The organism is Methylocystis sp. H62, from assembly GCF_015709515.1.
Classification (GTDB): Bacteria; Pseudomonadota; Alphaproteobacteria; order Rhizobiales; family Beijerinckiaceae; genus Methylocystis.
In genome coordinates, this window is record NZ_JADNQZ010000047.1 from 1 (window position 1) to 111,939 (window position 111,939).

Here is a 111,939-nt window from a genome sequence, read left to right on the forward strand (position 1 = left end):
GCTCACCATGCGCGAAGTCGACGCGAACGGTTTCGGCCGCAAGGTTAGGGACTGGAACCGCGCGGCGCTTGTCGAGGAATGGCGAGAACGCTGGGCGGACCGTGTCAATGCGCGGCTGGCCGAACTCGACATAGACGCGAGCGTCGATCACCGTTCATTGGCGGCGCAGGGCGTCGCTCTGGAACCGCAGGACAAGATCGGCCCGGCGGCGCAGCGGATGGGGGAGCGCGGGTTCGGATCGGAGCGCATCGAGGATCATCGCGAGATCGCCCGCCGCAATGGCGAGCGGATCATTGCCGATCCTTCAGCAGCGCTCGACGCCCTGACCCGCCATCAGGCGACCTTCACCCGCCGCGACATGGCCCGCTTCGTTCACCGGCATAGCGACGGCAGGGAGCAATTCGACCGGGCGATGGCGGCCATGCGCGGATCGTCCGAGATCATCGCGCTCGGCAAGGATGGGCGCGGCGACGAGCGGTTCACCTCGCGCGAGATGGTCGACGCCGAGCGGCGGTTGCAGCGCGCCGCAGACTTGCTGGCCGAACGCGAGCGGCGTCGCATCGGCGAGAAGGAACGCGAAGCGGCCCTCGCCCGCGCGGCGGAAAGAGGATTGACGCTCTCAGGGGAGCAACGCGCAGCGTTCGAACATGTGACCGAGGGACGCGATCTTGGCGTGGTTATCGGCTATGCGGGGGCCGGCAAGAGCGCGATGCTGGGCGTCGCGCGGGAGGCATGGGAAGCGGCGGGCTTCGAGGTGCGCGGCCTCGCCCTGTCGGGGATCGCCGCAGAGAATCTGGAGAACGGCTCCGGCATCGCCTCGCGCACCATCGCCAGCATGGAGCGGCAATGGGAGCAGGGCCGTGAGTCCTTGTCCGTCCGCGACGTTCTGGTGATCGACGAAGCGGGCATGGTCGGGGCGCGGCAGATGGCGCGCCTGTTCTCTCATGCGGAGCATGCGGGCGCGAAAATCGTTCTGGTCGGCGACCCGCGACAATTGCAGGCGATCGAGGCGGGCGCGGCCTTCCGGGCGATCCATGAGCGTCATGGCGGCGTCGAAATCGCCGAGGTCCGCCGCCAGCGCGCGGACTGGCAGCGCGAGGCGACCCGCTCACTCGCCACGGGCCGTATCGACGAGGCGATCCAGACTTACCGCGATCGCGGCATGGTCCATACCGCCGAGACGCGCGAAGCCGCGCGCGACACGCTTGTGGAGCGATGGGACCGCGAACGAATCGCCGCGCCGGATCGAACGCGCATCATCCTCACCCACACCAATGACGAGGCGCGCGAGCTGAACCAGGCCGCACGCGCGCGGATGCGGGAAGCGGGCGCGCTGGGCGAGGATGCGCAAGTGACGACCGAACGCGGCGCCCGGAGCTTCGCGCCCGGCGACCGCGTCATGTTCCTAAGGAACGAACGCGGGTTTGGGGTGAAGAACGGAACGCTCGGCGCGATCGAGCAGATCAACGAGCGGCATATCGCGATCCGCACAGATGACGGGCGATTCGTCTCCTTCGATGTGAAGGACTACGCCTACATCGATCATGGCTATGCAGCGACGATCCACAAGGCGCAGGGCATGACCGTGGACCGCGCCTATGTGCTCGCCACTCCGGGCCTCGACAGCCATGCCGCCTATGTGGCGCTCTCACGGCACAGGGAGAGCGTCCAGCTTTGCTATGGCCGCGACGACTTCGCCGATCAGGCGCAACTTGCCCGAACGCTCTCGCGCGCGCGCGCCAAGGATATGGCGACTGACTACGCCCAGGACGATCCCATCCGCGCCTTCGCCGAGCGGCGCGGGATCACGTTTGGCGAACGCGTCGCCGAGATCGTGCGCGAGGCGCCCAGGATGGCGCGCGGCATGTTCGACGGCTTGCGCCGTGCGATGACGCAGCCGCCGCGCGCAGACGCCTTCGATCGGGGGCGCGCCTCTGACGCACCCGAGCCCCATCGCGGGGTCTTCGCCAGATTCCGCACGCAGGGCCCTGCCGTTGATCGCGCGGAAGCGGGTCGAGCCGGAAGTGAAATGACGCAGCCCGAAACGGAAAGGGCGGCGGCCGAGAAGGAGGCGACGGCGCGCCGTGCCGTCGCGCGCCACGCGCGCGCCGTCTCGGACATCTGGAAGATGCAAAACAAGCAGTTGCCCGTCCTGCCGCATCAGCGAAGCGAACTTGATCGGGCGCGCGCGGCGGTAAGCGCGATCGGCGAAGATGCGGCAAAGGACCTTGAGCGGGCCTATGGCCGCGATCCCGCGCTCGCGCCGGAAGCGGCGGGCGGGCGCGTCCAGCGCACGATCCGCGCCATGCGGCTCGAAGCGGAAATCCGCGCCGACCCCAAAAGGCGCGCCGACCGTTTCGTCGAGGACTGGCGCAAGCTCGATCGGCGCTATCGCGCCGCCAACGCCGAGGGCGACCATCAGAGCGTCAAACGCCTGCGCGCCGACATGGGCGCCATGACGAAAAGCCTGGAGCGCGACGCGCAGATGGAATCGGTCCTGCGCGGGCGCCGCCATGATCTCGGAATCGCCTTAGACGCGGGACGCAAGCTCGCCCATGACCTTGCGGCGAGCGTCGGGTTCGAAATGACCCGCGGCCGCGGCATGAGCCGGTAAGGGAGAAGGACTATGGAGAAGAGCCCGCCTTCATTCCCAGCGCCCGAGACAGATCCGGCGGCGGCGGCCTTCGCGCATCTCGCCGATAAGGTGGATGCGCTGGAGGCGGCCATCGCCAATCTGGCGTCCAGGCGCGAAGCCGCGCCCGATTACAGCGAGACGCTGGGAATGATCGCACACAATCTCAACGCTGTTGGCGCGATGGTGAAGACGATGCGGCAAAGCCCGGCGCTGCAGATCACGCCCGACGAAAGGGTCGCAAGGATCGCGACCGCGGGCGATCAGGCGCGCGCCGAAGAGCGGGCTACCATCGCGCGGGCGCGCGAGACGCTCGACAGGGCGACGGAGAAATTGGAAAGCCTTGCCGCCGCAGTCGCCACGACAGACGAACAGCGCCTCCGTCTTCTCTTCGCGGCCATCGCCGGCGCCATCGCCGGCGTCGTGCTCTGGTCGTTCCTGCTCGACGCGATCGCGCGGGCATTGCCGCCAGACTGGCGCATCCCCGAAAGCATGGCGACGCATACGCTCGGCGCAAGCTCGCCCTGGGAAGCGGGGTCGCAGCTGATGCGGACCGCCAACCCGCGCGCCTGGGCCGCGCTCAACGAGGCATCCGATTTTCTCCGCGACAATCACGAGACGATCGAGAAATGCCGCGAGGCGGCGACTCAGACGGGTAAGCCAATCCGCTGCGATTTGGGGGTCAAACCGCCACTTAAGTAACTTGCCGAAGGGAAATCTCATCCATCTCACGGACGATCTCGTCACCGACGTCGACTTCGAGCGAAAATCAGTCGAAGAGATCAATATGCAGGCCTGGGCTCGGTTGGCGCGAATGCTGGACAACACGTCCCAAGAATAACGGGTTGTCGACAGGGGGTAACTGCGTTGTTTCGAGCTACCGCACGCCGCTTCACCAAATCTCAAGGCGTAAGTGGGGCCGAGAGTGGGGCCGTAAAATTCCATGCAGCAGATTATACAATAATTTCAATTGACTGTGATGTAGTCTGGTCGGAGTGAGAGGATTCGAACCTCCGACCCCCTCGTCCCGAACGAGGTGCGCTACCAGGCTGCGCTACACTCCGACAGAAATGGCCGAAGCCGCTTCGGGCCGGTTTATAGCCACAGCAGGATTGCGCCGCAACTGGTTTCAGGCGCTTGGGCTGCGGACCCGCTCAAGCGTGACAAAAGCGAAGTCCGCTTCGTCCTTAGGACCGCGCGGCGGCGCTTCGCGCGCGACCTCGCGCCAGTCTTTGGGGTCGAGCTCCGGGAAATGCGCGTCGCCCGCAATATCGAGCGCCACTTCCGTGAGTTCGATGACGTCGGTGAGGTCGAGAAAGGCGCGATAGATCTCCTCGCCGCCCGCGATGATGATCTCGTCGACGCCAAGCAGCGCGGCCAGCCGACGCGCCGTCGCCAAAGCCTCCTGGGGATCCGCCGCGATATGCGCGCCTTCGGCCTTGAAATGAGGATCGCGGGTGAGCACGACGCTTTCTCGCCCCGGCAGCGGCCGTCCGATCGATTCGAAGGTGCGCCGTCCCATTATCATCGGCTTGCCCCAGGTGCGCGCCTTGTAGCGCTTGAGATCGCTCGAGAGCCGCCAGGGAAGGCCGTTGGCGACGCCGATCACGCCATTGCGTCCGCGCGCCACGACGGCGACGATTTTGGGCTCCATCGCCGCCTACACCGCGATCGGCGCGGCGATCGCCGGCCAAGGGTCATAGTTCTCGACGTTCACGTCTTCGTATCTGAAGTCGAAGAGGGAGCGCACCGACGGATTGAGCTTTAGGCGCGGCAGGGGCTTTGGCTCGCGTGAGAGCTGAAGCCGCGCCTGCTCGACATGGTTGAGATAGAGGTGAACGTCGCCGAAGCTGTGGATGAAATCGCCCGGAACACAGTCCGTGACCTGCGCGACCATATGCGTCAGCAACGCATAGCTGGCGATGTTGAAGGGCACGCCGAGGAAGACGTCGGCCGAACGCTGGTAGAGCTGGCAGGAAAGCCGCTTTTCGCCGCTGACCTCAGCGACATGAAACTGGAACAGGCAGTGGCAAGGCGGCAGCGCCATCTCGTCGACCTGGGCTGGATTCCACGCGGAGACGATCAGCCGGCGCGAGAAGGGATTGCGCTTGATCTCCTCGACGACATGGGCGAGCTGGTCGATATCCCTGTCGCCGTCGGGCCAGCGCCGCCATTGCATGCCGTAGATCGGACCGAGGTCGCCGTCTTCATTCGCCCATTCGTCCCAGATGGTGACGCCATTGTCGCGCAGATATTTGACGTTGGTGTCGCCCTGCAAAAACCACAGCAGTTCGTGAATGACCGATTTCAGATGCACGCGCTTGGTCGTCACCAGCGGGAAGCCTTGCGAAAGGTCGAAACGCATCTGATGGCCGAACAGCGACAGCGTTCCGACGCCGGTGCGATCGTCCTTGCGCACGCCTTCGTGCAGGACCTTATCCAGAAGGTCGAGATATTGACGCATTGAAGCCTGTGGACGCCTTTTCGTGAGATCCCTGGGTGGGAGTCAATTAGCAGGTCTCGTTCATCACGTAACGATTGCTCCAAGAGCGTTTCTGTAGTAACAAAAAAGCCCAATGCTGATCGAATTCGATCCCGCAAAACGCCGCGCAACGATCGAGCACAGAGGACTTGATATGGCGCGCGCCGGCGAGGTCTTCGCTGACGCGACGTTGACCGTCGAGGACGACCGCCATGATTATGGCGAAAAGCGGTTCATCTCGGTCGGTTTTCTCGACGGCCGAATGGTGGTCCTCGTTTGGACAAAGCGCGGCGGCGCGAGACGCATCATCTCCATGAGGAAAGCCAATGACCGCGAGCAAGCCATCTACGCCCCCAGATTTGGGCGATGATGCTCCGGATTTGTCTACTGAAGAGTGGCGCAAGAAATTCGCCGCCGCGCCTCTTCGGCGAGGGCGGCCACCAGCAAAGCGCCGCAAGGTTTCGACGACGATCCGGCTTGACCCCGATATCGTGGAAGCGTTCCGCGCGGCGGGCGAAGGGTGGCAATCGCGCATCAACGCCGCGCTACGCGAGTATCTGGAGAAGCGCGCACGATCCTGACCAGCCATACGCGGCGACAGAATTCGCACTACCTTTGCCCCATATAGCTTCTCATTGGCTGCATGCTCGAACACCCAGTCGAAATCCTGAAGCGACGCCTGCGCAAGTTGGTTGCATCCGCGCCCGGTATCCGTTTTCCCCGGCCAAGCCTTTGCGCGCAGACCCCCGCGTTCCTATATATGCGCGGTTAGGGGGGACTGTTTCCCCGCAATTTCGAGGATACAAACATGTCGCGTTTCTTCGCCCTTAAGCGTGGATCGCTGATTTCTCTTGCGCTTGCCACCCTGCTGGCGCTTGCGCCCGCCATCGCCGAAGCGCGTATGGGCGGCGGCGGCAGCTTTGGCAGCCGGGGGGGTCGCTCTTGGTCCGCGCCGCCTTCGACCCGAACCATGCCGGGCCAGGCCTCTCCTTTCGAACGCAGCGGCACGCCGCGTCCAACGCCTGGCATGGCCGGTCCGATGTCACAGCCTGGCGGCCTCTTTGGCGGCTCCTTAGGTCGCGGCCTTCTGGGCGGCCTCGCCGGCGGCCTGCTCGGCGCCGGGCTGTTTGGTCTGCTGACGGGTAACGGCCTTCTTGGCGGCATGGGCGGCTTCATGTCGGTCATCGGCCTGCTGTTGCAGATCGCGCTGGTCGTCTTCCTGGCCCGCATGGCTTTCAATTGGTGGACGCGTCGCAATGCGAACGCCATGGCTGGGGCGGGTCACCGTCCGAGCCCCGGCTTCACGTCGCCCTTCACCGCGCGCGCGCCTTTCGGCGCGGCGGGCTTCGGCTCGGGCGCTTCTCCGGAAGCGGCGATGGCGACGCCGATCAAGATTGCGGCGGACGACTTCAACGCCTTCGAACGCCTGCTCGGCGAATCGCAGGCCGCCTATAGCCGCGAGGATCTTGGCGCGCTGCGCGGCATGTCCACGCCCGAAATGGCCTCCTATTTCGACGACGAACTGGAGGAGAACCGCCGCAAGGGCGTCATCAACCGCGTCTCGGACGTGAAGCTGTTGCAAGGTGACTTGTCGGAGGCGTGGCGTGAAGGCGTCGACGAATACGCCACCGTCGCCATGCGCTTTGCGCTCAATGACGTGATCGAGGATCGCGCCACCGGCAAGCCCGCGCCCGGTTCGCCGGGGCCGACGGAGACGTCCGAGGCCTGGACTTTCCGCCGACCGGCGGGCGCCGGATCGCAGGAGTGGAAGCTCTCGGCCATTCAGCAGGCGGCGTAAGTTCAGCATTGGGCTGCAATCTTTTGCCCCTCCCGCAAGGGAGGGGCTTTTTTATTGCCGGTCCGGGCCCGACGCGGCGTCTTGACCCTTTGACCGGCGTCCGCAATGTGCGTCGCGCGATAGAATTTGGAACTATTGAAGCGCGCGCCTCCGATGCTGCATGATCTTTCTGCGTTGCCGATCGACGATGTGCTGCCGGCGATCCGCGCTGCGCTCGCGGCGTCGTCCAATCTCGTCGTCGTCGCCCCGCCTGGCGCCGGCAAAACCACGCGCGCGCCGCTCGCGCTGCTCGGCGCGGACTGGGCCAAAAGCGGCAAGCTCATTCTGTTGGAGCCGCGCCGTCTCGCCGCCCGCGCGGCGGCGAGCCGGATGGCGGCGACGCTGGGCGAGAGCGTCGGCGAAACGATCGGCCTGCGGATGCGCCTCGAATCGAAAATCTCGGCGCGAACGCGCATCGAGGTCGTCACCGAGGGCGTATTCGCGCGGATGATTCTCGACGATGCGGCGCTCGAGGGCGTGGCCGGCGTGCTGTTCGATGAATATCACGAACGCTCGCTCGACGCGGATCTGGGCCTGGCGCTGGCGCTCGACGCCCAGGCAGGACTGCGCGAGGATCTGCGGCTCATCGCCATGTCCGCGACGCTAGACGGCGCCCGCGTCGCCGCGCTGATGGGCGCTCAGACGATCGAGAGCCAGGGGCGCGCCTTTGGCGTCGAGACGCGTTATCTCGGCCGCGACGCCAACGCGCGCATCGAGGATTCTATGGTTCGCGCGATCGTGCTGGCGCTCCGCGAAGAGCGAGGTTCGATCCTCGCGTTTCTGCCGGGGCAGGGGGAGATCGCGCGCGTCGCCTCACGCCTCGCCGAGTCGCGCCTGCCGGACGACACGGACGTCGCGCCGCTCTATGGCGCGCTCGATCGCGGCGAGCAGGACCTCGCCATCGCGCCGGCGCGGCCCGGCCGTCGCAAGATCGTGCTCGCCACGTCGATCGCGGAAACCTCGCTCACGATCGAAGGCGTCCGCATCGTCATCGACAGCGGGCTGGCGCGTGTGCAGCGCTTCGAGCCGGATCTTGGATTATCGCGGCTCGAGACGGTGCGCGCTTCTCGCGCCAGCGTCGATCAGCGCCGCGGCCGCGCCGGCCGCACCGAGCCCGGCGTCTGCTATCGCCTGTGGGACGAGCCGCAGACGGCTTCGCTTCCGGCCTTCGCCGCGCCTGAAATACTCGACGCCGATCTTTCTGGGCTTGTCCTTGATCTCGCGGCCTGGGGGGTGAGCGACCCCACTCAACTCAAATGGCTCGATGCGCCGCCGGCGCCGGCCTGGAAGGAAGCCGTCGCGCTCGACCACGAGCTTGGCGCCCTTGACGCCGACGGTCGGCTTACCGACACGGGCCGCGCCATCCGGGCCCTGCCGCTCGCGCCCAGATTGGCGCGAATGGTGGTCGAGGCGGCGGGTCACGGCGAGGCCAAGCGCGCCGCGGAACTCGCCATGCTGCTCTCCGAGCGCGGGATCGGCGGCGCCGACGCCGACCTTTCGCATCGGCTCGAGCGCGCGCGGAGCGAAAACTCCAAGCGGGCGCGCGACGCGCTGCGCCTTGCCGCGCAATGGGCGCGGCAGGCGATGGCGGCGACCAGCGCAATGCCCCCTCCCCAACCCTCCCCCGCTGGCGCGGGAGAGGGGGCAGACACCGCCCTTCATGTTGCGCACCGCCGATCGTTAGCGTCCCCTCTCCCGCGGAGCGGGGGAGGGACAGGGAGGGGGCAGTTATCAGACGGCGCGCTCATTGCGCTTGCCTATCCCGATCGCATCGCCAAATCACGCGGCGCGCGTGGCGAGTTCCTGATGGCGAACGGTCGCGCCGCGATCGTGCCGGTCGAAGATCCTCTGGCGCGCGCGCCCTTTCTTGCCGTCGCCGAACTCACCGGCCGGGCGGCGCAGGCGCGCATCCTTGCCGCTTGCGCGCTCACCGCCGAGGAGGTCGAGGCGATCGCCAGCGAGCGCATCGAGACTCGCGATGAAACCGTCTTCGACGCGGCGAGCGCCAGCCTGCGGCGGCGCGCCTTCCGGCGCCTCGGAGCGATGCGCCTTTCGGAGCGCAATCTGGCGGTCGAGGCGTCGGAAGAAAATGCAAGGACGCTCGCGCGCGGCGTCGCGGCGCTTGGCGTGGCGCGGCTGCCATGGACGAAGTCGCAAATTCAGCGGCGCGACCGGGTCGCCTTTTTGCGCCGCGCCGAGGGCGACGAATGGCCGGACCTCTCCGACGCCGCTCTGGCCGTTAGCGCTGGAGACTGGCTTGCGCCGTTTATTTCGGGGCGCACGTTGCTTGCTGACATCGCGGCCGACGACCTCGAGGCGGCGTTGGCGCAGCTTCTTCCCTATGATCTGTCACGCAGGCTCGATGTGGAAGCGCCGGCCCATTTCGAGACGCCTGCCGGCTCGCGCCATGCGCTCGACTATGCGGCCGAAAACGGACCGATCCTTTCGGTGCGCGTGCAGGAGCTTTACGGCCTTTCGAGTCACCCGACTCTTGCGCGCGGACGCGCGCCCTTAACGCTCGAACTGCTGTCGCCGGCGCATCGCCCGATCCAGACGACCCGCGATCTGCCGAGCTTTTGGAAGGGCTCCTGGAGCGAAGTGAAGAAGGAGATGAGAGGGCGCTACCCGCGCCATCTCTGGCCGGATGATCCGGCGGCCGCGCAGCCGACGACGCGCGCCAAGCCGCGGGGCTCGTGAGCGCCGCGGCGTGAGGCGGAGCGCTGAACCTTATGGCGCGCTTGCGGTGGTGGCTCGCGTGGCGTCGCGCGGCAATCGCTCAATCGTTACTTTCGCTGTGCCGGTGTTGTTGTCGTAAAAAATTTGCTTGCGACCGTTTAAGGACACATGCGCAGCGTCGTTGACGAAAAGGAATAGCTCTCCCGTGTCGTTCGCAACGAATTCCGACACGAAGGTTTTGCGCGGGAAAGCCGAATTGCAGCTCTTGCCGTCGTAAGAGTAGCTGTCTCGAACCCAAGCCGCCTTGGCGGCGTCCAATTCGTCGGCGGGCAACGAATCGATGCTCAGCGACAGGCCGCCGTCGACACAGGATTTCGCACGGGGGTGATCCGCGCAAAAAGACTTATGTTCGGCGGTTTCGCTGTAATCTAGCGGGAGCATCGAGCATCGCCGACCGCGTGGGGAGAGAGCCCCGCCGCCGTCGATCGGGACCAGCGGCCACTCAGAATCCCCTCGCGCTCCGATGCGGGCGATAGGATGGAACCAAGCGGCTGAAGGCCAACGACGTAAGGCGACGCCGGCGGTCTGAACCCAACCTTTCGCATCGAAGCCGTACGGATCGGTGAGCATCAGCTGATCCAGCCAGGGATCATCGCTCTTGGGGTCGATGCTGATCGTCAGGCGATAGACGCCGCCGCGTTCAACTGTCCAGCGGCTCGCCCAGCAGGGATCATTCGTGGCAAACCGTGCAGATGCGCTCGCCACCCACTCTGAAGCGCTTGAATCCACGCAAACGCGACCAGATCCCTCGAGATAATTGAAGCCAATCCGATTGGCGGCGAGAAGCAGGGGCGTGAATACAAAGACAATCGCATAAGCGGCAGGCAACATCGCGCGGCCGACGCCAAGGACCGATCTTGCCGCACGCGAGCTTCGTATGGTGCGCACGAGTAGTGACGTTGCGTTCGGTTTGGAGTGAATGCCGCTTTTGACTTTGTCGTTCTGAATGTTCCAAGCCACGCGGGCGTGGTAGCGCGTGGCGTCCTCATAGGCGTCGCTCCTATTGCGAAGAACGAAATAGGCGAGCACCAGCGCTATGCTGAAAAACGGATGATTCAGCGCAGCTTTTACATGAGCGTAGAGATAGGACGGCGTGAAGGATAGGATCGTGTCGCCCACGCCGCGAAGGACATTTTCAGCGCCGGACATGAACCGCGACAGAGTGTCGCCAACTGGGCCGAGCACGTGGAGAAGCCATTGGAACGGGAGCGCAATTACTGAGATCTGGCTCCATATGCCTTCGTTGGAGTCGTCGATCGTTGAATCGAGCAACGGAAGAGCGAGCGCCGTGAGGAACAAGGCCACGAAGAAAAAATATGCAATTCGGTTCAGCCATACGTAGTCGCGGGCGATCTCCATCTGTTCCCGGTTGGGCGCGTCCAGGCTCTTCATTGCTCCCCGGGCAAAGTCGAGTTCGCGGCCATCGCTGCGTATGTTTGCGGGCTCAAACGCCGGGTCCGCTTGTCGAACGAGGGCGTAATCCGGTCCAGTCTCGGCGCGCGCGATGGAGCCGTCGGGCATGAAGACGTCGGCGCCCTTAGGCCCGGTTTGGGCTTGATGCGCGCTCGTCCCGCCAAGCGCCAGCGGCGCGTAATCGCCGCCTCCATCCACTAAGCGTTCAACAACCGTGTGGTGGACGGTCGGCCGGTAGTAGGGATTGCCGGCTGGATCCGTCAGGGTCACTTGCCGTGGATCGTACCGATACAACACCGCCACGCCGGCTCGAGAGTTGTGCAGCGGCCCAAATGGCGTGGCCGTTCTTCTGAATTCGTCCAGCGCCGTTTCGTGAAAAGTGAGCGCTCTGTCAGTCGCGGCTGTCTGAAGTTCCCGAACCATCCAGACCAGCGGGCAATGCGCGGTCATGTCGTCGGGATAACCGCCGCCAACGTCAGAATGCACGCCGGCGAACCAAACTTCCTGTATGCGTAAATCCGGCTCGTCGGACTTTAGAGACACGCGGATCGGATGGAAAGTGAGGCGCTCATCGTCGAGCGACAGAGCCTGTCGTATGCGATCAACCTTCTTCCAAATCGTATGATCGCCGCCAAACTTGATGGGGAACACAAAGCGATGAACGACCTCGCGCATTTCTTCGATCGGCACGCCATAGGCTTCCACTGTGTCGAATAGGCCGACAAAGTCGATGGAGAGTTTCTCGGGGTCGCGGTCCGAAGCCGCTTTTTGCACGTCAGCATAGCTCGGCTGCCCCCAAAGCCTTTTCCAGACGCCCAAAATGGCGTCTCGAAGCTTGGGCAGGCCCAAAAAAACCCAGACATTCTTTTTACGTTCCTCGTCTTGACCGCAGAAGGCGCGCCAAGCGTCTTCGGAATTGCGGAGCATCTCCTGGTGCGACACGCGCCGCCCGTTGAATTCGGTCGGCAACAGGCCCTGCGCGCGAATGAGGTCGATCAGCATCCGAATGGTGAAGGCGCCGCGGCTAAAGCCGAACATGTAGATCGCTGCGTCGGGCTCCCAATTCCAGGACAGGAAACGGTAAAGCTTGCGCACGTTTGACGGCACGCCAAAGCCGGTCGCGCCGTCAAGCATTGCGAGCGGCTTGAAGCCCTCGGTGCCGACGCCGGGAATGTAATAGACGACTTGATCTTTGTCTGAGAGGCAGAGCGCTTGGGAGAGCCGATTGATGTTTGAGACTTGCACCAGTCGCCCGTTTCCAGTGCCGTCGGCGAGCAAAATGATTTTCTTGGCCATAGCGAAACCTCGAAATAAAAAATCAAATGCAGTAACAAACGAAAATCCTACGAGTGCTCGCCGCGCTCTGCAAGCTTAAATTGAATCGCCCCAGGCCGAATTTGGCGCGGCGCGGATTTTCGCTTATGCCAAGGCGGCCAAGTCGACGCTCGCCTGGAGCGCTTATCGATCACATGGAATCATGTGATCGATAAGGAATCGCTCAAAATCAAAGTATTTGAGCCGGTTCTCATCGAAAAAGTCTGTCAACCTTTCGGAACCTGCCCAAGCGAAGGATTGTTGATGTTTCCCAAGCCCGTTGCCAATTTGCGCCCGAATACGTTCGAATATGAAGAGGCGCCGCTGATCAAATCGACCGGCTTTCGCGAATATGACGCGCGCTGGCTGTTTGGCGCCGACCTCAATTTGATGGGCGTGCAGGCGCTCGGCATGGGCCTTGGCGCGCTGCTGCGCGAATTGGGCGTCGCGCCCGAAATCGTCGTCGGCCATGATTACCGCAGCTATTCCTCATCGATCAAATTGGCGCTGGTGAGCGGCCTGATGGCCGCTGGCGTGCGCGTGCGCGACATTGGGCTCGCCTTGTCGCCGATGGCCTATTTCGCGCAGTTCGATCTCGATGTCGCCGCGGTGGCGATGGTGACCGCCTCGCATAATGACAATGGCTGGACGGGCGTGAAGATGGGCGCGCGGCGGCCCGTGACCTTCGGGCCGGAGGAGATGGGCCGCCTGAAGGAGATCGTTCTCGCCGGCGAATTTCACGAGGCGGAAGGCGGCTCCTATCGTTACATCGAGAATTTCGGCGCGCGCTACATCGACGATCTCACTCGCCGGCCGCCGTTCACCCGCAAGATGAAGGTCGTCGCCGCCTGCGGCAATGGCACCGCCGGCGCCTTCGCGCCGCGGATGCTGGAGCGCCTTGGCTGCGAAGTCATTCCGCTCGACGTCGCGCCCGACTACACTTTCCCGCGCTACAATCCGAACCCAGAAGATTTGCACATGCTGCACGCCATCGCCGACAAGGTGCGCGAGACCGGGGCCTGCGTCGGCCTTGGCTTCGACGGCGACGGGGATCGCTGCGGCGTCGTCGACAATAATGGCGATGAGATCTTCGCCGACAAGATTGGCGTCATGCTCGCGCGCGATCTCTCCAAGGTCCATCCGAATGCGTCATTCGTGGTCGACGTGAAGTCGACCGGGCTTTTCGCGACGGACCCCGAGCTCGTCGCGCGCGGCGTCGTCACGGAATATTGGAAGACCGGGCATTCCTACATCAAGCGCCGCGTCAGCGAGCGCAAGGCGCTCGCCGGATTCGAAAAATCGGGGCATTTCTTCTTCAACGAACCGATCGGACGCGGCTATGACGACGGGCTGCTCACCGCGGTCCATGTCCTCGAAATGCTCGATCGCAATCCAACGAAATCGATGGCCGAACTCTACGCGGAACTGCCAAAGACTTGGGGCTCGCCGACGATGTCGCCGCATTGCGACGACGAAAAGAAATATGGCGTGATCGACAAGGTGACGGCGCGCATCGAGGCGATGCGGGCGAAGGGCGAACAGATCATCGGCCAGCCGATCCGCGACGTCGTCACTATCAATGGTGTGCGGGTGACGGTCGTCGACGGCACCTGGGGCCTCGTGCGGGCATCGTCCAACAAGCCGGAACTCGTCGTCGTCGTCGAGAGCCCGGTGTCGCAAGCGCGCATGAAGGAGATGTTTACGGCGATCGACGGCGTGCTGCGCGAAAATCCCGAGGTCGGCGCCTACAACCAGACGATATAGAGCCGCTCGGAGGCGTCGGGGTTCTCGACAATTCCGACGCGGCGCCGAAAATGGAACCGATGCAGCGCGCGCTCCTCGCCGATGTCTTGAGCTTTTTGCGGTTCTATACGCGCCTTCCGATCGGCGAGGGCGCGCATGCGCCGCTTGACTTCGCGCGCATGGCGCCGGCGCTGCCGATCGCCGGCGCCGTGATCGGGGCCACAGGCGCGGCGGGTCTGTTCGTGGCGCGCATCTGCCATCTTCCTGCGCTCGTCTGCGCGCTCGTCGCGGTCGCGGTCCTCGTGCTCGCCACGGGCGCGCTGCACGAGGACGGACTCGCGGATGTCGCGGATGGGTTCGGCGGCGGCGCGACGCGCGAGTCGAAGCTCGCCATTATGCGCGACAGCCGCGTTGGGACCTATGGCGCCCTGGCGCTGTGTTTCTCGATCCTGTTGCGCGTCGCGGCGCTCGCGTCACTCTTTGAGCGAAGCGTCGCGCTCGCGGCCGGCGCCCTCATCTTCGCGGGCGCCTTGTCGCGCGTCGCCGGATTGGCGCCGATGATGCGGCTTCCGCCGGCGCGCGCCGATGGGCTGGGCGCGACCGTCTCGGCGCCCTCGCGCGAGATCTGGACTCGCGCCTGGCTCGTCGCCGCCGTCTTCGGTCTCGCGCCATGGCTCGCCGGCGCCGGCTTAATCCAGATCGCCGTCGCGATCTTCGCCGCCTTCGTCATCGGTGCGCTTATTACCAACCTCTCGAAAAAGCAGATCGGCGGCTACACGGGCGATGTGCTCGGCGCCGCGCAGCAACTCGCGGAGATCGCCATTTTGGCGGCGCTCTCGGCCAATTGAGGTCAGGCGGTTTCGGCAGGTTCGGCGTTGGCGGGTGTCCCTGCTTCCGCTTCGGCGAAGCGCGCAATGGCCGTGCGCACTTCATTCACGGCCCCAAGCAGCGTTTCGACTCCGGCGCCAGGTTTGACGGCTTCGAGCGCTAGCCGCCGACGGAACGACCGTGCGCCCGGCATTCCAGCGAAAAGCCCGAGAAGATGACGCGTCATCGCTGAGAGCCGCTCGCCCTTCGCGAGTTCGCGCTCGACGTAGGGAAGGAACGCGTCCACGGCGTCGAAGAGGTTGGCGACGGGCGCCGACTGTCCAAACAATTGTGGGTCGACCTCAAGCAGCAGCGCGGGATCATGATAGGCGGCGCGGCCGATCATCACGCCGTCGACGAATTGCAGCTGTTCTTGCATCTCGGCGATCCGCGTCAGCCCGCCATTGATGGCGATCGGAACGTCCGGCAGGGCGCGCTTGAGACGGTGCACGAGCGCATAGTCCAAGGGCGGAACGTCGCGGTTTTCCTTAGGCGAGAGGCCCTTAAGCCAGGCCTTTCGCGCATGCACGAACAGCGCGTCGGCGCCGCTTTCGACGCAGGCCTCGGCAAGCGCGAACAGCGCTTTCTCCGGGTCCTGATCGTCGACGCCGATGCGGCATTTCACCGTTACGGGAATGGCGACGGCGTCCTTCATCGCTTTGATGCAATCGCCGACGCGCGCAGGCTCGCGCATGAGACAGGCGCCGAACGCGCCGTCTTGCACGCGATCCGACGGACAGCCGACGTTGAGATTGACCTCGGCGTAGCCGAAATTCTCGACAAGCGCCGCCGACTTCGCCAGCGCAGCGGGTTCGGCGCCGCCGAGCTGCATGGCGACCGGCTGCTCGAACGGATCGAACGCCATCAGACGCGCGCGGTCGCCGTGGATCACCGCGCCCGTCGTGAGCATTTCCGTATAAAGGCGCGCGCGGCGCGACAACAGACGATGGAAGTATCGGCAGTGCCGATCCGTCCAATCCATCATCGGCGCTACGGAGAATCTAATATGCTGATGTGTCAGCATCGTAGATTTAGTCTCAACGGCGTAGGTCGCGTCATGCACGCTCCATTCAACGTCTCGATACGACACTTTTCCTTCGTTTTCGACTCAGTGCGACGGCGCGTTAACGCGCCGGAAGTCTCTCGACTGGCGCAACGGGGAATCGGCGTCTCGACGGCATTGACGCGATTAATAGTTCCATCATATTAGAAATATGGAAAAGCAAGAAGCCCTAGCCGCCCTTGTCGCGCTCGGTCATGAGACGCGGCTCGATATTTTCCGGCTGCTCATGCAAGCTGGACCTAAGGGGCTTGCCGCGGGGCAAATCGGCGAGCGGCTCGCGCTCCCGCCGGCGACGCTGTCGTTCCACCTGAGCCAGCTCAAACACGCGGACCTTGTGACCTTCCGGCGCGAGAGTCGGTCGCTGATCTACTCGGCGGCCTATCCGGTCATGAACGCGCTGCTCGCCTACATGACCGAGAATTGCTGCCAAGGCGCTGCTGCCTCATGCGAGGCCGCTACTCCTGCAACTTGCCAACCAGAGGAACCTCATGAAACGCCTGCACGTGCACGTGTCCGTTGATGACCTTACGGCGTCGATTAGGTTTTACAGCGCGCTTTTTGGAGCGGAGCCGACGGCCGTCAAACGCGATTATGCGAAATGGATGCTCGATGATCCGCGCGTGAACTTCGCCATTTCGGCGCGGGGCGGACAGGCAGGCGTCGATCATCTCGGGATCGAGGTCGAGACGAACGAAGAACTGAAAGAAGTCTATGGCTGCCTGCAACAGGCTGAACGGCCCGTGCTGGAAGAAGGCGCCACAACTTGCTGTTACGCCGAGTCCGAGAAGGCATGGACCTCCGACCCGCAAGGGCTTTTGTGGGAGACCTTCCGGACCACAGGGGAGAGCACGATTTACGGCGGCGACGTAGCGCTTGCAGGATTCCGCGCGAGCGCCGTTAACGGGGAGCCCTCCGCCTGCTGCGGCGCGAAGCCAGCGCCTGTGATTGAAGCCGCCTGTTGTTCTGGATCTCAGAATGACTGAGACCGTTTCAGGCGCAAGCCATGGCCGCATAACGGACGCCTGAGCGATGACCATCACCATCTATCACAACCCCGACTGTGGCACGTCGCGCAACACGCTGGCGATGATCCGCCAAAGCGGCGAAGAGCCGGTCGTCATCGAATATCTGAAAGACCCGCCAACGCGCGAGCGACTGGTCGAGTTGCTCAAAGCCATGGGCATTTCGTCGCGCGATCTGCTGCGCCAGAAAGGCGCGCCCTATGACGCGCTCGGCCTTGGCGATGCAAAGTGGACGGAAGAGGAATTGATCGGCTTCATGCTCGAACATCCGATCCTCATCAACCGTCCAATCGTCGTGACGCCGAAAGGCGCACGGCTGTGCCGTCCCTCGGAGGCCGTGCTCGATATTCTGCCCAATCCCGCCATTGGCGAATTCACCAAGGAAGATGGCGAAGTCGTCGTCGGCAGGGCCGCTCAACCTTAATCCTGAAAGGACGAATATGACGACCATTCAAGTTTTTGATCCCGCCCTGTGTTGCAGCACCGGCGTCTGCGGCGTCGAGACCGATCAGGCGCTCGTGACCTTTGCCGCCGACGTTGATTGGGCGAAGCAGAACGGCGCGCGCATCGAGCGCTTCAATCTCGCCCAGGAGCCCATGGTCTTTGCTGAAAATGCGAGCGTTAAGGGCTTCCTCGAACGCTCGGGGCAGGAAGCTCTGCCGCTGATCCTCGTTGATGGCGAGATCGCGCTCGCCGGACGCTATCCGAACCGCGAGGAACTTGCGCGCTGGGCGGGCGTCAAAAAGGTCGAGGAAGCGAAGCCAGGCGCATGTTGCAGCGGCTCCTCCTGCTGCTGAAAGGTCGATATGAAATTTCTTGAACAGGCTCCGCGCTTCCTTTTCTTCACGGGCAAAGGCGGCGTCGGTAAAACCTCGATCGCCTGCGCGACGGCGATAGAGCTTGCTGAAGCCGGACGCCGCGTGCTGCTTGTCAGCACCGATCCTGCGTCCAATGTCGGGCAGGTGTTTGGGGTCGGCATCGGCGATAAAATCACGGCGATTGACGCCGTGCCGAACCTGTTCGCGCTGGAAATCGACCCGCAGGCCGCCGCGCAGGCCTATCGCAACCGCATCGTCGGCCCCGTGCGCGGCAAGCTTCCCGAAGCCGTGGTGAAGGGCATCGAAGAGCAGCTTTCCGGAGCCTGCACGACGGAAATCGCCGCTTTCGACGAATTCACCGCGCTGTTGACGGACACAGCCATTATATCGGCATATGACCATATCGTCTTCGACACGGCGCCGACCGGACACACCATCCGCCTGCTGCAGCTTCCCGTCGCCTGGAGCGGCTTCCTTGAGGCGGGGAAAGGCGACGCCTCCTGCCTCGGTCCGCTTGCCGGATTGGAAAAGCAGCGCGCCCAATACAGCGCCGCGGTGGCCGCTTTGGCCGACGGTCAGCGCACCCGCCTGATCCTCGTCGCCCGCGCCCAAAATTCCGCGCTGCGCGAAGCCGCGCGCACGCATGAGGAGCTGGCGGCGATCGGCCTCCATCAGCAATTCCTCGTCGTGAATGGTCTGCTGCCAAAGGAAGAGGCGGCGCTCGATGCGCTCGCCGCCGCCCTTTACGCGCGCGAGCAGGCTGCTTTGGCGGCGACGCCCGATGCGCTTCGCAGCTTGCCCTGCGACTATGTGCCTTTGAAGCCCTTCAATCTCGTCGGGCTTGATGCGTTGCGTCAGCTCCTCGTTGCGACGCCGCCGCATATCGACGCGGCGGTTGGCGAACCCGTCGAGCTGCGCGCGCCAAGCCTATCGGAACTGGTGGATGGCGTCGCCGCCGATGGGCATGGCCTCGTCATGCTGATGGGCAAGGGCGGCGTCGGCAAAACGACGCTTGCGGCGGCGGTCGCCGTCGAGTTGGCGCATCGCGGACTGCCCGTCCATCTCACCACCTCCGACCCAGCCGCGCATCTCGCCGAAACGCTGCATGGTTCGCTCGACAATCTGACCGTAAGCCGCATCGACCCGCACGCCGAAACCGAACGTTACCGGCAAGAGGTGCTGAGAACGAAAGGCGCGAACCTCGACGCGCAAGGACGGGCTTTGCTCGAAGAGGATTTGCGCTCTCCTTGCACGGAAGAAATCGCCGTCTTTCAGGCGTTCTCGCGCATCGTCCGCGAAGCGGGCGAGAAGTTCGTCGTCATGGACACCGCGCCGACCGGCCACACGCTGCTGCTCCTGGATGCGACGGGCGCTTATCATCGCGAGGTCGCGCGGATGCTGGACGCCAAGGGCGCACATTACTCAACGCCGATGATGCAGCTACAGGACCCGAAGCGGACGAAGGTCCTTCTTGTCACCTTGGCGGAAACGACGCCCGTGCTTGAAGCGGCAAATCTGCAAGCAGATTTGCGCCGCGCGGGCATCGAGCCTTGGGCGTGGGTCGTCAATAACAGCGTCGCGGCGGCGCGTCCGCATTCTCCCTTGCTGCGTCAGCGCGCCAAAAATGAACTGCGCGAGGTCGAGAGAGTCGCAACAACCCACGCGCGCCGCTACGCCGTCGTGCCGCTGCTGAGCGAAGAGCCGGTCGGTGTGTCGCGTCTTCTTGAGTTAGCTGGCCGTGAGACCGAACCCGCGTAAGACGTCGTCGCCGGCTAATCTAATGTCTCGAGTTCACATCTCAGTTTCGTGCAACCCGTAGACGCCTCTCGCTTGTTGCCCACACGTCCCATAACCGGAGGGCCGCGCCTAAGCGGAGGCGGGCTCGATGATTTTGGCGTCTCCTTTTGTTCGCCGCAATTATGTATTTGAGGTAGATGCCGGAGCGACAAGGCCTCCGTCTTGCTTGCGTCTTAAAGCCTAGACTTTGCGCTTCGGGAAGGATGTAGGATGAATGCGAATAACGCTAAGCTTTTGACGGACAGCCAAGCTTGCGCATTCTTTGAAGACGCCGCGAGTAAGCTTCGGACCCATTTTGAGCGCCAAGTGCTTGCAGCGCTGCCGGATTTTGCGCGCCGAGCGCTTGAATGCGAGTTGAACGCACTCTCCAAATTGTCGAGCGCTGATCCTGTGCCGCCATTGGCGGAAATCTCGCTCGTGCGCGCAGAACAATGCGCCCATGACTTGCTGAGCATGAATTACGAAGGCGTCGCCCATTCGTTTTTCCGGCGCTGCGTGAGCGAAGCGTCGGCGGATATCGCGGCGGCGGTGATCGCCGCATCCGGGGAGGGCGGAAATATCGTGATTTTTCCGATGCCTTCCAGCAGAATGGCCGTTGGCCGCACGCTTTAGCTTTCTTGCGAGATCCGTCCGAACGGGTGGCACGGCGAAAGGCGGCGCGAGCTACGTGCGGAGAGTGGGAATGAAGAAGGAGATCGACGCCTATCTGCTCAAGGAGTTGCATCGCGAGTTGAGCGATATCGAGCAGTATGACGTCGATCCGCGCGTTCGGTTCGTTTACGACAAGGCGCTGGAACTCTACTGGACGCTCTCTCGCCTGCTTGGCCTGAGCCGCCTGCACGACGGGCGCTGGCGCGCGCCGGACGCCGCGAAGGCGCAGGCGCTGCGCACGCGCCTTGATGGCGCGATCCCACCGCCGGCGGCGCACAATCGTCTGCTCATCGATATGACCGCGACGCATCGCTTTCGCGGCCATACGGGCGTCCAGCGCGTGGTGCGCGAAATCGCGCGCGCCTGTGTCGAAAGCGGCGAAGCGCTGCCGGTCTATCTTGAAGCGGGCCGGCTCTACGGCCATTTCCAGCACGACAATTTGCCCGACGCGGTTAAACTGCAATCGGGCGACACGCTGCTCTTGCTCGATTCCGGATGGGGCTTCGTCGAGGAATATCCGCCGCTCTTGCGCGCAGCGCATGAGGTTGGCGCCGAAGTCGTCGGCTGCCTCTATGATCTTATCCCTTTGCGCTATCCTGCCGCGACCGCCTTAAAGAACAGCGCGCCATTCGCGCCCTGGTTCGAGAAGGTGCTGCTGCAATGCGACGCCATCGTCTGCATTTCGCAGAGCGTCGCAAGGGACCTCGTGGACTACGTGCGGGAACAAGGTCTCGCGACGCCCGCGAATATGCGGATCGGCTGGTGGCCGCTTGGCGCCGATTTTCGCGCGGGCGCTCAGGAAGCGCCCTCAAAGGCCGTCGAGCGCATCGCTTCAGCGCCGGCGCCGTTCTTCATGAGCGTCGGAACGCTCGAGCCGCGCAAGGCCTATCCCATCGCTTTGGACGCGTTTGAACGTCTTTGGTCGGAAGGGTGCGAGACGCGTTACGTGATCGTCGGCCGGCCGGGTTGGAACACGCGGGCGTTGCAACGCCGTATCAGACAGCACAACGAATACGGACGACGGCTGTTCTGGCTCGACAATGCGAGCGACGCCGATCTTTCGTATCTCTATCCGCGGGCGCGGGGCTTGATCTTTCCATCTTTCGTCGAGGGCTTCGGCATGCCGCTGATCGAAGCCGCGCATCACGGCGCGCGGGTGATCGCAAGCGATATCCCGGTTTTCCGCGAAGTCGGCGGCGACGACGCTGTCTATTTCGATGTTCTCGATTCGCAGGCGCTCGCCGAACGCGTGCGCGAAGCGCTCTTTGAAGCAAGAGAGATCAAGGCCCCGACGGTAACGACCTGGCGACAATCGGCCGCACGGCTTGTCTCAATGGTGCGGGGAGATCGCTATCAGATCGGCGCCGTCGAACTGGCCAAGGTTCTAGAGCCGCCGAATGAAGTCGCGGATCGCCGCGTTGCCTCACCTGCCGCTTCCGCCTATCTTCCGGCCGATTGAAGCGCAGCGAGGGCTCTCAACTCTCGCGTAGGGATCTTGCGTCGATGACCGCCAGCCTTTCCATCTGCATTCCCATCTATAATTTCGCGAAATTCATTCCTGAGACTCTGGATTCGATCCTCGGTCAGGACGGCGGGGATGAGGTGCAAATCGTCATCCTCGACGGCGCTTCGACCGACAACACCGCGGAAATTATTGCGGGCTACGAGCGCAAGCATCCGAATATCAAATATGTGCGGCAGCCTCAGAAAGGCGGCATCGACCGCGACATGGCGAAGTCCGTTGAGCCCGCGACCGGCGATTATTGCTGGCTGTTCAGCGGCGACGACATCGTCCGGCCGGGCGCGCTGCGTCGCGTGCTGAGCGAAATTCAAAGCGGCCATGATCTCTATTTGTGCAAGCATATGGAGTATTATTTTTATCACGACAGCTGGACCGAATATCCGACCGTCGCGTGCGAAGACGGCGCTGTCTACGAACTTTCAGATTCGCGCAGCCGCCGCGATTATTTCAGCAAGGCGGTCAACACTGAAGCATTCTTCAGCTTCATCGGCGGAATCATCGTGAAGCGTTCGACCTGGAATCGCGTGCCGCTCAATGAAGAATTCGTCGGCAGCTGCTGGGGGCATGTGGCGCGCTTTTTCGAACTGATGCCTGGCGGCTTGAGCATCAAAGTCCTCTCTGGCGCGCTGCTGGACCGGCGCCCCGACAATGACTCCTTCGCAGGCGGCGGCATGGTCAATCGCTATCGCATCGCCATCGACGGATTCCACAATATCGCCGACCGCTTCTTCGGCCACGACAGCATCGAGGCCTTCCACGTGCGGCGCGTGATCAAACATGAGTTCCATCCGCTCGCGATGCAGCTTGGAAAATTCATGTGCTTCGTCAATCCGGCCGGCGAAAGCCGGACGCTGATGGATAGCCTAATGAAAAAGGTCTATTGCGATTTTTCATTCGGCAATCTGCGCGCGAAATTCGCCTATGCAATGACGACGGCGGAGCGCTTCAGACGGCAACAGCCCGAACTCAGCGCGCATCATGAGAAACAGAGATCGCAGAACGAGAAGATGGACGAACGGCACGCAGGATAATCAGTTCACGCGAGATAACCAGTTCACGCGAGCAAAGGTTTTTTGAGTCGAGCGAAACCGCACATGCGCTGTCAGACAACGGTTCCATCCGACGGCGATTTCCACCGACGAACTGGCTTGCGGCGTTAAACCGCCCGGCGTTGGAACACCATGACTTGGGGATTTGTGAAGAACCTTTTTGTATAGAGCTCGTAGGAAGGATTCGATGGAGGGAGGCGGTTTGACCGGAAGTCGTCGACCTCATCCCAGAACGCATTGACAGTCGCTCCTGGCCTGCGGAGCCGCTTGTCTACTTCGCGCGCAAACCTTTGCGCCATCGAATGCATGCGGCTGGCGCAGCGGAACGAAGTAGGGACATAAGCTCTATGGCAGCTGCGGGAACTGTCGAGTTGAGATAGAAATCGAAGGGGGCGACATTCTCTTCGAGGCACGCGTGTCTAAGCGTATAAGCCAGCGATTCATCGGACTTTGCGTCCGCATAAATCTTCTCCATGGTGTCTTCATACAGGTATGGATTTTCAAATCCGCCGAGGAAGCTCATCGTATCCAGCGCGTCACCGGGAACGCCAATCGCGACTTTTGCAGAATTTGATTTTATCCTGCGCAAAAGCTTGTGTGAAAAAGATGAAAATATGGGTTCGCTTCCTTCATTTATTTGCCTTTCGACCACCGCTCCCGAAGAAAGCGCCAATCCGTCCAAGGAAGCTTCGGTTGTCGCTGTTATCACCACTCGGGGCCGGGATCATCATACGCGCAACGAGAAAGTCGTCGAATACGTTCGGCGGGATGATGAAATGCCGCTTCAGGTCAGCGTGCTCAGCAGCCAGATAGAAGCGGTTGACACCGTCAAAATAGGCGAACTCATAATCGTTCGAGAGTAGATGCGGCTCCCAATCCGCATGCGTCTCCTCGCGCGAGAGCGGCTTCGTCGACTCGACGAGAATGATCCAGGGACGGAATTTTCGCAGATCGAACGCGTTGATGACATTCGCCTCTTCGCCTTCGCAATCGATCTTTAGGAAATGCGTCGTCGCGGCCGAATGTTCCTTGAAAACCGAATTGAGTGTGCGCATTTCCACGTCGAGCTGTTCCTGCTCGAAATTGAATTTTGCGTGACCCTCGGCGATATCCGGATGTAAGGTGGACATGCCCGTGCCATGAATGAGCGTGATCACCGCGCGTCCATTGTGGGCGCCGACGGCAAGCCCGAGATTCACGTCGCGCGCGCGCTTTTCCTTAAGCAGCGCGAGATATTTCGGATTGGGCTCGATGTTCACGCCGCGCCAGCCGCGTTCGTAGAAATACCTCGTCACCGAATCGAGATCTGGATCCCACGCCCCGACGTCGACGTAGAAGCCGTTCTCGATCTCCGCGAAGGCCCGTTCGAGCATCACGTCTTCAAAATTCTGCGCGTAGGAAATCATCATGCAACGGGCCTTTTTCGTTGTTCGCGAGCGAAAAGGCTATACGATCTCGATCTCCGGAAAGGGGAAGATCATCTTGCCGCCGCTGGCGAGATATTCCTGCTCCCGCGCCAATATCCCGTCCTTGAAATGCCAGGGAAGCACGAGGAAATAATCCGGCTTCATCGCCCGCGCCTCGGCTTCCGAAACGATCGGGATATGTGAGCCGGGCGTGAAGCAACCGAATTTGTCGGGATTGACCTCGGCGATCGCCTCGACGAGGTCGGGGCCGATGTCGCAGAATTGCAGCACCACGTTGCCCTTGGTCGAGGCGCCGTAGCCGAGGATGCGCTTGTTGTCGTCCTTGAGCGCGCGCAGCAGGCGGCGCAGGTCCTCGCGATGGCGGAAAACGCGATCTTCGAAATCGCGGTAGGGGCGAGGCGTGTTCAGCCCCATCCGCTCCTCTTGCGCCAACAGCCAGTCGATCACCGCGAGATTGCGCTTGCGCTGTGTGTTCTTGTGGCCGGCGGTGACGGCGAAACTGCCGCCGTTGACCGCATTCATCTGCACGTCGAGAATCTCGAGATCGGCCGCGTTGAGAATTTTCTCGATGACCCCCAGCGAGTAATATTCGATATGCTCGTGGCAGATCGTGTCGTAGGAGGTGAGCCGCAGCATTGACGGCATATAGCTCTGCTCGAAATGCCATACCCCGTCGGGCGCAAGCGCCTTGGCGACTTCGCGGGCGAACCAGACCGGGTCGTCGAGATCGTAGAACATCGCGATCGACGTGACGATCTTCGCCCGCTTCGGCGAGAGCTTTTCAAACGCCTGCGAAGAGAAGAACTCCGGCGCGAGCTTGATATCGTCCGGATAATATTGTCGGAACTTGGCGCCGGTGGGATCAATGCCGATGCGCGTCAAGCTCGACGTCGTATAGGCCTTGAGAGACGTCGCGTCGTTTGAGCCGATGTCGAGCACCGCGTCGCCGGGCTTGAGATCGGCGAATCGCTCGAGATGGGCGATCTTCTGGGTCAGGTGTCGCACCATCGACTGATTGAGGCCCGAGCGATAACCGTAGTTCTCGCCATACATCTCGCTTGCTTCATAGCTGTGCGCGAGTTGCAGCAGGCCTGAATCAGGGCACCAGACGAGCTCCAGAGGTCCGACCGTGACAGGCGTCTCGCGAGAGCTCGGAAAAACGCCCGTGAGCGCTTGGTCGCCGAGCGTCAGAACCGAGACGAGATTGGTGGAGCCGCTAACGCGACACTTGGTGATTCTCTTCGTCATTGTTGAATTTCCTGGCGCATTCGCGAATGAACGTCCGCAGCCTTAGAGGCGCTGCCAACGAGGCGAGGAAGCCCTTCCGTGTATGGTCTCTTAGCAACTTACCGAAGTCTTGGCCTGAAGACGGCGAGAGTGTCAATCGCCCGCGTTAGAGCGGGTGATACTGATACAGCCAATTTTCCGAAAGCACCTCATCGCCGTTCTTGAGGAACAGGCGCATCTCCACAGGCTCAGAGCCTTCCACGGTCAGGTCGAATTGCGCCCGCCAATGGCCCGGCACATTATCAAAAACCGCTTCGGCGAACACGTAGGAGAATGTTCCGCGCGACGCCCATAACACCGGTTCGGGCTTCACCCCAAAGGGGAGCTTGGCGAGGGGCTCGCCCAGAAACTCCACCATGAATTTGCGCACGCCCTTGGGTCGCGGCCTGCCGGGCTGGCCGCCGTTGCCGAGCCTCGTCGCGACGCAGCGCGCGAGCTTGGTCGGATAGGGCTCGTCCGCAAGCCAATGCAGCCGATAGGAATATTCGAAGGAGGCGCCGGGGACGGCGGGCTTCTCGGGCGCCCAGATGACGACGATATTGTCGTGGATCTCGTCATCCGTCGGAATTTCGATGAGTTGAATCGCGCCCTTGCCCCAGTCGCCCTTGGGTTCGATCCACACGCTTGGGCGGCGATCGTAGAAGACGTTGTCGAGATAGTGGTCGTAATTGCGGTCGCGCTGCATCAGGCCAAAGCCCTTGGGATTGGCGTCGCCAAACGCCGACGCCATGACCCGGTTCGGATTGTTCAACGGCCGCCACAAGCGCTCGCCCGCGCCGGTCCACATGCTCAGCCCGTCGGAATCATGCACTTCCGGCCGCCAATCGATGGCCGTCGGCTTGGCGGTCTCCGAGAACCAGAACATCGAGGTGAGCGGCGCGACGCCAAAACGGGTGAAGGCGCCGCGTAGATACAGCGAGCAGTCGATGTCCATGACGACGCCCTTGCCGCGCGTCATCAGGAAGCGATAGGCGCCCACGATCGACGGGCCTTCGAGCAACGCATGCAGGACGACGCCGTCGGCGGTCTCCGGGCCGATGTAAATTTCAGTGAAGTCAGGGAATTCCTCGTTCGATCCCGCCTGCCAGGTGTCGAGCGCGACGCCGCGCGCTGACATGCCATATTGGCGCAATTCGCCGATCGCGCGGAAATATGACGCGCCCAGAAACGCCACCCAGTCGTTCTTCTTCCAGTCGAGCGCGCCGTCCTTCGCCTCCTGAATGCGAAATCCCGCGAAGCCGGCGCCGGGCGGCAGTTGGCGCGCGATCGAATCCGCCGGCATATTGAAGTAGCTCGTATCGTAAAGAACCTCGCGCGCCTCGCCGTTTTCGACGACATTCATGCGCACGGCCTTCTTGAAGAACATCCCCAGGTGGAAGAACTCTATGGGGAAGCGGTCCTTGGTGTCGGCGAAAAGCGCGTGATCGGTGTTGTAGGTGATCTGTCCCCACTTCTCGTAGTCGATCTGCGAGGTGATCTCTGGGGCAGGGATATTCGGCTTGCGGTAAGGCTCTTTGATAAGGCGCTGCGCCGTCTGCTTGAGCGTTTCGAAGGAGAAGGGCCGCGGTTCGCCGAGCCGAAGATTGGAGACGCTTGTCGCCGCCGCGCTGCGAGGCGCGCCGACCGCCCCGAGGGCGCTCGTCGCCGCCGCCGCTTTGATAAACGAGCGACGATCCTGCTTCTCGACCATCTCGGCGTCCTTGTTGCGAAGTTTGGGAGATGCGCGCCTGGGTCTGCCGCCGCCGCGAGCCTGTCGAGGGACGCGAGACATTACGGCGCGGACCCTAATTAGCCGCGAATCGGCTCATTGCGGATGGCGGTCCGCATGAAGAAGTAGAGTCCGATCAGGCCGGCGAGGGAGAAGATGATTTCGAGCGCGCGGCTGATGAGGGGATCAAGCTGAAAAAGCCCGCCCAGCGCCCAGCCGGCGGCCCAGGATGCGCCGACAAGCTCGGTGCCGACCAAGATCGCCACGGCGACGAGCGTCGACAGGCGCGGATAATTGATGGGCTTCTGGCTCATGCCGTCATTCTCGAGCTCGACCCCTTAACAGGCGGCCGACGCCGCGCTCGAGTCGTGCTATAGCAAAGGCTGCTGCAAGGCAAGTCAGGCGGACCGGACCGCGACGCACAGACGAGTGCGAAGTCACGGATCTGGAAGGCTAATTGAGGCGCGTCACGATCGCGTTTCGCTTCTCGCAGTCTTTCCGCTTGTATGTTTTGGCGCCGCAACGATAATCGGCGCCGCCGAAGGCGCGGCGCGCTCGCCACGTCGCGAATTCGAAAGGGTGACGCTTGTTCCAAGCCGCCAGCAAGAGCTATCTGAACCGCAAGTCCGTCCACAAAATCATCGCCGATCACGCCGCCGCCGACGGCGACGGCCTTAAACGCGCGCTTGGCTGGGGGTCGTTGATGTCGCTCGGCGTCGGCGGCATCATCGGCGCCGGCATTTTCGTGTTGACCGGCACGGCGGCGGCGAATTACGCCGGGCCCGGCGTGATGATCTCCTTCATGCTGTCGGGACTCGCCTGCGCCTTTGTCGCGCTGTGCTACGCGGAACTTGCGTCGCTCATTCCCGTCGCGGGGAGCACCTACACATACACTTATGTGACGCTCGGCGAGATTTTCGCCTGGATCATCGGCTGGAATCTGGTGCTCGAATATGCAGCTGGGGCGGCGACTGTCGCGGTCGGCTGGTCCGGCTATTTCAATCGCGTCATGCAAGGGCTCGGCATACATGTGCCGCCCGAGCTGACCACCGCCTTCTTCGCTGATCCGACTGCGCATGGCGCGCCGCCCGGCGCCGTTCACGGGTTGTTCAATGTTCCTGCTGCTGCAATCATCCTGTTGCTGACCGCGCTGCTCGTGCGCGGCACGAGCGAGTCGACGCTTTTCAACAACATCATCGTCGCCATCAAGGTCACTGTCGTGCTGATGGTGATCGTTTTCGGCGCTGCGCATATCGACCACGCCAATTGGTCGCCGCTCATTCCCGACAACACTGGCGACTTCGGCACTTTCGGCTGGAGCGGCGTCGTGCGCGGCGCGTCGGTCGTTTTCTTCGCCTACATCGGATTCGACTCCGTCTCGACTGCGGCGCAGGAGGCGCATAATCCACAACGAGACGTGCCGATTGGCATCATCGGCTCGCTGATCATCTGCACGATACTCTATATCGCCGTGGCGGCTATCGCGACCGGCGTCGTCAACTACAAGGAGCTGGGCGTTCCTGACCCAATGGCGCTGGTCATGGATCGCACCGGCGTCTCGTGGCTCGCCTGGGCGGTGAAGCTCGGCGCGCTAGCCGGACTGACGACGGCGATTCTGGTGCTGCTCTACGGGCAGACGCGCATCTTCTTCGCCATGGCGCACGACGGCCTGCTGCCGCCGATCTTCGCGAGACTGCACCCGACTTTTCGCACGCCCGCCGTCAGCCAGATCCTCGTCGGCGTGATCGTGGCGCTCGCGGCGGGTCTGTTGCCGCTCGATATTCTCGGCGAAATGGTGAGCATCGGAACGCTGGCGGCTTTCGCGCTCGTCTGCTTGGCGGTGCTGCGCCTGCGTCGAATGCACCCGGAACTCCGCCGCCCGTTCCGTGCGCCCGGGATTCCATTGTTGCCCATCGCCGGGATACTGTCCTGTTTCGCGCTGATGGCCGCGCTTCCGCTCGACACTTGGCTCCGGCTGCTGATCTGGACCGTCATCGGGGTCGCCATTTACCTTTTTTATGGCATCAAGCACGCCAAACGCCTCCACTAGCCGCCTGGCGCGACGAGATTGATGTCCTAAACGCGTGGACGGGGGAACCCTTGGCGGCCGGCGAGGTTACGATTTAGTCCCGATCCTTCGACGCGGCGAAAGGATCGGGGCGTGACCTTTCGGAATGTCGAACGGGGTTCTCGCGATATGAATGCGCCGGCGATCGTCTGGTTTCGCAATGATTTGCGCATCTCTGACCATCCGGCGCTTTCGGCGGCTGCACGATCGGGAGCGCCGCTCGTCGCCCTTTACATCCTGGACGATGAAAGCCCCGGAGAATGGCGCACGGGCGCCGCGGCGCGTTGGTGGCTGCACCATTCTCTGAAGGCGCTGTCCCAGAGCCTCGCCGGCAGGGGCGTGTCGCTGACCTTGCGCCGCGGGCGCGCTCCCTACGTCTTCGAGCAGATCATCGCCGAAACCGGCGCTGGAGCCGTCTTCTGGAACAAGCTTTACGAGCCTTGGGCGATCCGGCGAGACGCCGAACTCGAGGCGCAGCTGCGCGATGATGCGGTAGAAACGCATTGTTTTCAAGAGTCTGTGCTCTTCGAGCCGGAGACGCTTCGCACCAAACAGGGTGAGAGCTTCCGGATATTCACCCCTTTTTGGCGGGCCTGCCTCGCGGCGCCGCCGCCGGAGCGGCCCCTTCCGGCGCCCGAAGTCCTGCACGCCGCGCCGCTTCCGCCGGACAGCGACGATCTCGACGCGTGGCGGCTGCTGCCCCAAAACCCCGATTGGGCGATCGGCATGCGCAAGGTCTGGCTTGTCGGCGAGACGGCCGCGCGCGCCGAACTTGCCGACTTCGCGCGCCACCATGTCGTCGACTACAAGGTTGAACGCGACTTCATGGGCCGCGTCGGCGTCTCCAGGCTTTCCCCGCATCTGCACTTTGGCGAATTGTCGCCACGCGAAGTCTGGCACGCGATCAGCGACCCCGGGAGCATCGGCGGCGAAGCCTATCTGAGGGAACTCGGCTGGCGGGAGTTCTGCCATCACTTGCTGATCTCCCACTGGGACCTGCCGGATCGCCCTTTGGACAGGACCTTCGAACGTTTTCCCTATCGCGACGACGAGACGTCGCTCGACGCCTGGCGGAACGGTCAGACCGGCTATCCGCTCGTCGACGCGGCGATGCGCGAATTGTGGATCACGGGCTGGATGCACAATCGCGCCCGTCTGGTTTCGGCGAGCTTTCTGATCAAGCACCTGCTCATTGACTGGCGGAAGGGAGAGCGCTGGTTCTGGGACACGCTGGTCGACGCCGATCTCGCCAATAATAGCGCCAACTGGCAGTGGGTGGCGGGCTGCGGGGCCGACGCCGCGCCTTACTTCCGCATCTTCAATCCCGCGCTTCAGGGCGAAAAATTCGATCCCGATGGCGCTTATGTGCGCCGTTACGTGCCGGAGCTCGCGGGGCTCGACGTCCGCTACATCCATCGTCCGTGGGCGGCGCCAGACGACGTCTTGCGCGCTGCCGGCGTCGTGCTTGGCGTCACCTATCCGCATCCGATCGTCGACCATAGCGAGGCGCGGGAGCGGGCGCTCGCCGCCTTCGAGGCCGTTCGGGCCCAGCCGTCGTTGCGGGAAGCGTAGCGGCAATGCCTCTTACGTTCTGAGCGGTCATTGGAGAAGGCGGAGCCGACGAGGCAGTCTTCGGCCTCAATGACCAGTCGCTCGCCAATGTCGCCGCGACCCGGTAAAGCCGGCGGCATGTCTCACGCCGTTCATCCCTTCGAAGAAATCCGTATCCTGTTGGCGGCTCTGCCCGGCCCGGATCTGCGCGCCGCGGCGGCGGTCCGCGCGCGCGATTGCCGGCTGACCAAGCCGCCCGGCGCGCTCGGTCGGCTCGAAGAGATCGTCGAATGGCTCGCGGCCTGGCAGGGCAGGGCGGAGCCTTCGATCGAGCGCCCGCTCGTCGCGGTGTTCGCCGCCAATCACGGCGTCGTGGCGCAGGGCGTTTCGGCTTTCCCGGCGAGCGTCACGCAACAGATGGTGGCGAATTTTCTCTCCGGCGGCGCGGCGATCAATCAGATCTGCAAGTCCTATGGCGTCGGCCTGAAGGTCTATGAGCTGGCGCTCGAACGGCCGACGGCCGACTTTACTGTGGCGCCGGCCATGGACGAGCGCGAAGCGGCGGCGACCTTCGCCTATGGGATGGAGGCGATCCAGGGCGATATTGATCTCCTCGCCCCAGGCGAGATGGGCATTGGCAATACGACGAGCGCGGCGGCGATCTATGCCGCGCTTTTCGGCGGACCCGCCTCGCGCTGGACCGGACGCGGCACGGGCGTCGACGACGCTGGGCTTTCGCGCAAGAACGCCGCGATCGACGCCGCGCTGACGCTGCATGCGCCGCATCTCGCCGATCCTTTAGAAATTTTGCGCCGGCTCGGCGGGCGGGAAATCGCGGCGATGATGGGCGCCATCGCCGCCGCGCGTCTCAACCGCATTCCGGTGGTGCTTGACGGCTATGTCGCCTGCGCCGCCGCAGCGCTGTTGCATGCGATCGCGCCCGAGTCGATCGCTCATTGCGTAGCAGGCCACGTCTCGGCGGAGGGCGCGCATCGCGACGTTCTGACGCGGCTTGGCATGCGCCCGCTGCTCGATCTCGACATGCGGCTGGGCGAAGGCTCGGGCGCGGCGCTGGCCATCGGCCTGATCAAAGCGGCGCTTGCATGTCATAGCGACATGGCCACGTTCGATAGCGCGGGCGTATCGGAAAAATCGGAATGATTCACGGAGGGCGGCTTCCCCTCAAGAAACTGTCACATCCGCAGCGCATTGAAGTCAAAACCGACCCCTAAGGAGCGCGGTTACATGAACTCCAATATTTCATCCGCCTACGTGGCCGTGGTCTTGATGGCGGCGCTTGCGGCGGCGCTGCTTTTTCATCTCAGTCGGATCCTGGGTCCGCAGCGGCTGCTTCATGCGGCCTATGCCGCAGCCGCCCTAGGGCTGTTTTATCTGCTGGGCGCGACCGCCTTCGGCTGGACATTCGACCGACAAGGCGCGCTGCTTTGGGTCTATCTCGCATCTTTCCTTCTCGCGGCAGGCGTTGCGGCGCGTCGGCGCATGATGCTCGGCGCGATTGGGCTGCCCTGGCTTTCGGCGCTGATCCAGCTCGGCGTCGTCGCTTACATGTTTGCGCCGGACTCATTCCGGAAGCCGCCGGTGACGGCGGCGCTGTTCCTGTATTTCATCTTCGAGGCGCTCATCTGGCTGCGCGGCCGGGAAGCGCAGGAGCCGGCGCCGTCTGTTGGAGCCAACGTTCGCGAGCGGCCGCCGCTCTTCACGCCAAAACGCCGTCGCGGTCTCGCAGAAGCTTCCCTGGCGATCGCGGGCTTCGCCGTCGCCTTTCTGCTTGTCGCGGGGCCGCAAGCGGCGCATGAGGCGTCGGAGCCAGACTCGGCGCAGCAGCAGTCGGAAATCGAGCAGACCGCTGCGATCGGCGAGACGACGAAAAGCGAGGAGCCCGCCCCGGAGGCGAATCCGTCTGCGACCAATGACGAGCCGAAGGCAGCGAGCCAAGAAGGCGAGCCGGCTGAAGCCGCCCCGCGAGTGGCCGGCAATGCGCCCGTCGAGACCCCGCCGACTGCGGCGAAGGACCCTGGCGTTTATACGGCGCGCGCAGGGGACACGTTTAAATCCATCGCCAGGCGGCTCTATGGCGCTACCAGCAAATGGCGCGCGATCGCCGAGCGCAACCCCGATCTGAAGTCGAAAAAGCTGCGCGCCGGTCAGCTCGTCAATCTGCCGTCAGCGCCGACGCGTTGAGGTGAGGAGATAGCGTGAATTCTCGGCGGCTCTTGTCGAACCGCCGAGACGCCTGTGATCGACTCCGCGCCGAATCAGCACATGCAGAGCGCTTCGGACGCCTGATCGTTCCAGCGGTCGCCGACGTAACGGTAGCTTCTGTTTGAGCGAAATCTCGAGCCGCCCTGATTGACGTGCTGCCATAATGTGAGCGTGCAGCCGTCCTTCACGCGGAATGACGAAACATTATCGTTCCACGACGGATTGTAGATCGTGCTTTCGCACCCGCCGCCATGGCCGTTCGTCGTGCATCCAAGGCTTTCGCCGCGCACCATTTTCATCCGCTCGAAATTGTGGAGCGTGTAGCCGGAGCCGCCATAGTCTCGATGCTGGAAAATCCGGCAGGTCGCTTGCGCGCTGGGCGAAAAAAACAAGAGGGCCGCCGTGAGGGCGGCCGCTGTATAGCAAGCCTTCATCTCAAACTCTCCGAAAAAGAAATTTAAATAGTCCGCATCTTTTGGTTAACGTGCCGCGTTCTGATTGGTTCCGCGATCCTAGATCGCGCCTGCATTCGGGCGGCATCGCCCAAATGCAGCTGAATTGATCGACTCCCAAAGTTTTAGAGCGCGCTCTACGCAGCGCGCTCTAGGCGACGGCGGTTGCGAACCGCAGCGTGTCCTGCTCGGTCATGAGGGCGTCGAGCCGCTGGTCATGCGGTTCGATCGGCACATGGTCGGCTTCCTGGCAGGAATAGGCGACGCCGATGGCGACGACCGGCTTTTTGGCGCGAAGCGTGGAGAGCGTGGCGTCATAGATGCCGCCGCCATAGCCCAGCCGAAAGCCGCGCCGATCGAAGGCGGCGAGCGGCGAAAACACAATATCGGGATCATAGGCCGGCTTGTCGTCGGAGGGCTCGGACAGGCCGAACGGACCTTTGACGAGGTCGTCGCCGGGCGCGAAGGCCCGAAAGACCAAGGGATGACGCACCTTGTGCATCACCGGCAACGTCACGCGATAGCCTTCGGCCGCAAGCGCATCGATGAGCGGACGCGTGTTCAACTCGCTGCGGATCGGCCAATAGACGGAAACGACAGGCGGGGCGCTCAGTTTCGCATCGCGCGCAAAGCCGGCGACCAGCGCGACGCCCCGGCGCGCGACGGAAGCGGCCGCCTCATGCGCTTCCTGTGGCGCGATGAGATCGCGGCGCGCCAGCGAACGGCGCCGCAGCTCGGCTTTCAAATCGCTCATGCGAGAGCAATAACAGGGAAGGAGAGTGCGGGCCACAAGAGCCGTGGGACATCGATCCCGGGAACCTACAACGTAGGTGGGCGCCATATGACCAAGCCCACGGGCGAGGCCAGGGACAGCTCCCATAAGGATCGATAAGGCCCCGGGGAATAATAGTCCTGCACGCACCCCGCAGCGCCGCCCGATGAATGTAGCGCTACGCGCAGCCGGGCGCCAGCCGGAGGCAAGAAGTTTTCTTGCAGCACTTTCGAACTTCTACATTTGGGGGGCTTGTCAACGTCGCAATTGGCGCTAACGTCGAATTATTAAAATTGTTTGGGAATTTTCCAATGGGCCCGTTCCTGATCGCCGCAATTATATGCGGTCTCTCTGCACTGTTATTTGCGACAACGCTGCGTCCGTGGCTGGACAGCAAAAGAGCAGATTCTGATTCAGACCAGGCGGCTATTCCCGGGGCGACCACAACTTGGGCCGAAGCGGGAATCAATAATCAGAGCTATGGATCACGATGGCTCGTCATTGCGGCAATATTGCTGCTGCTGCTCGTGGCTCTGGCGGAATACGAATATATTCAGCTCGCGCATGGCAGCATGAATTGGCAGTATTTTTTCGACGGCCCAATCTTTAGGCAAGTTGTTTTTGGCTCTGTATTTGGCGCATCGATATCTTACTGGCTACTGCGTAAAACTGTTAACAAGGATCACGCCAAAAATGACAAGCAGTTTATATATGTAGAGAACGAGCATGCTGAGCAAAAGCCCAGCGTTCCTGTCTATGGCAATCTCGATACACAGAAGTACCATATATACAGCGAGTTGGCAGTGTTCATCGCCTTTGTATGTATTTTCATTGTCGGAACATTGGACGAAGAAACGATAGCTAGAGTTGCTCAGTTGGGAGGTAACGTCAAACTTCCCGGGGGCGTGGAGTTTGCTTTCGGTCGAAACGAGAGCCGATCCAGCGAGACTTCAGTCGCGCATCTGGTGCCTCCTGCCAGCTCGCAAAACTCCTATGCTCCGCCAAGCGTATCGCAAGGCTTACAAAGTTTGGCGGAGCTAGGTCAGACGATGCGAAGAGACGCGCTGATCTACGCGTTAAGGAAACAGTTGATTGATGACACGGATAGCGCGGGTGAAGGATCGGACAGTCGAAACGTGAAAAAATCGGGTGAACCTGACTTGCTTGAGATCTTACGTGACCAGATCAAACTTGCCGACGAAGTGTTTGCTAACCTAGGAAAGTGCCTCGTAGAGGAAAACAAACAAAACCTTGACTACATCAGCTCAGGTGAAAAAATCCTTCCAATAGCGAAAACACTCAATAAAAGCCTTCGCACGGGCGATAAAATCAGCAATCATGAGTTGGACGCATTATTTCCAAGGTGTGGAAATCAAAATATTTTCAGTAAGACCAAAGGTGATAGGAGCTCGTCGCCAAACGGTATAATGTATATGCTGAATAACGATCGTGCCGCTGCTTTTTTAAATTCACATGACGCCAAGATTTTGCCGTATACGTGGATTGCTGTTGCTAACATTTTCGAATACAATCACAGGTACGTGGCTGCGATCGCGCTGCTAGAAAGCTGGCTGCGGAATAAACACTGGTCGATCCATGATAAAGATATCGCAGATGTTTTTGAAATTCGTGTCCGCAGCATGATTGGCGGCTACTTATATGAATGGATGAATTATCAGCCAATAGCAAAAACGCAAGCGGTGCTGGAGTACTACAGAAATAATTTAGACAATACAATTGAGCTACTGGAGCGTGTTATAGCGAACGTTTTTGCGAGAAAGAATCCGCATATATCAGATAATAGTTATGGAAAGAAATTCACAACAGCCGCGAACTGGGACTGCGAAAGACACAATCCCGATGCGGCTTGGAGCAAGAGCGTTGACATACCGGACAAAGATAGCTTGCCGCCCAAGCGGATGAAGCTTGCTCTTGTACATTCGCTGCTTACAATGAAGAAGTCTTGGATAAACGCTGTATTGGATGGTCAAGACTATAAATATCACAAGACTATGGCGAATGAATACGCTCGAGAATTGAAAGAAATGGACGTAAAGTGCATGGCTCTAGTGGGAGAGACCAAAGCTGATCCCAAAGGCGAGGATTACATACGCGTGTTACGAGCAGAAAATCTTGACGCCTATGCTCGGGTGACGCGGGCAAACGCAAATTTTCTAAGGGACGCGGCGGAGAGGAAATCTCGGTTGAGCGATGCGCTGTCCGCGGCTGAGGAAGGCCTTGAACTTGCAAAAGAAATCGCCGAACGCGATCGTAACGAGCGACGGTTCCCCAGAGAGAATTACGAAGTCTCTTTTACAACTTCGGGAACACCCGCGCTTGAGGTAGTCGAACGTCTTGGAGAGATCATTAATCGCGCAAATGCGGAGCTTGGAAGGCCTTAGGCGTGTGTTGTCGTTCCGGCATGATCATGCCGGAACGCGTATTTCAAAGCTTAAGCATCAGGGACCCGATGGGCCACCCGCCACTGCGACCACAACCTGTGCGGCCAAAACCGCGACGAGAAAGGCATAAAAAAGAATTACACGCATTTTACCCTCCATATCATAACCAGACAACATTAGGTCTGGTAACGACAGTGGGCAAGAACTTTCAAGTTTTTTAGACGTTCATGTACATTCAAATTCTGCTGATTCGGGTAATTTTTTCCTGGGCGTGTCATTCGTGCAACGCTGAATCCGCGTCAGCGTAAACAGACCGAAGGGCGCCAGCGGGCGGCGCTCGACGAGCCTCATCTGCGGGTTCCGATCGATCCAGTCGCCGATGATCGACCAGGGAAATTGCGGACGCCAGCCGAGTTTCGGCGCCATATGGCGGTCGAGCCAGGCCTCAAACAGCGCGATGGCGTCGTCCTTGCCGCTCACATGATTGACGAGCACGATTTCGCCGCCCGGCCGCAGCACGCGCGCGAGTTCGTCGAGCATCGCCTCGGGCTCCGGCACGACCGTCAGGACGTAAGGCGCCACGACGCAGCCGAAACTCGCGTCGGCGAACGCCATGCGCGTCGCATCCATTTTCACGAGGCCGGCGACATGGCCGAGACGCTCACGGCGCACGCGCTGCGCCGCGCGGCGCAGCATCGGCTCCGACAGATCGACGCCGACGACCTGCGCATTGGACGCGAACATCGGCAGTTCGAGCCCCGTGCCGACGCCGACGTCGAGGATCGGTCCGCGCGCGTTGGACGCCGCCGCGGCGGCGGCGCGACGGCCTGGCTTCAGCAGAATGTCGAACGTCAGATCATAAATCGGCGCCCAGCGCGCATAGGCGGCCTCGACATTGCTGTTGTCGAGCGTTTCGACTTCGGGCAAAAAATTCCTTGCTTCGCTCATCGAGGCGCCCTTCGCCCTTCTGCGGCGCGCAGCGGCGGCGCCTTTAATGCCATCGTCATCGCTGCAGGCTCGATCCCGGCGATAAATCCGCCGCCGAGCACGCGCGCTTCATTTTCTTCCGCGTCGTAGAAGACGCACGCCTGCCCAGGCGAGACGCCGAATTCGCTTGCCGCGAAGACGACTAGAGCGCGGCCTTCCCCGCCCGGGATCAATCGCGCGGGGACTGGCGGCCGCGTCGAACGCACGCGCGCCATGATGTCGAGGCCCTCGGGCGGCAGGGAAGAGAGCGCGCCGTCGCCAATCCAGTTCACGTCGCGTAGCTGCACCGCGCGAGTGTCCAGCGCCTCGCGCGGGCCGACCACGACCTGAGCCTTGGCGGCGTCGAGGCGCAGGACGAAAAGCGGCTCCGCGTCGCGGCCGGCGACTTTTGCGCCCAGCCCCAGGCCACGGCGCTGCCCGATAGTGTAGTGGATGACGCCGGCGTGGCGTCCCAGCACACGGCCGTCGAGGTGCACGATCTCGCCGGGCACCACTGAAGCTGGCGCAAGCTTCTCGACGACGTCTGTATAGCGCCCCGTCGGCACGAAGCAGATGTCTTGGCTGTCCGGCTTATCGGCGACCTCGAGTCCGAAGCGCCGGGCCATGTCGCGAACTTCGGCCTTGGCGTAATCGCCGAGCGGAAAGCGCAGCATCCGCAACTGCTCGCGCGTCGTCGCGAACAGGAAATAGCTCTGGTCGCGCGCCGCATCCTTGGCGCGGTAGAGCGCGCGGCCGCCGCGTCCGTCGTCGCGGGCGGATATGTAATGGCCGGTTGCGAGCGCGTGCGCGCCGAGGTCCTTCGCCGTCTCCATAAGATCGGCGAATTTGATGAACTGGTTGCAGGCGACACAGGGCACGGGAGTCTCGCCGCTGGCGTAGCTCGCGGCGAATTCGTCAATCACCTTCTCGCGAAACTTGCTCTCGTAATCGAGAACGAAGTGCGGAATGCCCAGTCGCGCCGCAACATTTCGCGCATCGTGGATGTCGCGCCCGGCGCAGCAGGCGCCCTTGCGGTGCGTGGCTTCGCCGTGATCATAAAGCTGCATCGTGACGCCCACGACGTCGTAGCCCTGCTCCTGCAGCAGAGCGGCGACGACGCTGGAGTCGACGCCGCCCGACATGGCGACGACGACGCGCGTCTCGCGCGGCGAGGAAGGCGGCGCATGATCCGATACGCTATTCGTCATTTTCGGAAGCGACGCCTGTTTTTTACGGAAAGTGGGCGAGATGGGTGAAGGCGCAAAAGCCTCGGCCCGCCGCGTATCGGTCAGGCCACTGTCACCATTTAGAGCATTACCCGTCCAAGAGGCAATCCTGCCGAAGTTTTTCGACGATCCGACATTCCCGCGTCATATTGTTCGCAGCCGCCATCGCTGCTATGACGCCGCGGCGTTTAAGGCGCGGGGATGGATATATGGCGGCGATGAAACTCCTGGCGGGCAACTCCAACAGGCCGCTGGCGGAGGCGATCGCCGCCCACCTCGGCGTGCAGCTCTGTCGCGCCCAGGTTCGCCGCTTCGCCGACCAGGAAATCTGGGTTGAAATCCTGGAGAATGTGCGCGGGCAGGACACGTTCGTGATCCAGTCCACATCCGCCCCGGCCAACGACCACCTGATGGAGCTCCTGATCATGATCGACGCGCTGCGCCGCGCCTCGGCGCGTCGCATCACGGCGGTCATTCCCTATTTCGGCTACGCCCGCCAGGATCGCAAACAGGGACCCCGCACGCCGATCTCGGCCAAGCTTGTCAGCAATCTGATCACGCGGGCGGGCGCGGACCGCGTTCTGACCGTCGATCTGCACGCCGGCCAGGTTCAGGGCTTCTTTGACATTCCAACGGACAATCTCTTCGCCGCGCCGGTCATTGTGGCGGACATCAAGTCCCACCTTGAGCTCAAGAATGTCATGGTCGTGTCGCCGGACGTCGGCGGCGTGGTGCGCGCGCGGGCGCTGGCCAAGCGCATCGACGCGCCGCTCGCCATCGTCGACAAGCGCCGCGAGCGCGCCGGCGATTCCGAGGTCATGAACATCATCGGCGACGTGAGCGGACACAATTGCATCCTCATCGACGATATCGTCGATTCGGGCGGAACCCTGTGCAACGCCGCCGAAGCCCTGCTCGCGGCGGGCGCCGGCTCCGTCTACGCCTTCATCACCCATGGCGTGCTGTCGGGCGCGGCGGCGGAACGCATCGCCAACTCCAAGCTGAAGCAGCTTGTCGTCACCGACACGATCCGCGCGACGGCCGCGGTCGAATCCGCCCCCAACATTCGCGTCATTCCGATCGGCCATCTGATCGGCGAGGCGATCGCGCGGACGGCGCGGGAGGAGAGCGTTTCGAGCCTCTTCGACTAGAGGTTCCGCCAAGCTACGTCGGTGGATTTATTGGTTTACGAGGGTTTGGGACGGAAACTGATGCGCAGGACGGTGAGGCAAGCGCCGGCGAAGCCGAGCGTCGTCGTCACGATGCTCGCCTTAAGATAGACGCCGAACAGAGCCGGGCCCCATCCTTCGGCCGGCGGGCCGTCGAGGATTGGAAACGCCGCCTGCAAGACGAACAGGCTCGAATTGGTGAAAGCGCCGATCACCATCGCCCAGCGCACGGGCCAGACCAAGGGAATGCGCGTTCCGTAGAAGCCCAGCAAGAGCGCGCTCATCAGCAGAAAATCGATATGCGCCTGCAAGACCCGTGAAAATTTCCCCGGGAAAATCGCCAGCATGAGCGGCGCTTCCATTTTGAGCGACACGAGACACCACGCCAGAATGAGCGCGACGAGAATCCATAGGGCGGCGCCCCTCAATAGGATAATGTTTGTGGTCTCGGCCGATCGCGCGTTTTCCGTCATCACGACATCCTCGGTTCTTCTCGGCCGATCGCCGGAAGCTCGATACATGCCGCGTTCAGCAGGAAAGCGCTTGACCGGGACGGCTGAAAAACTTGTCTGAAATGGATCTGCCGGGCGTGAGGGGGGTGTCGATGACGAAAGCGCAATTCCTTTCGACCGAAGCCGTGCCGCATGCCCAGCGCCGTGAGTGGCTCTGCGAGGTGATCGGACGTGAATACGCCCGCGCAGACGCCGACGCCCTGCCGACGCAGCCGCTGTTCAATGAAACGACGATCTATGGCGAAAGTGACGTGCGAATCTCGGCGATCCGCTCAAACGCCATCCTCATCGAAAGACCGAAGCGGCCTTCGTTGCCCGACAGTCACGACGTGTATCTCGCCGTTGTGCTGCTCTCGGGCGAATATTTTCTTGAGCAAGGCGAGCGCCGAGCGGCGTTGCGTCCTGGCGACATGACGATCTACGACGCCACCCGGCCGCACAAAATCTATTGTCCTGGCTCATTCTCGAAACTGATCGTATCTCTGCCGCGCGCCGCCATGCGAATGCGTTCGCCCGATATCGACCGTCGCTTGGCCGCACCGATCGCCGGCGCGCGCGGACTTGGCGCGATCACCGCCGCGCATATCCGTTCGCTCGCCGCGCATGCCGCCGTAATCGCCGATGAGTCGTTTGCGGCGGCGACGGACCATTGCGCCGACCTCATCGCCCTTTCCTTCGCCGATTCGCAACAGATTCCCGCGACCGCCCGCGGTCGTGACGCCACGCTGCGGCGGGTGAAGCGGTTCATTGAGAGCCGTCTCGGCGATCCACAGCTCGATCCGGCCATGGCGGCGCAGCGGCTGGGTCTCTCGTCGCGCTATCTCAATTCGCTGTTCGAAGCCGAGGGGCTCTCGCTGATGCGCTATGTGTGGGCCAGGCGTCTCGAGAATTGTCGCCGCGACCTCTGCGCCGAGCCTGGCGCGCCGATCGGCGAACTCGCCTACCGCTGGGGGTTCAGCGATCTCTCGCATTTCAGCCGCGCGTTCCGTCGGCGGTTCGGACAATCCGCGCGCGAGGCGCGTGCAGGTAGCAAATAGCTCTGCGTTCGCCTTCGCCTCCGCATCGGCATTCTCAAATTTCGCGCGCCATATCGACGAGTTTTGCGATCGTGCGCATATTGCGAGCCGTGCCATGCGTCGCAGCGGGAATTTTGAGTTTCGAGCGGCCCATCCCTGCGCCGTAGTGAACATAAATCTCGCGTGATCCCAATCGCATTTCCTCGTCTGCTTTGCCTGTGGCGCGATCTAACGCGTCAGGCGGCGGCGGATTATCGAGAAAGATCGCCACGGTGAAATTGGCCGGCTTTTCCGGGAAGGGATTTCGGTTGAGAACTGCCTGCATTTCATTGGCGGTGCGCACAAAAACCACGACGGGTTTTCCGGCATAGGCGAGCAGTCTCGCTTCCAGCTCCGACTTTACGCGTCTTGAAGAGGCTTTGCTTTCAAAGACGACGTTTCCGCTCGCGATATAAGTTTGGACATGATCGAAACCAGCGTCGACGCACATCGCCTTGAGTTCGGTCATGGCGACTTTGCCGGCTCCGCCGACATTTACGGCGCGTAACAGCGCGACATAACGGGTCATGCCAAAGCCGAGCATATCGACTTGGCGCGCGTCAATCTCAAATCGACACGATGCCGCTGAGATCAAATTGCGTGGCCATTCGACTCGACATTTATCAAATGACGGCGCGCTCTTGCCCAAGCTGGCGCCGAATGCCAGAAGGCCGTGTGACCGCAAAGATTTCTCTCGTTCTCGACCCCGTCCCGCCGCGCTTCAATCTCGCGCGCTATTGCCTCGCCGAAAATGCGCGGCTGCGGCCCGACGCCACGGCGCTCACCGTCGTCGGCGACGCCGGCGCGCAGCGCTGGACCCACGCTGAGCTCGATCTCAATGTCCGCCGTATGGCGGCGGGCCTGCGCGACCTCGGCCTTCCGGCGGGCGCGCGCGTCATGATCCGGATGGGCAATGAGGCCAACGCCGCGCTCGCCTATTTCGCGGCGATCGCCGCCGGCTATGTGGCGCTGCTCGCGTCCTCTCAGCTCACCTTCGAGGAAGCTGAGTTCATGGCGCGCGATTGCGGCGCGTCCGTGCTGGCTCTGGGCGCATCCTTCGAGAACGAGCCGCATCGCGGTGACTTCCATGTCCTGCGCGGCGTCGATCTAAAGCGCCTCGCGGAAAGCGCGCCCATCCCGGACTATGTCGACAGCGCCGCCGACGATCCCGCCTATCTCGTCTACACGTCTGGCACGACGAGCCGGCCGAAAGGCGTGCTGCACGCCCATCGCGCCGCCTGGGGCCGACGGCCGATGCGGGAGCATTGGACGGGGCTTGGTCCCGGCGACGTGATGTTGCACGCCGGCGCTATCAATTGGACCTATACGCTTGGCGTCGGCGTCGTCGATCCGCTGTCGGCCGGGGCCAGCGCGGTGCTTTACAACGGGCATCCAGATCCCGCCGCATGGCCGCGTCTCATCGAAACCTATCGTGCGACGATCTTCGCCGCGGTGCCCGGCGTCTTTCGGCAGATCCTCAAATATGGCGCGCCGGAAGCGGCCAATCTATCGAGCCTGCGCCATGCGCTCTCGGCCGGCGCGGCGCTGCCGTCGAGCCTGCTCGCCGATTGGCGCAGCCGTACGGGCAAAGACATTTTCGAAGCGTTCGGCATGAGCGAGATTTCGACCTTCGTCTCCAGTGGGCCGACGGCGCCGGTGCGTCCGGACTCGCCCGGCAGGCCGCAGCCGGGCAGGGCGGTGGCGGCGCTGCCGCAAGAGGGCGGCGAGACTCCGCTTCGGTCAGGCGAAACAGGCCTCCTCGCCGTGCGCCGGGACGATCCGGGCATGATGCTCGGCTATTGGAACCGTGAAGAAGAGGAGCGCGAGGCGTTTCGCGGCGCGTGGTTCGTCTCCGGCGATCTCGTCGAATTCGACGCCGACGGCTACATGTGGCGCCACGGCCGCGTCGACGAAGTCATGAATGCGGGAGGCTACCGGGTTTCGCCGGCGGAAGTCGAGAAAAGGCTGCTCGAGATCGACGGCGTCGTCGAAGCGGCGGCGGCGGAACGGCCGGGGCGCGACGCGACCGCGACGATCATCAAGGCCTATGTTGTGACGCGCGACGGCGCGGCGCGGGACGAAGCGGCCATCCTCGAATACTGCCGCGCGCATCTTGCCGCCTACAAATGTCCGCGCGCGGTCACGTTTCTCGACGCGCTGCCACGCAACGCCAATGGCAAGCTCAATCGCGCGGCCTTGCCGTAAAGAGAGAGGCCCGAAGGTTCGCCGGGGCGAGCGGCGAACGATCGGGCCCAGGTCCGCTCACAGGGAGGAGCGCGGACTACCGAAATTTCACGGGGCGAAGATTCTCACCACTTCGGCCCCGCCGTTCTGCCGCGCGACCCGGCCACGGGCGCGCTTCTTGACCTTCACCAAAGGAATCTCGCCGTTAATGGCCGCCTTCATATTGGGCGACGCCTTGAACGTGATGACTCGACGCGCTTCGATCGGCACGGGCGCGCCGGTGCGCGGATTGCGGCCCGCGCGCTCGCGTTTCGTGCGGACGATGAACGAGCCGAAGTCGTGCAGCTTGAGCGACTCGCCGGACGCGAGAGTCGCCGCCATTTCCTCGATCACCAGGTCGGTCAGGCGCTTGGCTTCGCGGCGGGACATGCCTTCAAGCCGGCGATGGATCGCCAGCGCAATGTCCTCGCGCGTGAGCGTGCCGCGTGCGCCGTCTTCATGCGACGCCGATTCATGTTCGACGTCTTCGCCATTGGCGCGCGCGACGAAGGGCTTCAGCATCTCTTTTGGATTCGCGATCGACATCAGCGCTCTAATCCCCAGTTTTGGGCCTGCGGAGTTTGCCTTTCCGCTTGGCCGACGGATTGCGCTCAACTTGCGTCGGAACCTGATTGCTCAGCAGTGCGGCAGGTCACATTGCCGAATGACCCTCTTTTCAATGCGCATCTCAGGCATCGACAAGAAGCCGCCGCACGTTCCAATTTGACGCAACTTGGCGCAATATCTCGTTAATCTGCAGATAGCGTGCTAACGCGCGGCGCTTGAGCCGTTCCTTCGCTGGACACTGGACGCACAGCGATTTCATGGAAAATTAACTGTCAGCGCCGGTGACGAGACGCCGGAAAGTGTTCCTTTTTGAAACGGCGCAGGCAGGAAAATGATCAGCCTGGATGAAAATGATACGCTTCGGCGTCGCGCCGCAGACGCCAGCAGAGCCCGCAGCAAAGCTGACCGCAGGATGAACGACGCGGCCATATCCGGTTCAGCTGGCGTGCGTCAGAGTGTAGGTATGGGCAGGCGATTTTGACGAGTGTTCTCCCCGACGCCTGCTCTCCCTAGTGACCGGAGCCGAGCATGTCACGCCAGCCTTTCATCGTCATCCTCGCTGTCACGCTGGCGCTCGCAGCTACCCCGGTTGTCGCGCAGGATCTGGGCGACGATTCCTCTGAACGCCATGCTCCCTACCAAAGCGAGAGCTTTGGTCATGCTCCCTACCAAAGCGAGAGCTTTGGTCATGGCCGCCACCAAAGCGACAGCTTTGGTCATGGCTATGATCCCTATGATGACGGTCGGGAAGCCTGGTTTGCGCCGGAGCCCTATCGTGGCTCCTGGGCGGACCACGCCGATGCCTATTACGGATACGGAGAGTGTCATTTTCTCCGGAAGCCGATTCTTGGTCCGTGGGGCGAGATCGTCGACTATCGCCGGGTACGAGTTTGCGATTAGCCGGCGGCCGCGCCACACGATCCGTCGCCGGCACCCCGCCCCTCTCGCGCGGCGACGGTGGAGAGCCTCCCGGAGAAATCCGGGAGGCTTCTTTTTTTCGGAAATGTTGGCGGATGAAGAGCTAAGGCTTGTTAGAGGGGGCGAAGGCCAAGCGCCTTGCCTTCCTTGGCGTCGCGCCGCCACACGCCGTCGGCGCCCTTCTCGAAATGCGCCTTGTGCCCCTTGCGGGCGGTGAGCACGAGCCGCCCCTTGTCGAGCCCCCAGCCGATGGGATCAAATATGACGACGCCATTGTCGCGACAGGCCGGGGCAAGCTGCGCCTTCAAGCCGGCGCCGCCGCGCGTGCGCGCATCCAGCGTCAGCATGCAGCCCGTATCCTTGTCTCCCTCGCGGAGAATCGAGTAGCGGCCAGAGGCCTCCGTCGGTCCGGCGGCATGTGCGAGCGGCGCCGAGACGCTCGCGGCGGCGACAAGGCAGAACCCCAGTAATTGCCGTCGTCGCCCAGAAAATATCGCCATTTGCGCCATGCTCCCGCCCGCGTGAAATCGCCACACTTTGCCTTTTTTCCCTGCCTGCGTCCAAGCCGATTCACAACGCGCCCGCGTCAAAGTGCGGCAGGTCGTCGCTTTTGCGCGCCGGGCCGTGGCGCGCTATCAATTTAAGCGGCGCCGCGCGGCGGCGAAGGAGTCAGTAGGATGGACCCAGCGTCCCTGGCCTTGGCCGAAAAATCCGCGCCGCGCTACACGAGCTATCCCACGGCGCCTCATTTCTCAAAGTCGATCGGCGACGGCGAGGCGCGCGCCTGGCTCGCGAATCTCGATCCTTCCGCGTCGCTCTCGCTCTATTTCCACGTTCCATTTTGCACCGCCATTTGCGCCTATTGCGGCTGTCACACGAAGGCGGTGCGCCAGGATGCGCCGCTCCAGTCTTATGCGCAGACGCTAAAGAGCGAAATCGTGCTCACTTCAGCGGCGACGCGCGCGCGGCGCGTCGCGAGCATCCATTGGGGCGGCGGCACCCCGGGCATTCTAGGCCCTTCGCGTTTCAGCGCCATCGTTGCAGTTCTACGCGATCATTTCGATCTTTCCGCCGAAACTGAACACGCGATCGAACTCGATCCGCGCATTCTTGACGGCGATCTCGTCGAGGCGCTTGCCGCCGCCGGAATTACCCGAGCCTCGCTTGGCGTGCAGGACCTGAACGCGCATGTGCAGGAGGCGTCCGGCCGCATCCAGCCCTATGAAACGGTGGCGCGCGCCGTGGAGTTGCTGCACGGCGCAGGCATTACCGCCATCAATCTCGATCTGATGTATGGGCTGCCCAAGCAGAGCGTCGAAGACGCCGCGCGCACCGCCTCGCTCGCGGCGTCGCTTGCGCCGCAAAGGCTCGCGGTCTTCGGCTATGCGCATGTGCCCTGGTTCAAGTCGCACCAGAAGCTGATCGACGCCGCGGCGCTGCCGGGCGCCGGCGAGCGTCTGGCGCAGGCCGCGGCCGTGCGGGCGACCCTCGAAGGCGCGGGATTCGAGGCGATCGGACTCGATCATTTTGCGCGTCCCGAGGACCCGCTAGCGATCGCCGCGCGCGAAAGGCGCATGCGCCGCAATTTCCAAGGATACACGATCGACGCCGCCGACGCGCTGCTGCCGTTTGGCGTTTCGTCCATCGGGCGGCTTCCCGAGGGCTATGTCGGGAACGCCACCGATCTTGCGGGATGGCGACGCGCGATCGAGTCAGGACGTTTTGCAACGACGCGCGGCGTCGCGTTCACGCGCGAGGATATCGCCCGCGCCGATCTGATCGAACGCCTCATGTGCGATTTCGATGTTGACTACGGCGCGGTGGCTGAGCGTCACGGCTATGCGGAAGACGCCTTCGACGCCGCGCGGGCGTCGCTCGACGTTCTCGCGGACGACGGCGTCATCGATGTGCACGGCCGACGACTCGCCGTGACCGAACGCGGAAAGCCGTTCGTTCGCCTTGTCGCAGCCGCCTTTGACGCCTACCTGCAGTCTGCGCCGGCCCGCCATTCCTCGGCGGTGTGAAGGGCGATTATGCAAGGAGGCGTTCATGACGCCGCTGACGCTTTTTCTCGCGAAGCTGATCGGCGCTTACGCGCTGATCATGTCCGCCTGGATGCTGGTGCGCAGGGACGTGGCGCTGCAGATGATCGAGCGCATTTCTCGCGAGCCCGTCGCCATCGCCTTCATCGGCATGATTCGCATCTCGATCGGTCTCGCCATCGTGATCGGCCATGACATCTGGAGCGACAGCGTCGCGGCGCTCGTCTCGCTTGTCGGCTGGATCACGCTGATCAGCGGTTTGCTGACGCTGTTTCTGCCGCCGCAAACGGTGCGCGACATTTTCGCCCGAATGGCCTATGAAAAGCGCTATCCCGTGTTTGCGCTCGTCTCCTTCGCGCTCGGCGGCGCGCTGCTGATCGCGGGCTTCAGCGCCTGACAAGATTCATATTGGCGCTTGTTCGCCGGCGTCGGCTCCGCCATCGTGACGCCTGGATTCGAACCGCACCCCATGCCCATCTGGACGCCCGAACAGGATCAAGCGTTGACCGCCGTCGCGCGCTGGCTTGAAACGCCGGGCGCGCGGCAGGTGTTTCGGCTCTTCGGATTCGCCGGGACGGGCAAATCGACGCTCGCGCGTCATCTCGCCGAACATGTCGAGGGCGACGTCGCCTTCGCCGCCTTCACCGGCAAGGCGGCGCTCGTCATGCGCTCCAAGGGATGCAAGGACGCGCGCACGATTCATAGCCTCATCTATCGCGCGACCGACACCGAGACCGAAGAGCCGTCCTTCGTTCTCAACGACGACAGCGCCGCCGCGCGTGCGAAACTCATCGTGGTCGATGAATGCTCGATGGTCGACGAGGAGCTGGGCCGGGATCTTCTCTCCTTCGGCAAGAAGGTGCTGGTGCTCGGCGATCCGGCGCAATTGCCGCCGGTGAAAGGCGGCGGCTTCTTCACCGAGGCCGAGCCTGACGTGATGCTGAAAGAAGTGCATCGGCAGGCGGCCGACAATCCGATCATCCGCCTGTCGATGGCGATCCGCGCAGGCGAGAGCGTCGAGCGCGGCGTCTTCGGCGATACGCGCGTCATTAGCCGCGATTCGCTCGATCCCGCGCTCGTGACCGGCGCCGATCAGGTGCTCGTCGGCCTGAACAAAACGCGGCGCGCTTATAACGGACGCCTTCGCCAGCTACGCGGGTTCACAGGCGACTTGCCGCAGTCGGGCGAGAAGCTCGTCTGCTTGCGCAACAATCGCAAGAAGGGACTTCTGAACGGCGCGCTGTTCACGGTAAAGAGCGCCGGCGCCCTGCGCCGCGGCAAGGTGAGAATGCTGGTGACGCCGGAAGATGGCGAAGCCGGCAAATTTCAGCGCGTGGCCGTCGTGCCACAACTGTTCGGCGCTGAAACCGACATTCCTTATGCGCTTCGCAAGGACTCGGACGAGTTCGATTTCGGTTATGCGCTCACCGTCCACAAGGCCCAGGGTTCGCAATGGGACGACGTGACGCTTTTCGATGAGTCCTTCGCCTTCCGCGAACATCGGGCGCGCTGGCTCTATACGGGCGTGACGCGCGCGGCGAAAAAGCTGACGCTCGTCATGTGAAGAACGGAGCCCGGGCGGCGTTGCAGTGAAGCTGAGAGTTATTTTCCCCAGGCGTCGATGGCGTCAGCGAAGACACGCTCGCCAGACGGGCCTTTTTCCATGTTGATCGTCGCCGCGCGGCCGTCGGCGAGCTGCATGGGCAAGTCTAACGCCGCGAGCGAGCGCAACAGGAGAATGTTGCGCGCCTCATGGTCGCCCCGCATCAGGCCGATGAGGAAATTGTTGTCGGTGATCGGCACGGGAATGCCGGCGACTTTTTCTCCCGACTGTGCATCGGAGCGGCGCATCTGGATGGGGCCGATGGCCTTGACGCCGCCGATGGGACTGCCGGGCGCGACTGTGAACGACACGTTGATGGTGTGCGAGGCCGAAAGAGTGGCGTCGGTGTTCTTGCGAAACAGCAGAGTCATTTTCAGCTTCGCGTCGGGAACCTCGATGTCGCCGCGAATGGCCGATCCCACGGGTTCGCCAGGCCCGCCGACGTTCTCCAGGCGCCAGACGGCAGAGCCATTGTAGATTTTATCGACTTTTGTGGGCTCGGCGAGCGAGCCCACCCACATCTCCGCCTTTTGCGCCACCGGCACGGCTGGGCTGCGCGGCGTGGGCGCTCTGGCCGTCTTGGCCGCTTGCCCGTCGCCCGCGACGCGGTCGTTGATCTTGCCGCCTTCGGGCCCACTGGAGGCGGACTTCTCCGGTTTCAGTTTGGCCAGATCCTCAGGCTGCTCGCGAAGCTGCCAGGCGAGCGTTCCGACGACCGCCACGAGCGCCACGACAACGCCGGCGACGGACAGAATGAGACGCTTCGAACGCTGCGGCCTCGGCGCTGGCGGCAGCGGCGCTGGCGGCCTCTGTGCTTCACGCAGCGGGACATCGTCTTCGCCCGTGATGGATGAGTGAGACGCCTCGCGCCAAGACGAATCCGCGTCATCGCTCGGCGTGCGCTCGACAGGTTTGTTCGGATGCGGCTTGCGTTGCGGCGCAGACGTCCCATCGCGAGATTGTGTCGCTTGCGCCTCGTTTGCGGCGCGCTCCGCTTCGACTCGCTGGATCGCGTCGTCGAGCGCGCGGCCTTCGGCGGCAATGTCGGCTTCTGCGACCGGCGGCTGGATGCCGCGCAACTGATTGAACAGCGCCTTGCGGGCGCGTTCATAGACCGCTTGGCGCGTGTCCGGCGTGGACTGCGGCAGAGCGGCGACCGCTCTCGCGATCAGAGAATGGTAGTCTGCCATGTTCGGTTAAGAGCACTTCCGGCTTTTGACGTCAATCCTGACGCCGTCAGAGTCCAAGAAAACCCGGGGATTTCGCGACGTCGGCGCCTCATGATCTCATCGGCGCCTCAGTTCACTCGATGTGTCGCCAAAATGGAGATCAAGCACTCCTGGCGTCAATGATCGCTTCAGCGCGATTCCTGCTTCATCCGCCGGGCTGCGCACGTGTGAGTATGGATAAGAGGTCGAGCATGAAGGATTCTTGCGACTCGGCGCTGGCGCGGACGTCGTTCTGATGGCCGGCTGTTTTGCCGGAAAAAATATTGCGACGCGCGCGCCTCAACCCTCGAAGGCTGCGCGCTAAACTTCGCCAAGCGGCGCTTTGGGGCGCGCCATCTGACGCGCGGGCGGCGGCGCGGCGATCAACCAATAAATCGTCCCGGCCAGCGCGCCGGTCAGAAAAAACAGCAGCGCGATTCGTAATTCGAGCGGACTCGCTTCGCGGGCGCGATCAAGTCCCATCGCGGCGCGGGCGATCCACGGCGACGCGCCGGCGAGCGTCGCGCTCGCGCCCGAATACCAGAGGAGCGAGCGTGCGCCGGCGATCTCGCCGATCAACGCCGCGACTGCGAGGGGCGCGACGCAGGTGGCGATGATCGTCGACCAAATGATGAATCCGAATGTCGCCAGAGGATCGCTCCATCCGCCGGCGCGCACGTCTTCTTCGACGAAGGCGAATAGGCCGGAGGTCGCGGCGGCGAATCCCGCCTCCCGCGTCGCTGGATCAAGGAGCGCCGAGACGATAAGAAAAATGGCGCCCGCGCCGACAGCGAGGATGAAACCGAAAACCAGGACCACGATTCGGCGCATCATTGGAGCCGTCTCTGCTGGCGCGCCAAGCTATGGTTCAAGCACCGAATCCCAATAGAGATAGTCCATCCAGCTTTCGTGCAGGTAATTGGGCGGAAACAGCCGCCCGTTGCGATGCAGGTCCGCGACGCTGGGCTGAAAGGGAGCCTGAGCCGGCGACATATGCGCCTCTCTCGGAAGTCGGTCGCCCTTGCGCAGATTGCACGGCGAACATGCCGCGACGACATTTTCCCACGTCGTCGCGCCTCCCTTCGATCGAGGAATGACGTGATCGAACGTCAGTTCATCATGTTCGCCGCAATATTGGCAGGTGAAGCGATCGCGCAGGAAGACGTTGAACCGCGTGAACGCCGGGTGACGGGTCGGCCGCACATACTCCTTGAGCGACACGACCGAGGGCAGACGCATCTCGAAGCTCGGGCTTTTGACGGTCTTGTCGTATTCCGAGACGATGTTCACGCGATCAAGAAACACCGCCTTGATGGCGTCCTGCCAACCCCACAGCGACAGCGGATAGTAGCTCAACGGCCTGTAGTCGGCGTTGAGCACAAGCGCGGGGCACGCCTGCGGCGAGACGGTCTGTTGACGAAAGTGTGCAGTCACCCTGCTTCCTCTCGGATTGCGGAGGGGCCTGACGGACCGCGCCAAGGTCCAGCCCTTTGCGATGCCGCATATTTTACAGGCACCACGACAGGGTTGTGAAGGCCTGCGACATGACTTCCGACGCTGGGGCGCGCGCCGGCTCTAGAAAAAGATAAACGCTGGCGAAACAGTAAGCTGCAAGAAACGGCCGATATACAGTATGTAATTGGGATGTCTTTGTTTCGACGACGTCTACTCAGAACTGTCGCCGCGCGCCGATCAGCAGCTCGTCCTCTGCTGTCGGATCGGCAAAAACGAAGAAATATTCGTAGGCAGACCGGCGCGCCCAAGCGTGGCCCTTGCCCACGCCCGGCGGCTTGGCGCCTACTGCCGGAGTGATTCGCCTTCTTCACACGGCCGACTGGCATCTTGGCGCGACCCTGCAAGGCTGGTCGCGCGACGCCGAGCACCGCGACGCGCTGGCGCAGCTTGTCGCCATCGCCCGGGAGCGGGCGGTCGACGCCGTCGTCGTGGCGGGCGACATTTTTGACAGCCTCAATCCGTCCGCCGACGCCCAGCGGCTGCTCTACGACACATTGCGCGACTTGCGCGTCGCCTGTCCGCATGCGCGCATCGCGCTCGTCGCCGGCAATCATGACCCGGCGGCGCGACTCGAAGCGCCGCGCGCATTGTTCGAGATGGCCGACGTCGTTTCGATCGGCGCCTTTGCGCGTCGCGACGGCGCCTTCGACGCCCGCGCGCATCTTTCGCCCATCCGCGACGCCAGCGGCAAAATTGGCGCACATTTGCTCGCGCTGCCTTATCCGCGCGCGGTGGATCTGCCCGTGACGAGCGGCGGCGGCGGCGCCAGCGCCGTGCGCGAGGCCTATCGCGAGGCGGTCGAAAGCGCGCGGCGCGAAATCGGCGCGGCCCCGCTCATCGTCACCGGCCATCTTCACGTCGCAGGCGCGCTCGAATCCGAAGGGTCCGAACGACGGATTCTCGTCGGCGGCGAACACGCCCTTCCGTCCGACATGTTTTCGCCGGATATCGCTTACGTTGCGCTTGGCCATCTGCATCGTCCGCAATCCGTCGACCGCGAGACGATCCGCTACTCCGGTTCGCTCATTCCGATGTCGAAGACCGAGATCGGCTATGCGCATGGCGTCAGCATCGTCGACGTCGACGCCAGCGGCGCCGTTGTCGTCCAGCATGCGCCGATCGTCCGCCCCGTCCGTCATTTGCGGGCGCCGGCGACAGGCGCTTTGTGCCTTGCTGAACTTGAATCCGCGCTTGCGGCGCTCGATTTGGACGCCTCGGCGCCGATGGACGCCTGGCCCTTCGCGCATCTTGCGATCAGGGTCGACGGCCCAGCCGTTGGGTTGAAGGCCGAGCTCGACGCCATCTGCGAGAAATTTCCGCTGCGGGTCGTTTCGACCAGCGTCGAGCGGCCGCAAGCGCCGGCGGCGGCCCCGACGCCGCTGCGCCTCGCCGAGCGCAAACCGATGGATTTGTTTCGCGAAGCCTTCGAGCAGGCGCACGGCGTCGCCCCGACCGACAATCATTTCGACTGTTTCGAGCGTCTTCTGCAGGAGGCGTGATATTGCGCATTCTGGCGATCAGAGGCGCTAATCTCGCCAGTCTCGCCGAAGGCTTCGCCATCGACTTCGACAGCGAGCCGCTGCGCTCGGCGGGCCTCTTCGCCATCACCGGGGAAACCGGCGCGGGCAAGTCGACGATTCTCGACGCGATCTGTCTCGCGCTTTACGACAAATTCCCGCGCGTCGTCGCGGCCGGCGCGAGCGAAGGCGCGCCAGATCCGTCCGGAGAGACGCTCGGCTCTGGCGACCCGCGCACAATTCTTCGCCGCGGCGCCGGACGCGGGTTCGCGGAGGTCGATTTTATTGGCAAGGACGGGCTGCGCTATCGGGCGCGCTGCGACCTGCAGCGCGCCCGCGGTCGAGCGTCGGGCGCCTTGCAAAAGCGCGTCAGGTCGCTGTGGCGAATCGACGAGGCCGGCGAAATCGTCGCGCCGGTCGAGAGCGGCATAGAGCCGGTCAATGCCCGCGTCGTCGAATTGACCGATCTCACCTTCGACCAGTTTCGTCGCACGGCGCTTTTGGCGCAGGGCGAATTCGACGCGTTTCTGCGCGCCGACGCGAAGGAGCGCGCCGAACTTCTCGAAAAAATCACCGGCGCCGAAATCTATGGCGTTCTGTCGCAGCGCGCCTTTGAACGCGCCCGCGAGGCGCAGCAGGCGACAGCCCTTATCGAAAGCAGTTGCGCCCAGATCGGCGTGATGTCGGAAGACGAGCGCGCCGCGATCGATGCAGACGTCGCAGCGGCCGCAGCCGAACGCGCGCAAGTCGCCGAAAAGCGCAGCGCCATGGCTGACGCGCTGCGCCGGTTCGACGCCTTGGCTCAGGCGCACGCAAAGCTTGCGCAGGCGATGTCGGCGCGCGAGGGCGCATTACGGGCGTTTGACGAGATGGCGCCGCGGCGCGAAACGCTCGCGGCGCTCGCTCAGGTCGAGCCGTTGCGCACGCCGCGGGACGAGATGCGGCGCGCCGAGGAAACGCAAAAGGCGGACATCGAAGAGGCCGCCGACGCCAAAGCGAAAGCGGGCGCCGCTCAAGAAGCGTTCGCCGCTCAGGAGGCGCGCGCGCGCTCGGCTTCAGAGGAAGTCGCCGCCTCGGAAGCGGAGATCGCCCGGTTCGCGCCGATATGGAGCGAAGCGGCGGCGCTCGACGCGCGCATCGCCAATCTGGCGCAGGAGGAAGGGAAGGCGCGCGGCGTCGCCGAGGGCGCCGCGTCGCGCGCTGCGGAGAAGCGCGCCGAACGCGCCGAAACAAGCGAACGGCGCGCCGATATTGAACGCGAGAAGGAGGCGGCGCTCGCCGATCTTGCGCGCCTCGCGCCGGCGCGGGCGCTCAGCGAACGCTGGCGAGACATCGACGATTGGCTGACGAAGCGTACCGAAATCTCGCAAGCCAAGCGCGCCTGTGATGGCGCGCTCGCAGCGGCCTTCGCCGACATCGATCGCGGCGACGCGACGCTTGCGGACTTTAACGCGCGCGACGCGCAAGACAGAGCCGCCTGTGAAAAACTTGCCGCGCAAATCGCGGACCGCGACGGCGCGCTCCTCGCCCTCGACGAACCTGCCGCGCTCGCCCGCGCTGACGATTTGGCGCGCGCCGTCGAGCTGATCGAGGCTTTGCGTAGATGCGCGCGCACCTTTGACGAGGCGGACGTCGCGGCGGCTTCCGCGCATCAGGACATCGCCCACTACGCTCAGGACGAAGCGGCGGTTCGACAGAAGCTTGAGGGAATACGTTCGGAGCGCGCGCGACAGGCAGCGCAAAGCGCCGAGGCCGAACGCTTTGGCGAGTTGGCGGACGCCGCGGCGGATCCCCATGCGCTGCGATTGCGCGCGGCGTTGAACGACGATGCGCCGTGCCCCGTATGCGGCGCGCGCGAACATCCTTTCGCCGAGACTCATGACGCGGCGAGCGCGTTAATCGAAGCGCTGCGCGCGCGGCGCGACGAGTCGCGGCGAACGCTCAGCAGACTGGACGAGGAGGCGGTCTCCTTGAGCGCGCGGGCGGCGCAGGCGCAAGCGCTCTATGACGACGCGTCGCGTCGCGCCGCACAAGCGCAGGCGGCGCGCGGGCGCGCCGAGGCCGAATATGCGTCGCTGCTGATCGCCGATTGCGCGCGAGATATGGCGCCGGAACTGGCCCCGCCGACATCGATCCTGTCAGCCTCGCCGCGTCTGCAATTATTGACGAAGGAGCTTGCGACCGCGCGCGATGGCGTCGCGCAAAAGCTTCTCGCCGCGCGTCGGCTGCGCGAGGAGCGCGATCGGCTGCGCGCGGAGCGCGACGCGGTTCGACTGGCGCTCGACGCCCGTCGGGAAGAGCTTGCGGCGCTCGCCATATCGCTGGAAGCTTTGCGCGAAGCGCGCGCGCGGTCCAGGGCGGAAGGCGCCGGACTCGTCGAGCGTCTGGAATCGCTCGATCGGTCGCTCGCGCCTTATCTGCAGCTTTGCGACCTCTCGGCCGTCGATCTCGATCGTGACGCCGCTTCTGCGCGCCGTCGGCTCGAGGCGGCGGGCGCGCATTATCGGCAGGCGCTGGCGTGCTCGGATGCGTGCGCCGAAAACCTCGCCGCGATCAGTCTCAAGGCGGAGCGCCTCGCGGCAGAGTCGGACGCCTTATCCGCCCGCGAGGCCGAAGCGAACGGCGATCATCAGGCGCGCGCAAGGAGCCTTACTGAGGCGACCGATGCGCGCGCGCTGCTTCTGGAGGGAGAGGCGACAGCCGCGCATCGGTCCCGCATCGAGGCGCGCCACAGGGCGGCGATTGCGGCGCGCGACGAGGCGCGCCAGCGGCTCGCTGAAGCTCAGCAGTCGAAAACCGCCTGCGAGACGCGTCACGCCCATTGTGCAAGCGCCGCGGAAAGCGCGGCGGCCCGCGCCGAGCAAGCGCGCGCGGCCTTTGCAATGGCGCTCGCCGGCGCTGGCTTCGACGAGGCGACTGCGGCGCCGCTTCTTGCAATGTCGCGCGAAGAGCAGACGGCGCTGCGTCGCGTCGTTCAGGCAGTTGAATCGGATTGCGCCGCGGCACGAACCGCCGTCATGGAGCGCCAGAAGGACTTTGATGACGCGCAGGCGGTCGCCCCGGTTGAAGCGTCGCGTGAGGTTCTCGCGGCTCAGGAGAAAGACATCGCTGGTCGCCTCGACGAATTGTCGGCGCGGCTCGGCGCGCTGCGCGAGCGTGGCGCGAAGGACGATGAGGCGCGGGAGCGCGCGGCAGCGCTCGGCGAGGAACTCGAGCGTGCGCGCACGAACGGCAAACTCTGGAGCGAGATCAACGACGCCATCGGCTCGGCGAGCGGCGACAAGTTCCGCCGTTTCGCGCAGGCCGCGACGCTGCAGCATCTCGTCGGGCTCGCCAATCAGCGCCTGGCGCTGCTTGCGCCGCGCTATGCCCTGGAGCGCTCGGGCGACGCCGGGTCGCTGGGCCTCCAGATCATCGACCGCGACCTTGGCGACGAGCGCCGTTCGACGCGTTCGCTCTCCGGCGGGGAGCGCTTCCTCGCGTCGCTCGCCTTGGCTTTGGCCCTTGCCGGACTCGAGGGGCGCGATTCATTCGTCGACACGCTGTTCATCGATGAAGGATTCGGCGCGCTCGATTCCGCGACCCTCGACGTCGTCATAGACGCGTTGGAGACGCTGCAGGGGCAGGGGAGACGGGTGGGGGTGATCAGCCATGTCGATTCGCTCCAGCAGCGCATCGCGACGAAAATCTGCGTCGAGCGGCGGGGCGGCGGGATTAGCGTGGTCCGACTACGTGCGCCAGGTTACGCATGACGCGTGATGCCACTAGCCGACCCTGAAACAAGCCTCCAATCGATTCTATTCGGAGGAGGACTCGCGTCGAAAAAGCCGCAAATGTGCGGAGAGGCCATGAGAAAAAAACTCCCGCTGTGGCGGTAAAGCCACAAAAAACAATGATCAGCGCCAAAGACTGTGGCGCCGGCGCCACACCTCTTGTGCCTTGCAACGTCACATTACAGCTAGGGCAAAGTTTGTCACGGGTCTGTCATCCAGCGCCGGCTTCACTGTCGCTCGAAAGTTAACGGGGGAATGGAACCAATGAAACCTGGAGTTGGACAACGCGCGCTCGCCATCGCTGCGTTCGGCTTATATGCGATGGCTTCGGCCGCTCCGGCCGCAGCCGACACTGCGTCCGAAATCCGCGCGCTCAAGGCGCGGCTCTCCAAGCTCGAAGCCGACGAAGCCCGCGCCCGGCGCGAGGCCAGGGTCGTGCACGCGTCACTCCCGGCCGACAAGGGGCCGCCTCCGCCGCCGCCGCCGCTGCACTGGTATGAAAGGCTGAGCCTGCGCGGCTATACGCAGATGCGCTACAATGACATTCTGAGCGGTGGCCCGAATTATTATGACATCAGAACGACGAACGACCGTTCGGTCGGCGACCGCCAGAACTTCTTCATTCGGCGCGCGCGCATCATTCTAAGCGGCGACGTCTCCGATCATCTGTACCTATATTTCCAGAACGACTTCGCGAGTTCTCCTCCAAATGCAAATTCGACTTCGGCGACCTTCGCCCCTTACGGGAACGCCGCCAGTCAGGCCGTCTATTATTTCTACAATCCCGTCTTCGCCTTTCCAGGCTACAACCAGGTCGGCAGTTACTCTAACGCGCCCGGCAATTTCGCGCAGATTCGCGACCTATACGCCGACATCTACTTCGACAAGGACAAGGAATTCCGCGTCCGCGCCGGCCAGTCCAAAATTCCATACGGCTTCGAGAACCTGCAGTCGTCGCAGAATCGTCTGGCGCTCGATCGCGCCGACGGGATCAATACCTGCTGTAAGGACGAACGCGATCTTGGTCTCTTCTTCATGTACACGCCCAAGGAAATGCGGCATCTCTTTCGCGATCTCGTGAAGAACAATCTGAAAGGCTCGGGCGATTACGGCATGTTCGCTTTCGGCGTCTACAACGGCCAGGGCGCCAACCGCATCGAACTCAACAAGGGCACGCATCTTGTCGCGCGCTTCACCTATCCTTACGTTTTCGAAAATGGTCAGGTGGTCGAAGCGAGCGTCCAGGGTTACACGGGACGTTTCATGCCTTATACGCAGGCGATCAGGCCCTCTTTGGGCATGGGGACGAACTGGGCGGGCTTCATTCCGTTGAACAGCCCGTACGCTACCATCGGATCGGCCTTTGTCCCTTATGTGAATGGCCCGGGATGGAGCAGCCTTGGCAACTTTAACTATTCTCAATACGGCGCCGTCAACACTTGGGGACCGGCCGTGGCCAATGGCGGCGAGGGCATTCGCGACTCTCGCGTCGCTATCACTGGCGTCATCTATCCGCAGCCGTTCGGTTTTCGCGCCGAATGGAACTGGGGCGTCGGGCCGCAGCTAAACGCCACGCAGACCGCCATCGAGGCGAAACGGCTGAATGGCGGCTATGTCGAAGCCAGCTATAAATATGAGGACAAGGACTTCGGCACTGGCGTGTATTTCCCCTTCGTCAAGTGGCAATACTATAATGGCGGGTTCAAATTCGATAACAACGCGCCGGCGGGCCGCGTCAACGAATGGGACGTCGGCGTCGAGTACCAGCCCTTGCCGGAACTCGAATTCACCGCGATCTACTCTCACATGGACCGCACGAATACGGTTGCAGCGCCCTATCGGCAGTTCCAGGCGGATCTGCTGAGGATGCAGCTGCAGTGGAACTACTGATCATCCGGTCAGACTAACTCTTGTCAAACGCCCCCGGTTCGCGCCGGGGGCGTTTGCGATTTCGGGACTTCCGTTTGCTCGTCTGATAACGAAATGACCTTGGTTGGGTTTTGGTGCGAGGACTCGAAAGATGAAGCTGATCGCGACGATTGCCTTGTCCTTCATGTTGGCGTTGGCAGGGTCAGCGCTTGCTGAAGATTATGAGAACGCCGTCAGCGCAACGCGACGCGGAGAGTTCGCTGGCGCGTTCAAATTACTCAAGCCGCTGGCCGAAAAGGGCGACGCGCGCGCGCAAGCGGACCTCGGCGCGATGTATCTCACAGGCAAGGGAGTCGCCGCCAATCCCAAGGAAGCGTTGAAATGGCTTCGCTTGGCCGCAGATCACGGCAATGTCTCCGCCCAATTCAATCTCGGCACCATGTATCTCGAAGGACAGGTGGTCATGAGGGATTACAAGGAGGCGATGAAGTGGAATTTGCTCGCCGCAGGCCAGGGACTGGCCGCGGCGCAAGTGAACATCGCCTCAATGTACTATGACGGCGTCGGCGTCGCGCAGGATTACAAGGAAGCGGCCAAATGGCTGCGGCTCGCGGCGGAGCAGGGCGACGCCGACGCGCAGTTGAATCTCGGCAACATGTATGTCGCCGGACAGGGCGTCGAGCGCGATCTGCTGCGCGGCTTCATGTGGACGCAGCTCGCGACGGAGTCGCTTTCGATGGGCGAGACCGAAAAGAAGGCGGTGCGGGACATGTCGGCAAAGTCATTGTCGCCGGAAGACGTCGCCAAGGCTCAAGCCATGGTCGCTCGCTGCAAGGAATCGAAGTTTAAAAATTGCGATTGATCTACGCGGGAACGCTCCCTCTTTTAGTATCCGCGCGCCTCCTCGAGCAGCCCGTTGAACGGAGGCTAAACGGCAGGCAATCTCGGTAACCATTCGTTAAGGTTAACGCCCCACCCTGTGCGAACGCAAAAAGGGACGTGCGGGGCTGGACTTGGCGATTCGGCGGGAGAAGCAAGCACTCGTCCTGGCGACGATGGGGGCATTGTTCTCGACAGGCGCCGGCGCATCCGACAGCGCCATCGAGGCGCGTCTGCGCATGCTTGAAGCGGAGATCGCCAGACTTCGTCCGCTCGAAGCCGAGGTCGCCAAGCTTCGTCAGGACGCGCGCCAATCGAAATCTGCGTCGCGAAGCTCGAATTCGAAAGGCCGTTCACGGCAGAGCGAAACGAATATCGTCAACGCCGCGGCGTCCAAGGGGTCGTCCGATACGCCCCCACGGCCGCCAGTGTTCGTCAGCTTCAAGAACGGCCTCTTCGTCGAGACCGAAGACAAGGCCTATAGCTTCAAGGTCGGCGGCCGCATCATCGTCGACGGCGGCGGCATCGCTCTGCCGCTCAACGGTTTCGATAATCAGGTCGGCGGGCGCCAGCTTCGGCTCGAGGTCGAAGGCAAGGCCGCGCAGATCTACTTCTACAAGCTGCAATACGACTTCACCGGAACAAGCCAGATAACTGGCGTCAATCATGTCTACGGCGGCATTCGCGACGCCTACTTTGGCATCCAAAGTCCGTTGTTCACGCTGCCTTTCGCCAAGGATCCGGCCTACGTCATGGTCGGCAGCATGTTCGAGCCCTTCAGCGTCGAGGCGATCAATTCCTCAAAATATCGCGACTTCATCGAACGCTCGCTTGCGGTCGACACCTTCCAGCCGGATCGTCATATCGGCCTTGCACTGGGCGCCTATGGCGACGACTGGACTTTCAAGGGCGGCATATTCAGCACCAGCTTCGGCGATGCGAGCCTGAACCCCGCGCGTGGTTATCCGGCGACCTGGGGTATTCCGCGACTTTACATACCCAACGCGGGCGGCGGCGGTCCTTTCCCGTCTAACACGACCTGGTTCCAAGCCACGGGAGGCGGGCAGTATTTCGACCTGACAGGACGCCTGACCTACGCGCCGATCCACAACGAGCACGATCTTCTCCATGTCGGCGTTTCCGGCCGCTATCACCAGCCAAACGATTCCACGGCGGCGAACAACGATCGGGTGCTTGCGCTGGGCAACCGCGTCAGATCGGAAGCCAATATCCTCGGCCAGGGCCTCATTGGCACCCCGGATCTTTCCTGCGGCACGATCGTCGGACCCATTCCACAGGGCGTCTTCAACAGCTCCGCCTTCGCCGGCAAATGCACCAAAAGCGTCGAATCCTTCGGACTTGAATTGGCGGCGTCGCATGGGCCGTTCGGAATTCAGGCGGAATATTTCGGCGCCTTTTACAACCGCGATCAAAACGCGATCAACCGGGCGACGTATCTGACGGCGGCGTCGGCGGCGACGGGCGTCATTCCCGTCAACGGTTCTCAGGTTCCGTTCAATCCGGGAGGCCGTTCGGCTTATTTCGACGGCTACTACATCCAGGGCACCTATTGGATCACCGGCGAGGAACGCGCGCAGTCCTATGACATAAAGGACAAGAACGGCGCGACCTTCGGTCAGCTCAAGATCAAGAACCCCTTCAGCGCGGGCGGCTGGGGCGCCTGGGGTTTGGCCGCGCGCTTCAGCTCCGTGGACCTCAACAACGGCCCTTATAACGGGAACACGCTCTATAACCTGCTCGCTTTGACGACCTTGGTTACGCCGAACCCATTCGCGCGCACATATATCGCGAACGCCGGCATTAACGGCGGCCGTCAGCAGAATCTTACGCTCGGCGTGAACTGGTATCCGGACGCGGGCTTAGCGTTCCAGTTCAATTGGACGCGGGTGATGAATCTCGTCGCGCCGCTGAACCTTTACAACGGTGGTCCACTCCCCACGCTTCTCGGCGCCAATTACACCGGCGTGCATCCCAATCTGTTTGAGTTTCGCGCCAAGGTCTATTGGTGAGCAGAACCTACGTCCCGGCAAATGACCGCCCGCGGCGGGCGTTTCCTTATATGCCCTCGGATGCTATATCTCGTGGAATCTAATCCGCCGAAAGGGAGCGTTCGGCTTCGCCGATGAGGTCGCTTGTGACCACGCTCAGGCGCCTCGTGGGGCGCCCTTTCCCGCGGCGCTACGGGTTGAGAACGCGCATGAACCGCTATGACCGCCAGCCTCAGCCCGCTGAAGAGGCTGTCGTCGAATATCTCGACGGCGAATATCGCGTGCGCAAGCCCGGCGCCTATGTGCGCTGCGCGGTGACGGGCGAGCCGATCCCCCTCGAGGATCTGCGTTACTGGAACGTCGATCTGCAGGAGCCCTACAGCGGGCCGCATGCCAAGCTGATGCGTCTTGGCGTCAAGAAGCCCGATTAAGGATCGGAAAGGCGCGGTTCATCCGCCTTACGCAGCCCGCGAAGCGCCTCGTCCAGAATGATCGCGTCATCGAAAACCAAGGTGACGGGTAGCGTATCAACGCCGAGCGTCGCAAGCTGACCGCCGATTCGCGCCGCATCCTTTTCCGTCGTGACGAGTCGGGCCCCATGCGCCCGCCGCAACATCGATAGCGTCGCGTAATCTCTTTGCGTGAAGCGGCGATGATCGCCGAACGAAACCCGCGCCGCGACATCGGCGCCGGACGCCTCCAGCAAGTTGAAGAATTTCTGTGGCCGCGCGATTCCAGCGAAAGCGACGACGCGCGCGCCTTGCATCGCGTCGGCGGCGTTCGCATCGGGCGCCAAACGCGCGGCGAGGATAGGTTTGTTCGCGCGCGCGGCGATGTCTCGCCCGGGCAGGCCGTCGCCGATGACGACAAGCATATCCGCCGCCGCAAGCTGCGCATCGAAGGGGGCGCGCAAAGGCCCGGCAGGGATGCAGCGGCGATTGCCCGCGCCATAATCCGAGTCGATGGCGATGAGCGTCAGGTCGGGCGCGACGCGACGGCTGTGGAAGCCGTCGTCGAGAATGACGACGGTGGCGCCGAGGCGCTGCGCCAGGTCTGCGCTCGCAAGTCGGTCTGCGCCGACGATCGTCGGCGCGACGCGCGCAAGCAGCAGCGCTTCATCGCCAATCTCGTCCGCGCCGTGACGCGTCACGTCCACGACGAAGGAGGACGTTCCGCCGCGCCGGCGGCGATAGCCCCGGGTGAGAAGCGCAGGGCGCTCTCCCGCCGTCTTGAGACGCTGCGCGATGGCGATGGCGAGCGGCGTCTTGCCGTCGCCGCCCGCACTCAGTCCGCCAATGACAATCGTCGGTAAATTCGCGCGCGCCGCGTCGCGCGCGAGCCGCTTGCGCGCGATGGCGCCGTAGAGCGCGCCGAGCGGAGACAGCAGCCGCGCCGCCGCGCCGTCGTCACGCCAGAAGGCGGGCGCACGCATCTCAAATAGCGGCGCCGCGCGTGACGATCATTGCTGGGCCACCGCCATTTGCGCGAGATAGGGTTCGACGGCTGTCATGATGCCGCGCGAGGCGCCGCCCAATCTCTCGACAGTCTCGGCGGCCGCGCGTCCCATCTTGCGCATGCGCGCGGGCTCGGAGAGAAGATAATGCGCGGCGCGCGCCAGCGAAGCGGCGTCTGTAACGCGCGCGGCGGCTTTTACGGCCGCGAGCTCGCCGTAAACTTCCGTGAAGTTTTCGACATAGGGGCCATGCAGGATGGCGCAGCCGAGCTTCGCCGGCTCGATTGGATTTTGTCCGCCGCCGGGCAACAGCGACTTGCCCATCAGGACGACCCCGACGCTTCGGAAAACGAGGCCAAGCTCGCCGACGCTGTCGACAACGTAGACGTCGACGTCGCGTCGCGGCTCGCCTTCCTGCGAACGCAGGGCCGCCGTCAATCCTCTGGCGCGCGCGGCTTCGACGATCTCGGCGCCGCGCTCCCGATGACGCGGCGCGATGATCGTCAGCAGCGACGGGGTTTGCGCGGCCATGTCGATATGCGCGTCGAGCACGAGGTCCTCTTCGCCGGGATGGGTGGAGACCGCCGCCCAGGCTGGTCGCGCGCCGATCGCGCCGTTGAACTCGGCAAGCATTGCAGAGTCGGCCGGCGGCGGCGGCACGTCGAATTTGAGATTGCCGGCGATGCGCACGCAGCGCGCGCCGAGCGCCAGAAAGCGGGCCGCATTATCCGAATCCTGCGCGAGGCAAAGATCGACGGCGCCGAAGACGGATTTCGCCGCGCCGGGAACAGCGCGCCAGCGCTCGGCGGATCTGCGGGAGATGCGGGCGTTGGCGAGAACCAGCGGCGCGCCGCGCGCGCGAACGGCCGCGACGATATTGGGCCAAAGCTCCGACTCGGCGAAGACCGCGATGTCGGGACGCCAATGATCGAGGAAGCGTTCGACGAATTTCGGGGCGTCGATCGGCGCGTATTGATGAAAGGCGCCCGCGGGCAAGCGCGCGCTGAGAACGCGCGCAGACGAGACGGTGCCGCTTGTCACGAGCACGTCGAGTCCGCGCTGAATGAAGCGGTCGATGAGCGGCAGCAGCGACAGGCTTTCGCCCACGCTCGCGCCGTGCAGCCAGACGAGTCGTCCGCGCGGCCGGGGACGATTCGACTCGCCCATGCGTTCGGCCAATCGCGCGGGATCTTCCTTGCCATGGTTGGCGCGCCAATTGAGCGCGGCGCTGGCGAAGGGCGTCGCCGCGATCGTCGCCAGCCGGTACACTGTCAGAAGCGACATGTTTCCAATCTATTAAGAATCCGGTCCACATTCGCCATCTGACGGCGTCTTCTCCGCGCGCGTGGGGCCAACCGGGATGGCGCTTCTATGCCTGGCAAAACCGGCGAATTTAGGAAGGCCGCCTATAGGGCCTCCACATCCGGATCGAGCAGCCGATAAAGGTGAACCACGAAATAACGCATATGCGCATTGTCCACCGTGGATTGCGCCTTCGCTTTCCATGCGGCGAGCGCGCTATCATTGTCCGGATAGATGCCGACGATGTCGAGCTTGCCCGGATCGCGGAAAGCGACGCCGTCGAGCGTCTCCAACTCGCCGCCAAACACAAGATGCAACAGCTGTTTTTCTTTCTTCGCCGAGGTTGCTTGCGTCGTCTTGTTCATAATTTTCCTTCCAAGACCTCCCGCGCCAGCGCGAGACTATCGTCGAACAGCGATTTCGGAGCCGCGATGAGCATGTCGCGGGCGAGCGACACACGATTATAGGTGAGCGCCACGCCCTCCGGCTCGCTCAACATGGCGCCCGCTTCTGCGAGGAGAATATCCGCGGCGGCGATGTCCCAGTCGCGCGCATTAGGCCCGGCGACCACGATATCATGCCGGCCGGCGGCGATATCGGCAAGCCGCAGCGCGAGCGAGGGCGTTCGCGGCGCCATCACGAATCCCCGCGGCGACGCGGCCAGCCGGTCCTGTATCGCACGAGGCGCGACGAGCGCTGCGCCAGCGATTTCGGCGCGCTGCGGCGCGATGAGGGGGGAGCCGTTGAGAAAGGCGCCGAGACCCTGCGCGCCGATATAAGTCTCGCCGAGCGCCGGCGCGTGGATGATTCCGGCGACGGGCCGGCCGCGAACCACGAGAGCGATGGAAACCGACCAGCGCGCGTCGCCGCGCGAGAACGCCAGCGTTCCATCGATCGGATCGACCACCATCAAGGCGTCGCGCGTCAGGCGCTCGGCCGTGTCGATGCTCTCTTCGGAAAGCCACGCCGCCTCGGGCGCGATCCGCGCCATCTCCTGGAACAGGAACCGATCGACGGCGAAATCCGCCTCGGTGACCGGCGAGCCGCCGCCCTTGTAGGACACTGCGGCGGTCGTCGTTTCGCCCAGGCGGAAGTAAGCCATGGCGATGTCGCCGGCCCTGCGCGTGACGCTCTCGAGTTTTGGGAGAAAAGCGGCGAGTTCTGCTTGGCTGGAGCCCATCATGATGAGGAGTAGGCGAGGCGCCGGCGGGCCGCAAGCGGGCGCATTGCGCGGAATAGGAGCAATTTGAACGAATTCGTTTTCATGGACTTCACCCTCATCGCCTAAACCATGCGTAGAAGCAATGATTTACGTGCTGTTCACCAGGCTTTTTAGGGCCTTCGCGGGCAGGCTGCGGCAATATAAGCGCCGAGACGGAATTCAAGCCGCAAGGAGCGATCGATGGTTGAGGCCAATACTGCGCGCAAGATCGACGAAAGAGTCTTCGTTCAGCGTGATCGCCGCGCCGACGGCGGGGCGCGGCGCATCCGCGTGACCCGGGAGGACGTCTTGATCTCTCGGCGATTTAGCGGCGTCTCCATGGTCATCTCGGTGCCCGTCACCGCCTATTGCGGCGTCGCCCTCGAGGTGCAGCCCGCGGACGACGGATCGCCGCGCTACGTTCTTTCGCTGGCGCACCGCGACCCGGACCTCGACATTCTTCTCGGCGATACTCAAGACTGCGGCGCCGCTGCGTCCGACTGGCGTCACTGGGCGGCCTGGCTGGGACTGCCGCGCGTCACCGAGGAGGAGGGCGCGTTGCGTTCGCTCGAGGCCGTCGCCGAAGAGATCGCCGCCTCCGCGCGCCGGCGCTGCGAGACCAGTCTGGGCAAGCGTCGTCCGCGATTTCTCATGCGCCGCAAGGCTGGCGACTCCCATCGCACCAAGGTCGTGCATGGCGACGAGCGCGAGATCATCTCTTACGAATGAAGCGTCTCCTGCGCGGCCGACGCGCCAAGGACGATCTTCTCGAAGCCGTCGCGGATCTCCTGCTCCTTGAGCTTCCTGCCGATGAAGACGAGGCGCGACTCGCGCTTCTCGCCTTCCTTCCATTCTCGCTGCAAATCGCCGTCGAGGATCTGATGGACGCCTTGGAACACGAAGCGTCGCGGCTCGTCCTTGAAGGCGACGATTCCCTTGCTGCGCAGAATATCCGGCCCGTCGCGCTGAATAAGATCGTTCAGCCACGGAACGAATCGTTCAGGATCGACCGGGCCATCGTGGCGGATCGAGACGGAATGCATCTCGTCGTCGTGGAAATGCTTCATCCCGGCGTGAGGCGCGTGATGATCTTCATGCGCGTGGCCATGGCCATGCTGATGGTCGTGGTCGTGATGATCATGGCCGTGATCGTCATGGCCGCAATCTGGACCGCATTCGTGATCATGGCCGTGATGCGCATCGTCATGATCGTGACTTGACTCTTCGGCTTCGAGAAACGCCGGCTCGATCTCCAGAATCCGGTCGAGATCGAAGGCGTTGCGCTCCAAAACCGCCTTCAGGGGAACGTCCGATCTCACCGTGCGATGCAAAGCGGCGTAGGGATTGATCGCGCGGATGCGGCCTTCGACTTCCGCGAGCTCATCGGCTGAAACGAGATCGGTTTTGTTCAGGACGATCACATCGGCGAAGGCGATCTGACTCTTCGCTTCCGGCGCGTCCTTCAGCCGCTCGCTCAGCCATTTGGCGTCGGCCACCGTCACCACCGCATCGAGCCGCGCCGCCTCCTTGACGTCAGCGTCCATGAAGAAAGTCTGCGCGACGGGCGCCGGATTGGCGAGCCCCGTCGTCTCGACGATGATCGCGTCGAACTTGCCGCGTCGGCGCAGCAGGCCCTCGATGATGCGAATGAGATCGCCGCGCACGGTGCAGCAGATGCAGCCGTTGTTCATCTCGAAGACTTCCTCGTCGGCGCCGACGACAAGGTCATTGTCGATGCCGATCTCGCCGAACTCATTGACGATGACGGCGTAGCGCCGGCCATGCTGCTCGGTGAGAATGCGGTTGAGAAGCGTCGTCTTGCCGGCGCCGAGATAGCCGGTGATGACGGTGACGGGAATTTTGTCTGTCAATGCCGCTTACTCCAGTTTCGATCGCCCGCACCCTGTCCCTCCTCCGCAAGCGGGAGAGGGGACCCCAATGATCGGCCTTGCGCGAAACTCTCTAAGAGGGCCGGGCCTGCTCCCTCTCCCACGAAGTGGGGGAGGGGTGGGGAGGGGGCTACGGCGCCAAGGCTTTCGCCAATTGTCTTACATTGTGGCGCATCATCTCGATATAGGTAGCGCCATCGCCCTTGGCGTCGGACAGCGCATCGGAATAGAGCACGCCGCCCATCTGGGCGCCGGTCTCGCTGGCGATCCTTTTGGCGAGGCGCGGATCGGCGATGTTCTCGATGAAGACCGCCCGAACCTTATGCGCCCTGACCGCGTCGATGATCTTCGCGATGTCGCGGGCGCTGACGTCAGCCTCCGTCGACACGCCCTGCGGCGCGATGAATTCGACGCCGTAGCGCGCGGCGAAATAGCCGAAGGCGTCATGGGTCGAAACCACCCGGCGCCGGTCCTGGGGAATCGCGGCGATCGCCTGCTGGATTTCCGCGTCGAGCGCGTCGAGCTTGGCGAGATAGGCGTCGGCGTTGGCCCTATAGGTCTTTGCGCCTTCGGGATCGACGGCCGTCAGCGCTTCCCGGATCGCCTCGACATAAACTTTGGCGTTGGCGACGTCCTGCCAGGCGTGCGGATCCTGTCCCTCTTCGTCCTTCCGCGCGCTGACGCCTTTGCCCAAGGTGAACACCTCGCCCTTGCTTTTGGCGGCGGTGACGAGACGGTCGAGCCAGCCCTCAAATCCGAGGCCGTTGACGAAAATGAGCCGCGCGTGCGCGATGTTGCGGCCGTCGGCCGGACTAGGCTGGTAGACGTGTGCGTCGCCGTCGGGACCGACGATAGTGGTGACGGCCACCCTGTCGCCGCCGACCTGCCGCACAAGATCGCCGATAATCGAAAAGCTGGCGACGACTGGAATTTTATGCGCCTGCGCCATCGCTGGCGCGACGAGCGCGGCGAGTGAAAACGCAAGCGCGCTGCGGCGTGTAAGCATCGCTTTCATCCTTCGAGATGCCGGCGCGGCCGTCTCAACCGCAGCACGCCGCCGGCGCGGCCAAAAATCATCGAGAAAAAATAGACGACGCCCGCGGCGAGAATGATCGCGGGTCCCGTCGGCGCGCTGGTCTCGTTGGAGAAGACGAGACCGCCGTAACAGCAAAGGGCGCCGATCCCTGCCGCGAGCGGCAGGGCGATGGCGAGATCGCGCGTCCACAACCGCGCCGCCGCGGCGGGAAGCATCATCACGCCGACGGCCATCAGCGTGCCAAGCGCATGAAAGCCCGCGACGAGATTGAGCACCACCAGGGCGAGGAAGAGGAAGGGCGTGAATTCGCCGAATGCGCTCGTCTGTCGCAAGAACAGAGGATCGAGCGTATCCAGCACCAGCGCTCGGTAGAAAACCGCCAGCAGAATGAGCGTGAGGGTCGAGACGCCGACGAGCAGCAAAAGCGCCGCGTCATCAAGTCCGACGACCGAGCCAAAGAGCACGTGGAGCAGATCGACGTTCGAGCCGCGCAGCGATACGAGCGTCACGCCCAGCGCCAGCGAGACGAGATAGAAGGCCGCGAGCGACGCGTCCTCGCGCAGCGTCGTAAATCGGGAGGCCGCGCCGGCGGCGAGCGCGACGACGAGTCCGGCGAAGAGGCCGCCGAAGGTCATCGCCGGCAACGACAGGCCGGCGACGAGATAGCCGACGGCGGCCCCAGGCAGGATCGCATGGGACAGCGCGTCGCCGGCAAGCGACATGCGCCGAAGGATCAAGAAGACGCCGAGCGGCGCGCCCGAAAGCGCGAGCGCCAGGGAGCCGACAAGCGCCCGTCGCATGAATTCATAATCGGCGAATGGCGTGACGAAAACGTCAGTGAACATGCAGGCGATCTTCGGCGTCAAACCCATCGCGCAGACATTCGCGCGCGCGCTCGTCGAAGGCTTCCGACATGGCGCGCGCGCGGACGAGATTCTTTTCGCAAAGGGCGTCGCGCGTGTCGCCCCAGAAGATGCATTCGCGGGCAAGCAGCAGCGTGCGCGGGAAGGCGCGGCGGACGATGTCCAGCTCATGGAGAACGGCGACGACGGTGCGTCCTTCGGCGCGCCACCGCGCGATCAAGGCCAGAAGATCGTCGATCGTCGCTGCGTCGATCGCGCCGAATGGCTCGTCCAAAAGAATGACCGGCTGATCCTGAACGATCAGCCGCGCGAACAGCGCCCGCTGCATCTGTCCCCCGGACAGGGTTTCGAGCGTCCGCGATTCGAAGCCCACAAGTCCGACCGTTTCGATCGCCGCGCCCACCCGAACCTGCTCGGCCGCGTTCAGCGCCCGGAACAGACCGACGCGCGCCAAAGCGCCCATGGCCACGAAATCGCGCACATTGATCGGGAAAGCGCGGTCAATGTCGACGACCTGCGGCAGATAGGCGACGGCGCGCGGCGACAGGCCGCCGAAATGGATTTCGCCGCCAAGCGGCGCCAGCAGCCCGGCGAGCGCCTTGAGCAGCGTCGACTTGCCGGCGCCGTTGGGTCCGCAGACGGCGAGTCCTTCTCCAGGGGCGATTTCGCCCTCAAGGTGATGAACCGCAGGGCGACGATCATAGCCGAGGGTGAGATTGACGAGCCGGATCGCCGGCGCATTGGCCGCCGCGCTCAATGCAGCGCCCAGTAGGCGCCGGCCCACAAGGCCGCAAGAAGCAGCGCGGCGACGATGAGACGGGCGCCGGCCGAAGTTCCGAGAGCTGAGAGCCGCGCCGCTCGAGCGCCGGAGGCTGCGCCGGCGTGCACATGCTGGGCCAGGGCGCGTTGTTGCGTCGTCATGTCGAACATAGCCAATGTTATATTATAACGCCGGGATTGAACAAGGAGTCATCCGCCTCGGAGTCATCCGCCTCACCCGCGCGGATAGCCGCCGTGGAGCGCCGCATTAAGTATAGGTTGAGGCGCGTTCGCGCCAATCGGCCGTGGACAGCGGAGGGCGATTCTGTTATCCCGTGCCGCACGGGTCAGGCGCTCCGTCAGCGCCCGGATACCTATTACCTATTAAAGCCGCTCAACGACGGAGCCGTCGCGGCGGGTCCCAAACACAGGATGGATACGTGCAAGTTCTCGTTCGCGACAACAATGTCGATCAGGCGCTCAAGGCTCTGAAAAAGAAGATGCAGCGCGAGGGCATCTTCCGCGAAATGAAACTGCGCGGTCACTATGAAAAGCCGTCCGAGAAGCGCGCGCGCGAGAAGGCCGAGGCGGTCCGTCGCGCCCGCAAGCTGGCCCGCAAGAAGCTCCAGCGCGAAGGCCTGCTGCCAGTGAAGGCGAAGCCGGTCGGCGCCCGCTGATCCGGCTCGAACCGTCGAATTCTTGCCGGATTGCAGGCGCTTTTTAACATTGCGCTCGAAGATACACGGGGAAGACGTATTGCGGCGGGGAGGATCTGAAAGCATGGGCTTTCGCCGTGCGGCGACCTCGCGTCGCCAAGCTTCGCCCCTATCCAGTCAGGCCCTAACGCGCGGCGCGGCGGCGCTCGCCATCATCGCCCTGGCAGGCTGCGAAACCGCGAGCGGCATCCGTCCGCCGGGACGCGGCATCGCCGAGATCGCCGACACCGACGCCAACTCCGCCTCCGTCAATATTGATTCGCTTAGCGAAGTGATTCGGCGCAATCCGTCGAGCGCTGAAGCCTACAACACCCGCGGCGTCGCTTACGCTCGGGTCGGACGGTTCCAGGAGGCGGTCGCCGACTTCACGCAGGCCATCAAGCTCGAGCCGAATAATTCGGCGGCCTACACGAATCGGGCGCTCGCGCTCCGCCAAATGGGCCAGAGCGACGCCGCCCGCGCCGACTTCGACCGAGCGATCGAAGTCAATCCCAAACATGCCCCGGCTTATGTCGGTCGCGCCAACCTGCTGCGCGCCCAGGGCAATCTTGATCAGGCGCTTGCCGATCTCGACCAGGCCATCCGCCTCAATCCTGAAAGCGCGCAGGCGTTTCATGCGCGCGGGCTTATCCACCAGAAGCACGGCGATGATGCGCGCGCCGTGACGGATTTCGACAACGCGATCGACCGCGATCCTTTTGCGGCGGCGCCCTATCTGGCGCGCGGCGAGAGCCTGGTTAAACTCGGCAAATTCGACAAGGCGGTCGAAGACTTCAACGCCGCGCTCAACGTCGACAGCAAGAGCGCGCTCGCGTGGGCCTGGCTCGGCGTCGCTTACGACAAGAGCGGCAACCGCTCCAAGGCGCAGGAATCTTATCAGCGCGCGCTCACGCTCGATCCGCAGCAGCCCCTCGCCAAACAGGGCATGGGACGCGGTTAGAGCCGGTTCCGAAAAAGTTGACAGACTTTTCGATGAGAGCCTGCTCCATCAATTGATTTTGAGCGATTCCTTCCGGATCACATGAGTCCATGGGATCGGGAAGCGCTCTAGTCTCGCGAGACGCGCTGGTCCTCGCGCCACTGCCGGTAAATCGCGGTCGCTAAGGCGACGGCCAGCACCAGGACGCAGCCTGCGATCGAAAGCCCAAGTTCGAGCGCTCTGTGGTTCGCGACATGCACGAATGCGGGCAGGGCGGGGTCGGCGGCCGCCATGTCGCCTGCGACCCAGCCGAGAAGGCCTGCGCCCGCCCAGACCAGCGCCGGAAATCTCTCCAGCACCTTCAGCAGCGCGCCCGCGCCGAACATCACAATCGGCACTGAAATGAGAAGCCCGAAGACGATGAGATTGGTCGAGCCATGCGCCGCCGCAGCGATGGCGATCACATTGTCGAGCGACATCACCGCATCCGCCATGATGATGGCGCCGACCGCGCTCCAGAGGTTGGGTTTGGCCTTGACGTCCGAATGCTCGGCTTCATCGATCAGCAGTTTCACGGCGACGATGAGCAGCAGAACGGCGCCGACGATTTTCAGATAGGGAACCGCCATAAGCTCGACGACGACGAGCGTGAAAGCGATGCGCAGAACGACGCCGCCCAGGGCGCCGAGAAATACGCCCCAGCGCCGCTGACGCACCGGCAGTTGCCGGCACGCAAGCGCGATCAAGATCGCATTGTCGCCCGAGAGCAGCAGGTTGATCCAGATGATCTCGAAGACTTCCCAGCCAAGGCTGAATTCCGGAGACATGCGCGCTTCTTACCTGCCGGGCGAGGCCCATTGCTGCGGTTGTCGACGAACGGAGTCGCTAGGACGATTCCGCCTCGCCCCAGTCCGCCTGATGCATTGGCGATGGGCGACCGTGCATCTTACACGACTGAAGCTTTTCATCTGCAGGCGCCGCGCATCACGCACTTGCAATAGCGACATTTTACCGAAGAAGGAAGGCGTCGCTAAGCTTATGTAAAGGCCGTTTTTTCTTTTTCACGCGGAACAAGGGCCTTCACCCTGTGTTCATCTTGGAAAGGCGCGGCAAGTTCGACAATGGCGTCGGTTAAGTGCGCGCTGCAGGAGGTTACTATGGGCATGGCACAGCCAAACGCCAACCTTATCTCGAGCGATAAGGTCGAAGGCACGGATGTGTATGACGCGGCCGGCAACAAGATTGGCGAAATCGATCATCTGATGATTGATCGCATGTCCGGTTCGGTTCGATACGCGATCATGACTTTCGGCGGCTTTCTCGGCATCGGCGAAGGCGAGCATCCTTTGCCCTGGAAAGCGTTCCGCTACGACACCAATCTTGGCGGATATATCGCGGATGTGACGGAAGAGCAGCTGCAGAACGCGCCTGAATTCGCGGGCGAAGAAAGCTGGAACGATCGCGATTGGGAAAGCCGGCTGCACAGGAACTACGGGTCCTCCCCCTATTGGGAAGACACCACGACGTCGACGTCGAGAGATCAGTCGACGTTAAGGTGACTTTGACCGAAGTGGGAACCCGCGGTAGGGCGGAGCCGTAACTGGCTCCGCCCTTTTTGCCGCCTATATATGCGTCGAAAGGATTATCCGAAGGGCCTATGAAATGCGCATTGGAGCCGCCGCACTTTTGCTTTTCTGGACTCTGGGCGGCGTCGCCGCCGCCGCTCAGTCGGTTGCTCAAGATCGTCATAGCGCAGAGATAGAATCCACTCTCACACGCATCAAACTTCCTCCCGGCTTCTCGATTGCGCTCTATGCTCTAGCGCCGCGGGCGCGCACGCTCGCCATCGGGCGAGAAGGAAAGGCGATTTTCGTCGGCGCCGAGGAGAAGGACGTCTATGCGATCACGCCCGGCCAGAAGACCGCTGCTGCGGTCGAACGCTTCGCGCCGTCCATGCCGTTCTCGATGCCGCATGGCGTATGCTTCTCAAACGGGGGCGCGCTTTTTCTCGTTGAGCGTAACCGCGTCACACGGTTCGACGATGCGGAAAACACGTGGCGCGACGCGGCGGCGAACGCCAAGATCGTCGTAAAATCAGGCGATCTCGTTCCAAGGAACGAAGAGAGTCGCGGCCATTCCTCCCGCGTGTGCCGAATAGGTCCGGACGACAAGCTCTACATTTCGCTTGGCCAGCCGCACAATGTCGCGCCGCGAGACAAGCTCGCGCTATACGAGAAAACGGGAATCGGCGGCATCATTCGGATGAATCTCGACGGATCGCAGCGCGAAGTCTTCGCGACCGGCATTCGCAATTCCGTCGGCATGGCGTTCGACACGGACGGGTCGCTCTGGTTCACCGACAATCAGGTCGACTCGATGGGCGACGATCGGCCGCCTGGCGAAATCAATCGCGCCGACAGGGCAGGATTGAACTTCGGCTTCCCCTGGTACGGCGGCGGACATGTGCGCACCAACGAATATGCGCGCGCTGAGCCGCCGAAGGACGTCGTCTTCCCTGTCGTGGAGACCGCGCCGCACGCCGCCGATCTTGGCGTGATGTTTTACCGCGGCGACATGTTTCCGAAGGAATATAAGGGCGCGATGTTTTACGCGCAGCATGGATCGTGGGACCGGAGCGTCCCGATCGGCGCGCGCGTGATGGTGACGCGCGCCGGGACGACCGCGAGCACGCCCTTCGCCGAAGGCTGGAACGACGGCTCAGGTTCCTATCTGGGCAGGCCCGTCGACGTCGCAGAGCTTGCAGATGGCTCGCTTCTCGTCACCGACGACCAGAACGGCGCGATTTACCGGATCACCTACCAAGCGCCGTAAGCTGCGTCGTCAGCGCACGCCCGTCATGACCCGTGCAGAGCGCCTCGATCATTCGACTCGCGTCGGCGCCCGGCGTGCGCGCAAGGGTGAAATCCGCGGCGCGGGCCGTTCCGCCGCGCTCGGTCAAGAGCTGCAAGGTCCTGCCGATCTGCGCATCGAGATGGCGTCTCAGCGCGGCGTCGCCCTTTTCCCGCAATCGCGCCGCGCGCTCTTTGGCGATCTGCGGCGCGACGTCCGGCATGCGCGCCGCCGGCGTTCCCGGACGTGGCGAGAACGGAAAGACATGAAGATGCGTGAGACCGCAGGCGTCGACGATGTCGAGCGTGGCGTCGAACATCGCTTCCGTCTCGGTCGGAAAGCCGACGATGAAGTCGGCGCCAAAGATGATGTCGGGTCGCGCCTCCCGCAACGCGTGGCAGAGACTGATCGCGTCCTGACGCGAATGGCGGCGCTTCATGCGCTTCAAGATCAGATCGTCGCCGGACTGCAGCGACAGATGAAGATGCGGGCAAAGTCGCTGATCTTCCGCAAAAGCCTCGACGAGATCTTCGTCGACCTCAATGCAATCAACCGACGAGAGACGCAGCCGTTCAAGCTCTGGAAGGCGACGCAGCACCAGACGCGCGAGGCGCCCGAGCGTCCAACCTTCGCCAAGGTCGACGCCGTAGCTCGTAAGATCGACGCCGGTCAGCACGATCTCCTTCTTGCCGCTCGCGACAAGCGCGCCGGCCTGCGCGACGACCTCACTGGGCGGCGCCGAGCGCGCCGCGCCGCGGCCAAAAGGAATGATGCAGAAGGTGCAGCGATGATCGCAGCCGTTCTGCACGGCAAGCAGTCCGCGCGTTCCCTCATTGCCCGCAAGCGCGCGATTTGGCGCATGTTCGGCGAGAACCCGTGTCACCCCTTCAATGTTGGCGAAGCCTGGCGGGTCGATCCGCGCCGCGCAGCCGGCGACCATGATCTCGGCCTGCGGCCGCTCGCGATGCAAGCGGCGGATCGCCTGACGCGCTTGTCGCGTGGCCTCGCTCGTGACGGCGCAGGTGTTGACGATCACTGTCTCGCGCGCGCTGGCGTGCGCTTTGGCGAGTTCTTGCGACTCGACGGCGTTAAGCCGGCACCCGAAGGTGACGACCTCGGCGTCGCGAAGCGGCGCGTTCACGCCAAGACGCCCTGAAAAATCTGGGGATCGAGCCTGGTTTCAAACTCGAATTCGACCGGCCCCGTCATAAGCACATGATCGTCGGCTCGCCATTCGATCGTGAGATCGCCGCCTGGCAGGCGCAGTCGCGCCGCGCGCTCGCTGAGCCCCGCGCGCGCGGCGGCGACGAGCGTCGCGCAGGCGGCCGAGCCGCAGGCCTTGGTCGCGCCGGTTCCGCGCTCCCAGACGCGCAGCAAAATATCGTCGCGCGAAAGCATCTGCGCGAAAGAGACATTGGCGCGTTCGGGAAAGAGCGGATGGCGCTCGATGCGCGGGCCGAGCGTCTCGAGATCAATCTGCGTCGCGTCGTCGACAAAGAACACGGCATGAGGATTGCCCATGCTGACGGCGGAGAAACGCGACGGCGCGCCGGCGACGGGCGGATCGAGCGCGACCTCGCGCGTATCCTCCACGGCGCGGGCGAGCGGAATTTCCTGCCAGTCCAAGCGAGGGCGACCCATGTCGACAGTGAAAACCGTATCGGCTTCACGGCGCGTTTCGATGAGGCCGGCGTCCGTCTCCAGACGCAGCGCGTCCTTGCCTTCGCGCGCCAGCGCATAGGCGACGCAGCGCGTGCCATTGCCGCAGGCGGCGGAGAGAGAGCCGTCGATATTGTAGATGCGCATATAGGCGTCGTCGCCTGGCCGGCGCGGCTTATGGAGCGCCATCAGCTGATCGAAGCGCAGGCCCGGCGCATTGGCGATCGCGCGCGCTTCCTGCGGCGCAAGCTCGTGCTCGCTCCCGCGCAAATCGAGAATGAGAATCTCGTTTCCGGCGCCGTTCATGCGCAGAATCGGAAGATGGTCGAGCGGATGCGCCATGGGGCAGCTTTTCGCCTATTCTCCTGGAGACGCGCTCGTATATAGAGAAGGCTGCGCCGAAGCGCCACTGCGGGCTCCCGCCGCGCGCGCGTCGCATGCGCGCGCGAAAAGGCCATGATGGCCGTTTAGGAAAGCTCGACATGGAAGAAGAACCGGGCTTGCTGGATAGCCTGCGACGCCACTGGCGTGTGCTGGCGATCTTCATCATTCTTGTCGCGGGCGCCGCGATCTATTCCGAACGTGCGCTGGTTCCGGTCGGCGGCGTTGAAGACGCGGACAGATCCGCCGCGCCGCAAAAGACCGCCCCGCCAAATGCGACGCCGGATACGAAACCCAGCGAGACGAGCGAGTCCAAGCCGAGCGAGTCGAAGCCGACCGAGGCCCCTCCGACTGACGCCAGGCCAGGCGAGTCCAGCCCGCCGCCGGGCGCAGCTGACGACGCGGCGCAGGCCGTGATGAGCCAGACCGTGACCGTCGACGCGCGCCCCGCCGCTGTGACCAAGGGGCAGGGCAAGTGGGAGGATGCCGGCAAGACCGTCGGCGAGGCTCTCGCCAGGCTCAGCGAGGCGGTCGGAAAAGCAGGGCTTGCGGCCAACGGACGGCCATTCGCGGTCTTCACCAAAACCGACGACACGGGCTTCGCCTTCGAGGCGATGGTTCCGCTTGCGGCGGCGCCGGAAGGCAAGCCCAAGCTGCCTGAGGGCGTCAGCATCGGCGCGTCGCCCGCCGGCAAGGCGCTCAAATTCCAGCATCGCGGCGCCTATGACGAGATCGAGGCCACCTATGAGGCGATCGCCGCCTATCTCGACGAGAAGGGGCTCGATACGAAGGATCTCATCCTCGAGGAATATCTCACCGATTTTAAGGGCGACGACGCGAGCGTCGACGTCGATATCTATGTGTTTTTGAAGTAAGCGGTTGCGAATCCACCCACAATGTTATAACTAAGTTATAACATTGTGGGATGTGCCATGCGCAGCGCGCTTCGAAAAATGGGAAACTCTACGGGCTTGATCGTCCCCAAGCCGTTCCTTGCCGAAATTGGAGCGGATGTCGGAGACGACGTCGAACTGACCGTCGAGAAAGGCCGCCTTGTCGTCACGCCGCTCAAGAAGCGCGTTCGCGAGGGTTGGAGCGATGACGCCCGCCGTATCGCCGAGCATGGCGACGACGCGCTTCAATGGCCGGAGTTTGGCAATGAAGGCGACGAAAAACTGACGTGGTGAAGCGCGGCGAAATCTGGCTCGCTGCGCTCGATCCGACGGTCGGGAGCGAAATTCAGAAGACGCGGCCATGCCTGATCGTTTCGCCGACGGAAATACATGACCACTTGCGCACCGCGATCGTCGCGCCGCTGACGACGGGAAGCCGCCCCGCCGGCTTTCGCGTCGCGCTGACGTTCAAGGGCAAGCGCGGGCTCGTGCTGCTCGATCAAATTCGCGCAATCGACAAGCAGCGGCTCGTCAAGCGCTTGGGCAAAGCGTCCGAATCTACGCTCGCGGCGATTCTCGCTGGCCTTCGTGAGGTGTTTGAAGATTAGCCGTCCGCGTTGTTTCGCCCAAACGCCGAAACGAAGCGGCGCCAGAGCGACGGCGCGCTTTCGCCGAAAGCCGACTCGAATGACGGCCCGAAAGGCCTGCCCGCTTCGAGCGCGCGAAGAAGCTGCAGGAACGCCGTTTCGTCGCGCATGCGCAGCCAGCGCACGAACATGCCGGCCTGCCGATAGGCGAGCCGCTGGCGCTGGGTGAGCGCGTCCTTCGCTGGATCGCGCGGCGGTTCGCGCTCGAAGCCGAGCCGGGCGAAGTCGATCCATCGACGCTCGTCGAGCACGACGCGATAGCCGTCGCGGATCGCCTGCGCCGCGTCTTCAATGCTGACGCCCTCAGCGCCGCCGCCGTTTGAGGCCATCACCGCGAGCCCTTCCGTGAACCATTGCGGCGGACGCGGCGCGCCAAGCGGCCGCCAGCCCGAAAGATGCACATGCGATAATTCATGCGTGAGAACGCCTGCGAGACGATCGCGCTCGTCGCCGCACAGCGTCGGCGACAACAGCGCCGCGCCGGCGCGCGTCACCGCGGCGATGCCGGGATCGTCCATGCCATTCGCGCGCGCGTAATTTTCATAGGATGCGTAGACCCCGACCGTTGGCGGCTGCGCAAAGGGGCGCCCGTGCGCGGTCTCGATCTGCGCGATTGCGGCGGGAAGCAGCGCGGCCGTCTCGGCGGCGCAAGCGCGCGCCTCTGGTTCGTAGCGAATGCGCGCATCGTCGGCGAAGGCGGCGAGCAGTCGCGGATCATTCCACGCGGCGCGCGCGGCGAGGCGAAGCTCTGGCCGCAACATTATCGCGATGGCGAGCGCGGCGGCGCAGGCGAGCCCAAACCCAAGCCCAATCCCAAGTGCACGGGTGACCGTGCGCGGCATGTTCGCGCGCTCCTTGCGCAAAAGTTACGGCGTCGTCGTGTCGTCCGGCCGATATTCGAGAATGTCGCCCGGCTGACATTGCAGAATTTCGCAGATTTTTTCGAGCGTGTCGAAGCGCACGCCCTTCACCTTGCCGGACTTCAGCAGGCTCACATTCTGTTCGGCGATGCCGATTTGCGCGGCGAGATCGCGCGAGCGCATTTTGCGCTTCGCCAGCATCACGTCGAGATTGACGATGATCGGCATCAGACGATCTGCGCGTTTTCATCGGCGATGTCGGCCGCCGTCTTCTGGATATGGGCGAGCGCCAGGAGCGTCGCGAGCAGCATGATTGTCGAAAGATCTTCAGGTCGCAGATAGACCGACACCATATGGCCGCCCGCCGCCTTGTGCGCCGTGAGGATGAGCGACGTTAGCGGTCGCGCGGCGATATCGACGAGCGCCGCGATAAGGCCTGCCAGCGCAAGGCAGCGCAGCCATCCTGCCGCATCGGGCGTGAAGATGCGCCCCTCGAGATAGCCCGAGAACAGTCTCCAGCCGGCGTAGCAGGCGACGACGAGCAGCGCCCAGATCACGACGCTGACGCCGAAGGCCGCAAGCCGCTGATCGGCGGACAGGCCTTCGACATCGACCTTCAGCGACGCAAAGCGCGAAACGACCAGCGACTCGTCGCTCCAGAACATCACGATCGTGATGAAAATCCAGAGGCAATAGGCGACGAGCGCGAAGCGCAGCGTTTGGCAGAGCCAGCCGATGCGGCGGCGCAGCGAGTCGAGGCGACGGTCGTCAAAGGAAGAAAGGGCAGCGAAGTCGGTCATGGCGGTCTCCTTGTGTCGCTTACGTTGACACGAGAAATATTTAATGTAAAACATTAAAAACTAATCGCAAAACATGATTCAATCTATGTCGCGCATTGTTCGTCGCCTGTCTAGCCTGGCGCTCGTCGCCGCCACGCTCGCCGCCTGCAGCCATGTGCCGGTCTCAACCATGTGGGCGCTGCGCAGTTTCGACGCCGCTTCCGTCGATCCGGCCGCGCTGCGCGCGGCGGTGCGCCTGCCTGAAACTTTCGAGCCGCAGAAGGGCGGCGTGACTCTGAAAATCGGCTGGTGGCGCGACGGCGAAGCGAAGTCGAAGCATGAGATGATTTTCGCGCTTAGGGAAACGACCGCGCCGGAAGACGTCGCGCCGCTTGCCGGCGAGACGAGGGCGGGAACGCGCATTTACGCCTATCGCGTCGACCCGGCCGATTATGCGGCGATCCGCGCCCGGCAGAAGGAATTTCTGGAAGAGAAGGCGCGCGATCCCGGCAAGACGCATGGTTCCTTCGGCGTCGGCGCCGACGCCTGCCGGCGCGGCGACTTCCCGGAAGGTCCGCTGCTGACCACGACTTATCTGCGCACGCAGCTCTCTAGCCCCTATCTCACGGTGCTCAAGAATCTCGACATGCGCGAAGCGGCGACGAAGGAAAAGCCGCTCGATGCGCTCGTGCCGCCTTGCGAGAAATTCGCGAACAAAGCCGAACCGCTGACGGCCGCGCGGTGATCGGACCGCGCGCGGACCGGCGTGCACGCGCACCTGGAGCCTCTCGGTCCAGGTGCGTCACGTATCGAAAAACGATTTCAGTCAGGCGGGCGCGAAGCCGGCTGCGACTGAGCCCAGAGCGATGAGGAGTAGCACAAGAAACAAATAGAGGCGCCTGCGCTGAACCGGCGTCTGCGACCGCGCCAAGTCGGGTCTGCCCGCCGGATAGAAGACTTCGACGACCGCATCCTTGGGAAGCCATGGCGTGTTGTGATGCATCCCATCGATGAAGATGTGGTCGCAACCCGTTTCATCTGCGAATTCGATGATCATGCGATAGGTATCGCCGGTTTCACCGCCCTGAGCCTTGTGGCCGCGAACTTCGCCGAGCGCCGAGCGGATCGGCGCGCGCAGCCGAGGCAAATCTTGAATGAGCAGAGCGACGAGAACAATCGCAACGAAGAACGCTGTGGTGGCGGCGGCCGTCGTCACGCCGCCTTCGCCTTCTCCATCATCTCGACGAAGCGGCGGAAAAGATAATGACTGTCTTGCGGGCCGGGCGAGGCTTCGGGATGATGCTGCACCGAAAAGGCCGGGCGGTCGGTGAGGGCGATGCCGCAGTTCGAGCCGTCAAAGAGCGAGCGATGCGTCTCGACGGCGTTGTCCGGCAGGCTGTCGCGATCGACCGCGAAGCCGTGATTCATCGAGACAATCTCGACCTTGCCGGTGGTGAAATCCTTCACCGGGTGATTGGCGCCGTGATGCCCCTGCGGCATTTTCTTCGTCTTGGCGCCGACCGCGAGCGCCATCATCTGATGGCCGAGACAAATCCCGAAGGTCGGCACCTTCGCCGCGAGCAGGTCGCGGATCACCGGCGCGGCGTATTTGCCGGTTTCGGCCGGATCGCCGGGACCGTTCGAGAGAAAGACGCCGTCGGGTTTGAGCGCCAAAATCTCTTGGCTCGTCGCGGTGGCGGGCGCGACCATCACTTCGCAGTCCTGTTCCGCCAAGAGACGCAGGATGTTCCGCTTCACGCCATAGTCGATCGCGACCACGCGATATTTGGGCGCGCCGCTGCGCGCGCCATAGCCGCCGCCAAGCCGCCAAAGCGTCTCGCGCCAGTCGTAGCGCTCTTTTGAGCCGACGCTCGGCACGAGGTCCATGCCGTCGATCCCCGGCCAGGCGGCGGCCTTGGCTTTGAGGGCGGGAATGTCGAAGCGGCCGTCCGGCGCATAGGCGATGACGGCGTTCTGCATGCCGCGCTCGCGAATAAGCGTCGTCAGCGCGCGCGTGTCGATGCCGCACATGCCGACGACGCCGCGCGAGGCGAGCCAGTCGGCGAGCGGCTTCTGGGCGCGGAAATTCGAGGGGTCGGTGCAGGGCGCGCCGAATATGGCGCCGACCGCGCCCGCGCTCTTGTCGAGATCGACGGTTTCGACGTCTTCGTCGTTGGTCCCGACATTGCCGATGTGGGGAAAAGTGAAGGTGACGATCTGCGCGGCGTAGGAGGGGTCCGTGAGGATTTCCTGATAGCCGGTCATGGCGGTGTTGAAGCAGACTTCGCCGACCGCTTCGCCGATCGCGCCGAGCCCGTATCCTTCAATCACTTCGCCGCCGGCGAGAACCAGCACGCCGGTGTGGAGGGGTTTCTTCCAGCCATTATCTTGATCGAAGGTCATATAGGTCTCAGCTCTCCGGCGCGTCACTGGCTTGACAGCGCTCTCGCCGCGCGTCATGGCCGGACTTGATCCAGCCATCCACGGCTGCGGCGCCACGTGGATGCCCGCGACAAGCGCGGGCATGACGCGATTGGCTGTGGATGTAATGCATCCGCCCCGGAATTGGAAACCCCAAGGACACAACATGCGCGAGAAGATTGCGGCGGACCTCAAGACGGCGATGAAGGCGGGCGAGCGCGCCAAGGTCGACGCGCTGCGGCTCATCAACGCCGCGCTGAAGGATAAGGACATTGAGGCGCGCGGCGCCGGCAAAACGCTCAGCACAGACGACGAACTCGCGCTGCTCCAGAAAATGATCAAAAGCCGGCAGGAGTCGCTGGAAATCTATGAAAAGGCTGGGCGCGAGGATTTGGCTGGCAAGGAGCGCGGCGAAATCGCGGTGATTTCCACTTATCTGCCGCAGCAGCTCTCTGAGGCGGAAGCGGCCGAGGCCGTGAAGGCGGCGATCGCCGAGACGGGCGCGGCCTCGATCAAGGACATGGGCAAGGTCGTCGCCGCGCTCAAGGCGAAATATACGGGCCGCATGGATTTCGGCAAAGCCAGCGCTGCGGTGAAGGCGGCGCTGTCGGGCTAATTACGGCCCCCTTCCGGCGCTTCGCGCCACCTTCCCCCGCTAAAGCGGGAGAAGGGAAGCGGCGCGATTCATGCCTTGCGACAAGAATTCGCGAGGCTGCAAGAATTCTCCAGCGTTAATGGCGGCGCAACCTGCTCCCTCTCCCGCGAAGCGGGGGAGGGCTGGGGAGGGGGCGATTCCCTAGTCTCTCCGCTCCACCCATGCGAGCATTGTCTCGCAGACGCCGTCGAGATTGCGATACACGTCCTCATTCGTCACCCGCAGGACGCGATAGCCGTTGGCGGCGAACAAGGCGTCCCTTTGCTTGTCGTAAGCAATTTCTTCATCGCTGGAGTGGGTGGCGCCGTCGACTTCGACGATGAGGCGCGCCTCGGCGCAGAGGAAATCAGCGATGAACGGCCCGCAGGGAGCCTGACGCCGGAACGACAGGCCCGCCAGCCGATGCGCACGCAGCACGCGCCAGAGTTTGCGTTCTGCATTGGTCGGCTCGCGTCGCAAATGGCGTGCGCGTTCCGTCATGATGCGGGACTGCCGCATGTGCCCCCTTCCGGCGCTTCGCGCCACCTTCCCCCGCTAAAGCGGGAGAAGGGAAGCGGCGCGATTCATGCCTTGCAACAAGAATTCGCGAGGCTGCAAGAATTCTCCAGCGTTAATGGCGGCGCAACCTGCTCCCTCTCCCGCGAAGCGGGGGAGGGCTGGGGAGGGGGCTCAGCGCCACAGCGCATAGAAATGGTGCGGCGGGCCGCGGCCCTCGCTCAATCGCAGCTGGTCCGCCGCCTCCAGCGCGCCTTCGAGCCAAGCTTTGGCGGCGGCGATGGCGTCGATCAGCGGCGCGCCCTTGGCGAGTTCGCAGGCGATGGCCGAGGACAGCGCGCAACCGGTCCCATGCGTGTTGCGCGTGGGGACGCGTCTGCCGCGGAAGGTGCGCTTCTCTCCGGCCTCGAACAGAACGTCGACAGGTTCGCCCTCGAGATCGCCGCCCTTGACCAGCACCGCGCGGGCGCCGGCGGCGCAGAGGAGCCCCCCCTGCGCCGCCATCTCATCGGCGTTTTTGGCGAGGGGCGTTCGCGTGAGCGCGCTCGCCTCATAAAGATTGGGCGTCACGAGACGCGCCAGGGGAAGGAGGGCCGCTGCCAGCGCAGCCTCCAGCCCCGCCGAGGCGAGGCTGACGCCCTGTGTCGGAACCAGCACCGGATCGAGCACGATGTTACGCGCCCCAAAGCGCGCCAGCGTCTCAGCGACGGCCCGGGCGATATCCGGCGTCGCCAGCATGCCGATCTTGATCGCGTCGGGGCGTATGTCCGACAGCACCGCGTCGATCTGCGCGACGACAATCTCTGGCGCGACGGGGTAGGAAGCGGTCACGCCCTGCGTGTTCTGCGCGGTGAGCGCCGTGACCGCCGCCATGCCGTAGCTGCCAAAGGCGGAAAACGTCTTGAGATCGGCCTGAACGCCGGCGCCGCCGGAGGGGTCGGAGCCGGCGATGGAGAGGAGGCGGGGGATTCGAGGCATGTCCTATTCGCTTGAACCCAAGAGCTCCTGCTCAACGACTGCAAGCAACTCCGGAAGGCGTTCGTGAATGGTTCCCCAGATGAGCAGTTGCTCAACCGCCTCATAGTCATGACGATAAACATTGCCCGCGCCTGCGATGGCGGACCACTGAATATGGGAATGGCGTTCTTTCAGTTCTGCAGGCAGGCGTCTCGACGCTTCCGAAATAATCTCAAGACATCGTGTTACCCCATAAAACACAAGCAGATTGTCGCGAAAGGCATCGTAGGTGAGACCTTCAACGAAACCACTAGCGAGACGAATGTTGTCGCGAATGTCGACAAGCCGCCTATGGGAATCAGATGCCCTAGAAGGCATGAATGGAATCAGTTTCCGCTGCGGGGCGGACATATGGCTTCAAGAACTCGCGATTAACGACATCGACTGGACCGGTGAAGAGTTCCGCGATGAAATCTTTAAGCCCGACGTACGAATAAATGTCTCGCACAGCTCCCGGCTCGATCTCAATCATAATGTCGATGTCGCTGTCAGGCCGCGCATCGCCGCGCGCGTAGGAGCCAAACAGCGCCGCATGTTGGACGCCGCGCGCGCGGAGAACGGCTTCGTTCTTGCGAAGGATGGCGACGATCTCTTTCGCGTTCATGAACGCAGCATAGCATAGGCGCGTCCTGCGCGCAGTCACGCCTTCGGCAGGCTCAGCACGCCAGCGTCGCCGTTCTCCGCGCCGAAGGCGAGACGGGCCCCCTTCTCGTCCCAGGCAAGCGCGCTGATCCGGGCGCGATCGTCCTCCTGCGCGGGACGGCGCACCAGAATCTCAGATCCATCGGTAAGGCGCGCGAGCATGACAAGGCCGTCGTCATAGCCCATCGCTATGACCAGAGCGGCGGGATGGAAGGCGACGCGCGTCACGATCGCCGAATGCACGCCGCATTCGCGCGGCGCCTGGCCCATCGGCCCCTCCTTGCCGGAGAACGGCCAGACAATGCAGGCGTCGGCGCCTGAGGTGGCCAGCCATTTCCCGTCATGCGACCAGGAGAAGCTGCGCGTTTTTCCCGGATATCCTGCCATCCGCATGTGCTTGCCGTCGGCGAGGCGCCAGCCGTGCAGCATATTCTCCTGCATCGAGGTGACGAGAAAGCGCCCGTCGGGAGAGATCGTGGCGTCAAGGTGCGAGCCGGCCCAGTCGAGCGCTTCCGGCTTGCCGGCGTTCGGAAACCACAGCGTCGCGCCGCCGTAATGGGCGATCGCCAGCCGGTAGCCTTTGGGAAAGAAGGCCAGGCCGCGCGAAGTCGACGGCAGATCCAGCGATTTCACGTCGCCCTTGGCCGATCGCGCGCGCACCACTTTTCCTGCTGTCCACGCCACCGCGCCGCCACGCGCGGCGACGGCGTCGATCCATTTGCCCTTTTCGTCGCCGATGACTTCGGCGCCGCCTTTCGCGTCGGTCGCCACAACGCGCCCGTCGTCGCCGCCGGTGACGAGCCGGTCGCCGTCCCGCGCGACTACGAGGATGGCCGCGTCTTGATGGGCCGGAATGCGGCGTCCCGCCGCGCCGTCGCCGAAATACAGCGTCCCGTCGGCGAGCGCGAAGACCGGCGCCCCGCCGAGGAACGCCGCGGCGGCGACAGGCTCACGAAGCCCGATTGTTTCGACTTTATCGACGAGCGTGGGAGACAGCGTCACGGCTAAGCATGGTCCTCGGCAGGCGCGCTCCAGCCGATCGGCAGGCGCGGGCGACGTTTCCGGAATTGTCCGCGCATCACGAGCGCAAAGGCGATGGCGTCGAGTCCCGCGAGGGTCAGCCACCACAGCTGCTCGGCCGCGGGACCGAACAGGCAAATCGCGAATCCCGCGCCGAGACCGCCCAAAAGGAAGGGTGCAAGCGCCGGACGCGACTGGCCGACGAACAGGCTGGTGCGGGCGGCGACGAGCGCCGCCGCGGCCGCGCCGAGCACGCCGAGATCGAACCAGATCTTGAAGATCAGGCTGCGCGGCGTCGCCGGCGTCAGATAGCCGCCGAGCACGCCCCAGGTGGCCGCGCCAAAGCCGTGTCCGATCAACGTCCGCCAGCCGTCCGCCTCGATCATCTGACCCCAGAAGGCGAGATGTCGGAAGAAGCCGGGCGGACGTTCGGGCCAGATCAGATGCGCCGCATAGGCGGTCAGCGGCGCGAGCAGCACGATCGCCGTCATGAGCGCCGCAAGGAAAATGGCCATCAGCCGGGCGCGGCCGAAGGCTGCGGCGAAAACAGCCGCTCCGACCGCCAGCGCCGGGACGCCGTTCGGGGCGCCGGAAAGATAGCAGGCGATGACCGTCGCCACCGCGAGGGCGGCGGCCGAATACCACCGGCCGCGGACGGCGAGGGCGCCCATGGCCGGCCAGACGAGCAGGGCCAATCCCAGACCGGCGCGGCCGAGCGGTCCGACATCGAGAATGTCGTCGAGCGTATATTGCGGCTTCACCAGCAAAGTGACGGCGGCAAGCGCAATCGTCGCTGCGGCGACGCCGATCGGCAACAGGTTGAGATTCGAGGTTTTGGTGCGCAGCGGCAGAAATCCGGTGGCGAGCGCAACCAGGGCGAGCGTCGCCGTGATTTTTGCGAAGCGTTCCGCCGGTCCCTCGAACGGGGTCCAGAGCAGCGAGAGCGCCGTCCAGGCGGCGAGCAACAGAGCGGCGAGAAAGGGCGGCGAGACCAAGATCGAGCGCATCGAGCGCCCCGACCCTTCCTCCGGCGTCAGTGTCGCGGCGGCGAGCAGCAACGCCGCGCCGATCGGCAGCAGCACATAAACCGTCTGACGCGCCAAAATGGGCGCGATGAGCGAGATCACGAACAGCAAAAACACGCCAATCCGCAGCAGCAGGCGGGAAGCCTCCTCTGCGGGTTCGTCGGTATTGCGGCGCGAAAGGACAGACATGGCGGAGGTGCGGTTGAGTAGGGGATCTTCTATAGAGATTAGAACGAAATCGCCGGCGAGTAGCCTGCCGCAACGCAGTAAACCTGGGAAAGACCCCGATTTTTAGGCGACTGTGGCGCTTTTGCCTGTTTCAGGCTGTTTGGCGCCACTCTTGGCGGACCGCCGCGTCGGGTTCGGTCGCCAGTCTCTGTGCGCCAAGCTCCGCCGCTCGCGTCGGCGCCAGTCTGCCGAGGGCCCAGACGGCGGCGCCGCGAACAATGGCGGCGGCGTCGGTTATGAGCCGCTCGGCCTCGGCGGCAAGCTCGGGCCGGGCCGAATTGCCGATGGCGATCAGAACATTGCGCAAAAAGCGGTCGCGTCCGACGCGTTTGACGGGGGAGCCCGCGAACAGCGCTCGGAACGCCGCATCGTCGAGGCGCGCCAATTCTGCAAGCGGCGGGGCGTCGAATTCGGGGCGCGCGGCAAGCTTCGCCTCGCGTCCGGCGCGCGCGTATTTGTTCCAGGGGCAGACCGCAAGACAGTCGTCACAGCCGTAGATGCGATTGCCGATCTTCGCCCGAAATTCGAGGGGAATAGGGCCCTTGTGCTCGATCGTCAGATAGGAAATGCAGCGCCGCGCATCGAGCCGGTACGGCGCGGGGAAGGCCGCCGTCGGGCAAACGTCGAGACATTTGGCGCATGAGCCGCAATGATCGCGCTCGGGCGGGTCCGGTTCGAGGCGAAGAGTCGTGAAAATCGCGCCCAGAAAGAGCCACGATCCGAATTCGCGTGACACGAGATTCGTGTGTTTGCCCTGCCAGCCGACGCCGGCCGTCTGCGCGAGCGGCTTTTCCATGACGGGCGCGGTGTCGACGAAAACCTTGGCGTCGCCGGCGCCGGCGCGGCCGAGGATGAATCCGGCGAGCTGTTTCAGCCGGCCCTTGATGACGTCGTGATAGTCGCGGTTGCGCGCATAGACTGAGATCGTCGCGCAAGCCGGTTTCGTCAGCGAAGCGAGCGGATCTCCGTCCGGCCCATAGTTCAGGCCGAGCATGACGAGACTTGCCGCTTCGGGCCAGAGCGCGCGCGGCGCGGCCCGCCGCTCGGCCGTCTCGCGCATCCAGGCCATGTCGCCGTGCGCGCCATTCCGCAGCCATTCGCGCAGCCGCTCGCCCTGCTCCGGCGCAACATCCGCCCGCGCGAAGCGGCAGACGTCAAAGCCAAGCTTGAACGCATGGGCGCGAATTTCCTCCTCCAGCGCCGGAACCGCAGGCGATCGAACATCATAAACTGCCGGCGAACCCATCGATGCGTTCGGGACAGACGCGTGCATGTCAGGTGGGCGCTTGAAGAGGGATCGAGACGATGAACTCGGCGCCAGGATCATGCTTTTTCATTTCGATCGTCGCACTGAGTTGGCGAGTAAACGACGCGATGATCCGCATGCCGAGCCCTTTGCGATCGAGCGGCGCGACGTCATCGGGCATTCCTGCGCCTTCGTCGCGCACGGAAACAGTGAAATTCTCAGCGCCCTGGCGCCCGACCGTCACCGAAATGATTCCCGACTGGCTTTCATAAGCGTATTTCGCCGCATTGGCGATGAGCTCGTTGACGATCAGCGCAGTCGAAACCGCCCGGTCGGTTGCGATGACGATCCCTTCTTCGATCTCGGTGCGCACGTCGCACTGCGCGACGCTTTCATCCAAATCGTGACACAGCGCTTCAATGTATTTGCCAACGTCCATGCACTCGACGTCCGAGCCACGAGACAGCTGGTCGTGCGCCTTTGCGATCGCTTCGACGCGGTGAGACGCTTCGTTGAGAAGTTCGGACACCCCTTCGTCGCCGGCGTCGTTGGCTTGCAGGCGGAGCATGCTGCTGACGATGGAAAGGCTGTTCTTCACGCGATGATTCATTTCTTTGAGCAGCGCTTCGTTGCGCGCGAGCGCCGCTCTTAGCTTGCGCTCTTCCCGCTCGCGTTCGATCGCCATGCCAAGAAGATTCGCCGCGCCCTGCAGAAAGGCGATATCCTGCTCCCTGAAATCGGCCGGCGAGCGGCTGTCGACTTCGAGGACGCCAAAGGGCTTTCCGTCACCCTGCAGGATGACGTTCATCGCCCGGCGAACGCCATGCTGACGCAGCAATTCCGGAGTCCTGAACCGCGTCTCCATTTCGAGGTGATTGGAGATGACCGGTTGGCCGCTGCGTAATGCGTATCCAGCAGGCGAATCGAGATCCGCGCCGACTTTTGCGACGCCCACCACGCCGCGACTCCAGCCGACGCCGGCGCGCACCAGAAACTGGTTCTCGGACGGGAGCAGCTCCAGCACTTTGCAGAAGTCCGCATCCAGTCCTTGCGCCGTAAGTTGTACTGTATCCGTCAGCAGCTGATCGAGCGAAGCGCCTTGGAGGGCGGAGACGCCGAGCTCCGCCAAAATTTCCTGCTGCCGGATCCGACGCTGGAGTGCGGGCGATGGTTCGCCGCCTTCGGCGGGCTTCGTCTCAACCTTTGCGAGCTCACGCTCGTTGGGTGCGCTCATACGATGTTCCCGTATTGACGGCTACTTGCCTCAATCCACCCGATGGTTGTCAAGCGCGGCCGCAGTGCGGCATGCAACAGCGGCGCTTGAGCCTTTGGATCAGGCGCGGCCGATCAAACAGCGCCTCTTAGAAATCCAGCTCCGCATAGTAGCGCCCGGGAGTCAGGCCTGGGGCCCGATAGGACAGCAGCGGACGAAACGCGGGGCGTGACTTGATGCGTTGATACCAGTGTTTCGCCGCCTCATCCTCGTCCCACGGCGCATCGCCAAGATAATCGGCGCAGGAGATATGCGCGGCTGCTGCGAAGTCAGCATAAGTCAAACGATCGCCCGCGAGCCAGTTGCGCGCATTGGTGAGATAACCAATGTAGCGAATATGGTGCCGGATGTTGGCGCGCGCCACACGCACCACGTCCATATCGGGCGCGCCGCCCGGAGGCGCAAAGCGCTTGTAAACTTTCTCCCTGATCAGCCAGTTCGTGACCTCGTCGAAAAACTTGACGTTGAACCAGTCGACGAGCCGACGCGTTTCAATGCGCTCCGCCATCTCCTGCGGCAGGAGTCGTTGCGCGCCGCGTTCGGCGCCATAGGTCTCGTCGATATATTCGGCGATAAGATTGGCGCCTGGCGCGACAAGGCCGTTATCGTCAACGAAGACCGGCGTGCGGCCAGCGGGGTCAAGCGCGAGAAACTCAGGGCGGCGGTCGCTCACGCGCTCCTCGATGAGCGTAGCGTCTATTCCATATTCGGACAGGACGAGCCGGATGAATCGCGAATGGGGGCAGAGCGGGTGATGATAAAGCGTGGGCATGAGGCCTTTTCGAGCGGACGCGAAGCGACGAGCTGCGCCGCTTCTGTATGCTGGTTCGGGTTAGCGCCGCTAGCCGGCGGTTTTACGGCTTTGATGAGCTTTTTAGCGCGCAGCTTTTGCTAGGATATGCCATGATTCGTTTGCTCTTCGCACTTTCGCTCGGCCTGATGCTGTTCACGGCCGCGGGGAACGCCGACACGCTGAAGGACGGCGTTCCAAATCTCTCAGTCATTGGCGAGGCTTACGAGGACGTCGCGCCCGACTTGGCGATCTTGCGGTTCGGCGTCGTCACCGAACGGCCGCTGGCCGCCGACGCCGCGGCGGAAAATGCGCGCGCGGTCGAAGCGGTTCTCGCCGAGCTCAAAAAATTAGGCGTTCCCGACGCTGAAGTGCAAACGCAGGGCGTAACGCTCGCGCCCGTCACCGTCGAAGAGCGAGACCCCAAGACAGGCAAACCCAAGCCATCACAAAAGTTTTTCCGCGCACGAAACGATTTGCGCGTGCGGGTGACTCGAATCGAACAGGCCGGCGAGATCGCCGGCGGTCTGATCGACAAGGGCGTTAACAGCTTCGAAGGCATCGATTTCGAAATCGCTCATCCCCGGCAACGGCTTGATGCATTGCGGCGCGAAGCGGTCAAGGACGCCGAGCGGCAGGCGAAAATCTATGCGGAGGCGGCCGGACTGCGGCTGTCCCGCGTGATCGAAATCCGTCCGCTCGAGGAGATCGACGCGCGCCCGCGCGCCTATGCGGCGAAGGCCGCCGCATCGTCAAGCGGCGCTGAAATTCCTTTGCGTCCAGGCCTGGAGCGTCTCTCGGCGCGCGTGAATATGGTCTGGGGGCTCTCGCGCTAATTCGCTCTGCCTGCTGAAGCGGCGAAAGCCCGCTGCGCTGCCCGCAATTTGTTCGCTTGAAGCCATATCGCGCTGCACAAATTCACGCTAAGCTCGCGTCAGCGACTGGTGGGCCGCAATGTGGGGGGTCGCGGATGGCTCATGTCATCTTTTACGAAAAGCCGGGCTGCGCCGGCAATGCGCAGCAGAAGGCGCTGCTCGTCGCCTCTGGACATGAGGTCGAGGTTCGGGACCTTCTGACCGAATCCTGGAGCCCGTCGAGCCTGCGTCCCTATTTCGGCTCCAAGCCGTTGCCGGAATGGTTTAACGCCGCCTCGCCGCGCATCAAATCCGGCGAAATCGACCTCGAGAAAGTCACGCCGCAGGAAGCATTGGTGATGATGATGCTCGATCCGGTGCTCATCCGGCGCCCGCTGATGCGCATTGGCGATCATTGCGAGGCCGGTTTCGACTCGGCAGCGGTCGACGCGTGGATCGGGCTGAAGCGGACCGACGAAACGGTCAGCGACGTGTGCGTGCGCTCCATCGCGAACGACACTTTCTAGCCTCCTCGGCAGCGCTGCGCCGCCATAAACTCGGCGCTGCCAAACCCCTCCAGATATCCATAATATGTAAATGGCGCCGGTTCGGCCGTGCGGCAGCCATCTAATTGCGGCCGGCGGTGAGTGGGGGAAGCCGCGGAGGAGGAGCCCTAAGCATGCAACCTTCGGCGGAAGGAAAGGAATATTGGGCGGTCGGAGCCGATGCGGCGCTTGAGCGCCTGGGCGTGACGCGTTTGGGCTTGAGCGAGGCCGAGGCAGAACGGCGGCTCGCCGTCCATGGCCCCAATAGCCTTCCGGCCGGCAGGCGGCGCAGCGCGCTCATGCGCTTCGCGCTGCAGTTCCATAACGTATTGATTTATGTGTTGCTCGCCGCCGCCTTCGTCACGGCGCTCATGCAACACTGGATCGACACCGCGGTCATCGTCGCGGTCGTTGTGATCAACGCGATCATCGGGTTCATTCAGGAGGGCAAGGCCGAAGAGGCCATGGAGGCCGTCCGCAACATGCTGTCGCTGCATGCGACGGTCATTCGAGACGGGAAGCGCGTCGTCATCGACGCGACCGATATCGCGCCTGGCGACATCGTCTATGTCCAGTCGGGCGACAAAATTCCGGCTGACATCCGTCTCATCCGGGTCAAATCTCTGAAGGTGCAGGAGTCGGCGCTCACCGGCGAGTCGCTGCCGGTCGACAAGGACCCGGCGCCGGTCATGGCGGATGTGCCGCTCGGAGATCGGGCGCCGATGGCCTATTCGGGGACCGTCGTGACCTACGGTCAGGGGACGGGCGTCGTCGTCGCCACGGGCGCCGCGACTGAGATCGGGCGCATCAACGCCATGCTCTCGGAGGTGGAGACGCTTTCCACGCCCTTGTTGCAGCGCATGGACGAATTCGCGCGCTGGCTCACGGTCGTCATTTTGGTCGTGTGCGCCGCCGTTTTCGCTTTTGGCGCGCTGGTCTGGGGATTCGACGCCGGCGAGATGTTCATGGCGGTGGTGGGGCTCGCGGTTTCCGCGATCCCGGAAGGACTGCCGGCGATCATCACCATTACGCTGGCGATCGGCGTGGAGCGGATGGCGCGGCGCAAGGCGATCATCCGCCAACTGCCGGCGGTCGAGACGCTCGGCGCGGTGAGCACGATCTGCTCGGACAAGACCGGCACGCTGACGCTCAATGAATTGATCGTGCGCTCGATCGCCACCTCCGGCGGCGTCTATGACACGACCGGGTCGGGATACGATCCGCACGGCGGTTTCCTGCGCAATGGCAAGGATGTCGTGGTGCGCGAGGACATTCACCTGACCGCGGCTTTGCGCCCGCTTGCGCTCTGCAACGACGCCGTGCTGCGCGAGAAGGACGGCGTCTGGAGCGTCGAGGGCGATCCGACCGAAGGCGCCTTGCTCGCCGCCGCCGTCAAAGGCGGCGTCAATCTGGAAAAGCTGGCGCTGGAGCTGCCGCGCACGGATGAAATTCCTTTTGAGTCGCAGCATCGCTTCATGGCGACGCTGCACCACGACCACGACGGCGCTGGCTACATTTTCGTCAAGGGCGCGCCGGAGCGGCTGCTCGAAATGTGCTTTTGGGAGCAGGACGTGCGCGGAGAGCAGCGTCCGCTCGAAAGCGCCTGCTGGCTCGACCGCATCATTGAGATGGCCACAAGCGGGCAGCGGGTTTTGGCGGTCGCCTCCAAGAAAGCCGGAGAGGGTCAACAGCAACTCGCGTTCGGCGACGTTGAAAGCGGGCTCGTCTTTGTCGGTCTGATCGGCCTGATTGATCCGCCGCGCCCCGAGGCCGTCGAGGCGATCCGCGCGTGCGCGACCGCCGGCATGTCCGTCAAAATGATCACCGGCGACCACGCCGCGACGGCGATCGCCATCGCCCGCGAACTCGGACTCGATCGTCCCGATTCCGTGCTCACCGGACGCGACCTCGACGCGATCGGCGACGAAGCGCTCGGCGAAGCGGCAAGCGCCACGACGGTGTTCGCGCGCACCAGTCCCGAACATAAGCTGCGACTCGTTCAAGCGCTGCAGAAACGCGGCGAAGTCGTCGCGATGACCGGCGACGGCGTCAACGACGCGCCTGCCTTAAAGCGCGCCGACATCGGCATCGCGATGGGCGTTAAAGGCACCGAGGCGGCGAAAGAGGCCGCGGAGATGGTGCTTGCCGACGACAATTTCGCGTCGATCGTGCATGCGGTGCATGAGGGCCGCGTCGTCTACGAAAATTTGAAAAAGACCATCCTCTACATCTTGCCGACCAATGGCGGCGAGGGCCTCACGGTGATCGCGGCGATCGCCATGGGCGAGACCCTGCCGGTGACGCCCGTACAGATCTTGTGGGTCAATCTCATCACCGCCGTCACCCTCGGCCTCGCGCTCGCGTTCGAGCCGCCGACCAAGGGCGTCATGCTGCGCCCGCCGCGTCCGTCGGGCGAACCGATCCTCTCCCGCTACTTCATCTGGCGCATCGTCTTCGTTTCTTTTCTGATGCTGCTCGCGACCTTCGGACTCTACGAATTGGAGAAGGCGCGGGGCATGGGGCTCGACAGCGCGCGAACGGTCGCGGTCAACACGCTCGTCGCCTGCGAAGTCGCTTATCTCTTCAACGCGCGTTTCCTTTCCGAGTCGTCGCTCTCGTTGAAGGGTCTGTTCGGCAGCCGCGCGGTGCTGATTTCCGTCGCCATCGTCGTCGTCCTGCAAGCGATGTTCACTTACGCGCCCTTTATGCAGGCGCTGTTCAACACCACGCCGCTCGACCCGGAAATGTGGGGGCATATCGCCGGCGCGAGCGTCGTGCTGTTTCTGCTCGTCGAGGTCGAGAAGGCCATTTTCCGTTCGCCCGCGAAGGCTCCTGCGCCGCATGGCGTTCCTGTGGCGACGGCGACCGGCGCAGCCGCTGTCGTCGCGCCTGGCGACTGGGTCCGACCTGTCGTCGCCGGCCTATTGGGGCTGCTCATCATTGTCGTGAGCGGCGCGTTCTATCTTCACACGCGCGTCAGTCTCACGCGCGAAGCAGCGTCAGTGGGTCGAACGGTCGTCGTCAGCGGCGTGATCGCTCCGGTTGTGCAAACGCCGATCGATGCGCCTGCGGCTGGCGTCGTCGCGACGCTTTCTTGCGACGTCGGCGCGCAAGTGGAGAAGGGCGAGACATGCGCGACGCTCGATGTGCGTTCGTTCGATGAAGCGGTCGCGCGCGCGCAAAGCGGGCTGGCGGCCGCGGAGCGGCAACTGACGCAGCGCCAGAGCGCGCAGGCGAGGGCGCAGGCGAACCTGCAAAGACTGGAGGCGCGGTCGGCAAGTCGTTCGGCAAGTCGCGCCGCAAGCCGCAAGGCGCTTGCCGCGGCCCGGGGCGCCCTGGCGCGCGCGCAGACGCAACTCGAGCGCGCCGAAGCGGAAGTCGCTCGGCGCCGCTTGGCGGTGACGAAGGCGGAAGCGGGTCGAGCCGGCGCAGAAATTCTCGCGCCGGTCGCAGGCGTTATTGTCGAGCGAACGGCTGCTGTCGGCGCGCGCGTCGCAGGCGGCGCGCCGCTGTTCATGATCGGCGACGCCAAGACCGTTCGGCTTCGGGGGAAGGCGGAGGGCGAGGGCGCCCTGACGATCGCGCCGGGCGCAGCGGCGGTCGTGACAAGCGAGTCGGTCCCTGGCCGGACATTTTCAGGAAAGGTGAACGAGGCGCGCCGAACAGGTTCGGGTGCGCCGGTCGACGTCGTGGTCGAGGTCGATAATCGCGAGCTGGCGCTTCGACCGGGAATGGAAGTTTCGGCGCGCATCGGAATCGTGGAGGGCGAAGCCTGCTCGACCGGCCTGTGAGAAGAAGTGGGTTGCCGGGGGTGACCTCGCGGAATCACGATCGCCTGGTGGAGCAGGCAGTTTCGGCGAACCCGTCTCTGGGCGCCCTTTCCCTCAGAGCAGGGAAAAAAGCAGGGAAAAAGAAAAAAGCTGAGGGAAGTTGTCCGAGATCGACCCATTCCTGAGCGGCTCTCCTTTGTTCAGCCCTTCGCTTGGCGCCTGTGCAGTGTGCCTCAAATGCATCCGATATCAGAAAGCATCAGTGAGGCATGCTTGCAAGCGGCGAGAGCAGATAATTTGCAGAGCTAAGATCATCCGACGGGGGCGCGGCCCGCAATATCGCGTCGGCGCAGATCCTTGCGGATGAGCGGCCGATCGAGGGGCGTTCGAGCGGTCAGCCAGTTGAGGGCCTGCGATGTCGCGTCCACTTGGTCGTCGTGCGTTGAATTTGGGAAGCCAAGGAGCTCGTTCAAATAGGTTGCGAGCCACGGCGCCGATTCGGGCAGATGGACCTGTCCGGCTTCGAAACGCGCCGCTTGCGCCAGAAGCCTGGCGAGCTTGTCCCGCTCAGGCCGTTGCGCGATGGCCCGCAAATGACCGGTTCGATAGAGATCCTGGGCCAACGCCCGGCCGAGTTCCGTATCCTCGATTAACGTCGCGCTGGCGTTGTGGCGTTCGTGCAGTTGAATAATCGCACGCCGTAGCTCTGGGGCTTCGAGCCTAGCCCGGTAAACATCGAGGAGATAAAAATCTAGACCCAGTGCTCCCCAAACCGCGCCTACCGACCAATCGCTGGTCTCAGATAGCGTCGACGCCGTGTCCCATGAAACCACGACGCGGTCGAAGAGGGCAGGGGGTATCGCGTAATAGCGTAACCAGTCTCGTTTGATCACGTTGCCGCCCATGGGAACGGGCGCTTGCTGATACTGCGCCGAGAAATTCATGCTACCCTGGGCGCGGCGGATCTCTTCGAGAATATTCATCGGCTCGCGCTTTTCGTGCAAAACCTCGCCGGCGCGCCGAACATAAATGTCGTTCGGGCCATCGCTCAACTGAAACGTTTCGTCCTCGGGGGCGATAGCTGGGATCGAGACGACCTCCCATACGTCAGGCTCGAGATCGAGAAGACGGCCGACGAGGTCATCTTGATGCAGCCTTTGCATAACAATCACGATCGCCCCGTTCTGCTTATCGTCGAGACGCGTGCAGAGCGTGCACGGCAACATCTGCCCTCTTTCGTCGAAAGGACCTTTCGCACGCTCGAACCCGGCAAGGCCTACCATCACAATTGGCACATCGACCATATCTGCTGGCGGCTCTCGCAAGTCGCCGCCGGCAAGAACAGGCGGCTCATCATCAACGTCCCGCCGCGGTCGATGAAATCGATCACCGTCAGCGTCGCATTCACCGCCTGGACGCTTGGGCGCGATCCAACGAAGCGTATCATTGCGGTCTCCTACGCCGATGAGCTCGCTAAAAAGCTCGCGATCGATACGCGCAACGTGATGGAGAGCGACTGGTATCGCGCGCTCTTCCCAGCCTTGCAGCCGCGCTCATCCGTCCAACCCCGCCACGAATATGTCACCAGCGCCAAGGGCTTTCGTTTCGCCTCGGGTATTGGTGGCGCGATTCTTGGTCGCGGCGGCGATTTGATCGTCATCGACGATCCGATCAAAGCGCTCGACGCGCTCTCCGAGGCGGAGCGCCGACGTGTCTGGGATTTCTATATAGGGTCAGTCATCTTCGCCCTCACTATCTCCGCGGAATTGCGCGCCTTCATCTGCGACGGAGGCGGCCTTTCTTCGTCGCTTGCGGGAAGGTTTTGGCTCCCGATCGGCGAGGACGCGCTGAAGGATCGTAAGATCCTCCTCGCTCGTCTCCTCTTTCGGATCATCCGCGGGCGGGATCAACAGGGCGCAGCGATCGAGTATCGTCGTGATCGCACGCATTTCGCCTTTCAACCCGCCCTCGACGAGACGCATGACAATTGCGTCGATTGCCTGAATTTCGCGCTTTTCTCCGTCAATCGTGACGATGATCGGCCTCTGGAGTGCTGAGTTGAAGGCCTGCTGCAAATCGACGCTGCCTTTCCTTTTGCCTCCTGGATTTCCGGAGACACCTTTGGGCCAGCGGCTGTGCGTGGGCGGCTTGCCTTTGCCAACGCTGTAGTCGCGGGGCTTCGGAGAATTTTTGGATTTTGCCATGATCGCCTCCCCTCAAGCGGGGGGAAGGCGTTTGCGAATCCGTGTCGTCCTTGGCGGCGAGATGTCCCGGCCGGCTTCGGCAAGATTGGGGCCTTCATACCCGGCAGCTGCGCGACGAGCGGACTCCTCGGCGAACGAGAATCCGCTCTCGGCGTGGCGCGCCGGTTCGCTTGACCACCGTTCCCAACGGCGGATCGCGACGTCGACGTACTTCGGTTCGAGCTCGATCGCGCAGGCGCGTCGTCCGGTCTTAGCGGCGGCAATAATCGTCGTCCCGGACCCAGAGAAGGGATCGATGACAAGATCGCCGCGATCGGAAACGTCGCGGATCGCATCAGCGATCATTGCGCAATTTTTCACAGTGGGGTGGTCAGCGAGCTGCTGCTGGCGATCGCGTCCGAACCCTGCGAGACCGGGGTAGTTCCAGACGTTGGTTCGGCAGCGACCGTGGCGGCCGAGTTCGACCCTGTTCTTGTGCGGCGCGCCGCCTTTTTTCAGCACGAATGCTAACTCGTGCTGCGAGCGATAAAGGCTTCCCATGCCGCCGGAGCCTTTGTTCCATACGCACACGTTGAGCAATGTCAGGCTAGTCGCTCGGACCGAGTCGAGCACTTCCCGTTGATGCCGCCAATCCATAAAGAGAAACAGGATCGCGCCCGGGACCAGTGAAGCCGCCGTCGTTCGCAGAAATTCCGTGAGAAATTCCGTGAACTCCGCCTCGCTCATCTCGCCTGACGCCATTGCGAATTCCGGGTGGACGGTCTTGCCAAGTCCGCTCACATGGCCGGCGATTTTGACGTTGTAAGGCGGATCACAAATGGCGACCTGCGCAAGCGCACCATTGGTAGCGCGCTCGAAAGCTTTCGGATCGCGTGCATCGCCGCAAAACAGGCGGTGTTTTCCCAAGAGCCAAAGATCGCCTTGTCCGGAAACCGGAGCGCCGAGAAGGTCCATTTCGAAATCGTCATCGGGATTAGGCGCGTCGCCGCCTTTGCTGGATTCGATCAGCTGGTCGATTTGAGCGAAGGAGAAGCCAGTGGCCTCGATTTCAAAATCGAGCCGGCACTCAGCGTCAATTTCGATGAGGTTCGTAAATTCAATGGCGAGCAGTTTTTCGTCCCAACCCGACAATTCTGCTAGCCGATTGTCCGCAATGCGCAATGCCTTCTTCTGCGCTTCAACGAGATGATCGATGCGAATTACGGGAACTTGCGCGAGTTTGAGCCGCTTGGCGGCCGCCAGTCGGCCATGGCCGGCGATTACGATGCCTTCCGCATCGATAAGGAGCGGACTGACGAATCCAAACGCCTTCACGCTCTCCGCGATTTGTTCAACCTGATCAGCTGAATGCGCGCGAGGATTTTTTTGATATGCCTTGAGATTGGTGGGCTCGACGTATTCGACGCGGAGAGCCAATTCAGGCGAAAGCTCAAGGCGCCGCTCAGTCGATTGCGGCGGGCAATCGTTGTGGTCAAGCGCAACCGAACCCGAGGAGCGGGTGCTCTGTGGTTCGTTGGGAAAAGTACGGGCGTTGGCGTCGCTCATCGCGCGCTCCTCGAGGTTCGGGTTTCCGAAAGCCCGTCGCGCTTCACGCGACTGACGCTTTCGCCCGTGCTGCTCCTCAAAAGGCGCCTGCCCATCGGCGATGACGCCAAACTAACGACGAATTTTGCTCAGTCAAGCCCCCGCCAATGATGCTCGTTTTGAGCGCTTTCTGGCCCGGTACATCTCATATCCGATCGACAAAAGGCTGGACCGAGATTCGACGACTGTGGGAACTCGCGAATATTTCAGCGCTGTCGAACGTGTTGGCTCGCCATGCAGGGCGCTCGCTTGCCTTCCGGTAAACAATTCTGTACTACACCAAGAATTGCCGGACGCACGGCGCACGCATGCGAACGAAACTCAGGCAGTCGACCATCGCTACCCTCGAATGTCCTCGGGAGAGGGAGCGCGTTTATTTTTGGGATACCAAGCTTGGGGGCTTCGGGGTTGTCGTCTTTCTGAGCGGAAAGAAAACCTATGTCGCGCAATACCGCGACGACGGACGCTCTCGGCGCAAGACGATCGGCGGCGCTGAAACCGTGAGATTTGCCGAGGCACGCGCCAAAGCAAAGGCTTTAATAGACACGGCCAACAAGAAAGCGAGTCGCGAGCGCGCCTTCAAATTTAAATCGACTCGCTTGGGGAACTATGTCGCGGATCACAGGGCGGTCGTGTCGCTCCGTCTCCACAGAAAGCTACTCGCGAAGATTGACAAGTGGGCGGCCGACCATGGCCATGCCGCTCCTGGCGGACTTTCCCGCTCGGCAGCAATCCGAATGCTGCTCGACCACACCTTAGAGATGGATGGACGCTACTTGCCAGGCGGCCGACGTATCACGTTGGTGATCGAGTACGATGACCTCGAACGCAAGATATCCGGATCAAAGGCCTACGGGTGGCCCCAACGCAAAGCTGTGACCGACAAGCAAGCGGTGGCGAGGCGCGCCGACAGATACATGTCGCGAGATGGCGTCCCTAAACAAAGATGACTCAGAGGCAAGTTGCTCGCTGCGAGATGAGAAGATCGCAACGATCTCGGGAGAATGCATGATGTTCGGTTTGCCTCGTTGAAGTGACTTGGGTCGCGCTTAAAGTTCTGTGTAAATGCGAGAGGATAAAAAACGCATTACAATCGAAAAATCCTGCAAGTTGAAAGTTAAAATTGTGCGAAATAATCAACCGCAACATGCATGCGATAAGCCCACATTATTGGACATGCACGCGAGACGACAAGCGGGGCGGATTTGGCGCGAAAAGACAACGATAAAGCGCCGCTTTGGATTAAGATCCGATCATGTTGGAAATCGATTCGAGCGCTTTTCTGAACGCGCAACCGTCGCCCCGACGTATCCGCCGCGATCCGGCGATCGCGCCACGAAAAACTATAGAAATCCAGCCATTTCCGCGCTGGGCGCGCGTCGATGACGGCGTCAGCGATAACGCAACTGACGCTACTTCGCCGGTACCGCGCTCGCGGGGCTCGACGCCGTTTTGCGTTCTGGTGCCGATGTTTCGCACGCTGGCCAATACGGCGGAGCAGGGGCGCGCGGAGCCCATTTTCGCCGCCCTGCGTCAGCGCCTCGCGTTGCGTGCCGCGAGCGCCTGCGCTGCGACACCAGCCGGCCGGACGCCTGCATCGCCTGTTTCGGCTCTTCACGATGCGGTGCGTGAGATTGGATGAGGCGACGTTGGCGGCCGCCGTTGAATATGTGGGGGCGCCGAGCGCCTTCGACACGCAGGGTATTGACGAGCCGTTGCGCCAAACCGTCGCCAGGGCCAATGATCCGCTCGCCGCAGCGGCGGGCGCGAGCGCAGCGGCGATGCATGACCTGGGGGTCGTCCCAGCGATCGACGCGGAGATTTTCTCGCACTGGCCTGTCGACGTCGCCATGGCGCAAAAACTCGGCTGGAAGGCGCCGGTTCCGCTGCTGGCCACAGTGATCCTTCACCCCCTTGCGCCGCGCCCCAAACGCGCCGACCGCGTCCCGCCGATGGCGACTGGTCGAACGTGCTCGCCAGCGCTTACGCGCTCGCGGCGCGCGAGGCGGCCGATCTCGCCGTCGATCTTTCACGCCGAGCCGAAAAACTTTTCGATGCGGTGCCAAAACTGCGCGCCAAGGGAGCAGAGCGTGTGATCGAAATGCTGCTTGCCGACGATTGCGTCGGTCCCGCGCGCGCCGCGAATAAGCCAAGCTTTCCGACCGCAGTTCGCGGCGTCTGTTCGATCGGCTCGTTGAACTAGGCGCCGCGCGCGAGCTGACGGGGCGGCCGAGCTTTCGGCTGTACCGGCTTTAAGGCGTCGCAGGCGACAGATCCGAGTTGGCGGGTAGGGCCGACAATCAGGGTTTGGCGGCTTGAGAAATTGGTCGGGCGTTCGAGTGAGGACATTGAGGACAAGGTGAGGCACGATCATGGGCCGCCCTAAACCCGCGTTTCATGCAGGCGAGTTCCGAGAATCCTTCGACCCCGGTCTCGTCGATCTGCCGAAGGCTGCGCGCGCTGGCGGGAATGGATGGGACGCGTCGAATCCGTCGTTTTCGCCGCGCGTGGTCCGGTGCCGAGAGAGGCGCTCGCGCGGGTTGTCGGATCGTCCTGTAATCTTGACGACTTAATTAGCGACATCCGCGACGAATTGCGTGCGCGGCCCTATGAGCTGGTCTTTGTCGCCGGCGGCTAAAACTCCGTACCAAGCCGCGCTTCGCGCCGGCAATCCGAACGGGGGGCCGCGACGTTTGCGCGACGCCGGCGCGCCGGAGCTGACGCCGACGGAGATATTGGCCGTGACGGCGATTGGCTATCTGCAACCCGCCACGCGCGTCGATTTGTCCCGTCTTGCTGGCAGGGAGGTCAGCCGTGATGTCATTGGCGCGCTCAAGCGCCGCGGCCTGATCGACTGCGCTTTGCGCGCGCCGGAGCCCGGCGCGCCTTTCGCCTACGTAACGACCAAGAAATTCCTGGAGGTTTTCGGGCTCGCGACGCTGCGCGAACTTCCCGACATCGAGCGGCTCGAAGACGAAGGGCGTTTGGAGCGACAGCAGCCGGGGGCCGATCTCGATGCCGTTCTTTTCGCAGGGGAGGAGAATCTTGACGCTGAGAGCGACGTCGGGGAGCATTGGGAGTGATCGGTGATGGGGTTTCGCTGCTCACTGCTCGCTGCCTTCACGGCGAAAACACCGCCGCAAGAGGCGGGCGGCGGCTTGGCAGCGCGGCGCTAGGAGGACGTTTCGGTCAGGCGAGCTATTGGGCTTGCTAGGCCGAGAGCCGAGCTCACGGCCTTTGCCATTCCTTCCGCTTTAAGCAGCGTTGCGCCGCCATCTGCTCGGTTGTGCTGCAAGCAATATGATTATTGACACATTGTGCAGCGCACATCCTGCGCGGCTGCGTGGGAATTGCCCCGCGCGCCTAGACCAAAAAGGCATGCTCTATGTTCAGCAAATTCCCCGCGACAAAAGCGTTCGGCGCGGCTTCGTTCGGCGCTCCGTTTGCCACGGTGGTTACGTCGTCAACCAAGGGTCTAGAGGCCATTGCGGCCGAAACGACGGACTACGCAAAGGCGTCTTTCGAGAAAAGCCAGGCGTTCTTCGAGAAGCTGTTCGGCGTGAAAAAGGTCGACGAGGCGATCCAGCTCCAGTCGGACTTCACCAAATCCGCCTATGACGATTTCCTGGCCTACGCCATCAAGATTGGCGAGACGTATTCGGGCCTCGCCAAGGAAGCGTTCAAGCCGATCAATGGCGCGTCGCCCGCACAGCCGCCGGTCGTCGCGCCCCTGTCAAAAGCGCCGGTCGCCACGAAGCAGAACTGATTTTACACGCGGTTTAACGCGTCTTAAAACGGGCCAACATAAAAACGCTCGATCAGCTCCGCTGACCGAGCGTTTTTCTTAAGGCGATGGCGTCGGCGTATTCGGGGACAAGGGCTCCGGCTCTTCCGACGCGATGGCGCGCAGCACGCCCCCAGACCCCAAGCGCGCGCGTTGACGAAGCAACCGTCCGAGTGCGGCAGGTCCACGCACAATAATGAAAGCGGACCTCTTTGCCGGCGATGTAGCTGTCAGCTTGGCCAAATCCGCCTGCGCCTGTCCCGGGCCATGGCTCAAGGGAACGAACATCTCGCGCGATCACAGAACGGCACACGCCACATACTCGCGCACGATCGTGTGGCCGCTGGTCTGCCCCCTGAAAAAAGTGATCCTCCGTGAAGTATGGCTTTGAGCCTATGAGGAGGATTTGAGATGGGCAGGAAACGGCACAAGCCCGAGGAGATTGTCGCGAAGCTTCGTCAGGTCGACGTGCTGACGGACGCAAGGGCATTCGGTTGCGGAAGCCATTTGATCGATAGGCGTTACGGAAAGTGACATTTAACCGCCGCGCGCATTGAAGCGCGCTTCGCTACGCTCCGCGCGCCTCAATGCGCGCGACAACCCAGCGCACAAGGGCTTCACGGCCCTTTTCTCTCAATCAGACCGGTACACTTTTACGCCGCCATCTGGCACAATTTGTCGCCGCCGTTGACAGATGACCGCATCGGCCGAACGCGAGAAGTTGCGCAGCGCATCGCCGACCAGACGAGCGCGCAGAAACTTTGGATGAAGCGCAGGGCGCCCGCGCCAACGCCGAAACCAAATGGTCCGCCGCAATAGCCGGCGCACTCACAGCCGAAATGAGGACGCCGAAGAAGAGCAAACACATTCGACAGACGATGTGATCGCTTCGCTCGCGAGCGGCGGCGACGTTCTCGACAAGCCAAAAACGAAAATCGACAACTTGCGCGCCCAGATCGAAAACGCAAAACTCGAAAGCGCGAATTGGCGGCTTGCCGAGCAAGCCGTCGAAGCTCGCCGGCCTGCTCTCGGTCTGGCGGCGCTCTTTGTCGTCGTCGCCGCGCGCGCCGTCGTGACGAAGGAAGTCAACGCAGCTGCGACGATGTGCGCCTGCGAAGCGTTTCGCAACGAAGTTCTCGACATGCAAGGCGACTGGCGGCGCTCGCGAATTCGATGGAGTATGCCAGCGAACAGCGCAGGACGATCGACAACTTCGTCGATGACGTCGGTTGGCTCATCGATTCGCCGTGGCGCGATCGTCCGGCGGCGCAGCCGATCAGAGACGCGTTCGACAAGCTGTGCGCCGACGCGTCGGCAGCGTTGAAGGTTTGAAAATGGTTTCCCCGGTTTGTCTCAAAGGCGCTGACGCCGGACAAATTACGCCATGCACCAGCCGCGGTTCGTGTTGAATTCCGGCGTGCGGGTCCCAAGTGGCTCGAGGGCTGCGATGCAATGGCGCTGGTAGTTTAGAGGAGCACTGCCATGTTACGCAAACTAGCGATTGTCACAACGTTAGCTGGTGCGCTCGCGCTCCCCATGGCCGCGTTCGCCGAGTGGGGCGGAGGCTATGGAGGAACTCCTGGAGCGAGCGACACCGGAAGTGGAAAAGGGTCATCTCAGAGCAGAGAGAAAGGCGGCTACGGCGGCGGGCAGAAGAGCACTAACGATAGTTGGGGCAGCGGGAAAGGCAGTAGCGGCGCCGGTCGCGGTGGTGATCGTTGGGGCAGTGACGGCGGCGGCTATGGCGGGCGCGGCGGTGACCGCTGGGGCCACGATGGCGGGGACCGAGGGCGTCGCGGAGGCTATTGGGGACACGACTATGGCCGTCGCGGTGGGGATCGCTCGGGCCATGACCGCGACGGATACGGTGGTCGTCGCGGCGATCATTGGGGGTACTCGAACGACCGTATGTCATGTCGAGAGATGCAGCGCAGAGGTTACAGAATTGCCTGCCACGGGGAACACCGGGGGCATGACGACGGTGGCTACGGCGGCCGCGGCTGGTAAGATTCAAAGGCATTGAGGGCTTTGGCTTACGTCAGTCCTTAAAACGAGCGTCGCCGTCATCTTAAGGAATCTTAGTGCAAGAGGACGGCGGCGAACTTGGCGACACATAGGCCCGCCGATTTTGATCGGAAAAGTGAATAAGCGGTGGAATTGGATTGGCGCGGCGGCTCGCTTTACTGCTTGTGCTCTCGCCGCGACGTGAATATTTTGCCCTCGAGCTCAGCAGTGGGGCAGCGTGACTTGGGTCGCCAAAGTTCAGAAGCTATCGAATCGGTTGCGAGGACCGAAGGCATGGCTTGTAGCCGCAGCATGCTTTGGGGCGAGCTTGGCGATTCGTTTAGTGCTTGCGCCCTGGCTCGACTCCCTAAAATTTCTGACGTTCTATCCGGCTATAGCGGGCGTGACGCTGCTTTGCGGATGGACGCAAGGCGTCGCCGTATTACTGCTTTCAGCTGCGGCGGCTGGTACTTGTTTTACCCGCCGGCATACAGCTTTGAGATAAAGGACGCGAACACGGTGGTCGCGCTCGTCGGCTTTCTTCTGGTAGGCGGATTTCTCGTTGTTCTGGTCGCTGCAATGGGCGACGTCATAAAACGGCTCGAACGCGCCAATCGAGCGCAGGAAAGCCTATTTCGAGAGCTGCAACACCGCGTCGCCAACAACCTGCAGGTCGTTGTGGCCATGCTGCAGGGAGTCAGACGCGATTTGTCCGACGAAGCCACCGCTGAAGCCATTGCGAATGCCCAAGACCGCATCGCAATGATGTCGGATCTCCATGGCCGTCTCTATGACCGAAAGGCTTACGAGCACGGCTTGGCGCCGCTGATGTCGGACGTGCTCCACGAAGTTTTTCGTGATCTACCCGTTCTTGTCGTGGTCGAAATCGCTCCTGACATCGATCTTTCGCTGGACCAGATGACTGCGATCTCCTTGCTCGTCAATGAGGCAGCGATGAACGCGGCGAAGCACGTCTTTCGGAAGGGAACGGGGACGACCTTCAAGGTCGAACTGCTAAAGCAGAAAGACGGCTTGCGTTTGCTTATCCATGATGATGGACCTGGCATAAGGCGGGATTCAACGAGCGAACGTCAGTCCTTGGGCATGAGCATCATGCAAACATTTGCTCGGCAGCTTGGTGGCTCATTGCGAATAAACGGTCCGACGGGAACAACTCTGAAGGTTGAATTTCCGCTTCGGTCTAATCACTGAACCTGCGGCGGCAATGCTGTCGGTTCCGGCCGTGTACGGTTGTTTCAGAGCAAGAGCGGAACGTCGCGGATACGGAAGGCGTCTCGAACGGTCTTCTAGAGATCTTCCTTTGGATCCTGCTCGGTATTTTCGCGGTGATCTGTCCGTGCAGCTTCAATTAAATCTGCAAGCTGCTTCCTAAGGACGGGCCCGTGAATTTGCCGGATATCGTAGCCTTCGCGACGCAAATGTCTGACCATATCGCCGATGCGAGCATACTCTCCAGAGCGAGCCAGTTCGAACGCACGCTCAATGGTCGTTTTATTTTCCGCCATGCAAGCCATGTAGCTAGCGGTCTTCCAGGAGCTTTCAACCTTAACTTCCGTCAAGGACTCGGCTGCGCTGCTGTGAGCGCAAAGGCTATTTCTTTTTGTTGATCGGTGGCCCCTCTGGAGCGGGCGAGTGACCAATGGCAGCGGATCCGCAGCAAGCTGCGAGAACATCTCTGAGCTGCTCCCCCAATTGCTTCAGGTTGCGTTCGTGGTCTCGCTTACATGTTAGCGCGGCGGCGACTTTCCTGTGGCGCCATTTGCCGCCCTCTACATTCCGCAGCGCGCCAGACGAGCAGAGCGTGATCGAAGGGCAGGCCCTGGACTCCTTGTGCGCCGAAGGAATTCGTGCGTCGGCGAGGGGCTATGTAAAATATCACTATGCGATCGGAATGGCGGCTAGTCCCTCAAGCGTCACGACGCTGACCGACGCTGCGCGCCTTATTAAGAAACGCGGAAGGCTGAAGCGGGCGAGCGCAAGATGCAAGCGGACGAACCATAAAAAGACCCGCGACCGTGCAGCCGCGGTCAAGGGGAATTAACAGGAGTCGCTCTGCCGCGTCTCTTGGGCGACATCGACCAAATTGCCTCCAACGCGCGCCTAGGCAAGCGTGGCGGGCGCAGAGCTAACCTCGATTTTGGAGCGGCAACACCGATCTCCGCGAGTCAAACCGAGGCTCTCCTTCGACGAAAGCTCTGTATGCGGTATCCAACCCGCGAATGAGAAACGGCACAACCGTCGAAATGATGTCGGTGTCCTGACCGCTGCCTCGCCAAACATGTTCGCCCTCGCCTCATAGGAGGTCGCGCGCGCAGAAGGCGCTTGAAAAGATCCATAGTAAAAATTGCCTGCTGATTGACACGTGCATTCAACGCACGTTCAGTAGACGTATTTTAGCTTTCCCGTTAGCAACATCGCTACTCGTTTGGCGTTCGGGCTTAACTTTAGGGAGAGGCTCATGAAAGGATCACCGAATTCAGTTCCCAAGTTTGTTCACGAAAACATCGATGCTGTGATCGAAGCGGAGCAAGAAGCTGAGGAAGCCAGATCATGCGGCGAAGTTGTATATGAATTTGTTGCTGGCGTGATCGGCACATTGGGATTTGTGATCACAGAAATTATAGCCGTCTTTTTTTGGATTGCGATTAACGAAGGTTTGATTACGCCAATACCTCCATTCGATCCATATCCATACCATCTGCTAGGAGCGGTGCTCGCGTTGGAAGGTGTGCTAATTGCAGCATTTGTTCTGATGCGTCAAAATCGCATGAGCAAACTGGCCGACCGTCGAGCACACTTGGACTTACAAATCAACTTAATGACAGAGCGCGAAACCACCAAGATTATTGGTATGCTGTTGGAAGTAAGCGAGCGGTTAGATATCCAACATAAAGTGCTAGACGACGAGAGCCGTCAACTCAGCCGCCTGCTGACTATTGAATCTCTGATCGAAACGATGCGCGGAAAGTTTGGTGACTGACCTGACTGAGAAATTTGTTCGCAAACACGCACTCCGACGCACTGCAGAGTACGGACACGACTAAGCAAAGCTAGTTTACGGAAGAGCAGTTCATCGAGCGCTGCGACCGCGCATGACGACAGGTCGCGACACGCTCTCCGAGTCAGAATCCGTAACGATTGCGGCGTAGAAAGCGGCGTCCCGCTGCTCGTTGAAGCGCGAAGCGTCATCGCAGCTTTCCACGCCATCATCGCGACGATTTGCGAGCGCGGCTCTATGAACTCGTCCACGTTGCGGGCGGCTACCAGCTGCACACCAAGGCGCGGTACGCCGACGCCATACGCGTCCTCAGCAATGGCGGCTGCCACGCCGGACCGCCAGCGTTGACGCCGACCGAACTCCTTGCCGTGACAGCGATCGCCTATCTGAAACCGGCGACGCGCGCGGAGCTCTCGCAGCTCGCCGGTCGCGAAACCAGCCGTTACCTCATCGGCCGCTTGAAAGCTCTTGGCCTGATCGCCCGCGACCCGCGCGCGCCCACAGCAGGCGCTCCCTATGCGTATGTCACGACGAATAATTCCTGGAAGTGTTTGGACTGGGAAGTTTGCGCGACTTGCCCGATGGTCGCGAAGATCAGAAGACCGAGAAGAACCATTTTCGGTGCGGCGGCGCTAACGAAGTCAAACAGCAATTCGACGACGGCCCCCGGCGCCGAGAGTCATGGCGCGCCACAGCTTGGCGAGCGAGGCGCGCGTCGCACTCATTTCTGACGCCGGCGTCAATGTTTACTGTCGTGTGGACCATCTCATTGTTACGCCCTACCATCTTCCCGACGGCTGCATGGGCGGCATTTTCCGGAATTGAGTGCGCTAACACCATTCTGGCGGAATGAGACGCGCGCGCAGACTCAGACGGCAAAGGCTGTGCCGGCGTATCGTCCGTAACTGAGCAAATTTGCAAGCGTGGGCGCAAGATCAGTCCAAGGCGGACGGAAGGGCCAATCGAGTTCCGGCAGCAACCGCTTGGGCGCTGCCGGGACAATTTTGGATTCGAAGTTCGCCTTTTGTTTTGCCCTGAGCCTCCGTTGCTTTCTGGGTTGTATCTGTTCGCGGCGCTACTAGATGCGGTCGGTGCTGAGGCGCTTGCTACTTCAAGGTTGAAGCATTGTGTTGAGTAGTTCTTAGAGTGGCAGAGCGGAGTTGGGCTCTAACGCCGGGACGGATAGCAGAGAGAGTTCAATGGGACTCGCGGGGATTATGCTCACGTTTCAGGATGGTCATGAGTTCATTCACGTGAACATTTCGAATGTGAATATGGTCGAAAAGCACAGAGCCGGGTCCCGTCTACGAAGGCCACATGGCTTGCAGATACCAGGCGATCTAAGCGACGAGCAATTCCGCGTAGAGCTTGTTTCGTAAGCCATTGAATGGGTTGGAGGACATCGTTACTCTGACACGAGGCTTTGATGAACGAACGCACAATCAAGCGATTCCTGCCCTGGGTTGTGGCTACTGCGCTTTTCATGGAGCAGCTCGACGCGACGATCGTGAATACAGCGGTTCCCGCCATGGCGGAAAGCTTGCGGGTGACGCCTCTGAGCCTCAAGGCCGTCGCCGCAAGCTATGTGTTGAGCCTCGCCGTCGGCATCCCAGTGAGCGGATGGATCGCAGATCGTTTCGGGACGAGAAGGGTCTTTGCTACCGCCATCGCGGTCTTCACGATCGCGTCCGTGCTGTGTGGATTATGCCAAAGCGCCGGGCAGATGATCGTGGCCCGCGTCCTCCAGGGCGCCGGCGCGGCGCTGATGACACCCGTCGGCAGATTGACCATCGTGCGGACGTTCGAGAAGAGCGAACTCATGACAGCGATGAATTTCGTCATCATCCCCGCGCTCATCGGCCCACTGCTTGGGCCGACCGTCGGCGGCCTGATCGTTCATTGGTTTTCGTGGCGCGAGATCTTCTTCGTGAACGTCCCCATCGGGATCGTCGCTCAGTTGCTGATCCATCGCCACATGCCCGATTACCGCGCTGACACGCCGCCCTTCGTGGGTCGGCCTCGCGCTTTTCGGAAGCGGCACGGGGCTTCTGTCGTGGCTTCTGGAGATCTTCGGCGAGCACAGGATCGAACCTGTCGTCGGTGTAGTCCTCTTCGCCGTCGCGATTGCGTTGCTTCTGGCCTACTGGCTGCACGCGGTGAAAGCGCGTTATCCGCTACTTGATCTCGCCTTGTTCAGAAAGCGGACGTTCGCCGTTTCCGTCGTGGGCGGCTTCATGACGCGGCTCGGCGTCGGCGGCTTGCCTTTCCTCACGCCGCTACTATTGCAGGTCGGGCTGGGCCTTCCCGCATGGCAGTCGGGACTGCTGATGATGCCGACGGCGGCTGCCGCCATGGGCATGAAGATGGCGTCGAGACCAATTCTCGGCCGGTTCGGCTATCGCTCAGTTCTCATCGTAAACACGGTGATGATCGGCGTCACGACCTGTCTTTATTCGCTTGTCTCGGATCAGACGCCGCTTGTGGTGATTGTCGCCATCGGCTTGGCGCTGGGCTTCTTCAACTCGCTGCAATTTACGAGCATGAACAGCATGGCGTACGCGGACGTGGAACCGCAGGAATCGAGCATGGCCGCCACCATTGCGAGTTCGTTCCAGCAGATTTCCATGAGCTTCAGTCTCGCCATTGGATCGCTGGTCGCCGGCTGGTTCCTCGCGGGCGCGTCCCAATCGGATCAGCACGCCGTCATCCGCGCTCTTCACGGCGCCTACGTCTCACTTGGAACGCTGACCATCGTCTCCTCCCTGTCGTTTTGGCGATTGCAGGCGACTGACGGCGCTAGCTTGAGCCGCGCGAGTCCGGAACTGGCGTGATCTGGCTGAGGGTCAAATGTGGCCTGACGTCTCGGCTTCGTTGACGCTCGCCAGACACAACCGCTAGACGCGTTAACGAAGTTCTTGGCGCCCGACGGAATTATATTCCGAGGCTCTGACCTCTCAATGGACGCCGGGATCTTTAAGGAGACACCAGCATCCGACGCACGGAACAAATAAAGGCGAGATGAAAGGAAAAAAGCATGTCAAAAGCAAAAATTGAATGGAAGAAGGAGCCTGAGGCTGAGGACTATGACGGCGCGAAAAACTTTCTAACGCTAATATGCTCCGTTGCGCAAGCGTTACAGCTAATTGAACAGTTGCGGGGAAGCGACACTGTCGAGTACGCATCGAAGGACCTTCTCCGAGCAGCTGATTTGCCTTTGCTTAATGAATCTGACCCCCATGTGAGTGAGGACCTGAAGCGAATTCGTAAAG

110 protein-coding genes, 1 tRNA gene, 1 other RNA gene and 2 pseudogenes (1 of these 114 only partly in view) are annotated in these 111,939 nt (G+C 62.8%); 61 read left to right on the forward strand and 53 right to left on the reverse strand.

Features of this window, described 5'->3' with window-relative positions; genetic code table 11:
* On the forward strand, window positions 1-2,614 hold a 2,614-nt coding region (traA, locus tag IYY11_RS06105; RefSeq protein ID WP_196403044.1), incomplete at its 5' end, for a Ti-type conjugative transfer relaxase TraA.
* Window positions 2,615-2,626: 12 nt separating this feature from the next.
* Complete coding sequence (locus IYY11_RS06110) at window positions 2,627-3,334, forward strand: DUF6118 family protein (protein ID WP_196403045.1); 708 nt, start codon at window positions 2,627-2,629, stop codon at window positions 3,332-3,334.
* Between the two features lie 285 nt (window positions 3,335-3,619).
* Here IYY11_RS06110 and IYY11_RS06115 read toward each other — a convergent pair.
* The 3 genes from IYY11_RS06115 to IYY11_RS06125 form a co-directional block, all read right to left on the reverse strand.
* Window positions 3,620-3,696, reverse strand: a tRNA-Pro gene (locus tag IYY11_RS06115).
* Between the two features lie 65 nt (window positions 3,697-3,761).
* Window positions 3,762-4,286, reverse strand: coding sequence for a dihydrofolate reductase (locus IYY11_RS06120; RefSeq protein ID WP_196403046.1), 525 nt, complete (start codon window positions 4,284-4,286; stop codon window positions 3,762-3,764).
* A gap of 6 nt (window positions 4,287-4,292) precedes the next feature.
* On the reverse strand, window positions 4,293-5,096 hold the full coding sequence (locus tag IYY11_RS06125; RefSeq protein ID WP_196403047.1) for a thymidylate synthase: 804 nt from the start codon (window positions 5,094-5,096) through the stop codon (window positions 4,293-4,295).
* A 172-nt stretch (window positions 5,097-5,268) separates the two neighbouring features.
* Between IYY11_RS06125 and IYY11_RS06130 the strand changes: the two genes are divergently transcribed.
* From IYY11_RS06130 to hrpB, 4 genes are all read left to right on the forward strand, one after another.
* Complete coding sequence (locus IYY11_RS06130; protein WP_312029710.1) at window positions 5,269-5,484, forward strand: BrnT family toxin; 216 nt, start codon at window positions 5,269-5,271, stop codon at window positions 5,482-5,484.
* Complete coding sequence (locus IYY11_RS06135; protein ID WP_196392322.1) at window positions 5,441-5,695, forward strand: BrnA antitoxin family protein; 255 nt, start codon at window positions 5,441-5,443, stop codon at window positions 5,693-5,695. The genes IYY11_RS06130 and IYY11_RS06135 overlap by 44 nt, the downstream gene beginning before the upstream one ends.
* A 227-nt stretch (window positions 5,696-5,922) precedes the next feature.
* Window positions 5,923-6,912 (forward strand): TIM44-like domain-containing protein, encoded by a 990-nt coding sequence (locus IYY11_RS06140; RefSeq protein ID WP_196403049.1) that lies wholly within the window; start codon window positions 5,923-5,925, stop codon window positions 6,910-6,912.
* Between the two features lie 153 nt (window positions 6,913-7,065).
* Entirely contained in the window at window positions 7,066-9,648 is a 2,583-nt protein-coding gene (gene hrpB / locus IYY11_RS06145; protein WP_196403138.1) for an ATP-dependent helicase HrpB, read from the forward strand.
* 30 nt (window positions 9,649-9,678) lie between these two features.
* On the opposite strand, the gene IYY11_RS06150 is transcribed toward hrpB, so the two are convergent.
* The gene (locus tag IYY11_RS06150) at window positions 9,679-12,396 is read right to left on the reverse strand and encodes a DUF2235 domain-containing protein (protein ID WP_196403050.1); all 2,718 of its coding nucleotides are present in this window, start codon (window positions 12,394-12,396) and stop codon (window positions 9,679-9,681) included.
* 282 nt (window positions 12,397-12,678) lie between these two features.
* Here IYY11_RS06150 and IYY11_RS06155 point away from each other — a divergent pair, with 282 nt between their 5' ends.
* Both IYY11_RS06155 and cobS read left to right on the forward strand, forming a co-directional pair.
* A complete protein-coding gene (locus IYY11_RS06155; RefSeq protein ID WP_196403051.1) occupies window positions 12,679-14,178 on the forward strand; it encodes a phosphomannomutase/phosphoglucomutase in 1,500 nt (499 codons plus the stop codon).
* A gap of 50 nt (window positions 14,179-14,228) precedes the next feature.
* Window positions 14,229-15,005 (forward strand): adenosylcobinamide-GDP ribazoletransferase, encoded by a 777-nt coding sequence (cobS, locus tag IYY11_RS06160; protein WP_246719684.1) that lies wholly within the window; start codon window positions 14,229-14,231, stop codon window positions 15,003-15,005.
* Window positions 15,006-15,007: 2 nt separating this feature from the next.
* Here the strand turns inward: cobS and dusA are convergent, their stop codons facing one another.
* Window positions 15,008-16,048 carry a tRNA dihydrouridine(20/20a) synthase DusA gene (dusA, locus tag IYY11_RS06165; protein ID WP_196403052.1) on the reverse strand — a complete coding sequence of 347 codons (1,041 nt, stop codon included), beginning with the start codon at window positions 16,046-16,048 and terminating at the stop codon, window positions 15,008-15,010.
* Window positions 16,049-16,238: 190 nt separating this feature from the next.
* Here dusA and IYY11_RS06170 point away from each other — a divergent pair, with 190 nt between their 5' ends.
* The 8 genes from IYY11_RS06170 (at window position 16,239) to IYY11_RS06205 (ending at window position 22,928) form a co-directional block, all read left to right on the forward strand.
* Window positions 16,239-16,607, forward strand: coding sequence for an ArsR/SmtB family transcription factor (locus IYY11_RS06170; RefSeq protein ID WP_196403053.1), 369 nt, complete (start codon window positions 16,239-16,241; stop codon window positions 16,605-16,607).
* Window positions 16,576-17,070 carry an ArsI/CadI family heavy metal resistance metalloenzyme gene (locus IYY11_RS06175; RefSeq protein ID WP_196403054.1) on the forward strand — a complete coding sequence of 165 codons (495 nt, stop codon included), beginning with the start codon at window positions 16,576-16,578 and terminating at the stop codon, window positions 17,068-17,070. The genes IYY11_RS06170 and IYY11_RS06175 overlap by 32 nt, the downstream gene beginning before the upstream one ends.
* Before the next feature lie 46 nt (window positions 17,071-17,116).
* Window positions 17,117-17,533 carry an arsenate reductase (glutaredoxin) gene (arsC, locus tag IYY11_RS06180; RefSeq protein WP_196403055.1) on the forward strand — a complete coding sequence of 139 codons (417 nt, stop codon included), beginning with the start codon at window positions 17,117-17,119 and terminating at the stop codon, window positions 17,531-17,533.
* Between the two features lie 16 nt (window positions 17,534-17,549).
* The gene (gene arsD / locus IYY11_RS06185) at window positions 17,550-17,906 is read left to right on the forward strand and encodes an arsenite efflux transporter metallochaperone ArsD (RefSeq protein WP_196403056.1); all 357 of its coding nucleotides are present in this window, start codon (window positions 17,550-17,552) and stop codon (window positions 17,904-17,906) included.
* Between the two features lie 9 nt (window positions 17,907-17,915).
* Window positions 17,916-19,685, forward strand: a complete 1,770-nt coding sequence (arsA, locus tag IYY11_RS06190) for an arsenical pump-driving ATPase (RefSeq protein WP_196403057.1) — start codon at window positions 17,916-17,918, stop codon at window positions 19,683-19,685.
* Between the two features lie 393 nt (window positions 19,686-20,078).
* On the forward strand, window positions 20,079-20,336 hold the full coding sequence (locus IYY11_RS22915) for a hypothetical protein (protein ID WP_246719687.1): 258 nt from the start codon (window positions 20,079-20,081) through the stop codon (window positions 20,334-20,336).
* 70 nt (window positions 20,337-20,406) lie between these two features.
* Entirely contained in the window at window positions 20,407-21,834 is a 1,428-nt protein-coding gene (locus IYY11_RS06200; protein WP_196403059.1) for a glycosyltransferase family 4 protein, read from the forward strand.
* Window positions 21,835-21,878: 44 nt separating this feature from the next.
* The gene (locus tag IYY11_RS06205; RefSeq protein ID WP_196403060.1) at window positions 21,879-22,928 is read left to right on the forward strand and encodes a glycosyltransferase family 2 protein; all 1,050 of its coding nucleotides are present in this window, start codon (window positions 21,879-21,881) and stop codon (window positions 22,926-22,928) included.
* Between the two features lie 289 nt (window positions 22,929-23,217).
* On the opposite strand, the gene IYY11_RS06210 is transcribed toward IYY11_RS06205, so the two are convergent.
* The 5 genes from IYY11_RS06210 to IYY11_RS06230 all read right to left on the reverse strand — a co-directional run bounded on the left by IYY11_RS06210 (window position 23,218) and on the right by IYY11_RS06230 (window position 27,682).
* Window positions 23,218-23,628 (reverse strand): hypothetical protein, encoded by a 411-nt coding sequence (locus tag IYY11_RS06210; protein ID WP_196403061.1) that lies wholly within the window; start codon window positions 23,626-23,628, stop codon window positions 23,218-23,220.
* Window positions 23,576-24,355: an FkbM family methyltransferase gene (locus IYY11_RS06215; RefSeq protein WP_196403062.1), complete on the reverse strand. Its 780-nt coding sequence runs from the start codon at window positions 24,353-24,355 to the stop codon at window positions 23,576-23,578. Before IYY11_RS06215 ends, IYY11_RS06210 begins: the two co-directional genes overlap by 53 nt.
* A 36-nt stretch (window positions 24,356-24,391) precedes the next feature.
* Window positions 24,392-25,621: a class I SAM-dependent methyltransferase gene (locus tag IYY11_RS06220; RefSeq protein ID WP_196403063.1), complete on the reverse strand. Its 1,230-nt coding sequence runs from the start codon at window positions 25,619-25,621 to the stop codon at window positions 24,392-24,394.
* A 145-nt stretch (window positions 25,622-25,766) separates the two neighbouring features.
* Window positions 25,767-27,350, reverse strand: coding sequence for a glucan biosynthesis protein (locus IYY11_RS06225; protein WP_196403064.1), 1,584 nt, complete (start codon window positions 27,348-27,350; stop codon window positions 25,767-25,769).
* Between the two features lie 98 nt (window positions 27,351-27,448).
* Complete coding sequence (locus tag IYY11_RS06230) at window positions 27,449-27,682, reverse strand: hypothetical protein (RefSeq protein ID WP_196403065.1); 234 nt, start codon at window positions 27,680-27,682, stop codon at window positions 27,449-27,451.
* Window positions 27,683-27,954: 272 nt separating this feature from the next.
* Between IYY11_RS06230 and IYY11_RS06235 the strand changes: the two genes are divergently transcribed.
* The 4 genes from IYY11_RS06235 (at window position 27,955) to IYY11_RS06250 (ending at window position 33,189) form a co-directional block, all read left to right on the forward strand.
* Window positions 27,955-29,418 carry an amino acid permease gene (locus IYY11_RS06235; protein ID WP_196403066.1) on the forward strand — a complete coding sequence of 488 codons (1,464 nt, stop codon included), beginning with the start codon at window positions 27,955-27,957 and terminating at the stop codon, window positions 29,416-29,418.
* A gap of 147 nt (window positions 29,419-29,565) precedes the next feature.
* Window positions 29,566-31,008, forward strand: a complete 1,443-nt coding sequence (locus IYY11_RS06240) for a deoxyribodipyrimidine photo-lyase (protein WP_196403140.1) — start codon at window positions 29,566-29,568, stop codon at window positions 31,006-31,008.
* A 117-nt stretch (window positions 31,009-31,125) separates the two neighbouring features.
* Window positions 31,126-32,148 (forward strand): nicotinate-nucleotide--dimethylbenzimidazole phosphoribosyltransferase, encoded by a 1,023-nt coding sequence (cobT, locus tag IYY11_RS06245; RefSeq protein WP_196403067.1) that lies wholly within the window; start codon window positions 31,126-31,128, stop codon window positions 32,146-32,148.
* Between the two features lie 84 nt (window positions 32,149-32,232).
* The gene (locus IYY11_RS06250; RefSeq protein ID WP_196403068.1) at window positions 32,233-33,189 is read left to right on the forward strand and encodes a LysM peptidoglycan-binding domain-containing protein; all 957 of its coding nucleotides are present in this window, start codon (window positions 32,233-32,235) and stop codon (window positions 33,187-33,189) included.
* Window positions 33,190-33,263: 74 nt separating this feature from the next.
* Here the strand turns inward: IYY11_RS06250 and IYY11_RS06255 are convergent, their stop codons facing one another.
* The 3 genes from IYY11_RS06255 to ssrS form a co-directional block, all read right to left on the reverse strand.
* Window positions 33,264-33,602: a hypothetical protein gene (locus IYY11_RS06255; protein WP_246719689.1), complete on the reverse strand. Its 339-nt coding sequence runs from the start codon at window positions 33,600-33,602 to the stop codon at window positions 33,264-33,266.
* Between the two features lie 211 nt (window positions 33,603-33,813).
* Entirely contained in the window at window positions 33,814-34,416 is a 603-nt protein-coding gene (locus tag IYY11_RS06260) for a 5-formyltetrahydrofolate cyclo-ligase (protein ID WP_196403070.1), read from the reverse strand.
* 26 nt (window positions 34,417-34,442) lie between these two features.
* Window positions 34,443-34,597, reverse strand: a non-coding RNA gene (gene ssrS, locus IYY11_RS06265) — 6S RNA.
* A 148-nt stretch (window positions 34,598-34,745) separates the two neighbouring features.
* On the opposite strand from ssrS, the gene IYY11_RS06270 reads away from it, so the two are divergent.
* A complete protein-coding gene (locus tag IYY11_RS06270) occupies window positions 34,746-36,836 on the forward strand; it encodes a hypothetical protein (protein ID WP_196403071.1) in 2,091 nt (696 codons plus the stop codon).
* A gap of 225 nt (window positions 36,837-37,061) precedes the next feature.
* Here IYY11_RS06270 and IYY11_RS06275 read toward each other — a convergent pair whose 3' ends face one another.
* Both IYY11_RS06275 and mnmA read right to left on the reverse strand, forming a co-directional pair.
* Complete coding sequence (locus tag IYY11_RS06275) at window positions 37,062-37,784, reverse strand: class I SAM-dependent methyltransferase (protein ID WP_196403072.1); 723 nt, start codon at window positions 37,782-37,784, stop codon at window positions 37,062-37,064.
* Window positions 37,781-39,010, reverse strand: a complete 1,230-nt coding sequence (gene mnmA / locus IYY11_RS06280) for a tRNA 2-thiouridine(34) synthase MnmA (RefSeq protein WP_196403073.1) — start codon at window positions 39,008-39,010, stop codon at window positions 37,781-37,783. Before mnmA ends, IYY11_RS06275 begins: the two co-directional genes overlap by 4 nt.
* A 236-nt stretch (window positions 39,011-39,246) precedes the next feature.
* Between mnmA and IYY11_RS06285 the strand changes: the two genes are divergently transcribed.
* Window positions 39,247-40,179, forward strand: a complete 933-nt coding sequence (locus IYY11_RS06285; RefSeq protein ID WP_026222902.1) for a ribose-phosphate pyrophosphokinase — start codon at window positions 39,247-39,249, stop codon at window positions 40,177-40,179.
* Between the two features lie 35 nt (window positions 40,180-40,214).
* On the opposite strand, the gene IYY11_RS06290 is transcribed toward IYY11_RS06285, so the two are convergent.
* Complete coding sequence (locus IYY11_RS06290; protein WP_196403074.1) at window positions 40,215-40,670, reverse strand: hypothetical protein; 456 nt, start codon at window positions 40,668-40,670, stop codon at window positions 40,215-40,217.
* A gap of 131 nt (window positions 40,671-40,801) precedes the next feature.
* Between IYY11_RS06290 and IYY11_RS06295 the strand changes: the two genes are divergently transcribed.
* Window positions 40,802-41,746, forward strand: coding sequence for a helix-turn-helix domain-containing protein (locus tag IYY11_RS06295; protein ID WP_196403075.1), 945 nt, complete (start codon window positions 40,802-40,804; stop codon window positions 41,744-41,746).
* Between the two features lie 34 nt (window positions 41,747-41,780).
* Here the strand turns inward: IYY11_RS06295 and IYY11_RS06300 are convergent, their stop codons facing one another.
* Window positions 41,781-42,293 carry a DUF1697 domain-containing protein gene (locus tag IYY11_RS06300; RefSeq protein ID WP_196403076.1) on the reverse strand — a complete coding sequence of 171 codons (513 nt, stop codon included), beginning with the start codon at window positions 42,291-42,293 and terminating at the stop codon, window positions 41,781-41,783.
* Window positions 42,294-42,424: 131 nt separating this feature from the next.
* On the opposite strand from IYY11_RS06300, the gene IYY11_RS06305 reads away from it, so the two are divergent.
* A complete protein-coding gene (locus IYY11_RS06305) occupies window positions 42,425-43,969 on the forward strand; it encodes an acyl-CoA synthetase (protein ID WP_196403077.1) in 1,545 nt (514 codons plus the stop codon).
* Window positions 43,970-44,056: 87 nt separating this feature from the next.
* Here the strand turns inward: IYY11_RS06305 and IYY11_RS06310 are convergent, their stop codons facing one another.
* Window positions 44,057-44,533: an integration host factor subunit alpha gene (locus IYY11_RS06310; RefSeq protein WP_196403078.1), complete on the reverse strand. Its 477-nt coding sequence runs from the start codon at window positions 44,531-44,533 to the stop codon at window positions 44,057-44,059.
* 549 nt (window positions 44,534-45,082) lie between these two features.
* On the opposite strand from IYY11_RS06310, the gene IYY11_RS06315 reads away from it, so the two are divergent.
* Window positions 45,083-45,454 (forward strand): hypothetical protein, encoded by a 372-nt coding sequence (locus tag IYY11_RS06315; RefSeq protein ID WP_196403079.1) that lies wholly within the window; start codon window positions 45,083-45,085, stop codon window positions 45,452-45,454.
* A gap of 131 nt (window positions 45,455-45,585) precedes the next feature.
* Here IYY11_RS06315 and IYY11_RS06320 read toward each other — a convergent pair whose 3' ends face one another.
* On the reverse strand, window positions 45,586-45,972 hold the full coding sequence (locus IYY11_RS06320) for an AprI/Inh family metalloprotease inhibitor (RefSeq protein ID WP_246719691.1): 387 nt from the start codon (window positions 45,970-45,972) through the stop codon (window positions 45,586-45,588).
* A gap of 177 nt (window positions 45,973-46,149) precedes the next feature.
* Here IYY11_RS06320 and hemN point away from each other — a divergent pair, with 177 nt between their 5' ends.
* The 3 genes from hemN (at window position 46,150) to IYY11_RS06335 (ending at window position 49,078) form a co-directional block, all read left to right on the forward strand.
* On the forward strand, window positions 46,150-47,496 hold the full coding sequence (hemN, locus tag IYY11_RS06325) for an oxygen-independent coproporphyrinogen III oxidase (RefSeq protein WP_196403081.1): 1,347 nt from the start codon (window positions 46,150-46,152) through the stop codon (window positions 47,494-47,496).
* 25 nt (window positions 47,497-47,521) lie between these two features.
* Window positions 47,522-47,911, forward strand: coding sequence for a hypothetical protein (locus tag IYY11_RS06330; RefSeq protein ID WP_196403082.1), 390 nt, complete (start codon window positions 47,522-47,524; stop codon window positions 47,909-47,911).
* A 72-nt stretch (window positions 47,912-47,983) separates the two neighbouring features.
* Window positions 47,984-49,078, forward strand: a complete 1,095-nt coding sequence (locus tag IYY11_RS06335) for an ATP-dependent RecD-like DNA helicase (RefSeq protein WP_196403141.1) — start codon at window positions 47,984-47,986, stop codon at window positions 49,076-49,078.
* Between the two features lie 38 nt (window positions 49,079-49,116).
* Here IYY11_RS06335 and IYY11_RS06340 read toward each other — a convergent pair whose 3' ends face one another.
* The 3 genes from IYY11_RS06340 to IYY11_RS06350 form a co-directional block, all read right to left on the reverse strand.
* Complete coding sequence (locus IYY11_RS06340) at window positions 49,117-50,307, reverse strand: hypothetical protein (RefSeq protein WP_196403083.1); 1,191 nt, start codon at window positions 50,305-50,307, stop codon at window positions 49,117-49,119.
* Window positions 50,308-50,646: 339 nt separating this feature from the next.
* Window positions 50,647-51,159, reverse strand: coding sequence for a hypothetical protein (locus tag IYY11_RS06345; RefSeq protein WP_196403084.1), 513 nt, complete (start codon window positions 51,157-51,159; stop codon window positions 50,647-50,649).
* A 27-nt stretch (window positions 51,160-51,186) separates the two neighbouring features.
* On the reverse strand, window positions 51,187-51,759 hold the full coding sequence (locus IYY11_RS06350) for an HNH endonuclease (protein WP_196403085.1): 573 nt from the start codon (window positions 51,757-51,759) through the stop codon (window positions 51,187-51,189).
* 374 nt (window positions 51,760-52,133) lie between these two features.
* On the opposite strand from IYY11_RS06350, the gene IYY11_RS06355 reads away from it, so the two are divergent.
* The 6 genes from IYY11_RS06355 (at window position 52,134) to IYY11_RS06380 (ending at window position 62,318) form a co-directional block, all read left to right on the forward strand.
* Entirely contained in the window at window positions 52,134-53,339 is a 1,206-nt protein-coding gene (locus IYY11_RS06355; RefSeq protein WP_196403086.1) for an exonuclease SbcCD subunit D, read from the forward strand.
* Window positions 53,336-57,109, forward strand: a complete 3,774-nt coding sequence (locus tag IYY11_RS06360) for an AAA family ATPase (protein WP_196403087.1) — start codon at window positions 53,336-53,338, stop codon at window positions 57,107-57,109. Before IYY11_RS06355 ends, IYY11_RS06360 begins: the two co-directional genes overlap by 4 nt.
* A gap of 285 nt (window positions 57,110-57,394) precedes the next feature.
* Window positions 57,395-59,020, forward strand: a complete 1,626-nt coding sequence (locus tag IYY11_RS06365) for a porin (protein WP_246719695.1) — start codon at window positions 57,395-57,397, stop codon at window positions 59,018-59,020.
* A 130-nt stretch (window positions 59,021-59,150) separates the two neighbouring features.
* Window positions 59,151-59,861 (forward strand): tetratricopeptide repeat protein, encoded by a 711-nt coding sequence (locus IYY11_RS06370; RefSeq protein WP_196403088.1) that lies wholly within the window; start codon window positions 59,151-59,153, stop codon window positions 59,859-59,861.
* A gap of 193 nt (window positions 59,862-60,054) precedes the next feature.
* On the forward strand, window positions 60,055-61,908 hold the full coding sequence (locus IYY11_RS06375) for an OprO/OprP family phosphate-selective porin (RefSeq protein WP_196403089.1): 1,854 nt from the start codon (window positions 60,055-60,057) through the stop codon (window positions 61,906-61,908).
* A 188-nt stretch (window positions 61,909-62,096) separates the two neighbouring features.
* Window positions 62,097-62,318, forward strand: a complete 222-nt coding sequence (locus IYY11_RS06380; RefSeq protein ID WP_014890019.1) for a DUF2093 domain-containing protein — start codon at window positions 62,097-62,099, stop codon at window positions 62,316-62,318.
* Here IYY11_RS06380 and lpxK read toward each other — a convergent pair.
* From lpxK to IYY11_RS06400, 4 genes are all read right to left on the reverse strand, one after another.
* Window positions 62,315-63,319 carry a tetraacyldisaccharide 4'-kinase gene (gene lpxK / locus IYY11_RS06385; RefSeq protein ID WP_196403090.1) on the reverse strand — a complete coding sequence of 335 codons (1,005 nt, stop codon included), beginning with the start codon at window positions 63,317-63,319 and terminating at the stop codon, window positions 62,315-62,317. The genes IYY11_RS06380 and lpxK overlap by 4 nt on opposite strands.
* Before the next feature lie 27 nt (window positions 63,320-63,346).
* A complete protein-coding gene (locus IYY11_RS06390; RefSeq protein WP_196403091.1) occupies window positions 63,347-64,624 on the reverse strand; it encodes a 3-deoxy-D-manno-octulosonic acid transferase in 1,278 nt (425 codons plus the stop codon).
* A 122-nt stretch (window positions 64,625-64,746) separates the two neighbouring features.
* The gene (locus IYY11_RS06395; RefSeq protein ID WP_196403092.1) at window positions 64,747-65,007 is read right to left on the reverse strand and encodes a DUF4170 domain-containing protein; all 261 of its coding nucleotides are present in this window, start codon (window positions 65,005-65,007) and stop codon (window positions 64,747-64,749) included.
* Window positions 65,004-65,825 carry a 3'(2'),5'-bisphosphate nucleotidase CysQ gene (locus IYY11_RS06400; RefSeq protein WP_312029708.1) on the reverse strand — a complete coding sequence of 274 codons (822 nt, stop codon included), beginning with the start codon at window positions 65,823-65,825 and terminating at the stop codon, window positions 65,004-65,006. Before IYY11_RS06400 ends, IYY11_RS06395 begins: the two co-directional genes overlap by 4 nt.
* Before the next feature lie 219 nt (window positions 65,826-66,044).
* Here IYY11_RS06400 and IYY11_RS06405 point away from each other — a divergent pair, with 219 nt between their 5' ends.
* Window positions 66,045-66,572, forward strand: a complete 528-nt coding sequence (locus IYY11_RS06405) for a DUF6101 family protein (RefSeq protein WP_196403093.1) — start codon at window positions 66,045-66,047, stop codon at window positions 66,570-66,572.
* Here IYY11_RS06405 and IYY11_RS06410 read toward each other — a convergent pair.
* The 5 genes from IYY11_RS06410 to IYY11_RS06430 form a co-directional block, all read right to left on the reverse strand.
* The gene (locus IYY11_RS06410; RefSeq protein WP_196403094.1) at window positions 66,563-67,714 is read right to left on the reverse strand and encodes a GTP-binding protein; all 1,152 of its coding nucleotides are present in this window, start codon (window positions 67,712-67,714) and stop codon (window positions 66,563-66,565) included. The genes IYY11_RS06405 and IYY11_RS06410 overlap by 10 nt on opposite strands.
* Window positions 67,715-67,862: 148 nt before the next feature.
* Window positions 67,863-68,738: a metal ABC transporter substrate-binding protein gene (locus IYY11_RS06415; protein ID WP_196403095.1), complete on the reverse strand. Its 876-nt coding sequence runs from the start codon at window positions 68,736-68,738 to the stop codon at window positions 67,863-67,865.
* A 5-nt stretch (window positions 68,739-68,743) separates the two neighbouring features.
* A complete protein-coding gene (locus tag IYY11_RS06420; protein WP_196403096.1) occupies window positions 68,744-69,613 on the reverse strand; it encodes a metal ABC transporter permease in 870 nt (289 codons plus the stop codon).
* A complete protein-coding gene (locus IYY11_RS06425) occupies window positions 69,603-70,415 on the reverse strand; it encodes a metal ABC transporter ATP-binding protein (RefSeq protein WP_409455232.1) in 813 nt (270 codons plus the stop codon). Before IYY11_RS06425 ends, IYY11_RS06420 begins: the two co-directional genes overlap by 11 nt.
* Window positions 70,385-70,552 carry a hypothetical protein gene (locus IYY11_RS06430; RefSeq protein WP_196403098.1) on the reverse strand — a complete coding sequence of 56 codons (168 nt, stop codon included), beginning with the start codon at window positions 70,550-70,552 and terminating at the stop codon, window positions 70,385-70,387. The genes IYY11_RS06425 and IYY11_RS06430 overlap by 31 nt, the downstream gene beginning before the upstream one ends.
* Before the next feature lie 278 nt (window positions 70,553-70,830).
* On the opposite strand from IYY11_RS06430, the pseudogene rpsU reads away from it, so the two are divergent.
* Both rpsU and IYY11_RS06440 read left to right on the forward strand, forming a co-directional pair.
* Window positions 70,831-71,055: pseudogene (gene rpsU, locus IYY11_RS06435) on the forward strand (30S ribosomal protein S21); the annotation flags it as partial.
* Window positions 71,056-71,170: 115 nt separating this feature from the next.
* Window positions 71,171-72,046 (forward strand): tetratricopeptide repeat protein, encoded by an 876-nt coding sequence (locus IYY11_RS06440; protein ID WP_196403099.1) that lies wholly within the window; start codon window positions 71,171-71,173, stop codon window positions 72,044-72,046.
* 107 nt (window positions 72,047-72,153) lie between these two features.
* On the opposite strand, the gene IYY11_RS06445 is transcribed toward IYY11_RS06440, so the two are convergent.
* Entirely contained in the window at window positions 72,154-72,852 is a 699-nt protein-coding gene (locus IYY11_RS06445; RefSeq protein ID WP_196403100.1) for a TerC family protein, read from the reverse strand.
* Between the two features lie 330 nt (window positions 72,853-73,182).
* Here IYY11_RS06445 and IYY11_RS06450 point away from each other — a divergent pair, with 330 nt between their 5' ends.
* Both IYY11_RS06450 and IYY11_RS06455 read left to right on the forward strand, forming a co-directional pair.
* Window positions 73,183-73,584, forward strand: a complete 402-nt coding sequence (locus tag IYY11_RS06450) for a PRC-barrel domain-containing protein (protein WP_196403101.1) — start codon at window positions 73,183-73,185, stop codon at window positions 73,582-73,584.
* A gap of 103 nt (window positions 73,585-73,687) precedes the next feature.
* Window positions 73,688-74,857, forward strand: a complete 1,170-nt coding sequence (locus IYY11_RS06455) for a sorbosone dehydrogenase family protein (RefSeq protein ID WP_196403102.1) — start codon at window positions 73,688-73,690, stop codon at window positions 74,855-74,857.
* On the opposite strand, the gene IYY11_RS06460 is transcribed toward IYY11_RS06455, so the two are convergent.
* Both IYY11_RS06460 and dapF read right to left on the reverse strand, forming a co-directional pair.
* Window positions 74,838-76,016, reverse strand: a complete 1,179-nt coding sequence (locus IYY11_RS06460) for a MiaB/RimO family radical SAM methylthiotransferase (protein ID WP_196403103.1) — start codon at window positions 76,014-76,016, stop codon at window positions 74,838-74,840. The genes IYY11_RS06455 and IYY11_RS06460 overlap by 20 nt on opposite strands.
* Window positions 76,013-76,876 carry a diaminopimelate epimerase gene (gene dapF, locus IYY11_RS06465; protein WP_196403104.1) on the reverse strand — a complete coding sequence of 288 codons (864 nt, stop codon included), beginning with the start codon at window positions 76,874-76,876 and terminating at the stop codon, window positions 76,013-76,015. Before dapF ends, IYY11_RS06460 begins: the two co-directional genes overlap by 4 nt.
* A 140-nt stretch (window positions 76,877-77,016) precedes the next feature.
* Between dapF and IYY11_RS06470 the strand changes: the two genes are divergently transcribed.
* The 3 genes from IYY11_RS06470 to IYY11_RS06480 are packed head-to-tail and all read left to right on the forward strand — an operon-like array spanning window position 77,017 to window position 78,416.
* Entirely contained in the window at window positions 77,017-77,790 is a 774-nt protein-coding gene (locus tag IYY11_RS06470; protein ID WP_196403105.1) for a GyrI-like domain-containing protein, read from the forward strand.
* Window positions 77,791-77,847: 57 nt separating this feature from the next.
* Window positions 77,848-78,102, forward strand: coding sequence for an AbrB/MazE/SpoVT family DNA-binding domain-containing protein (locus IYY11_RS06475; RefSeq protein ID WP_196403106.1), 255 nt, complete (start codon window positions 77,848-77,850; stop codon window positions 78,100-78,102).
* Window positions 78,096-78,416: a type II toxin-antitoxin system PemK/MazF family toxin gene (locus IYY11_RS06480; protein WP_196403107.1), complete on the forward strand. Its 321-nt coding sequence runs from the start codon at window positions 78,096-78,098 to the stop codon at window positions 78,414-78,416. The genes IYY11_RS06475 and IYY11_RS06480 overlap by 7 nt, the downstream gene beginning before the upstream one ends.
* Here IYY11_RS06480 and IYY11_RS06485 read toward each other — a convergent pair.
* Genes IYY11_RS06485 through IYY11_RS06495 form a run of 3 tightly spaced genes read right to left on the reverse strand, consistent with a single transcriptional unit; the run spans window position 78,413 to window position 80,115 of the window.
* Window positions 78,413-79,297 (reverse strand): hypothetical protein, encoded by an 885-nt coding sequence (locus tag IYY11_RS06485; protein ID WP_196403108.1) that lies wholly within the window; start codon window positions 79,295-79,297, stop codon window positions 78,413-78,415. The genes IYY11_RS06480 and IYY11_RS06485 overlap by 4 nt on opposite strands.
* A 24-nt stretch (window positions 79,298-79,321) precedes the next feature.
* Window positions 79,322-79,543: a helix-turn-helix domain-containing protein gene (locus IYY11_RS06490; protein ID WP_018408025.1), complete on the reverse strand. Its 222-nt coding sequence runs from the start codon at window positions 79,541-79,543 to the stop codon at window positions 79,322-79,324.
* The gene (locus IYY11_RS06495) at window positions 79,543-80,115 is read right to left on the reverse strand and encodes a DUF2975 domain-containing protein (RefSeq protein WP_196403109.1); all 573 of its coding nucleotides are present in this window, start codon (window positions 80,113-80,115) and stop codon (window positions 79,543-79,545) included. The genes IYY11_RS06490 and IYY11_RS06495 overlap by 1 nt, the downstream gene beginning before the upstream one ends.
* Window positions 80,116-80,200: 85 nt before the next feature.
* Here IYY11_RS06495 and IYY11_RS06500 point away from each other — a divergent pair, with 85 nt between their 5' ends.
* Window positions 80,201-80,839 (forward strand): hypothetical protein, encoded by a 639-nt coding sequence (locus tag IYY11_RS06500; RefSeq protein ID WP_196403110.1) that lies wholly within the window; start codon window positions 80,201-80,203, stop codon window positions 80,837-80,839.
* Between the two features lie 81 nt (window positions 80,840-80,920).
* Here the strand turns inward: IYY11_RS06500 and IYY11_RS06505 are convergent, their stop codons facing one another.
* Together IYY11_RS06505 and carA are read right to left on the reverse strand one after the other, a co-directional pair.
* Window positions 80,921-81,310: a DUF3592 domain-containing protein gene (locus tag IYY11_RS06505; RefSeq protein ID WP_196403111.1), complete on the reverse strand. Its 390-nt coding sequence runs from the start codon at window positions 81,308-81,310 to the stop codon at window positions 80,921-80,923.
* Complete coding sequence (gene carA, locus IYY11_RS06510; RefSeq protein ID WP_196403112.1) at window positions 81,307-82,497, reverse strand: glutamine-hydrolyzing carbamoyl-phosphate synthase small subunit; 1,191 nt, start codon at window positions 82,495-82,497, stop codon at window positions 81,307-81,309. The genes IYY11_RS06505 and carA overlap by 4 nt, the downstream gene beginning before the upstream one ends.
* Window positions 82,498-82,681: 184 nt before the next feature.
* Here carA and IYY11_RS06515 point away from each other — a divergent pair, with 184 nt between their 5' ends.
* Window positions 82,682-83,131 carry a GatB/YqeY domain-containing protein gene (locus tag IYY11_RS06515; protein ID WP_196403113.1) on the forward strand — a complete coding sequence of 150 codons (450 nt, stop codon included), beginning with the start codon at window positions 82,682-82,684 and terminating at the stop codon, window positions 83,129-83,131.
* 180 nt (window positions 83,132-83,311) lie between these two features.
* Here the strand turns inward: IYY11_RS06515 and IYY11_RS06520 are convergent, their stop codons facing one another.
* The 9 genes from IYY11_RS06520 to IYY11_RS06560 form a co-directional block, all read right to left on the reverse strand.
* Window positions 83,312-83,668, reverse strand: a complete 357-nt coding sequence (locus IYY11_RS06520; RefSeq protein ID WP_196403114.1) for an endonuclease domain-containing protein — start codon at window positions 83,666-83,668, stop codon at window positions 83,312-83,314.
* A gap of 171 nt (window positions 83,669-83,839) precedes the next feature.
* Window positions 83,840-84,643: a bifunctional hydroxymethylpyrimidine kinase/phosphomethylpyrimidine kinase gene (thiD, locus tag IYY11_RS06525; protein ID WP_196403115.1), complete on the reverse strand. Its 804-nt coding sequence runs from the start codon at window positions 84,641-84,643 to the stop codon at window positions 83,840-83,842.
* Window positions 84,644-84,646: 3 nt separating this feature from the next.
* A complete protein-coding gene (locus tag IYY11_RS06530) occupies window positions 84,647-85,033 on the reverse strand; it encodes a DUF86 domain-containing protein (RefSeq protein WP_246719699.1) in 387 nt (128 codons plus the stop codon).
* Window positions 84,990-85,286 (reverse strand): nucleotidyltransferase family protein, encoded by a 297-nt coding sequence (locus IYY11_RS06535; RefSeq protein WP_196403116.1) that lies wholly within the window; start codon window positions 85,284-85,286, stop codon window positions 84,990-84,992. Before IYY11_RS06535 ends, IYY11_RS06530 begins: the two co-directional genes overlap by 44 nt.
* Window positions 85,287-85,321: 35 nt before the next feature.
* Window positions 85,322-86,326 (reverse strand): WD40 repeat domain-containing protein, encoded by a 1,005-nt coding sequence (locus tag IYY11_RS06540; protein WP_196403117.1) that lies wholly within the window; start codon window positions 86,324-86,326, stop codon window positions 85,322-85,324.
* Between the two features lie 2 nt (window positions 86,327-86,328).
* Window positions 86,329-87,558 (reverse strand): hypothetical protein, encoded by a 1,230-nt coding sequence (locus IYY11_RS06545; RefSeq protein ID WP_196403118.1) that lies wholly within the window; start codon window positions 87,556-87,558, stop codon window positions 86,329-86,331.
* Window positions 87,559-87,688: 130 nt separating this feature from the next.
* Entirely contained in the window at window positions 87,689-88,843 is a 1,155-nt protein-coding gene (gene queG, locus IYY11_RS06550) for a tRNA epoxyqueuosine(34) reductase QueG (protein WP_196403119.1), read from the reverse strand.
* Between the two features lie 28 nt (window positions 88,844-88,871).
* Window positions 88,872-90,077: a sensor histidine kinase gene (locus tag IYY11_RS06555; protein WP_196403120.1), complete on the reverse strand. Its 1,206-nt coding sequence runs from the start codon at window positions 90,075-90,077 to the stop codon at window positions 88,872-88,874.
* Window positions 90,078-90,204: 127 nt separating this feature from the next.
* Window positions 90,205-90,888 (reverse strand): glutathione S-transferase family protein, encoded by a 684-nt coding sequence (locus IYY11_RS06560; RefSeq protein ID WP_196403121.1) that lies wholly within the window; start codon window positions 90,886-90,888, stop codon window positions 90,205-90,207.
* Window positions 90,889-91,019: 131 nt separating this feature from the next.
* Here IYY11_RS06560 and IYY11_RS06565 point away from each other — a divergent pair, with 131 nt between their 5' ends.
* From IYY11_RS06565 to IYY11_RS06575, 3 genes are all read left to right on the forward strand, one after another.
* Window positions 91,020-91,742, forward strand: a complete 723-nt coding sequence (locus tag IYY11_RS06565) for an SIMPL domain-containing protein (protein ID WP_196403122.1) — start codon at window positions 91,020-91,022, stop codon at window positions 91,740-91,742.
* A gap of 134 nt (window positions 91,743-91,876) precedes the next feature.
* Complete coding sequence (locus IYY11_RS06570) at window positions 91,877-92,287, forward strand: ArsC/Spx/MgsR family protein (RefSeq protein ID WP_196403123.1); 411 nt, start codon at window positions 91,877-91,879, stop codon at window positions 92,285-92,287.
* Between the two features lie 152 nt (window positions 92,288-92,439).
* Window positions 92,440-96,096, forward strand: a complete 3,657-nt coding sequence (locus tag IYY11_RS06575; protein WP_196403124.1) for an HAD-IC family P-type ATPase — start codon at window positions 92,440-92,442, stop codon at window positions 96,094-96,096.
* A 290-nt stretch (window positions 96,097-96,386) separates the two neighbouring features.
* Here the strand turns inward: IYY11_RS06575 and terL are convergent, their stop codons facing one another.
* The 4 genes from terL to IYY11_RS06590 form a co-directional block, all read right to left on the reverse strand.
* Entirely contained in the window at window positions 96,387-97,238 is an 852-nt protein-coding gene (gene terL, locus IYY11_RS06580; protein ID WP_246719717.1) for a phage terminase large subunit, read from the reverse strand.
* Window positions 97,239-97,357: 119 nt separating this feature from the next.
* Complete coding sequence (locus tag IYY11_RS23775; RefSeq protein ID WP_409455233.1) at window positions 97,358-97,522, reverse strand: hypothetical protein; 165 nt, start codon at window positions 97,520-97,522, stop codon at window positions 97,358-97,360.
* Window positions 97,523-97,808: 286 nt separating this feature from the next.
* Window positions 97,809-98,279 carry a DUF5681 domain-containing protein gene (locus IYY11_RS23780; RefSeq protein ID WP_409455234.1) on the reverse strand — a complete coding sequence of 157 codons (471 nt, stop codon included), beginning with the start codon at window positions 98,277-98,279 and terminating at the stop codon, window positions 97,809-97,811.
* A 12-nt stretch (window positions 98,280-98,291) separates the two neighbouring features.
* On the reverse strand, window positions 98,292-99,824 hold the full coding sequence (locus IYY11_RS06590; protein WP_196403127.1) for a site-specific DNA-methyltransferase: 1,533 nt from the start codon (window positions 99,822-99,824) through the stop codon (window positions 98,292-98,294).
* A 347-nt stretch (window positions 99,825-100,171) separates the two neighbouring features.
* Between IYY11_RS06590 and IYY11_RS06595 the strand changes: the two genes are divergently transcribed.
* From IYY11_RS06595 to IYY11_RS06630, 9 genes and pseudogenes are all read left to right on the forward strand, one after another.
* Window positions 100,172-100,813: an Arm DNA-binding domain-containing protein gene (locus IYY11_RS06595; RefSeq protein ID WP_196403128.1), complete on the forward strand. Its 642-nt coding sequence runs from the start codon at window positions 100,172-100,174 to the stop codon at window positions 100,811-100,813.
* Window positions 100,814-101,832: 1,019 nt separating this feature from the next.
* Window positions 101,833-102,066 carry a DUF1403 family protein gene (locus IYY11_RS23785; RefSeq protein WP_409455235.1) on the forward strand — a complete coding sequence of 78 codons (234 nt, stop codon included), beginning with the start codon at window positions 101,833-101,835 and terminating at the stop codon, window positions 102,064-102,066.
* Window positions 102,027-102,119: pseudogene (locus IYY11_RS23790) on the forward strand (DUF1403 family protein); the annotation flags it as partial. The gene IYY11_RS23785 and the pseudogene IYY11_RS23790, both read left to right, overlap by 40 nt.
* 217 nt (window positions 102,120-102,336) lie before the next feature.
* The gene (locus tag IYY11_RS22920; RefSeq protein ID WP_246719703.1) at window positions 102,337-102,501 is read left to right on the forward strand and encodes a hypothetical protein; all 165 of its coding nucleotides are present in this window, start codon (window positions 102,337-102,339) and stop codon (window positions 102,499-102,501) included.
* Window positions 102,473-102,946: an SMC-Scp complex subunit ScpB gene (locus IYY11_RS06610; RefSeq protein WP_246719705.1), complete on the forward strand. Its 474-nt coding sequence runs from the start codon at window positions 102,473-102,475 to the stop codon at window positions 102,944-102,946. The genes IYY11_RS22920 and IYY11_RS06610 overlap by 29 nt, the downstream gene beginning before the upstream one ends.
* 302 nt (window positions 102,947-103,248) lie before the next feature.
* Window positions 103,249-103,629 (forward strand): phasin family protein, encoded by a 381-nt coding sequence (locus tag IYY11_RS06615; protein ID WP_196403130.1) that lies wholly within the window; start codon window positions 103,249-103,251, stop codon window positions 103,627-103,629.
* A 1,191-nt stretch (window positions 103,630-104,820) separates the two neighbouring features.
* A complete protein-coding gene (locus IYY11_RS06620; RefSeq protein WP_196403131.1) occupies window positions 104,821-104,979 on the forward strand; it encodes a hypothetical protein in 159 nt (52 codons plus the stop codon).
* Between the two features lie 235 nt (window positions 104,980-105,214).
* A complete protein-coding gene (locus tag IYY11_RS06625; protein WP_196403132.1) occupies window positions 105,215-105,670 on the forward strand; it encodes a hypothetical protein in 456 nt (151 codons plus the stop codon).
* A gap of 275 nt (window positions 105,671-105,945) precedes the next feature.
* Complete coding sequence (locus tag IYY11_RS06630; RefSeq protein ID WP_246719707.1) at window positions 105,946-106,863, forward strand: sensor histidine kinase; 918 nt, start codon at window positions 105,946-105,948, stop codon at window positions 106,861-106,863.
* A gap of 95 nt (window positions 106,864-106,958) precedes the next feature.
* Here IYY11_RS06630 and IYY11_RS06635 read toward each other — a convergent pair whose 3' ends face one another.
* Complete coding sequence (locus IYY11_RS06635; RefSeq protein WP_246719709.1) at window positions 106,959-107,231, reverse strand: hypothetical protein; 273 nt, start codon at window positions 107,229-107,231, stop codon at window positions 106,959-106,961.
* An 899-nt stretch (window positions 107,232-108,130) separates the two neighbouring features.
* Here IYY11_RS06635 and IYY11_RS06640 point away from each other — a divergent pair.
* The 5 genes from IYY11_RS06640 to IYY11_RS06655 all read left to right on the forward strand — a co-directional run.
* Window positions 108,131-108,652, forward strand: coding sequence for a DUF1003 domain-containing protein (locus tag IYY11_RS06640; RefSeq protein ID WP_196403133.1), 522 nt, complete (start codon window positions 108,131-108,133; stop codon window positions 108,650-108,652).
* Between the two features lie 239 nt (window positions 108,653-108,891).
* The gene (locus IYY11_RS06645; RefSeq protein WP_246719711.1) at window positions 108,892-109,401 is read left to right on the forward strand and encodes an SMC-Scp complex subunit ScpB; all 510 of its coding nucleotides are present in this window, start codon (window positions 108,892-108,894) and stop codon (window positions 109,399-109,401) included.
* 695 nt (window positions 109,402-110,096) lie between these two features.
* The gene (locus IYY11_RS22390; protein WP_210331253.1) at window positions 110,097-110,852 is read left to right on the forward strand and encodes an MFS transporter; all 756 of its coding nucleotides are present in this window, start codon (window positions 110,097-110,099) and stop codon (window positions 110,850-110,852) included.
* Complete coding sequence (locus IYY11_RS22395) at window positions 110,755-111,501, forward strand: MFS transporter (RefSeq protein ID WP_409455236.1); 747 nt, start codon at window positions 110,755-110,757, stop codon at window positions 111,499-111,501. The genes IYY11_RS22390 and IYY11_RS22395 overlap by 98 nt, the downstream gene beginning before the upstream one ends.
* Before the next feature lie 203 nt (window positions 111,502-111,704).
* Window positions 111,705-111,939, forward strand: the 5' portion of a protein-coding gene (locus IYY11_RS06655) for a hypothetical protein (RefSeq protein ID WP_196403134.1). 149 nt of this gene lie beyond the right edge of the window; only the first 235 of its 384 coding nucleotides appear in the window; it begins with the start codon at window positions 111,705-111,707; the stop codon falls past the right edge of the window.

Coding starts and splice junctions, on each gene's coding strand:
- IYY11_RS06110 (WP_196403045.1), top strand. CDS start 2,627: ATGGAGAAGAGCCCGCCTTCATTCCCAGCGCCCGAGACAGATCCGGCG.
- IYY11_RS06120 (WP_196403046.1), bottom strand. CDS start 4,286: ATGGAGCCCAAAATCGTCGCCGTCGTGGCGCGCGGACGCAATGGCGTG.
- IYY11_RS06125 (WP_196403047.1), bottom strand. CDS start 5,096: ATGCGTCAATATCTCGACCTTCTGGATAAGGTCCTGCACGAAGGCGTG.
- IYY11_RS06130 (WP_312029710.1), top strand. CDS start 5,269: ATGGCGCGCGCCGGCGAGGTCTTCGCTGACGCGACGTTGACCGTCGAG.
- IYY11_RS06135 (WP_196392322.1), top strand. CDS start 5,441: ATGACCGCGAGCAAGCCATCTACGCCCCCAGATTTGGGCGATGATGCT.
- IYY11_RS06140 (WP_196403049.1), top strand. CDS start 5,923: ATGTCGCGTTTCTTCGCCCTTAAGCGTGGATCGCTGATTTCTCTTGCG.
- hrpB (WP_196403138.1), top strand. CDS start 7,066: ATGCTGCATGATCTTTCTGCGTTGCCGATCGACGATGTGCTGCCGGCG.
- IYY11_RS06150 (WP_196403050.1), bottom strand. CDS start 12,396: ATGGCCAAGAAAATCATTTTGCTCGCCGACGGCACTGGAAACGGGCGA.
- IYY11_RS06155 (WP_196403051.1), top strand. CDS start 12,679: ATGTTTCCCAAGCCCGTTGCCAATTTGCGCCCGAATACGTTCGAATAT.
- cobS (WP_246719684.1), top strand. CDS start 14,229: ATGGAACCGATGCAGCGCGCGCTCCTCGCCGATGTCTTGAGCTTTTTG.
- dusA (WP_196403052.1), bottom strand. CDS start 16,048: ATGCTGACACATCAGCATATTAGATTCTCCGTAGCGCCGATGATGGAT.
- IYY11_RS06170 (WP_196403053.1), top strand. CDS start 16,239: ATGGAAAAGCAAGAAGCCCTAGCCGCCCTTGTCGCGCTCGGTCATGAG.
- IYY11_RS06175 (WP_196403054.1), top strand. CDS start 16,576: ATGAAACGCCTGCACGTGCACGTGTCCGTTGATGACCTTACGGCGTCG.
- arsC (WP_196403055.1), top strand. CDS start 17,117: ATGACCATCACCATCTATCACAACCCCGACTGTGGCACGTCGCGCAAC.
- arsD (WP_196403056.1), top strand. CDS start 17,550: ATGACGACCATTCAAGTTTTTGATCCCGCCCTGTGTTGCAGCACCGGC.
- arsA (WP_196403057.1), top strand. CDS start 17,916: ATGAAATTTCTTGAACAGGCTCCGCGCTTCCTTTTCTTCACGGGCAAA.
- IYY11_RS06200 (WP_196403059.1), top strand. CDS start 20,407: ATGAAGAAGGAGATCGACGCCTATCTGCTCAAGGAGTTGCATCGCGAG.
- IYY11_RS06205 (WP_196403060.1), top strand. CDS start 21,879: ATGACCGCCAGCCTTTCCATCTGCATTCCCATCTATAATTTCGCGAAA.
- IYY11_RS06215 (WP_196403062.1), bottom strand. CDS start 24,355: ATGATGATTTCCTACGCGCAGAATTTTGAAGACGTGATGCTCGAACGG.
- IYY11_RS06220 (WP_196403063.1), bottom strand. CDS start 25,621: ATGACGAAGAGAATCACCAAGTGTCGCGTTAGCGGCTCCACCAATCTC.
- IYY11_RS06225 (WP_196403064.1), bottom strand. CDS start 27,350: ATGGTCGAGAAGCAGGATCGTCGCTCGTTTATCAAAGCGGCGGCGGCG.
- IYY11_RS06230 (WP_196403065.1), bottom strand. CDS start 27,682: ATGAGCCAGAAGCCCATCAATTATCCGCGCCTGTCGACGCTCGTCGCC.
- IYY11_RS06240 (WP_196403140.1), top strand. CDS start 29,566: ATGAATGCGCCGGCGATCGTCTGGTTTCGCAATGATTTGCGCATCTCT.
- cobT (WP_196403067.1), top strand. CDS start 31,126: ATGTCTCACGCCGTTCATCCCTTCGAAGAAATCCGTATCCTGTTGGCG.
- IYY11_RS06250 (WP_196403068.1), top strand. CDS start 32,233: ATGAACTCCAATATTTCATCCGCCTACGTGGCCGTGGTCTTGATGGCG.
- IYY11_RS06260 (WP_196403070.1), bottom strand. CDS start 34,416: ATGAGCGATTTGAAAGCCGAGCTGCGGCGCCGTTCGCTGGCGCGCCGC.
- IYY11_RS06270 (WP_196403071.1), top strand. CDS start 34,746: ATGGGCCCGTTCCTGATCGCCGCAATTATATGCGGTCTCTCTGCACTG.
- IYY11_RS06275 (WP_196403072.1), bottom strand. CDS start 37,784: ATGAGCGAAGCAAGGAATTTTTTGCCCGAAGTCGAAACGCTCGACAAC.
- mnmA (WP_196403073.1), bottom strand. CDS start 39,010: ATGACGAATAGCGTATCGGATCATGCGCCGCCTTCCTCGCCGCGCGAG.
- IYY11_RS06285 (WP_026222902.1), top strand. CDS start 39,247: ATGAAACTCCTGGCGGGCAACTCCAACAGGCCGCTGGCGGAGGCGATC.
- IYY11_RS06290 (WP_196403074.1), bottom strand. CDS start 40,670: ATGACGGAAAACGCGCGATCGGCCGAGACCACAAACATTATCCTATTG.
- IYY11_RS06295 (WP_196403075.1), top strand. CDS start 40,802: ATGACGAAAGCGCAATTCCTTTCGACCGAAGCCGTGCCGCATGCCCAG.
- IYY11_RS06300 (WP_196403076.1), bottom strand. CDS start 42,293: ATGACCCGTTATGTCGCGCTGTTACGCGCCGTAAATGTCGGCGGAGCC.
- IYY11_RS06305 (WP_196403077.1), top strand. CDS start 42,425: ATGCCAGAAGGCCGTGTGACCGCAAAGATTTCTCTCGTTCTCGACCCC.
- IYY11_RS06310 (WP_196403078.1), bottom strand. CDS start 44,533: ATGTCGATCGCGAATCCAAAAGAGATGCTGAAGCCCTTCGTCGCGCGC.
- IYY11_RS06315 (WP_196403079.1), top strand. CDS start 45,083: ATGTCACGCCAGCCTTTCATCGTCATCCTCGCTGTCACGCTGGCGCTC.
- IYY11_RS06320 (WP_246719691.1), bottom strand. CDS start 45,972: ATGGCGATATTTTCTGGGCGACGACGGCAATTACTGGGGTTCTGCCTT.
- hemN (WP_196403081.1), top strand. CDS start 46,150: ATGGACCCAGCGTCCCTGGCCTTGGCCGAAAAATCCGCGCCGCGCTAC.
- IYY11_RS06330 (WP_196403082.1), top strand. CDS start 47,522: ATGACGCCGCTGACGCTTTTTCTCGCGAAGCTGATCGGCGCTTACGCG.
- IYY11_RS06335 (WP_196403141.1), top strand. CDS start 47,984: ATGCCCATCTGGACGCCCGAACAGGATCAAGCGTTGACCGCCGTCGCG.
- IYY11_RS06340 (WP_196403083.1), bottom strand. CDS start 50,307: ATGGCAGACTACCATTCTCTGATCGCGAGAGCGGTCGCCGCTCTGCCG.
- IYY11_RS06345 (WP_196403084.1), bottom strand. CDS start 51,159: ATGATGCGCCGAATCGTGGTCCTGGTTTTCGGTTTCATCCTCGCTGTC.
- IYY11_RS06365 (WP_246719695.1), top strand. CDS start 57,395: ATGAAACCTGGAGTTGGACAACGCGCGCTCGCCATCGCTGCGTTCGGC.
- IYY11_RS06370 (WP_196403088.1), top strand. CDS start 59,151: ATGAAGCTGATCGCGACGATTGCCTTGTCCTTCATGTTGGCGTTGGCA.
- IYY11_RS06375 (WP_196403089.1), top strand. CDS start 60,055: ATGGGGGCATTGTTCTCGACAGGCGCCGGCGCATCCGACAGCGCCATC.
- IYY11_RS06380 (WP_014890019.1), top strand. CDS start 62,097: ATGAACCGCTATGACCGCCAGCCTCAGCCCGCTGAAGAGGCTGTCGTC.
- lpxK (WP_196403090.1), bottom strand. CDS start 63,319: ATGCGTGCGCCCGCCTTCTGGCGTGACGACGGCGCGGCGGCGCGGCTG.
- IYY11_RS06390 (WP_196403091.1), bottom strand. CDS start 64,624: ATGTCGCTTCTGACAGTGTACCGGCTGGCGACGATCGCGGCGACGCCC.
- IYY11_RS06395 (WP_196403092.1), bottom strand. CDS start 65,007: ATGAACAAGACGACGCAAGCAACCTCGGCGAAGAAAGAAAAACAGCTG.
- IYY11_RS06400 (WP_312029708.1), bottom strand. CDS start 65,825: ATGATGGGCTCCAGCCAAGCAGAACTCGCCGCTTTTCTCCCAAAACTC.
- IYY11_RS06405 (WP_196403093.1), top strand. CDS start 66,045: ATGGTTGAGGCCAATACTGCGCGCAAGATCGACGAAAGAGTCTTCGTT.
- IYY11_RS06415 (WP_196403095.1), bottom strand. CDS start 68,738: ATGCTTACACGCCGCAGCGCGCTTGCGTTTTCACTCGCCGCGCTCGTC.
- IYY11_RS06420 (WP_196403096.1), bottom strand. CDS start 69,613: ATGTTCACTGACGTTTTCGTCACGCCATTCGCCGATTATGAATTCATG.
- IYY11_RS06430 (WP_196403098.1), bottom strand. CDS start 70,552: ATGACGACGCAACAACGCGCCCTGGCCCAGCATGTGCACGCCGGCGCA.
- IYY11_RS06440 (WP_196403099.1), top strand. CDS start 71,171: ATGGGCTTTCGCCGTGCGGCGACCTCGCGTCGCCAAGCTTCGCCCCTA.
- IYY11_RS06445 (WP_196403100.1), bottom strand. CDS start 72,852: ATGTCTCCGGAATTCAGCCTTGGCTGGGAAGTCTTCGAGATCATCTGG.
- IYY11_RS06450 (WP_196403101.1), top strand. CDS start 73,183: ATGGGCATGGCACAGCCAAACGCCAACCTTATCTCGAGCGATAAGGTC.
- IYY11_RS06455 (WP_196403102.1), top strand. CDS start 73,688: ATGCGCATTGGAGCCGCCGCACTTTTGCTTTTCTGGACTCTGGGCGGC.
- dapF (WP_196403104.1), bottom strand. CDS start 76,876: ATGGCGCATCCGCTCGACCATCTTCCGATTCTGCGCATGAACGGCGCC.
- IYY11_RS06470 (WP_196403105.1), top strand. CDS start 77,017: ATGGAAGAAGAACCGGGCTTGCTGGATAGCCTGCGACGCCACTGGCGT.
- IYY11_RS06475 (WP_196403106.1), top strand. CDS start 77,848: ATGCGCAGCGCGCTTCGAAAAATGGGAAACTCTACGGGCTTGATCGTC.
- IYY11_RS06485 (WP_196403108.1), bottom strand. CDS start 79,297: ATGCCGCGCACGGTCACCCGTGCACTTGGGATTGGGCTTGGGTTTGGG.
- IYY11_RS06490 (WP_018408025.1), bottom strand. CDS start 79,543: ATGCCGATCATCGTCAATCTCGACGTGATGCTGGCGAAGCGCAAAATG.
- IYY11_RS06495 (WP_196403109.1), bottom strand. CDS start 80,115: ATGACCGACTTCGCTGCCCTTTCTTCCTTTGACGACCGTCGCCTCGAC.
- IYY11_RS06500 (WP_196403110.1), top strand. CDS start 80,201: ATGTCGCGCATTGTTCGTCGCCTGTCTAGCCTGGCGCTCGTCGCCGCC.
- carA (WP_196403112.1), bottom strand. CDS start 82,497: ATGACCTTCGATCAAGATAATGGCTGGAAGAAACCCCTCCACACCGGC.
- IYY11_RS06515 (WP_196403113.1), top strand. CDS start 82,682: ATGCGCGAGAAGATTGCGGCGGACCTCAAGACGGCGATGAAGGCGGGC.
- IYY11_RS06520 (WP_196403114.1), bottom strand. CDS start 83,668: ATGCGGCAGTCCCGCATCATGACGGAACGCGCACGCCATTTGCGACGC.
- thiD (WP_196403115.1), bottom strand. CDS start 84,643: ATGCCTCGAATCCCCCGCCTCCTCTCCATCGCCGGCTCCGACCCCTCC.
- IYY11_RS06530 (WP_246719699.1), bottom strand. CDS start 85,033: ATGTCCGCCCCGCAGCGGAAACTGATTCCATTCATGCCTTCTAGGGCA.
- IYY11_RS06535 (WP_196403116.1), bottom strand. CDS start 85,286: ATGAACGCGAAAGAGATCGTCGCCATCCTTCGCAAGAACGAAGCCGTT.
- IYY11_RS06545 (WP_196403118.1), bottom strand. CDS start 87,558: ATGTCTGTCCTTTCGCGCCGCAATACCGACGAACCCGCAGAGGAGGCT.
- queG (WP_196403119.1), bottom strand. CDS start 88,843: ATGGGTTCGCCGGCAGTTTATGATGTTCGATCGCCTGCGGTTCCGGCG.
- IYY11_RS06555 (WP_196403120.1), bottom strand. CDS start 90,077: ATGAGCGCACCCAACGAGCGTGAGCTCGCAAAGGTTGAGACGAAGCCC.
- IYY11_RS06560 (WP_196403121.1), bottom strand. CDS start 90,888: ATGCCCACGCTTTATCATCACCCGCTCTGCCCCCATTCGCGATTCATC.
- IYY11_RS06565 (WP_196403122.1), top strand. CDS start 91,020: ATGATTCGTTTGCTCTTCGCACTTTCGCTCGGCCTGATGCTGTTCACG.
- IYY11_RS06570 (WP_196403123.1), top strand. CDS start 91,877: ATGGCTCATGTCATCTTTTACGAAAAGCCGGGCTGCGCCGGCAATGCG.
- IYY11_RS06575 (WP_196403124.1), top strand. CDS start 92,440: ATGCAACCTTCGGCGGAAGGAAAGGAATATTGGGCGGTCGGAGCCGAT.
- terL (WP_246719717.1), bottom strand. CDS start 97,238: ATGCAAAGGCTGCATCAAGATGACCTCGTCGGCCGTCTTCTCGATCTC.
- IYY11_RS23775 (WP_409455233.1), bottom strand. CDS start 97,522: ATGATACGCTTCGTTGGATCGCGCCCAAGCGTCCAGGCGGTGAATGCG.
- IYY11_RS23780 (WP_409455234.1), bottom strand. CDS start 98,279: ATGGCAAAATCCAAAAATTCTCCGAAGCCCCGCGACTACAGCGTTGGC.
- IYY11_RS06590 (WP_196403127.1), bottom strand. CDS start 99,824: ATGAGCGACGCCAACGCCCGTACTTTTCCCAACGAACCACAGAGCACC.
- IYY11_RS06595 (WP_196403128.1), top strand. CDS start 100,172: ATGCGAACGAAACTCAGGCAGTCGACCATCGCTACCCTCGAATGTCCT.
- IYY11_RS22920 (WP_246719703.1), top strand. CDS start 102,337: ATGGGACGCGTCGAATCCGTCGTTTTCGCCGCGCGTGGTCCGGTGCCG.
- IYY11_RS06610 (WP_246719705.1), top strand. CDS start 102,473: ATGAGCTGGTCTTTGTCGCCGGCGGCTAAAACTCCGTACCAAGCCGCG.
- IYY11_RS06615 (WP_196403130.1), top strand. CDS start 103,249: ATGTTCAGCAAATTCCCCGCGACAAAAGCGTTCGGCGCGGCTTCGTTC.
- IYY11_RS06620 (WP_196403131.1), top strand. CDS start 104,821: ATGGAGTATGCCAGCGAACAGCGCAGGACGATCGACAACTTCGTCGAT.
- IYY11_RS06625 (WP_196403132.1), top strand. CDS start 105,215: ATGGAGGAACTCCTGGAGCGAGCGACACCGGAAGTGGAAAAGGGTCAT.
- IYY11_RS06630 (WP_246719707.1), top strand. CDS start 105,946: ATGGCTTGTAGCCGCAGCATGCTTTGGGGCGAGCTTGGCGATTCGTTT.
- IYY11_RS06640 (WP_196403133.1), top strand. CDS start 108,131: ATGAAAGGATCACCGAATTCAGTTCCCAAGTTTGTTCACGAAAACATC.
- IYY11_RS22390 (WP_210331253.1), top strand. CDS start 110,097: ATGAACGAACGCACAATCAAGCGATTCCTGCCCTGGGTTGTGGCTACT.